This is a genomic window from Pseudomonas sp. RGB, assembly GCF_007713445.1.
Classification (GTDB): domain Bacteria; phylum Pseudomonadota; class Gammaproteobacteria; order Pseudomonadales; family Pseudomonadaceae; genus Aquipseudomonas.
Genome location: NZ_VMSH01000008.1, coordinates 1 through 115,045, shown reverse-complemented (window position 1 = coordinate 115,045; position 115,045 = coordinate 1). Strand labels below are relative to the sequence as shown.

Below are 115,045 nucleotides of genomic sequence, written 5' to 3'. Positions count from 1 at the left end.
TGGCGACAGCTTCCACCTGGCCAGTTTCGCCCATTGCCGTTACGCCAACCTGACTGACCTGCCCGCCCGCGTGCTGTGGGTTTACAACTAGGAGCAACACCTGTGAAAAACCAGTCTTCCACGTTGCTGGCCGAAGTACGGAGCTTTCGCCAGAACCACCCCGAGGTGCGTTATGTCGACCTGATCGCCCTGGACATTCCGGGGCATTTCTACGGCAAGCGCTACCCGGTGGACATGCTGGAAAAAGTCGCCGCCGGCAGCCCGCTGAAGCTGCCGCAAAACGCCGTGCTGCTCGGCGCGCAGGGCGGGCTGTTCAAGATTGGTGATTATTGCTTTCACGACGGCGATCCGGACGCCAACCGCCGTCTGGTGCCAGGCACGCTCAAGCCGGTGAGTTGGGAGTCGCAGCCGCTGGGGCAGATGCTGATCACCTCGGACGGCACCGAGGCGCCGATCGAGTTCGAACCGCGCGAAGTGCTGGCCAAGGTGCTCGAACGCCTGCAGCACAAGGGCATTCATCCGGTGGTGGCCTTCGAATTGGAGTTCTACCTGTTCGACAAAAAACTCGACAACGGCCTGCCGCAATTCGCCCGCGACCCGCTGAGCGAGGACGCCGATGACCAGCCCAACTTGCATATCGAGCGGCTGTCGCGCTTCAGCGAGGTGCTCGACGACATGGCGCAAACCGCCAAGGACCAGGGCATCGACATCACGGTGATCACCGCCGAAATCGGCCCGGGCCAGTTCGAAATCAATTTCGGCCACCTCGATGACGGCCTGCGTGCCGCCGACTGGGCCGCCCTGTTCTGCCGCAGCACGCGTGGCGTGGCGCTCAAGCACGGTTACCGTGCCAGCTTCATGGCCAAGCCTTACCTGCAATTTCCCGGCAGCGGCATGCATGTGCATGTCAGCCTCTACGACGCGGCGGGCAATAATCTGCTCGCCACGCACCAGCAGCAACCGCTGCGCCATGCTGTGGCCGGGTGCCTGGAATTGCTGCCGCACTGCATGCCGATCTTCTCGCCCAACCACAACGCCTTCCGCCGCCTGGGTGGCACGGTCAACGCAGCGACCCGTGCCAGCTGGGGCTTTGAAGACCGCGATGCGTGCGTGCGCATTCCCGAGTCAGACCCGCGCAACCTGCGCATCGAGCACCGCCTGGCCAGTGCGGATGCCAACCCGTATCTGGTTCTGGCGGCGATCCTGGCAGGGCTTGAGCATGGCCTTGAAGCCAAGCAGGAACCCATCGCGCCCTTGAACGAAGACCGCCTCAGCGGCACCGAATTTCCCCTTGAGATGCTCGACGCCGTGCGCGCCATGCAACATCAGCCGGTGGTGCGCGATAAGCTCGGCGCAGAATTTGTCGACGTGTATTGCGAGAACAAACGCCAGGACCATCTGGCTTTTCAACACGAGATCAACGCGCGGGAATACCGCTGGTTTCTCTAACACTCAGGAAGCACCGATGCCCGAGCAAAGCGCGCCAGCGCTCAAGGAAATCTTCAACGCCGAACGCCTGCAGCACATCGCCCGCGAGATGTCGGCGGTGTACCCGGCGTTCGACGCCAAGGGTTTTCTCAAGCACGCCAGTGCCGGGCTTGCCGAGTTGTCGGTGATGCAGCGCATGGCGCGGGTCAGCGAAAGCCTGCACGCCGTGATCGCGCTGGATTACGCGCAAACGCTCACGCTGCTTTACGCCCTTGCTCCGCGCCTGAACAGCGCGTTTGTCTGCCTGTGCCTGCCGCACTACGTGGCAACTTACGGCCAGGGTGACTTCAGGCGGTCCATGGCCGCGCTGAAATACTTCACCACTTTTGGCTCTGCCGAATTTGCCATCCGCCCTTTCTTGCTGAACGACTTCCAACGCACCCTGGCGGTCATGCAGCAATGGTCGCTGGATGCCAACGAACACGTGCGCCGCCTGGCCAGCGAAGGCTCGCGCCCTCGCCTGCCGTGGTCTTTTCGCCTGGCCGAGGTGCAGGCCAACCCCGAACTGTGCGCGCCGATCCTCGACAACCTCAACGCCGACAGCAGCCTGTACGTGCGCAAGTCGGTGGCCAACCACCTCAACGACATCACCAAGGACCATCCGGAATGGGTACTCGGCCTGATCGAAGGCTGGAACCTGGACAACCCGCACACCGCCTGGATCGCCCGCCACGCCTTACGCAACCTGATCAAGCAAGGCAACACCCGCGCACTGACGATCATCGGCGCCGGGGCCAAGGCCGAGGTGAAGATGCATCACCTGGCCGTCACGCCAGCCGTGATCAACCTGGGGGAACGGATCACGCTGTCATTCAGCCTCGAATCCACTGCGGCCGCCCCACAAAAACTGGTGGTGGATTACGCCATCGACTATGTAAAAAGCGCCGGCCACAGTGCGGCCAAGGTGTTCAAGCTCAAGGCATTCACCTTGGGCGCGGGCGAACACCACAACATTCGGCGCGAACACCCTATTCGTGAACTGACCACGCGCAAGCACTACCCGGGCACGCATCGGGTGCGTGTACTGGTCAACGGCGAGCAGCTCGGCAGCGCTGAGTTTGAACTGCGCAAACCTTGACCCAAATCAAGAAAAAGGCTCTAGCACGGGCCTTTCAGCCAGATAAATTGTCGAACAATCCTGGTTTTTGTTGTTGCGATCCATTATCATCCGGCGCCTTCTCACTGCCCGTTGGGCAGTTGTTTCAATGTGTCACCCGAGGCGCCAATGCACCGTTTTCCGTTTCACCGCTCTTTGATTGTCATCAGCCTGGGGCTGGTTACCCATTCTGTTAACGCCGCCCTGCAACCCATGGCCGAAGCCCCGCTGGCCAGTGACACCGAGCTGCATTGCCACTTCAACCGCGACGCCAGCACCGACTGCACCACCACCCAGCACTACACGATCCTCACACCCAACGGCCGCGAAATGCTCTCGCGCATTGACTTCGATTACGCCGAAGGCGACACCTTCGAGGTGATCAGCGCCCAGTCCACCCAGCCTGGCGCCAAGCCGGTCGCGCTGGACGCCGCACAAATCGACACGCGCACCGCGCCCAACCCGGACCAGGGTTTCAGCCGCGACAAGCAGACCTCCCTGGCCTTCCCGAACCTGCGCGTGGGCACACAGATTCGCTACACCGTGCGCGAACATCGCGCGGCCAAACCGCTGGTGAGTCAGTTTCACTATGCCCTCACCTTCGGCCCCAGCGCGTTCCGTCGCGACCACGTCAAGGCGCGCTTTACCGCCGAACGGCCGATCCTGTGGCGCAGTGAGCTGTTCGACGGTTTCACCGTAACCCCGTCGGCCAATGGCAAGACGTTGGACGTGGTGCAAAAAGCCCCGACCTACCTCTACTACATCAACGAATTGTCCAGCGCTGCGCTACAGCGCATTCCGCGCCTGGAAGTGGGCAGCACTGTGGATCGCCAGGCTTACTTCGGTGATTTTGCCCAGCGCTACAACCAGATACTTGCCGCCAGGCTGCCTGCGCAAGCCGCCGCCGCTGTGGCCGCGGCCAGCGGCCTGGCGCCGGCGGAACAGGTCGCCGCGCTGATGCAGCACATCAACGATCACTACCGCTACCTGGGCGACTGGCGCGCGACAGAGCGTGGCTACGTGCCGTTCAACCTCGCGGAAATCGAGCAGCACGGCTACGGCGATTGCAAAGACCTCGCGATCCTGCTGACGGCGATGCTCAAGGCCAGCGGCATCAAGGCTGAAACCGCCTGGGTCAGCCGCGGCGACGTGGCGTACGCCTTGTTGATCCCCGGCACCAACGCACCGAACCACGCGATCGTGCGCGCCGAAGTGGACGGCCAGGTGTGGTGGCTCGACCCGACCAACCCGGTGTTTGCCCCAGGCCAGACCTTGCCCGACATCCAGGACCGCTGGGTGCTGGTCAACAACGCTCAGGGCCAGGTGCGCGAAGAACAGATCCCGCTGGAGCGCCCCGAAACCACTCTGCGTCTGGACAAACAGGTGCACTTTGACAAACAGGGCAATGGTGCCACCCAGGCGACCATCACCTTCGGCCGCCTGCCGCTGATGCAAATGAGCGTGGCTGACCGCCAACAAGGCACCACCGCCACCGACCAGAACCTCTGCGCGCATTTTGGCAACGAGATCAGCGACTGCCAGATCACCCGCCAACCCACGACCTTTGTGGTGCACGACGGCTACACCGTCCGCGCCACCCTGAACGACCAGCGTGCCCTGGAAAAACTCGCGAATGACTACGTCTATACCGATGAGTCACTCAAAGGGCGCTGGGATGGCTTCATCAACTACCGCCGTCACCATCAACAGGCCGACCTGTACCTGGGCAACCCGCAGACCTACGACTACAGCTTCACGCTGACCGGCGGCAAGATGGAAAAAGCCATCCCCGGCTGCCAGGTGCGCTCGCCGTGGTACGACCTGGACCTGGACGGCAAGCGCACGGACGACGGGCTGCGGTATCACTATCGCCTGAGCCAGAAAACGCATTGGCTGACCCACGCCGAGGTCGCCAGCGAAGCGTTTGGCAAAATGATTGACGAGGCGCGGGCATGTGCCGAGCAGGTGCATCAGGTGGTGAAGCTCTGAAGGCAGCGTCAACGCAAATGCAATGTGGAAACTGGCTTGTGTGGGAGCTGGCTTGCCTGCGATGGCAGCAACTGGTTATGCCTGATCTACCGAGGCGTCTGCATCGCAGGCAAGCCAGCGCCCACATTTGGATCTCATGCCATCAGAGGGATGCTGTGTTGCAGGCTGATCCGGTTTCTTCAGCTGGATTCGCCAAGCAGCAACCCCTGCTCCCTTGCGCACAACTCCACCACGTAATCCCACAACACCCGCAGCCGCACTGACTTGTGCAGCTCCCGGCGCGAGCTGATCCAGTAGCTGCGCTGAATGCCCTCCGCCGGCAGCAGCGCCACCAGGTCCGGGTCACCCGCCGCCATAAAGCACGGCAACACAGCGATGCCCAACCCCGAGCGCGCCGCCTGGTGCTGGGCGATCACGCTGGTGCTGTGGAACACCACTTTGGGGTTGCGGCAGAAGCTGCTGAGGAATTTGAGTTCCTGGCTGAACAGCAGGTCATCGACGTAATCGATCCATGCATGCACGGCGAGGTCTTCGCGCTTTTCAATCGGCGGGTTGCGGTCCAGATACGCGCGGCTGGCGTACAGCGCGAGGCGGTAGTCGGTGAGTTTGCGCGTGACAAGTTGGTCGACGCTGGGGCGTTCGAGGTGAATGCTGATTTCCGCTTCCCGGTTGAGAATGCTGACGAAGCGCGGCACGGCCACCAGTTCGACTTCCAAACCTGGGTAGCGGTCAAACAGCCCACCCATGCGGCTGGCAAGAAACATCACGCCCAACCCTTCGGCCACGCCGAGGCGGATCTTGCCCAGGGGCGCAGCGGAATGGGTGAGTTCGTCTTCGGCCAGCAACGCGACGTTTTCCATGGCCTCGGCGTGTTTGAGCAAGGCTTCACCGGACGGCGTCAGCTCGTAGCCCTGCGCGTGCTGCACAAAAAGCGCAGTCCCCAGGCTCTTTTCGATGGCCTCGATATGCCGGGCGACAGTGGCGTGCGTGGTTTTCAGGCGCTGGGCCGCGGTGAGCAAGCGGCCGCTGCGTTGCAATTCGAGAAAAAACCGCAGGTCATTCCAGTCGAACATATCGCCTCCCTTGCGTGGACAGTCAGCAGCTGCGCTCATCGCAGTGGCTATAGGCACTGTTTAAAAACGCACAGCAGCTGGGTAAAAACTAACATTTTTAAGACGAAAACTAACAACTAGGATGGAGCCAATAAGAAAAACAAGCGAGACCTCAGATGCCCATTGCAGCTGCTGAATACGATTACGTGGTAGTAGGCGCCGGCCCCGCAGGCTGCCTGCTGGCCAATCGACTGTCCGCCAACCCCGCCCACCGCGTGCTGCTGCTCGAAGCTGGCGGCCGCGACAATTACCCCTGGATTCATATTCCCGTCGGCTACCTGTTCTGCATCGGTAACCCGCGTACCGACTGGTGCTTCAAGACCGAAGCCCAGGAAGGCCTGCAAGGCCGTGCGTTGAGTTACCCGCGCGGCAAGGTGCTGGGCGGCTGCTCGTCGATCAACGGCATGATCTACATGCGCGGTCAGGCCCAGGATTACGACGGCTGGGCCGCCGAGGGCAACCCGGGCTGGGCCTGGAAAGACGTGCTGCCACTGTTCAAGCAAAGCGAAAACCACTTCGCCGGCGGTTCGGAATTTCACAGCGACGGCGGTGAGTGGCGCGTTGAGCAACAGCGCCTGCACTGGCCGATCCTGGATGCCTTTCGCGATGCTGCGGCGCAAAGCGGCATCGCGCCGATCAGCGATTTCAACCGGGGCGATAACGAGGGCTGCGGCTACTTCCAGGTCAATCAGAAGGCCGGCGTGCGCTGGAATGCGGCCAAGGCGTTTCTCAAGCCGATCCGCCAGCGGCCCAATCTCACCGTGCTGACCGAGGTCGAAGTGGAGCGCGTGGTGCTGGAAAACGGCCGAGCCTCCCAGGTGCTCGGGCGTCAAAACGGCCAGCAGATGAGCTGGAAAGCGCGCAAGGAAATCGTACTGTGCGCAGGCTCCGTGGGCTCGCCGGGCATCCTGCAACGCTCGGGGATCGGCCCTTCCAATGTGCTCAAACCATTGGGCATCGACGTGGTGCATGAGCTGCCCGGCGTGGGCGGCAACCTGCAGGATCACCTGCAACTGCGCCTGATCTACAAACTGGAAAACGCGCGCACCCTGAACCAGATCGCGGGCACCCTGTTGGGCAAAATGGGCATGGGCTTGCGCTACCTGTATGACCGCAGCGGCCCGCTGTCGATGGCGCCCAGCCAGCTCGGCGCGTTTGCCCGCTCCGGCCCGGAACAGACCTCAGCCAACCTTGAATACCATGTGCAGCCGCTGTCACTGGAGCGTTTTGGCGAACCCTTGCATGCGTTCCCGGCGTTTACCGCTTCGGTCTGCGACCTGCGCCCGCAAAGCCGCGGCCGTATCGACATCCGTTCGGCCAACCCGGCAGATGCGCCGTTGATTCGGCCCAACTACCTCAGCCATCCGCAGGATTTGCGCGTGGCCGCCGACGCGATTCGCCTGACCCGCCGCATCGTCGCCGCGCCAGCCTTGAGCCAGTTCAAGCCGGTGGAATACCTGCCGGGCGATTCATTGCAGACCGAAGCGGAACTGCACGAAGCCACCGCGCGTATCGGCACGACGATTTTCCATCCGGTGGGCACCTGCCGCATGGGCAGCGACAAAGACGCCGTGGTCGATGCCCAACTGCGCGTACATGGCGTGCCGGGTTTGCGCATCGCCGATGCCTCAGTGATGCCACGCATCACGTCGGGTAACACCTGCTCACCTACACTGATGATTGCGGAGAAGGCTGCGCAGTTGATCCTTTCGCCGAACACAAGGAATCTTGCCCCGGAAAGAGAAATGACCACACCCGCGTGACCTGCAGGCGTCCGGCTGGCCGGCGCCTGCACAGAGACAACCGGCGCCGAGGTTGGCGCCGACAGTGGAACAACAATAAATAATCACTGTGAGGGTTACCCGATGTCAGAACATGCTCAACCCCTGGGCTCGGCCGTTCGTGCGAGCACCGGCAGCGAATCAAGAAAAGTCATCTTCGCCTCGTCTCTGGGGACGGTGTTCGAGTGGTATGACTTTTTCCTCTACGGCGCTCTGGCGGCCGTGATCAGCAAACAGTTCTTTGCCGGGGTCAATGACACCACCGCGTTCATCTTTGCCTTGATGGCCTTTGCGGCCGGCTTCGTGGTGCGGCCGTTCGGCGCGCTGGTATTTGGTCGCCTGGGTGACATGATCGGACGCAAGTACACCTTTCTCGTCACCATCATCCTGATGGGCGTGGCCACATTTTGTGTCGGGCTGTTGCCGACCTACGCCAGCATCGGCATTGCCGCGCCGGTCATCCTGATCGTGCTGCGCACGTTGCAAGGCCTGGCGTTGGGCGGTGAGTACGGCGGCGCAGCCACCTATGTGGCCGAGCACGCGCCGGCCGGCAAACGCGGCCTGCACACCAGCTGGATTCAATCCACCGCCACCCTCGGCCTGCTGCTGTCGCTGCTGGTGGTGCTGGCTTGCCGTTACTTCACCGGCGACCAGTTTGAAGTGTGGGGCTGGCGGATTCCGTTCCTGTTTTCCATCGTGCTGCTGGGCATTTCCACCTGGATCCGCATGAGCCTGCACGAGTCGCCGGCGTTTTTGAAAATGAAAGAGGAAGGCAAGGCCAGCAAATCGCCGATCCGCGAGTCGTTCGGCAAATGGGAAAACCTCAAGGTGGTGCTGATCGCGCTGTTCAGCATCAACGGCGGGCAGGCAGTGACGTTCTACGCGGCGCAGTTCTATGTGCTGTTCTTCCTCACCCAATTCCTGAAAATGGACCCGGCGCTGGCCAACATGCTTTTGATTATCAGCGTGGTGATCGGCGCGCCGTTCTTTATTCTGTTTGGCTGGCTGTCTGACAAAATCGGGCGCAAACCGGTGCTGATGCTCGGTCTGCTGCTGGCTACCGCCCTGTACTTCCCGATCTTCAAGGGCCTGGCGCATTACACCAACCCGGCGATGGACCAGGCCAGCCATCAGGCGCCGATTACCGTGCTGGCCGACCCGGCCACGTGCACCTTTCAGTTCGACCCGGTGGGCAAGGCGCGCTTTGACAGCCCGTGCGACAAGGTCAAGACCTTCCTGGTCAAGCAAGGCCTGCCGTACAGCAGTTCTGCGGCCCCGGCCGGCAGCCCGGTGCAGGTAAGCGTGGGTGACGTGCGCATCGACGGTTTCGACGAAGCGGCCCTGCGCGGTGCGGTGACACTCGCCGGCTACCCGTCTTCGGCGGATGTGGCTCAGGTCAACAAGGTCATGGTGGTGGTGCTGATCGTGGTGCTGATCCTGATCGCCGCCATGTGCTACGGCCCATTGGCAGCGTTGATGGTGGAACTGTTCCCGACGCGTATCCGCTACACCTCGATGTCGCTGCCCTATCACATCGGTAACGGCTGGTTTGGCGGCTTCCTGCCGACTGTGTCATTTGCCCTGGTGGTGTACACCGGCGACATTTTCTATGGCCTGTGGTACCCGGTGGTGGTGACTGGCGTGAGTCTGATCGTGGGGTTGTTCTGCCTCAAAGAAACCCGAAATGTGGACATCAATAACAACTGATCTTCAAGACGCCTAAGACCCCTTGTGGGAGCGGGCTTGCCCGCGAAGGCGGTGTGCCAGTCGACACATTCGTTGACTGAGCCACCGCTTTCGCGAGCAAGCCCGCTCCCACTTTCGTGTTGTGGCACTCACACACTTTGCTGTACATCCATACAGATAATGGTTGCTCAAATCCCTCTGACTCAGCATCCTGCAAGGCATCAACCCGATCTGACGTGATGACCATGCGGCTGTACCTCTGTGAAAAACCCTCCCAGGCCAAAGATATCGCGGCCGTGCTCGGCGCCAGCCGGCGCGGCGACGGTTGCTGGCTGGGCAATGGGGTCACAGTCACCTGGTGCATCGGTCACCTGCTGGAAACCGCCCCGCCCGATGCCTACGACGCCAAATACAAGCGCTGGGTGCTGGCCGATCTGCCGATCGTCCCGGAAAAATGGAAGATGCAGGTCAAGCCCAAGACCGCCAGCCAATACAAGGCGGTCAAGCGTTTACTGGGAGAAGCCCAGGACCTGGTGATCGCCACCGACGCCGACCGTGAGGGCGAGATGATCGCCCGGGAGCTGGTCGAGCACTGCCGTTATCGCGGGCCGATCCAGCGGCTATGGCTGTCGGCGCTGGATGACGCCTCCATTCGCAAAGCCCTGGCCGCGCTCAAGCCGGGCGCCGAAACCTTCAGCCTGTATCACTCGGCGCTGGGTCGCTCGCGCGCCGACTGGCTGATCGGCATGAACATGAGCCGTCTATTTACCTTGCTCGGGCGCCAATCCGGCTATCAAGGCGTGTTGCCGGTGGGCCGGGTGCAAACGCCAACCTTGCGCCTGGTGGTGGACCGCGACCGCAGCATCGCCGACTTTGTGCCGGTGGCTTATTGGGCCATCGATGTCGATCTGCGCCATGAGCGCATGACCTTCACCGCCCAATGGCGCGCCACGGATGATGCGTGTGACGACCAGGGCCGCTGCCTTAACCCGCAGTTGGCCCGCGACGCTGCCGATGCCATGCGCAACGCCGCCACTGCGCGGCTGGTGAAGTTGCGCACCGAGCGCATGCGCGAGGTGGCGCCCCTGCCCTTCGATCTGGGTACCCTGCAGGAAATCTGTTCCAAAAAACTGGGGCTCGGTGCCCAGGAAACCCTGGATATCGCCCAGTCACTCTACGAAACCCACAAGGTCATCACCTACCCACGCAGTGATTGCGGCTACCTGCCGTTGAGCCAGCACGGTGACGCGCCGAAGATTTTAGCTGCGCTGGGGCGTGCGGACCCGGCAGTGAACGAGCTGATGCCGCACATCGATCCCCAGCGCCGTTCGCGGGCCTGGAACGACGCCAAGGTCAGCGCGCACCACGGCATCATTCCCACCGGGGCCGGTAAGGATGTGGTGCAGCTCACTGGTAAATACCGTGCGGTCTACACCCTGATTCGCGCACGTTACCTGGCGCAGTTCCTGCCTAACCATGAATACGATCGCACCCAGGCGGATTTCGACTGCGCAGGCCAAGCGTTGCGCGCAGTCGGCAAGGTTGTCATCGAGCCAGGCTGGAAACGCGCGTTGCCCGAAGCACTGGCCCCGGCAAAGGGGCGCGAGGCACCCGCGCCGCAAGCCTTGCCGACGCTGATGCAGGGCAAGGACTACGCGGTGGCCAAGGTCAACCTCAAAGACCTGTGGACCCAGCCGCCCAAACCCTTCACCGAAGGCGACCTGATCAAGGCCATGAAAAACGTCGCCAAGCTGGTGGAAGACCCACTGCTCAAGCAAAAACTCAAGGACACCACCGGCATCGGCACCGAGGCCACCCGCGCCGGAATTATCCAGGGGCTGCTGGACCGTGGTTACCTGGTCAAAAACGGTAAGGCACTCTCGGCCACTCTGGCCGCATTCAGCCTGATCGACGCCGTACCTCGAGCCATTGCCGACCCGGGCACCACTGCGATCTGGGAACAGGCGCTGGACATGGTGCAAAGCGGTGAAATGAGCCTGGAAGAATTCGTCGCCAAGCAGGCGGCGTGGATGAGCAAGCAAGTGGCGCGCTGCAATGGTATGCGCATGACCATCACCGGCCCGGCCAGCCCGGCAGGCCGAGGCGCCACGCCATGGAAAAAGAAGCGCAAGACGGCGCCACGCAAGACAACGGCCGGTACCAAGCGGGGGAAAAAGCCGACAAATGCCGGGTGAAAGACGAAAAAATCCAGCGAATGACGTTTTTCGACGGGTTTAACGCCGCTTTGGACCTTGCAGCCCCGTAGCCCGTCTAGGATTCTGTAAGGAACCTGCTGACTTCCTAACAACAACACCGGAGTGGCCGCCATGAAAACCGTCGCACAAGTGCTCAAAGCCAAGGACCAGAAGAACCAGGAGGTCCACACCATCAAGTCGCACCAGACGGTGATGGAGGCATTGATCCAGATGGCTGCCAAAAACGTCGGGGCCTTGCCGGTTGTGGACGAAGGCAAAGTCGTGGGGGTGATCAGTGAACGGGATTACGCACGTAAGCTGATCCTCAAGGGCCGCTCCTCTGCGACCACTGCCGTGAGTGAAATCATGAGCTCGCCAGTGATTACCGTCGATACTCACCAGAGCGTCGACAAGTGCATGAACATCATGACGGACGGTCACCTGCGCCACCTGCCCGTGGTCGAAGACGGCAAGCTGATCGGCCTGTTGTCCATCGGTGACCTGGTCAAGGAAGCCATTGCCGAGCAGGCTGATCTGATCAAACAACTGGAGCAGTACATCCGCGGCGAATAGGGGACCCCATGCTCGACACGCTGGAACATCAAGAAGACCACCTCGACACCCTGCACCGGGCGATGGCCGAACGGCGCTTTGTGGTGCTGACTGGTGCGGGCATCAGCACGTCGTCGGGCATTCCTGATTATCGCGACAGCGAAGGCGTGCGCCGGGGCAAGGCACCGATGATGTACCAGGAATTCCTGGCCACGCCGCAAGCGCGGCGCCGCTACTGGGCGCGGGCGATGCTGGGTTGGCCACGGGTGCGGGTCGCGCAGCCGAACAAGGCTCACCTGGCGCTGGCCACGCTGCAACAACGCGAACGCATCAGCGGGCTGATTACGCAGAACGTCGATACCTTGCATGACCAGGCCGGTAGCCATGATGTGATCGAGCTGCATGGCAGTTTGCATCGAGTGCTGTGCCTGGATTGCCAGCAGCGCAGCGAGCGCGATGTGATCCAGCGGGTGATGGAAGATCAGAACCCCTACCTGGCCGGCGTCGATGCCGTGCAAGCGCCCGACGGCGATACGCTGCTCGATCCTGCCTTTGAAGAACGCTTTCAAGTCCCTCACTGCCCGCACTGCAACGGCCAACGGCTGAAGCCCGATGTGGTGTTTTTTGGTGAGAACGTCGCCCAGGCCACGGCGGCCAAAGCAATGGCCGCGGTACAGCAGGCTGAGGGGTTACTGGTGGTGGGCTCTTCGCTGATGGCCTATTCGGCGTTTCGCCTGTGCAAGGCGGCGGTGGAGCAAGGCAAGCCGGTGATTGCCATCAACCTGGGCAAGACACGCGGGGATGAGCTGTTGCAGGTGAAGATCGAGGCGTCCTGCGAGTGGTTGCTGCCGTTGCTGGTCGAGCGATTGAGCCAGTAGCACCAACAATGTGAACAGGGCTGCGTGTGGGAGCGGGCTTGCTCACGAAGACGGTGCGTCAGTCAAAAGCGTTCCGGCTGCCCCACCGCCTTCGCGAGCAAGCCCGCTCCCACAGGTTTCCATACTGAATTGATGACCTCGCCCCTTCGACCAACCGCACAAAAAATGACGCCCAAGTCACGTTTTTCCGCATTCCCCCGTCCCTACAACGATTTATGTAGTGCTCGAAAAAAATAACTACATAACCGTTGACGTAACCTTTTTACCCTTGCATTATCGAGACGTCTCCCGGATCGGGAGCGTTGGTAACACGTGTTTTGAACAAGCTCGTCTGACCGCCGAGCTGTTTTTTCCGGATGTGCACTGCCCACAAGGCAGATTGATGAAGCTGACCGGCCGGCAAGGATCGGTACAAGAAGCTAAAACGCTGCTTGTCTTCGCGATGAAACCATTGCGTAGCCGCTCATCAGCAAAACTACATGCATCAGGTTCAAGACCCTGCCCGTATTCGGCAGACAGTCACTGACGCCCGGCTTTCTGAGCCGGAGACAACTAAGCAGTTTTAACGGAATCAACTGATAGATCGCCAACTGGTCAAGGGGCTTACATTATGAATCTGAACAACCAACCAACTATCGATGAATTGGCTGAGATGTTCGCAGCGCAGAAAGACACACTCGACGACCATATCCTGTGGGTCGAAAAATCGGGTCAAGTCCATATCGACTGCGTGGCGCCCCACACCCTTGAGGAAGAATTCGATAAAAATAACCGTAACCTGGCGGCGCGCCTGAAAATGTACCGCCGCGGCCAGGGTTATGTCGGCAAGAAGGCGGCTGCGGATCAAAACTTTATCGAGCAGGTATTCGACACACTTAACAATGCCTGGGCATCTTTCAAAGACAGCTCGAACGTTAAAGTAATCGACCGCTACTACTAAGTAATACTCGACCACTGTGGGCGCTGGCCCGTCGGCAATAGCGGTTTAATATTCAACGTTAATGTTGAGTTTTAATAGCCATCGCCGACGAGCCAGCGCCCACATTTGTTTTGCGTCGTAATCAAAACGATGGGAATCGGCCTTTAGCGGCTTCATCGCGAAAGATATCGAACAAGACCTGCGCAGCTGCCGACAATTCATGGCCCGGCTTGGTCAACACACCAATCGGTCGCTCGATCACCGGATCGCTCAACGTGATGCAATGGGCGCCCGCCTCTTCCATCTGTTTCGCGCACAAGGCCGGTACGGCGCTGACGCCAAGGCCATTGGCAACCATCTTGCCCACCGTCGCCAATTGATGGCTCTCCAGCGCCACCGGCAATTTCATTTGCAACGCGCCCAGGTGCTCCTCGAGCATCACCCGTACCGTGGAAGGCCGCTGCAGGGTAATGAACGGCTGCTCCAGCAAGGTTTGCCAGTCGATTTCGCTTCGCTGGGCCAACGGTGAATCTCCGGGCACTACCGCAATAAACCGGTCCAGGTACAACGGGGTGAACGCCAGTGACGAACCCTCGGACGGCTCGAACGCCACGCCCAGTTCCACCTGACGGTCACGCACCATCTCCAGCACCTGCTCGTTGATCAGGTCATGCACCGTCACGTTCACCTGCGGGTAACGAGCACGGAATATCTTCAGGATCGGTGGCAGCAAGTTGCCCGCAAACGACGGCATCGCCGCCACGGTGACCCGGCCACGCTGGAGAGTGAAACGCTGGCGCAGCTCGTCCTCGGCGTTGTCCCAATCGGCGATCAAGCGACGCGCCAGAGGTAGCAACGACTCACCTTCAGGCGTCAGCGCGACATTGCGCGTATTGCGGCTGAACAAGCGCCCACCTAAACCCTCCTCCAGCCCTTTGATGGTCAGGCTCAGCGCCGATTGAGAGAGGTGCAGGCGCTCGCAAGCAGCGGCGAAACTCAGGCTCTGGGCCACGGCGAGAAAGGCACGCATCTGTTTAACGGTCATAGGAAGCTCCACGCTGCCAGTCAAATGCTGCAAGTGAGGTTGCCGCATGTCTATGCTTTAAGTGTGCGGCTTAACGCCGATTATGCTGTTTTTCAAACCAATCAACCTTAAAAAACAACTTAACAAATCAATCCGTCGGCGCAACACTCGTGTCATTGGCTGGCCCACACACAATAAAAGAGGTGCATATGGCAGGTTTCGATAAACGCGTGGCGTCCTATGAAGAAGCACTGGCAGGCCTGGAAGACGGCATGACCGTGCTCTCCGGTGGTTTTGGTCTGTGCGGCATTCCGGAAAACCTCATCGCCGAGATCAAGCGCAAAGGCACCCGCGACTTGACGGTGGTCTCCAATAACTGCGGCGTCGACGGGTTCGGCCTCGGCGTGCTGCTGGAGCAAAAGCAGATCAGCAAAGTGATCGCCTCCTACGTCGGTGAAAACGCCCTGTTCGAGAAGCAACTGCTCAGCGGCGAAATCGAAGTGGTATTGACGCCCCAAGGCACCCTGGCAGAAAAAATGCGCGCAGGCGGTGCCGGCATCCCGGCCTTCTTCACCGCCACCGGCGTCGGCACCCCCGTCGCCGAAGGCAAGGAAACCCGCGAATTCAATGGCCGCCCCTACCTGATGGAAGAGTCCATCACCGGTGACTTCGCCATCGTCAAAGGCTGGAAAGCCGACCATTTCGGCAACGTCATCTACCGCCACACCGCCCAGAACTTCAACCCGCTGGCCGCCACCGCCGGCAGGATCACCGTGGTCGAAGTTGAAGAAATCGTCGAACCGGGCGAGCTGGACCCGGCGCAGATCCACACCCCAGGCATCTACGTCGACCGGATCATCTGCGGCACCTTCGAGAAGCGCATCGAACAGCGCACTGTCCGCAAATAATCCGCCAGCCCAAATAATAAGGAGACAAACAATGGCTCTTACCCGCGAACAAATGGCTCAACGCGTCGCACGCGAAATGCAGGACGGTTTCTACGTCAACCTCGGCATCGGCATTCCGACCCTGGTGGCCAACTACATTCCCGAAGGCATGGAAGTGATGCTGCAATCGGAAAACGGCCTGCTCGGCATGGGCCCTTTTCCGACCGAAGAAACCATCGATGCCGACATGATCAACGCCGGCAAGCAGACCGTGACGGCACGCATTGGCGCCTCGATCTTCTCCTCTGCCGAGTCCTTCGCGATGATTCGCGGCGGCCACGTCGACCTCACCGTGCTCGGCGCGTTTGAAGTGGATGTCCAAGGCAACATCGCCTCGTGGATGATTCCCGGCAAATTGGTCAAAGGCATGGGCGGCGCCATGGACCTGGTGGCCGGTGCAGAAAACATCATCGTGATCATGACCCATGCGTCCAAGGACGGTGAGTCCAAGTTGCTCAGCCAGTGCAGCCTGCCGCTGACCGGCGCCAAGTGCATCAAGCGTGTATTGACGGACCTGGCTTACCTCGAGATCGAAAATGGCGCTTTTGTCCTCAAGGAACGCGCACCTGGCGTCAGCGTTGAAGAGATTGTAAGCAAGACCGCCGGTAAACTGATCGTCCCGGACCACGTTCCAGAAATGCACTTCCAGTGAGGACAGATTCCATGCAAGACGTCGTGATTGTTGCTGCCACCCGCACCGCCGTGGGCAGCTTTCAAGGTTCGCTGGCCAGTATCCCGGCACCGGAACTGGGCGCGGCCGTGATCCGTCGCCTGCTGGAGCAGACCGGCCTGGACCCGGCTCAAGTGGATGAAGTCATCCTCGGCCAGGTACTCACCGCAGGCAGTGGCCAGAACCCTGCGCGCCAGGCCTCGATTCTCGCCGGCCTGCCCCACGCCGTACCCGCCTTGACCCTGAACAAAGTCTGCGGCTCGGGCCTCAAGGCCCTCCACTTGGGCGCCCAGGCCATCCGTTGCGGCGACGCCGAGGTCATCATTGCCGGCGGCATGGAGAACATGAGCCTGGCGCCGTACGTATTGCCTGCTGCGCGCACCGGTTTGCGCATGGGTCACGCCAAGATGATCGACAGCATGATCACCGACGGCCTGTGGGATGCGTTCAACGACTACCACATGGGCATCACCGCCGAGAACCTGGTGGACAAGTACGGCATCAGCCGTGAAGCCCAGGACGCGTTCGCCGCCGCTTCCCAGCAGAAAGCCGCTGCCGCGATTGAAGCGGGTCGGTTTGTCGATGAAATCACGCCGATCCTGATTCCCCAGCGCAAAGGCGACCCAGTGGCCTTCGCCGTGGATGAACAACCGCGCGCCGGTACCACCGCCGAATCCCTGGCCAAACTCAAACCTGCATTCAAGAAAGACGGCAGCGTCACTGCCGGCAACGCTTCCAGCCTCAACGACGGCGCCGCTGCAGTGTTGTTGATGAGTGCAGATAAGGCCAAAGCCCTCGGCCTGCCTGTGTTGGCACGTATCGCCAGCTACGCCAACGCCGGCGTCGATCCAGCCATCATGGGCATCGGCCCGGTGTCGGCCACTCGCCGCTGCCTGGACAAAGCCGGCTGGAGCCTGGGCGACCTTGACTTGATCGAAGCCAACGAAGCCTTCGCCGCGCAATCTTTGGCGGTGGGCAAAGAGCTGGAGTGGGACGCCGAGAAGGTCAACGTCAATGGCGGTGCCATCGCCATCGGCCATCCGATCGGTGCCTCGGGTTGCCGCGTGCTGGTGACCTTGCTGCATGAAATGATCAAGCGCGACGCCAAGAAAGGCCTGGCGACGCTGTGCATCGGTGGCGGCCAGGGTGTAGCCCTCGCCCTCGAGCGCAACTGATTCAAAGAGCAACATGAGAAAAGGCCCGTTGTGGCGAGCGGGCTTGCCCCGCGTTGGGCTGCGAAGCGGCCCCAGAACCAGGCACCGAGTGATGACTGACATACCGCGTTCTGCTTGACTGGGGGCTGCTTCGCAGCCCAACGCGGGGCAAGCCCGCTCGCCACAGAAAGCCCGATCGCCACAACAAGCCGCTCGCCACGACACGCCCGCCAGCGACAATAATCAGCGCTTCATGCAGCGCTGATACCGATCATCCACGCGCTTGGCGAACCACGCGGTGGTCAGGTTGCGGGTTATCTTCGGGCTTTTCAGCACGATGCCCGGCAGTATCGCCCGTGGCATTGGCTTGCCGGCCGCTTTATCAGCCAGCGCGTATACGCGTTTGTAGAGAGTGGTCTCCTCAAAGTCCAATTGCTCACCCTTCTCCAACTGGCTACGGATGGTCGGATTGCGCATGTCCAACTTGGCCCCCAGGGAGCGCACCGCCAACTCAGTGGTGCCCGGCAACAATGAGCCATAGCGAATCAAGTCGCCATCCAACGCCAGCTCGGTGCCAGTAATGCGGCTGACGGCGGCCTGGAACGCGGCATTGCGGCTGGCGTACCAACCGGCGTTGAAGTCAGCAAAGCGGTACAGCGGCTGGTCATAACTGACCGGGTAGCCCAGCAAGTGGGCGATGCCGAAATACATGCCGCCGCGCCGCGTGAAGACTTCACGGCGAATCGTGCCGTCCACTGTGTAGGGATAACCCCGGGCCTGTTTCTGTGCAAAGTCGATGCTGACTTGCATGGGGCCTGCGGTATGCACCGGGTTGAAACCGCCAAATAAGGTATTACCCAGAGGCACCACGCTGATGAAATCGTCAAAGATTCCACTCAGGTCCTTCTCCGTGCGTGCAGCACTCAAACGCTCGGCGTAGGACTTGCCGGTAGGCGAGCGCAATTGCAGTGCGCTGCGCACCACAAAGGCCGGCACATGGACCTTGCCGGCACGGCGCAGGATTTCATCCTGGGCGATCTTGCCCATGTTTGGCACCGGCGGGTCGACCTGATAGGTGGACTCTTGCTCGGTGACTGCCAGCACGGCACAGATATTTTCGGTGCTGGGGTAGATTTTCTGAGTGTCGAAGGCGGTGTAGATGTCTTGTGCCCAGCCACCACGGTCCGGCACCGTCGCCGGCAGCAGGCGCACTATCTGCGCTTTCACCTCGGCCTCGCTACGCTCCGGCTGTTGCGGACTGCGTGAAGTGGAGCAACCGGCCAGCACCAGCAACGTGGTGAGGCACAGGATCAGGCGGCTTGAATACATGGGGCTTCCTTGGGTAACGACGGGCCGGGCATTGCGGATATCGACAGGTAAGTCTAACCGGGGTTCGCCGACCTGCCGTACTCGCCAATCACAAACTAACGTGACAGGATCTGTCATCGACCATTCCTACAAGGAGTTTGAATGCCATGCTCAGTGTGAACTTCCTCGTCACCTGCCTGATCGTCGTGCTGATCCCCGGCACCGGTGTGATCTTTACCGTCTCCACCGGCCTCACCGCCGGCAAGCGCGCCAGCGTATTTGCTGCGCTGGGTTGTACCGCTGGCATCCTGCCTCACTTGCTGGCATCGGTGCTCGGCCTCTCCGCCCTGCTGCACACCAGCGCGTTGGCGTTTGAAGTGCTCAGGTATGCGGGCGTTGCCTACTTGCTCTACCTGGCCTACGCCACCTGGCGTGATCGCTCGGCCTTCGCGATGAATGACGCACCGACCGCAACCACAGCGCGCGGCCTGATGATCCGTGGTTTCCTGTTGAACATCCTCAACCCCAAACTGACAATTTTCTTCCTGGCCTTTCTGCCCCAGTTCGTTACCCCAGGCAACGTCTCGCCCGCCGTGCAAATGCTGGTACTGAGCGCAGCATTCATGGCGATGACGTTTGCGGTTTTTGTCATCTATGGCTTGTTGGCCAATGGCTTTCGCCGCGCCGTGATCGAATCGCCGCGCGTGCAGAACTGGCTGCGCCGAAGTTTTGCGGCAGCCTTTGCAGGATTGGGCTTGAACCTGGCATTTGCGCAGCGCTGACAAGGACTACCGAAACATCCCACGCAACACCCGGATAAGCTCTACAGATACCACCTGAAAACCTCGGCAAAGTCCTTCGCCTGATCACACAGCGCGAGGGATTGCAGATGGTTTTTTGTGTTGGAACACGTATTGACGGGGCTGTCGCTTGAACCCGGCTATTGGCCGGCTGGCCCTGAGGCCCATGGACGTCAAAGCGCCGGATGTTGAAGGCGTCTTACGTGATTTCCGGGGCTGCCTGAACACCTTTGACGACTGGGCTTTAAGCTTCTGGAGCTTTTCGGCGCTGGATGTCGAGCAGGTGTTCAAGGTTGGCGATGAAGTGACGCTTGTCGCGCCCATAGCCCCCTCCATTTTTCCCAGCAGCACCGTCGCCACCTGCCAGGCCAACGGCACGTTGACCCTGGTGCACATGTTCCAAAGCACGCAGTTTGTGCCCATCGGCGATACGCCGGTGATACTGCAACGCGTCGACCCCAACGGTGGCCCACTGGGTGAGCCGATCCACAAGACCATCGGCCCCAGCGGCATTCTTGAAATCACCGAGTGTGATCGCAACCAGCAGTACCGAATCAGTTTTTATCCCAACGTTTCCAAGGATCACGTCAAGGCGCTGTATGCGTCTTATCAGTCGGTGATCGCGGAACTGGAAGCGCGCCTGCGCGACGAATGGAACAGCACGCTTGAGGCACGTTGGAAAGACTTTACGGACGCTATCGCGCAAGACCAGCGCAGGATGGTGGAAACGGCGTTTCTAAGTGGCATGGGCAAAGCGCTTTACAGCCTGTGGGACAACATAACTCAACTGGTTGATTTACTGGCGGACATCAAGCCCAGCAGCGAGAAGTTGCTGCAATACATCTCCCAAACTGAACTTGATGAACTGCTGAAGCTCGGCAACGACGCAATCGCCGACGGCCTGCTGGTGCTCAGCGATGAGCCATTGTTGTTCATTTACGTGTCGGCAATGGTCAGCTGGATGCGCATGCTGCCGCCGAAAGAAATGCATGAATTGATGGGGGAAATCACTGGCGAGGTGTTGATCAACCTGCTGCTGATTTGGGCGACAGCAGGCGTGGGTGTGGCGGTGCGCCTGGGTACGAAGGTGCTGGGGCATATCAAGTCTGAGCGGACGTCGGAGTTGTTGGAGTTGCTGGCTAAAAAGCTGGTGATGCCCCGGTTGGAGCCGCATGCCAAGGTGGTTAAGCCGTTGCTGGGACGGAGTGCCGCAACCCCAATCAAGACGGTGCCGGTTGCACCGTTGAAGGCTGGGGATCAGTTGGTTTCCAACCCAGTGCCGGCGGTTCGTACCAAGAAACAGCAGACCGCGTTGGTGCGCCAGGAACACGTCGATGATGTGCCTGTTGCTGCGAAGAATCCCCAGGGAGACGCGGCGGCGCCTGCCGACAAAACCGCCACCAATGGCTGCCCGGTGTCCATGGTCACCGGGGAGGAATTGCTGACCCTCACTGATGGCGCGCTGGACGGGATTTTGCCGTTTGAGTGGACGCGATTGTATCGCACCAGTGCGGTGGAAGTGGATTGCGGGTTGGGGTTTGGCTGGAGTCATGCGCTGGCGCAGCGGTTGGTGGTTGCGGGTGATTCGGTGGTTTGGACGGATCATGAGAATCGCAGTACGGAATTTCCGTTGCCTACTGCTGCTCGACCAGCAATCACTAACAGCTTGGCCGAAGCGGCGATTTACCTGGGGTCGCAGCCTGATGAGTTGGTGCTGGCTCAGGCATCACGCTTTTATCACTTTCGCGATGGTCAGCTGACAACAATCAGCGATGCGTATGACAACCGACTGCGGATTTCTCGTGATCGTTTGGGGCGGATTGAGCGGCTGGATAACGGCGCGGGTCGGTCGCTGTTTTTGCGCTACGAACTGGGGCGCATTGTGGCCGTGGACTATCAGGTTCATCGCGCCAAAGGCCGTGAGCCATATGTGTGGGTGACGGAGCAGAACGTCGTTTCCTACGCCTATGACGACGCTGGGCGACTGGTTTCCGCGACCAATGCTGTAGGTGAAAGTGAGGTTTATCGGTACGACGATCAGCACGTCATTCTTGAGCGGCAGCTGGCCGGTGGCGCGAGTTTCTTTTGGGCGTGGGAACGGTCTGGCAAGGCCGCGCGCTGTGTTCGGCATTGGGCCAGTTTTTCGCAGATGGACACGCGCTATGTCTGGGATGACAACGGCAGGGTTACGGTTCACAACGCTGACGGCAGTCAGGAAGTGTATGTCCACGATCAGCGGGCGCGGCTGGTGCAGCGGATTGATCCGGACGGTGCGGAGCATTTCAAATCCTATGACGACAAGGGTCGGCTGACGGTTGAGCAAGACCCGCTGGGGGCGGTGACGGCGTATCAGTACGACGAAGCCGGGCGTTTGGTGGCGATGTTTCCTGGGGAGAATGAGCCGACTTCCTACGAGCATGACAACGGGTTCGTACGGGTTGTACGGCGGGGCGAGGCGGTTTGGAGGTATGAGCGTAACGAACAAGGCGATGTTACGCGTCAGACAGATCCTGACGGCCACATTACGGACTACACCTACGACAAATACGGGCAGCTGATTGGGGTTTGGTACCCGGATAACGGCTGTCATCGGCTGGTCTGGAATGAGCGTGGGCAGCTCGTTGAGGAACAGCTGCCGAATGGTGGGGTTAAGCGGTATCGCTATGACGACGTCGGCCGACAAGTTGCGCGCGAGGATGAACATGGCGCGCTGACGCAGTATCAATGGGACGCCGCAGGGCGCTTGTTGAAACTCACCAAACCCGATGGAGCGACGCGAGAATTCAGCTACAACCCCTACGGAAAAATCACCTCCGAACGTGACGAATTGGGGCATGTCACCCGCTACGAATATGCCGACGGTTTGCACCTGGTCAGCCGCCGCCTTAATGCCGATGGCACGCAGGTTAAATACCGCTACGACAACGCCCGGCTGCTGCTGACCGAGATCGAAAACGAAGTCGGCGAGACCTACCGACTTGATTACCACCCCAACGGCCTGATCCAGCAGGAAATTGGTTTTGACGGTCAACGCACGGCCTATGCCTACGATCTCAACGGCAACCTGCTGGAGAAAACCGAGCACGGCGACGATGGCAGTCAGTTAGTCACCCGCTATGAGCGAGACCCTTCTGGCCGCCTCGTACGAAAAACCCTCCCAGACGGTGGAGTGGTCGATTACACCTACGACCGCCAAGGCAACCTCCTCAGCGTCGACGACGGCCACTGGGCGCTAGCCTACGAATACGACAGCCAAAACCGCCTCACCGCCGACCACCAAGGCTGGGGCACCTTACGCTACGGCTACGACGCCTGCGGCCAGCTGAAAAACCTGCGCCTGCCGGACAACAACCGCGTCACCTTCAACCACGACAAAAGCGGCCACCTCGCCACCGTCGAACTGAACGGCAAAACCTTAACGTCCCACCTGTTCAAAACCGGCCGCGAACGCCAGCGCCAACAAGGCCAACTGCTCAGCCACTACCACTACGACAAGCAACACCGCCTCCACGCCCACGCGGTAACTCAAGAAAACCATGACCTCTACCGCCGCCACTACGACTACGACAAATCCGGCAACCTGACCCGCCTGCTAGATACGCGCAAAGGCGATCACCACTACCACTACGACCCCCTCGCCCGTCTGACTCGGGCCGATCACTCGCAAGACGTGCAAGAGCGATTCGGCCATGACCCGGCCAGCAACCTGCTGATGCAGGACCGCCCCGGCCCGGACATCGTGGCGGGGAATCGGTTGGTGATGCAGGGCGATCATCATTACGACTATGACGCGTTCGGCAATCTGATCCGCCAAAGGCGCGGTAAGGGCCACCAGCTCGTTACCGAGTACCGCTACGACTGCCAGCATCGGTTGATTGGTATCACTCAACCCAACGGCCAAACCGCGAGCTACTGCTACGACCCGTTTGGTCGGCGCATCAGCAAAACCGTCGACGACATAACGACGGAGTTTTTCTGGCAAGGCGACAAGCTGGTTGCGGAGCATCACGCGGATCGTCATCGCAGTTACCTCTACGAGCCGGACAGCTTTCGGCCGTTAGCATTGCTGGAAGGCTTCGGCCCAAAAGATATCCAGCCTTACCACTACCAACTTGACCACCTCGGCACCCCGCAGGAACTCACCGCCCCCGACGGCGAAATCGTCTGGTCCGCGCATTACCGCGCCTATGGCCAGATCAGCCGCCTAGACATCAACAAAATCGACAACCCGCTGCGCTTCCAAGGCCAATACTTCGACCCGGAAAGCGGACTGCACTACAACCGCCATCGCTACTACAATCCAGATATCGGTCGTTACCTGACGCCCGACCCGGTGAAGCTGGCAGGTGGGATCAACGCGTACCGGTACGTGCCCAATCCTACAGGGTGGGTTGACCCGCTGGGATTGAACACATGCCCTGGTGAAGGTGGGTGCAAGCTTAAAGTAACATCTGCTGATGAGCCTTCGACAAAAGCGAACGTTTACAAAAACGAACCTGAACCACCACAATCAAGTGATGACGAGGACTACTTATTTCGGGGAGATAGGAAACATCCGGATGAAGTTTTTAAAACGGGGTTCAAGAGCAAGGGAGAAAGCAACGACCTTTACCTTCACGCTCTAAACAGCAACGATCCGCCTAGTAATTTTATAAGCACCTCTCCATCAAGACTCACCGCTATAGATTTTTCAACCGGGTTCGGCACGAGGGACGGTTATTTATACGTTATAAAAAGCATACCGGGCCATGATGTAAATTTAGAACTCGGCAAAATGACACCATTCTCTAATGAGAAAGAATTTGCAGTCCATCACAAAATAGACCCAGAAGACATTTTGGGCATGACACCTGTAAAAAGTGACGGAAGCTATGTAGGGTACTCAATCCCCAACCTGAACAAGAAATAGTATGAATACGCAAAAAATAAAAGTAGCTATCGGCAATCAAAGATTGGAAGTTACCGTTAAATATAGCGTTGAGAATCTTTCAATGACATTTTCCGAGGCTGAAAATTTCAAAAAAATCTACACGGGAAAGGATATTTTTGTTTGCTTAGCAAAGGTCAGAGCAGACTTCCCTCATATTACATTTCTTTGTAAGGGAGCAAAAATAAACGTCATGCCGTCGAGAATGGCCTCTCAAATGAGCAATGGGCTTGTTGCATATGAAATGACATTAGGCAAACAAGCATCACGGGCTGATATCGTTCATATATTTGATTATGAAGAAAATAACCTAACAAACAATCCACAAGAACAAGTGGATTTCTTCAAAAGCTGGATAAAATCATTAGATGCAAGCGATTATGAGAACTTCAACTAAGAAAATAGATCATTAAAAACGGAACACGTGAAACGCAATCATCGAATACGAGGGGTGCAAACCCATCCTTTACCTACTGATGAGCGATGAAACACGAAGCGCCTACACAGCACTGGACCTCTACGACTGCTTCGGTTTAATGAGGGCAGACTTTAAACATATTAAGTTTTTATGCAAGGGCGCAAAAATCAATGTCCACCCATCAGGGATGTCTTCGCATATGTCTAACGGACTTGTCGCCTACGAGATGACTATGGGAGTTCCGGACGGTGAGCTTGTGCCTATTTTCTCTTATGAAGAGAGCGGTCTCACCAACGACATACGGGAGCAACACGACTTTTGCTAAAACTAGGCTGACTCGGTATAAGTGCAGTTAGAAGCGCCTGCAGCGAGCAAATCTCTCGCCACAGGGTCAATCGCCGGAATTAAATCCCCGCCAACGCCAAATCCATCGCAAAGTAAGTAAAAATCAAATCCGCCCCCGCACGCTTAATCGACCCCAACGTCTCGCGCACCACCCGCGCCTCATCAATCGCCCCTGCCTGGGCACCAAACTTGATCATCGCGTACTCACCACTCACCTGATACGCCGCCACCGGCAAACGCGAGGCTTCGCGGATGTCGCGGATGATGTCGAGGTAGGCACCGGCTGGCTTGACCATCAGCGCGTCTGCGCCTTCCTGCTCATCGAGCAGCGATTCGCGCACGGCTTCGCGGCGGTTCATGGGGTTCATCTGGTAGCTTTTGCGGTCGCCTTTGAGCGCGCTGCCGCCGGCTTCGCGGAACGGGCCGTAGAGGGCCGAGGCGAATTTGGTGGAGTAGGCCATGATCGGAATATGCGTGAAGCCAGCGTCGTCCAGGGCGCGGCGAATTGCCTGGACCTGGCCGTCCATCGCAGCAGACGGTGCGATTACGTCAGCACCGGCGCGGGCGGCGGCCACGGCTTGTTTGCCGAGGTTGACCAGGGTCGTGTCGTTGTCGACGTGGGCGCCGTGCATCACGCCGCAATGGCCGTGGTCGGTGTATTCGCAGAAGCAGGTGTCGGACATCACGATCATTTCCGGCACGGCGTCCTTGATGATCGAGGACATGCGCGAGACCAGGCCGCGCTCTTTCCAGGTGTCGCTGCCGTTGGCGTCCAGGTGGTGGGACACGCCGAAGGTCATGACTGACTTAATCCCGGCGCGGGCATAGCGCTCGATCTCAGCGGCCAGTTTCTTTTCAGGAATACGCTGCACACCCGGCATGCTGGTGATCGGCACAAAGTCGTCGATTTCTTCTTCGACGAAAATCGGCAGTACCAAATCGTTGAGGGTGAATTCGGATTCCTGGAACAAACCACGCAGCTCCGCAGAGCGGCGCAGGCGGCGTGGACGGGCTTGGGGGAACTGGCTGGTCATGGCTGTCCTGAATAGAGGCAGAAATAGTTGGGGCGAAAGCTTATGCCCCCTGGCCCCGGCAGCACAAACGCCAAGGGGCCAATAGTGTATTGCGCAGCCCGTAACAATTCATTGATCTAGAGCTGTACTCGCCCGTCGATGCACACCGCAACCGCACCGCCGACCCAGATTTCATCGCCGTGGCGCTCGACGCGTATACGCCCGGCGCGCCCCATGGCCGTGCCTTGGCTGACCACGTAACAGTCGGGCGCCAGCCCCTCGCTCAACAGCCATTGGGCAATGCCGGCATTCAGGCTGCCAGTGGCGGGGTCTTCCTGAGCGCCGTCGCCGGCGATAAAGCCGCGGACTTCGAAGTGCGTGTCCACGGCGTCGCGCGCCGGGTCACAAGCTGCAATGACGCCAATCGCCAGACCATGCAGTTGCGAGTAGTCCGGCTGCAAAGCAAGCACTTGGTCACGATCAGCCAACATCACCGCCAGCCAGCCCGCGCCATTGTCGACCCATTGACTGCTCACGATGGCTTCGGGCGCCAGGCCCAACCCCAGGCGCACGCGCTCAAGCAGAGGTGCATCCACCGGGCCGGTGCGCAACAACGGTGGCGCAATGAACGCCAACTCGCCGCCTTCACGACGGACACGCACCAGGCCGATTTCGCACTCCTGGATGATCTCGTCGCCCTTCGGTACGCCGCCCGCCTGCAGCCAGGCATGGCAACTGCCCAGCGTCGGGTGCCCGGCGAACGGCAGCTCTGTGAGCGTGGTGAAAATTCTTACCCGATAGTCAGCCCGAGGATCACGCGGCGTCAGCAAAAACGTGGTCTCGCTCAGGTTGGTCCAGTTAGCAAAATCGGCCATCTGCTGGTCAGTGAGGCTGTCAGCGCCCAGCACCACCGCCAGTGGGTTGCCTTTGAGCGAAACGCCGCTGAATACATCCAGTTGCTTGAAATCAAAGGTCGGCATACTTCGACGCTCTAGGGTCACGCAGGTACGTTCAAACCACGAATTACCGCCGGACGTGCGACAAAGCCGTCCAGCGCGCGCAGCACATTAGGAAAGTCGGCGATGCCGACCAGATCGCCGGACTCATAGAAGCCGATCAGGTTGCGAATCCACGGAAAGGTGGCGATGTCGGCGATGCTGTACTCGTCACCCATGATCCAGGTGCGGCCCAGCAGGCGTTTTTCAAGCACTTCCAGTAATCGCCGGGACTCGGCGACGTAGCGATCACGCGGACGTTTATCGTCGTAGGCCTTGCCGGCAAATTTGTTGAAGAACCCGACCTGGCCGAACATCGGGCCGATACCGGCCATCTGGAACATCAGCCATTGAAGGGTTTCATAGCGGGTGGCCGGGTCTTCGGAAAGCAGCTGGCTGGTTTTTTCCGCCAGATAAATCAGGATCGCACCGGATTCGAACAACGCCAGCGGCTGACCGCTCGGGCCATTGGGGTCGATGATCGCGGGAATCTTGTTATTGGGGTTCAGGGACAGAAATTCCGGGGACAACTGGTCCTGGGTCTCGAAATTGACCTTGTGCGCCTCGTAGGGCAGGCCCAGCTCTTCAAGCATGATCGACACTTTGACGCCGTTGGGCGTGGGCAGCGAATACAGCTGCAAACGCTCCGGATGCTGGGCGGGCCATTTGCTGTTGATCGGGAAAGCGGCGAGTGCATTCATCGGGAAATCCCCAGGCGGAAAGCACCCATGATAGCCACCCCAACGCCGTCCTGCATGGGTCATCATTGCGCAACATAACCACGCTATCGTGCGCGCAGGCGAACCAAAATGCCGATACGCACTCTTAAGTGCGCCATTACGGTGAAAGGAGACACCCTGTTACAACGACACGGAAAAACCGCAGGACGCCGGATGCGTCGCTGGGTCCCGGCTTGTCCGCCTTAATCCGATGCACTGAAGACTCGAACCTAATGACAATCAAGCCTCTGTGCCTTGCGCAACGCCTTAAACGTTATTCGTACATCATGCTGCCGCTGCTGTTGGCAGGCGGCGCCATCGGCCTGAGCCTGGAGTCGCGCATCAGCAGCGCCGGCCCGGTGGATGGCGTGCAAACCCTGGTATTCCTGCGCCACGGCGAAAAACCCGTCGGCGGCCTGGGCCAGCTCAATTGCCAGGGCCTGAACCGCGCGATGAACCTGGCCACCGTGCTGCCGGAGAAATTCGGCAAAGCCAACTTCGTGTTTGCGCCCAACCCGACGCGTAATGTCGAGGAAGGCGAGCACGATAATTCCTACAGCTACATTCGGCCGCTGATGACCATCAGCCCCAGCGCGATCAAGCTGGGCCTGCCAGTGAACATCAAGTTCTCGGCCAACGACACCAGTGCCCTCGCCGACGAATTGGTGGAAGACAAGTATCACAACGCGATCATCTACACCGCCTGGTCGCACGGCTACCTGCCGGAGCTGATCAACAAAGTGGCCAGTGAGGCTTCGGGCGAAAAACACACCATCACCGAAGACTGGTCGGGCAGTGACTTCGACACGCTGTATGTACTGACGTTGACCTGGCACAACGGCAAGGCGTCGCTGCTGAGCCGCAACTACAAGCAAGGCCTGGATAACGGCCAGCAGACATGCCCGGATGCAACTCAGGTCAGCGCAGATATCTGAAGCCGGCGCGGCACAAGCGTATGATGCGTCGCTATTGAATCATCTGCGGATCAGCACCATGCCCAACCTCGTCTCCACCCAGCCCAACCGGGGCTGGTCGTTCTGGTGGAAACCAGCGCTGTTCCTGCTGGTGGCCTGCATTGGCCTCTACTACGTGAAGTGGTCGCCCTACTACCTCAAGGCATTCGTCGCGGCGGATAACCACAGCATCGGCGCCTCGATTCTCAATGACCAGCAAACCGCGCCCCTGACGGCCGCGCTGGCCTACGCCCAGGTGTATTTCCTGGCGATCTGGAAAGCTGCCGTGCTGGCGGTAATTCTGGGTTCGCTGCTGCAAGTGTTGATTCCCCGTGACTGGCTGCTGCGCCTGTTTGGCCGCGCCGGGCTGGGTTCGACCCTGCGCGGTGGCCTGTTCGCCCTGCCGGGGATGATGTGCAGTTGCTGCGCGGCGCCTGTGGCGGCGGGCATGCGCCGTCAAAACGTGTCGGTGGGTGCGGCGTTGGCGTTCTGGATCGCTAACCCGGTGTTGAACCCGGCGACGCTGGTGTTCATGGGCTTTGTATTGGGTTGGGGCTTTACCGCATTGCGGCTGGTGGCGGGGATTGTGCTGGTGGTCGGGGTCTCGTTGGTGGCACAGCGGATTGCCCGGCCCGATCAAGTGCCCGAAGCCGCATTGAACGCGGTCGCCGACGCCAGCCTGAGCGAATCGCAACCGTTCCTGAGCCGTTGGTTGCGTACCCTGTGGCAGCTGTTCTGGAGCACGATCCCGATCTACATCATTGCCGTGCTGGTACTGGGCGCCGCGCGGGTCTGGCTGTTTCCCCATGTCGATGGGGCCATGGCCAACAGCCTGATGTGGCTGGTGCCACTGGCAATCGTCGGCACGCTGTTCGTGATTCCTACGGCCGCCGAAATCCCTATCGTACAAACCATGATGACCCTGGGCATGGGGACCGGCCCGGCCGTGGCCTTGCTGATGACACTGCCGAGCGTGAGCCTGCCGTCCCTGTTGATGCTGCGCAAGGATTTCGATGCGCGAGTGCTGGTGACGGTGGCCGTGCTGACTATGGTGGTGGGCGTGATGTGCGGGTTGATCGGGGCGGTCATCCTGTAGAGTTCGGGTGAGGTTCAGGGCGCTTTCGCGAGCAAGCCCGCTCCCACATCTCGACCACGTTCCTACAGGATAAACGCGGTCAAATGTGGGAGCGGGCTTGCTCGCGAAGAGGCCCTTAGCCACCGCTGATTATTCTGACTTGCCACTGCGCTCGCGCAAGTACTCCACCACGGCGCTCTGCTCGCCCGCAAACTCGATCCGCGCGCCTTTGCGTTCTCGCTGGAAGGCATACATCGGGTCGTAATACTCGCACAGCAAACCTTCGATCCACACCCGGTGCAGGTCCACGGCACCACTGCGGGCCTGTTCCTCCAGGGCATCCTGCAAGATCGCCTGCAGCCGCTGGAAGCGCTCGCCACCCAGGCGTTTGTGGATATTGGCCAGGCTCTGGGTCAGGCGCTCGGCGAACAGTGCCTGACCGTCTTCGCCAAATACTTGAATGAATTCGGCGCAGAGGTCGACCACATAATCACGCAGGATTCTTTCCACGCGGCCTTCAACACTGTCTTCCAACCACACCATCGAAAACGTCTGCATGCCCTGGTGCAAGGGTAACGGCAGCGCACAACTGCCGATCATGCGGCTTTCGTCCTCGACCACGAATTGCTCGATACCCCCCGCGCGCTTTTTCAGCAGGTCCACAGCCAAGCGGTTTTCGAAGTCGATGTTGGACGGCTGCGCGGTAGCGCGCTTGCCAAAGCTGGAGCCGCGATGGTTGGCGTGGCCTTCCAGGTCCAATGCGTTACGCAATTGGCCGAGCACTTCGGTCTTGCCGGTGCCGGTCATGCCGCCAAGCAGCACAAAGTCACACTGCGCAGTCGCCTGCTCCAGCGTTTCCAGCAGGAAAGTACGCATGGCCTTGTAGCCACCGCCGACTCGCGGGTACTCGATACCGGCTTCGGTCTTCAACCATTGCTGCACGATCTGCGAACGCAGCCCACCGCGGAAGCAGTACAAGTAGCCCTCAGGGTTGGCCTTGGCAAACTGCGCCCACTGTTCAATACGCTCGGCCTTGATCGCCCCGGACACCAGTTCATGCCCCAGCACGATAGCGGCTTGCTGGCCTTGCTGTTTGTAACAGGTACCGACCCGCTGGCGCTCGTCGTCGGTCATCAGCGGCAGGTTGACCACACCGGGGAATGCGCCTTTGGTGAACTCGATCGGCGCGCGGGTATCCATCATTGGCCGGTCGTTGAGGAAGATGTCGCGGTAGTCGATGATGTCAGTTGCCATCAAAACACCTCTACCGCGTGGGTCTGTCGCTCAACCAGTTCGCCGATGGGCTCAAGGCTCAGGCCCAGTTCGGCGGCCACGGTGTGGAATTCGGCGTCGCCTTCAGGGCTAACGGCAATCAGCAAGCCGCCGCTGGTTTGCGGATCGCACAGTACGCGCTTGTGCAGTTCCTGCAGGCGCCCGAGCTTGCTCGAATAACTGTCGAAGTTGCGCAAGGTGCCACCGGGCATGCAGCCCTGATCGAGGTAGTCCTCGATCCCGGCCAGGCGTGGGACCTTTTGGTATTCGATGCGCGCCGTGAGCCCACTGCCATCAGCCATTTCCACCAGGTGACCCAACAGACCGAAACCGGTGACATCGGTCATCGCGGTTACGCCGGCCAACTTGCCGAAACGGCTGCCAGGTTTGTTGAGCGTGCACATCCAGTCACGGGCCAGGCCGATATCCGCTTCGCGCAGCTTGCCCTTCTTTTCGGCGGTGGTCAGGATACCGATGCCCAGAGGCTTGGTCAGGTACAGCTTGCAGCCGGCAGTGGCGGTGTCGTTACGCTTCATGTGGCGTTTTTGCACGATGCCGGTGACGGCCAAGCCAAAGATCGGCTCCGGCGCATCGATGGAGTGCCCGCCGGCCAACGGAATACCGGCGGCGTCGCACACCGAACGGCCGCCACGGATGACTTCGCGGGCAATTTCCGGCGCCAGTACATTCACCGGCCAACCCAGAATGGCGATGGCCATCAACGGGTCGCCGCCCATGGCGTAGATGTCGCTGATCGCGTTGGTGGCGGCGATACGGCCGAAGTCGAAGGGATCATCGACAATCGGCATGAAAAAATCAGTGGTGGAGACCACGCCGCGCTCGTCGTCGATGGCGTACACCGCCGCGTCGTCGCGCGAGGCGTTGCCGACCCACAGGTTGGGGTCGAGGTTCTGCGCGCCGCTGCCGGCAAGGATCACTTCCAGCACCTGCGGTGAAATCTTGCAGCCGCAACCCGCGCCGTGGCTGTACTGGGTAAGGCGAATCGGCTCGTTCATGGTGGACCTCAAGGTAACAAGTGCGCGGATTCTATCAGACAGCAAAAAGCCGGCTGGGCGCTCGTGCGCTCAGCCGGCTTTGTGTGTTTCTGGCGTTACTGCCTCGCGGCGAGCAAACGCTGGTGGCGATTGCGTCGTGCGATGTTCAAGCACTCAATCGCTGCCGAGAACGCCATGGCCGCATACACGTAGCCTTTTGGTACATGGGCGCCGAAGCCTTCGGCGATCAGCGTCATGCCGATCATGATCAAAAAGCCCAGGGCCAGCATGACCACAGTCGGGTTGTCGTTGATGAACTTGGCCAGCGGTTCGGCCGCCACCAGCATCACGATCACCGAAACCACCACCGCAATGATCATGATCGGCAAGTGCTCGGTCATGCCCACGGCGGTGATGATGCTGTCGATGGAGAACACCAGGTCGAGCAGCAGGATCTGGCCGATGGCCGCGGCAAAGCCAATGGTCACGGCATTGCTGACGGTTTCTTTCGCCTCCGGCTCCGGGTCCATGCTGTGATGGATTTCGGTGGTCGCCTTCCACACCAGGAACAGGCCACCGGCGATCAGGATCATGTCCTTCCATGAAAACGCCTGGCCGAAGATTTCGAACACCGGCGCCGTCAACTGCACGATAAACGCGATGGTACTCAACAGGCCCAAGCGCAATACCAGCGCCATGCTGATACCGATACGGCGTGCCTTGGCCCGATGCTTCTCGGGTAATTTGTTGGTGAGAATCGAGATAAAGATCAGGTTATCGATGCCCAGCACGATTTCCATCACGATCAAGGTGGCCAGCGCGATCCAGGCGGTGGGGCTGGCGGCCAGTTGTAAGAGGTAATCCATAGGTCAGTCCTGACGTTGTGCGGGAAATTAAGCTTCTTTGCTGCCCGATTCAGATTCTTTTTCGTTCTGTTCCTGGTTTTTTTCCGGGCTGATCAAGCCTTGCGTCGCTTCACTCAATGCCTGTTCGGCAGCCTTGTGGGTTTCATCGATGGCTTGCTTGGCAGATTCGGTGGCCTTGCCCAGCACTTGCTGGGCGCTCTTTTCAACCTGATCACAACCGCTGACCACTACCAATGAAAGCGCAAGCAACGATGCGGCGCCCAGGGAATTGAGTTTCATCATGTATTCCTCGTTAGAACCAGCGGGTCCAAATGGTGGCCCCTCGATAGCGAGGCATTCTATGCAGGCGGACAGTTCAGGAAAATTCGTATTTTTTTGACATATACTTCGTTTTTTACGAAGTGTAGACCGTGATGCTTAATTACCGACAACTGCATTACTTCTGGGTGGTGGCCAAGACCGGCAGCATCGTGCGCGCCTGTGAGCAATTGAACCTCACGCCGCAGACCATCAGCGGTCAGATCAGTTTGCTTGAGCAAACCTTCGGTATCGCGCTGTTTCAGCGCGTCGGGCGTCAGTTGGAACTGACTGAGGCCGGGCGCCGCGCCCTGCCCTACGCCGAGCAAATGTTCCAGACCGGTAATGAGCTGGAGGCGCTGTTGCGCGCAGAGCCCAACGAACAGCAGATCCTGTTCCGGGTCGGAGTCGCGGACGTGGTGCCTAAATCCATCGTGTACCGGCTGATCGCGCCGACCATGGAGCTGAGCGAGCCAATCCGCATCACCTGCCGCGAAGACAAACTCGACCGCCTGCTGGCCGACCTGGCGATCCAGCGCCTGGACCTGGTGATTTCCGACAGCCCCATGCCCACACACCTGGACATCAAGGGCTACAGCCAGAAGCTGGGCGAATGCGGTATCAGTTTTTTCGCCACCCAGGCATTGGCTGACAGGTATGGCGGCGACTTCCCACAAAGCTTGCAGGGCGCGCCGCTGTTGATTCCGGGAGCCGAGACGGTGGTGCGCAGCCGTTTGCAGCGCTGGTTTGCCGAGCAGCAGATCCAACCGAAGATCATCGGCGAGTTCGACGACAGCGCCTTGATGCAGGCATTCGGGCAATCCGGCAGCGGCATTTTTATTGCCCCCAGCGTGATTGCCGATGAGGTGGTGCGCCAGTATGGCGTGGCGCTGATCGGTCAGACCGATGCGGTCACCGAGTCGTTTTACGCGATCTCGGTGGAACGTAAAATCAAGCACCCTGGCATTGTGGCGATTACCGAAGGGGCGCGACGCGAGCTGTTTACCGCCCTGCCCTGAGGGTTCAGGCGTTGGATGCGAGCGGCTGCTTGACGGTCATCAGCCACAGCGCCAGCAAGATCGACACCAGGATAAAACCGGACGCCGCAAAACCCAGGCTGCCAAGGCCAAAGGTGTCGATCACATGCCCGCCGACCATCGCGCCCAAGCCGATCCCAAGGTTGGCGCCAGCGATATTCAACGACGCGGCAAACGCAGGGGCATGGGGCGCGGCCTTCATCAACCGCACATGGCTGACCAGGAACATCGCCGCCTGGGTCACGCCCCACACGGCCATCGCCGCTGCCAGGCCAATCGTTGAATGAATCGCCGGAACCAAGGCCACCATGCCGGCGATCATGAACCCGCAGAACACCATGGAGGCGATCAATGGGTGGCGATCCACCGCGCGCCCGCCCAGGGAGTTGCCGAGCAGGCCGACCGCGCCAAAGCCCATCAGGCACCAGCCCACCAGGGTGCCGTCGAACCCGGCCAGGCGCTCGAGGATATCGGCCAAGTAGGTGTAAGCAGTGAACATGCCGCTGAACACCAGGATCGACAACAAAATATGGCCCTGCATCACCGGGTTGCGCAGGATCTTGAACTGCGAGCGCAGGGTGACTTGATCGTTTTTCGGCCTAGTCACCGGCAAGTAGATAAACAGCAGCAAAGCCTTGGCCAACGCCACCACGGCGAGGATCGCGAACGCGGTGCGCCAGCCGAACATGTCCGAAGTCAACGTGCCCACTGGAATGCCGAACACGGTGGCGCAGACGATGCCAAAGCCAATCTTTTCGATGGCGCGCCCGGCGTATTCCGGGCCGACGATATCCACTGCGGTTTCACTGGCCAGGGCCCAGAACACCGGCAGCCCCAACGCGGGGATCAACCGTGCCACTGCCATTACCCAAATATTCGGCGCCAGCGCGGCCACCGTATTGGCCACACCAAACATGATCAGAATGCTGATGAACAGACGCTTGCGCCCAAAGCGCGCGAAGTACGCCGTAAGAAACGGACCAAACGCCGCCACGGTAAAGGCAAACAAGGTCACCAGCAGCCCGGCCTGGGGGACACTGACATCCAAGTCCCGGGCAATGGACGGCAACAGGCCGACGATAATGAATTCTGTGGTCAGCACGGTAAAGCCGGCGGCCGACAGCAGCAGGATGGGAAACAGCATGAAAACTCCAGAAACGACGACATCAACGACAGCCCGAAGGGCTCGCTGACGGATAGGAAAGGTGAGAGGCGGGAATGTTAACAGAGTATGTCGGGATTTGGCCAAGGCCCGCAGCCGCGGGTGACCGAATGCCGCATCGCACGGAACACTTTGTACAGCGTGCTAGACTCCGCGCCCCGCGTCCTACAGCCCGTTCTGCGTGCGCCGCTGTGCCTTCAAAAAAATAGAGACATGTGTTTATGACTGCTGCCCCTTCCCTGCTGCAACGACTGGCTCGCGTCAGCCTGGTCACGCAAATCATCCTCGGCCTGGTCGCCGGTATCCTTCTGGCGTTGTTCGCGCCAGAGGCGGCCAAGGCCACCGGTTTTATCGGCAAGGTGTTTGTCGCCGCGCTCAAGGCCGTGGCGCCGATTCTGGTCTTCGTGTTGGTGATGGCATCGATTGCCAGTCATAAACACGGCCAGGAAACCCATATCAAGCCGATCCTGTTCCTGTACCTGCTGGGCACGTTCGCTGCCGCCGTGGTCGCAGTGATTGCCAGTACGTTGTTCCCCTCGATGCTGGTGCTCGCCACCCACGATGCCAGCGTCAGTGCGCCCGGCGGCATCGGCGAGGTGCTGCAAAGCCTGCTGCTCAGCGTGGTGGATAACCCGGTCAGCGCACTGATGCACGCCAACTTCATCGGCATTTTGGCCTGGGCCATCGGCATGGGCATCGCGATTCGTCACGCGGGTGAAACCACCCGCACCGTGCTGGAGGATTTGTCCAACGGCGTGACGCTGATCGTGCGCATGGTGATTCGCTTCGCACCGCTTGGCATCTTCGGCCTGGTGGCCTCAACCCTGGCCACCTCCGGCTTCGGCGCCCTGCTCGGCTACGTCCACCTGCTGATGGTGCTGATCGGCTGCATGCTGTTCGTGGCGCTGGTGGTCAACCCGGCCATCGTGTTCTGGAAACTGCGCCGCAACCCCTACCCGCTGGTGCTGATGTGCCTGCGTGAGAGCGGCATTACCGCTTTCTTCACGCGCAGTTCGGCGGCGAATATTCCGGTGAACCTGGCGCTGAGTAAACGCCTGGGCTTGCATGAAGACACTTACTCGGTGTCGATTCCGCTGGGCGCCACCATCAATATGGCCGGTGCGGCAATCACTATCACCGTGCTGACACTCGCAGCGGTTCACACCCTCGGCATTGCCGTCGACCTGCCCACCGCCGTGCTGCTCAGCGTGGTCGCGGCGATCTGTGCCTGTGGTGCGTCGGGTGTGGCCGGCGGCTCGCTGCTGTTGATTCCACTGGCGTGCAGCCTGTTTGGTATTCCCAGCGAAGTTGCCATGCAGGTGGTGGCCGTCGGTTTCATCATCGGCGTGCTGCAGGATTCGGCGGAAACCGCGCTCAACTCGTCCACCGATGTGCTGTTTACTGCTGCGGCGTGCCTGGGCAAGGATGAGCAATTGGCTTAACTGTCAGGCATGAAAAAGCCCGGGGCGTTCGATCAAGAACAACCCCGGGCTTTTTTATGGGCTTAGAAAGCGCCCATGTAATCACGCTTGCCCACTTCCACACCGTTGTGACGCAGCAGAGCGTAAGCGGTAGTGACGTGGAAGAAGAACTGCGGCAGGCCGTAGGTCAGCAGGTAGGACTGGCCGCTGAAGCGCTTCTCTTTCGGCGTGCCTGGGCGGGTGATGATCTCGATGCCTTCCTTGCCGTCGATTTGCTCAGGCTTGATGGTGTCGACAAATGCCAGCACCTTGGCGATCAGTGCTTGCAGGTCGGCAAAGGTCACTTCGCTGTCTTCGTACTTCGGCACTTCGATCTCGGCCAGACGCGCGGAAACGCCTTTGGCGAAGTCGACAGCGATCTGGACCTGGCGCACCAGCTGGAACATGTCCGGAAACAGGCGCGCTTGCAGCAAGGCGTTTGGCTCGATGTTCTTGGCGGTGGCGTGGGCTTCGGCCTTGTTCAGCACATCGCTCAGGGCGTTGAGCATTTGCTTGAAGACCGGGATGGAGGCGGCGTACAGGGAAATAGTCATGACAGTCTCACGGTAATGGCAGGGTTTGGAACCAGCGGCGATTATAGACATGCCAGCCGCGCGTGCCGCTTGTCTTTTATTTTTTCAGGATTAGGCTAGTGGGTTCACTGCATAGGGAAAGCGCGATGACCGCCGAGCACGACACCGAGACCCCTGAGCCGCGCCTGAACAGCACGGAAATCCGCATCCTGGGCTGCCTGATCGAAAAACAGGCGACCAACCCGGAAACCTACCCGCTGACCCTTAACGCCCTGGTGCTGGCGTGCAACCAGAAGACCAGCCGCGAACCGGTGACGAACCTCAGCCAGGGCCAGGTCGGCCAAAGCCTGCGTGCGCTGGAAGGCCAGGGTTTTACCCGCCTGGTGATGGGCAGCCGTGCCGACCGCTGGGAGCATCGCGTGGACAAGGCACTGGAGCTGGTGCCGGCCCAGGTGATCCTGATCGGGCTGCTGTTTCTGCGCGGGCCGCAGACGGTCAATGAACTGCTAACTCGCAGCGGGCGCATGCATGACTTTGAAGACGCCGAGCAAGTCGTACACCAGCTGGAGCGTTTGATTGCGCGCGGGCTGGCGGTGCTGGTGCCGCGTCAGGCCGGGCAGCGGGAAGACCGTTATACCCACGCGCTGGGGGATCCGGCGGATATCGAGGTGATTCTGGCGGCACGGGGGACTCCGGTGGAGCGGTCGACGGGGGCGGTTTCTCTGGATCGTATCGAAGAGCTTGAATCCAGAATCGCAGCGCTTGAGGAACGCCTGGCACAACTGGAACAGGCATAACTCGATCAACAATGTGGGAGCGGGCTTGCTCGCGAAGGCGGTGGTTCAGTTGGCACATTCGTCGACTGACACACCGTATTCGCGAGCAAGCCCGCTCCCACATTAGCTCCAGTGGTTTTCAGGCTCGGGCGAAGGCCACTGCGGCTTGAAACTGTTCATCCGTGGGCCGCACGCCGGTGTACAGCACAAATTGCTCCAACGCCTGGATCGCGATCACTTCGAGGCCGGTAATCACTCGCTTGCCTTTGGCTCGACCGCGCACGATCAGCGGCGTTTCGGCGGGAATCGCCACGACATCGAAGACGGTATCGGCGGCATCCACAGCTTCTGCTTCAAACGCCAGTTGATCCGCCTCTGCCCCACCGGTCATGCCGATCGGTGTCACGTTGACCAACATCTGCGGGCGCAAGTCACCCAGCTCTGCCTGCCATTCATACCCCAGGCTTTGGGCCAGGGCCCGACCGGCCGCTTCGTTACGCGCCACAATCACGCCATGGGCGTAACCACCGTCGCGCAGGGCACTGGCCACGGCTTTGGCCATTCCGCCGCTGCCGCGAAGGGCAAAGGTGGATTCCTTCGGTACCGCGTGCTTTTTCAGCAGTTGTTCGACGGCGATGTAGTCGGTGTTGTAGGCCTTGAGATGGCCGTCGGTGTTGACGATGGTGTTGAGGGAGGCAATGGCTTTGACCGAGTCGTCCAGCTCATCGACCAACGCAAGGCTGGCTTCCTTGAATGGCATGGAAACGCCGCAACCGCGAACGCCCAGTGCGCGTATACCGCCGATCGCGCCGGGTAAATCCTGGCTGCTGAAGGCCTTATAGTAGAAGTTCAGACCCAACTGTTCATACAGATGGTTATGGAAACGCAAGCCAAAATTCCCGGGACGCGCCGACAATGACATGCACAGTTGGGTGTCCTTGTTGGGGTGCATCTGCATGGAAAACTCCTTTGAGTAAGCAATTGGGTACAGACCTTACACAACCTTTACCTATCGGCTGTGCTGTTTTTCAGAAATACGTTGTCTTAAAAGTATCCCCGCGACAATCCTTGAGTCTATTGATTGCAGACCACAAGCGCAGGGGCTAACCGAGGAATGACCATGATCCGTAAAATCCCCAAAATCGCCTTGCTTATCGGCGCACTCGCTATGGCAGGCCAAGCCTCCGCCCACGGTGGTGGTTGGGGTGGCCCGGCCGTATTGGGTGCTTTAGTCGGCGCAGCCGTTGTCGGCTCGGTGGTTGCCAGCCAATCCCAGCCGGTCTATGTGCAGCAACCGGTTTACGTTCAGCCGCAACCGGTGTATGCCGCGCCTCCTCCGGTCTACTACGCTCCGCCGCCACCGGTGTATGTGCAACAGCAGGTTTATTATCGCCCGGCGCCGGTTTATTACGGCCCACCACGCGGTTACTACGGCCCTCCCCATGGCTATTACGGCCGCGGCTGGTAACGCGCAATTAACATCCCAGGATCAGGCCCCGCTTACACGCGGGGCCTTTTTTTGCCTCAAAGGTCCGGATTTACCCTGCAAAGGTCGCTGTGAGGACAATGCTCGAGGCGTAATCGCACATCATTATGGCTAATGTCTACTTGCTCGAACCAGGCTTGCGCTGTCATGTTTGTGTCACCAAGCCCTCTCACTATTGATTCTGTCCAGCCAATAACAATTAAGGACGACTGACCATGCCCACGCAAAACCCGCACCGCACCGCCGGCCTGTGCACGTCCAGCAAGGTCTACAGCGCACTCACAGAGCTCAAGCACCTTGAAGGCCATCGCAGCGCGAAGTTCCTGGCGTTGTTGGCGGAAAACCTGGTGCACAAGGGGCTGCTCAGTGAGCAGGAAGTGGTGATCATGCTCGATCAAGTGGTGGATTGACGTCTTGTGTTGATGACGACTATCGAGCCGGTTGATTTTTCCTTCGGCCCGCAGCGCCGTAAGGTGGCCTCCATAGCAATTGGAGGTCTCTATGCCCACTGTTCAGATCATGTCCGTTATCGGCAGCGCCGTTCCCGCCCCTCTTCGCAAGCTGGGGCTGCTGGCTTGCTGGTACCTGGTGCGCGATGGCGAGCCCATCAGCGGCCCGCTCACGTCGTTATCGGCCGCCGAAAAGCAGCTTCAACAGGCGTCGAGCTTCAGGCTGCACGCCTGAAGCTCGCCGTCTGTAACGGCTAAGGCAGCGGCAGCTTGACCCGCGGTTTGCTTTCGACAAAAAGCGCCCAGCTCGACATAAACAACGCCGCCACCAGCGGCCCGATCACAAACCCGTTCAGGCCAAACACCGACAGCCCGCCCAGGGTCGAGATCAGGATCAGGTAATCCGGCATCTTGGTGTCCTTGCCCACCAGGATCGGGCGCAGCACATTGTCCACCAAGCCGATCACGAAGACGCCGAACACCGCCAGCACCACGCCCTGCCAGATCGAACCGCTCAACAGGAAGTAGATGGCCACCGGGCCCCACACAATCCCCGCCCCCACGGCTGGCAGCAGCGACAGAAACGCCATCAACACCGCCCAGAGCAACGCGCTGGGAATATCCAGAAACCAGAAAATCAAACCGCCCAGCGCACCTTGGGTCACGGCCACCAGCACGTTGCCTTTGACCGTGGCCCGCACCACGCGATTGAACTTGAGCTGCAAACGGCGCTTTTGCGGCTCGGCCAGCGGCACCGCCGTGCGCACTTTGCGCACCAGCTCCGGACCGTCGCGCAGCAGAAAAAACAGCAGATACAGCATGATGAAAAAACTCACCAGGAAATCAAACGTGCCCTGGCCAAAGCTGAACGCCTGGGTCGCAAAGAACTGGCTGCCCTGCATCGCACTCTTGACGATCTTTTCGCGCAGGCCTTCCAGGTTGCCCATGCCAAAACGGTCCAGCAGGTGCTGGAAGTATGGCGGCAGGACGTTTTTGAATTGCTCGATATACCCGGCCACGTCCAACTTGCCGCTTTCGATATTTTTGTACAGGGTCGCGCCCTCTTGCACCAGCAGCACACTGGTAATGATCACCGGCAAAATCGCGATGATCAGGCACACCGTCAGCGTCGCCAGGGACGTCAGGTTGCGGTTCCAGCTGAACCGCTGTTGCAGGCGCCGCTGCATCGGGGCAAAGATAATGCCGAGGATCACCGCCCAGAACACCGCACCGTAGAACGGCAGCAATATCCAGATAAAAGCGATGGTCACCAGGGCCAGCAGCAACAGCAGGGTTTTGAATTGCAGGTTGGTTTGATTCATGTCCGGTCCATGTCAGAAAAGCCAAGGCCCCGTGCAGGCCCTGTTGCTTAGTCCGCTGCGAATGCTGGGAGTGCCATCGTTTATCGCACAAGCATAGACCGCATCACTCATTGCCCGGGAGCCTGCGCCTTTGCTTCACTCAACAGCGTCTGAATCATCTGCTCCTGAGCGTCCTCGCGGCCTTCGCCGAAGTGGCTGTGGGGATGCACCATTGGAATCCCCCGACGTATCGCGCCTATGTCGAAACCCACCTGCCGATACACCACGATACAAAATCAACAAAGGACGATCTGGATCAATAAATCCCAGATCAAGCTCCACTACCCTCGCGACCTTTTGCGACGCGAACCCATGCCATCTGTCATCGCCCCCGAACTGCTCGCCCCCGCCGGCACCCTGAAAAACATGCGCTACGCCTTCGCTTACGGCGCCGATGCGGTCTACGCCGGCCAGCCGCGTTACAGCCTGCGTGTGCGCAACAATGAATTCGACCACGCCAACCTGGCGCTCGGCATCCAGGAAGCCCACACGCAGGGCAAACGCTTCTACGTAGTGGTGAACATCGCGCCGCACAACGCCAAGCTGAAAACCTTCCTCAAGGACCTGGCCCCCGTGATCGGCATGGGCCCGGATGCGCTGATCATGTCCGACCCCGGGCTGATCATGCTGGTACGCCGGCATTTTCCGCAGATGCCCATTCATCTGTCGGTGCAGGCCAACACGGTGAACTGGGCCAGCGTCGAGTTCTGGCAGCAACAAGGCATCGGCCGGGTGATTCTGTCGCGCGAGCTGTCACTGGAAGAGATCGACGAAATCCGCCAACACGTGCCGACCATGGAGCTGGAAGTGTTCGTGCACGGCGCCCTGTGCATGGCCTATTCCGGACGCTGCCTGCTGTCGGGCTACATGAACAAGCGCGACGCTAACCAAGGCACCTGCACCAACGCGTGTCGCTGGAAGTATCAGGCCACGCCAGCGGTGGAAAACGCTACGGGCGACATCGTCCAAACGTGTCAGCCAACCCTGGGCATCGGCGCGCCGACCGATCAAGTGTTCCTGCTGCAGGAAGCCAATCGCCCAGATGAGCAAATGCCCGCGTTCGAGGATGAACACGGCACGTACATCATGAACGCCAAGGACCTGCGCGCGGTGCAGCACGTGGAGCGCCTGACCCACATGGGCGTGCATTCGCTGAAGATTGAAGGCCGCACCAAATCGCACTTCTACTGCGCACGCACCACCCAGGTGTATCGCCAGGCCATCGACGATGCGGTGGCCGGTCGCGCCTTTGACCGGCAGCTGATGACCAATTTGGAATCACTCGCCCAGCGCGGCTACACCGAAGGTTTCCTGCGCCGCCACGTGCATGACGAGTACCAGAATTACCAGCGCGGCAGCTCGGTGTCGGAACGGCAGCAGTTTGTCGGGGAGTTGACTGGCGAGCGCCGTGGCGAGCTGGCCGAGGTCAAGGTGAAGAACCGCTTTGCCGTGGGCAATCATCTGGAATTGATGACGCCCGCCGGGAATTTTCACTTCGACCTGGCCGTGCTGCACAACGCCAAGGGTGAAGCCATTGAGGTCGCGCCGGGCGACGGGCACACCGTGTACGTGCCGCTCCCGGCCGCAATGGACTTGCGTTTCGGCCTGCTGATGCGCGACCTCTAACGCGTCGCCACGCAGAATACGCATCTAGCGGCCTTTGATGAACATCGGATAACCATCGCCCAACGCTTGGCTGACGTCCCGGCACACGCCATCGATCACCGTGGCGGCGGCCCCGCGTGTGAGAGGTATATTCGTATGTACGTCAGTTAAACATCGGTTAAACCCATGAAAGATCAGATCCTGAACTGACCGACCAACTGCCCCAGGCGCTGGCCCAAATCCGCCAGGCTGCGAGAGGTCTGGGCGCCCAGTTGGGTTTCATCAGCCACACTGTCGACCGCCACGGCGATCTGATGCACGCTGCGGTTGATCTCTTCGGCCACGGCAGTTTGCTCTTCGGCGGCGCTGGCAATCTGCGCGTTCATCGAGTTGATGGTGCCGATCAGCTGCGCCATGGTGTCCAGTGAGGCGCCGGCCTGGTTGGCCTGGGCCGAGGTGCCGTCGCCGGCATCGCTGGAACGGCGCATCGCGTCCACGGCGGCTTCGGTACCTTTTTGCAGGCGGTCGATCATGCCCTGAATTTCCTGAGTGCTGGTTTGAGTGCGGCTGGCCAACGCTCGCACTTCATCGGCGACCACCGCAAAACCACGCCCGGCCTCGCCTGCCCGCGCGGCTTCGATGGCGGCGTTGAGCGCCAGCAGGTTGGTCTGTTCGGCAATCGAACGGATCACGCCCAGCACGCTGACAATCGACGACACGTCCTGTTGCAAGCTGTCGAGCGATACACCACTGCTGCGGATGTCATTCACCAGCGCATGAATCTGCGCGATGCTGCCGTCTACCACGCGCTTGGCGGCCTGGCCCTCGGCGTCGGTCTGTTGCGCGGCGACGGCAGCGCCCTGAGCGCTGCGCGCGACTTCATGGGCGGCGGAGGACATCTGATTAATGGCGGTGGCCACTTGGTCCGTTTCGTGACGCTGGCGCTCCATCGCGGTTTCCGAGCGCTGGGCTTGCTCGGACACCTGCCCGACCAACCCGGTGAGTTGCGAGGTCATCTCGGTGATCTGGCGCACCAGGCCGTGGATCTTGTCGACAAAGCGGTTGAACGCACCCGCCAGATCGCCCAGTTCATCCTGGCTGGTGATGGCCAGGCGGCGGGTCAAGTCGCCCTCGCCCGCCGCGATATCGTCGAGGTTGGCTTTCATCAAGTTCAACGGCCGCAGGATGGTATTGGCGGTCACCATGCCCACGGCGGCAATCACCAGCAACACCACCACGGCCACACCGAGGATGCTCAGCAGCACGCCTTCCATGCGTTTCTCAACCTTGGCCTCGACCACGGCCACCTGGGCTTCGATGCCGTCGAGGTTGACCGAGGTGCCAATCACCATGTCCCACTTGGGCAGGTATTCGGTGTAGCCAAGCTTGGGCACCAACTCGGTCTGCCCCGGCTGGGTCGAGCTGTATTGCAGGTAGTGGGTGCCGTCCTTGCCGACCTTGACCAGGTCGCGGTTGACGTAGACGCCGTTGGGGTCGCGGTTGTCCTTGAAGCTCTTGCCCACGCCGTCGGGGCTGTTGCCCTTGAACAGGCGGATGGTCTCGGAGTCGTAGCCGAAGAAGTAGCCGTCCTTGCCGTAGCGGGTGTTGGACAGCAACTTGACCACCTCGGCCCGCGCGGCGGTGTCGCCAGGGGCGGCGGCGTCGTAGAGCGGTTTGATGGTGGTCATGGCCACCTCAACATAACTTTGCAGGGTGGCCTTGGCGTCGTTGAGCAGGCGCTGGCGGGTTTCATCCACCTCGTTGCGCGCCTGGCCCTGGAGGATCCACACGGTGGTCAGGCTGATGACCACGGCAAACAGCAATACCGGCACTACGGCGAGGGACAGGACTTTGGCCTTCAGACTCAGACGCATGGCTTTTCTCTCTTATTAGTGGCGACTTGGAGAGGCTATCGGCCAATTGCAACGGATCTGTAGGCCACTGGAAACCCGTGGCGCGGGAGGTGTTTCAAATCATCAAAGGGTCATCGCAGCGAGCCAGCCGAATGCCAGCAACGGGATGTTGTAGTGCAGGAACGTCGGCACCACGGTGTCCCAGATATGGTGGTGCTGGCCGTCGATGTTCAGGCCGGAAGTCGGGCCGAGGGTCGAGTCCGAAGCCGGTGAGCCCGCATCGCCCAGGGCGCCTGCGGTGCCGACGATGCACACAATCGCCAACGGGCTGAAGCCCAGTTGCACACACAGCGGCACAAAAATCGCGGCGAGGATCGGCACCGTGGAAAACGACGAGCCGATGCCCATGGTCACCAGCAGCCCCACCAGCAACATCAGCAACGCGCCCACGCCACGGCTATGGCCGATGAAGGCCGCCGAGGTTTCTACCAACGAACGCACGTCACCCGTGGCCTTGAGCACTTCGGCAAACCCCGAGGAGGCGATCATGATGAAGCCGATCATGGCCATCATCTTCATGCCTTCGGTGAACAAGTCGTCGGTTTCGCGCCAGCGCACGATGCCCGACACCGAAAAGATCAGGAACCCGGCCAGGGCGCCAATGATCATCGAGTCCAGCCACAGCTGAATGATGAACGCCGAGGCAATCGCCAGCCCGGCCACCAACAGGGTCAGCGGGTTGTACTGCACGGCCACTTGCTCGACGCGCTCGATTTTTTCCAGGTCGTACACGCGTTTTTTGCGATAGCTGACAAACACTGCCACCAGCAGGCCGACCACCATGCCCAGCGCCGGCAAGCCCATGGCGTGGGTGACGTTGACCTGGCTGATGTCGACGCCGCTCTTGGCCACGTTGGCCAGCAGGATCTGGTTGAGGAAGATGTTGCCGAAACCCACCGGCAGGAACATATACGGCGTGATCAGGCCGAAGGTCATCACACAGGCGATCAGGCGGCGGTCCAATTGCAGCTTGGTCAGCACGTACAACAACGGCGGCACCAGCAGCGGAATAAACGCGATGTGGATTGGCAGGATGTTCTGCGAAGCAATCGCCACGACCCACAACAGACCGATCAGCAACCATTTGACGTGGCTGCCGCCGCTGGCTTCCTGACGATCGACCAGCATCAGCGCCTTGTCTGCCAGAGCATGGGCCAGGCCGGACTTGGCAATCGCCACCGCGAAAGCGCCGAGCAAGGCGTAGGACAACGCCACGGTCGCCCCGCCGCCCAAGCCGCCATTGAAGGCCTTGAGCGTGGCTTCGATGCCCAGGCCACCGGTCAAGCCACCCACCAGGGCGCCGACGATGATGGCGATGACCACATGCACGCGGGACAAGCTGAGCACCAGCATGGTGCCGACCGCGGCGATGACTGCGTTAATCATGATTACCTCAAGACAGAAACATAAAAAACAGGCATGCCCGCGCCCGGGCGGCCATGGGGTTGGCTGCCAGCGTGCAGGCTTGAAGAGGTCTTATTAGAGGGCGCGCACTTTGCAGCAGGCGGGCGCGCATGTCAAAAAACGGCGTCGTTTTCAGCGCTCAATTGAACGTTTAAATAATAAAGAAGCATCAAAAGCGGCCGATACAGAGGCTCTCTGTGTTTTCAGGTTAAGGATGCTCCTCGATGTTCCTCAGACAGCTGTCCATTCAATGGAAAATCACCCTGCTCGCCGGCCTGTGCCTGCTGGGGATCGTGACCCTGCTGGTGGGTCTGTCGCTGTATCGCATGGAGCACAGCTCGCAGCAGGTCAAAGCCTCGAGCATGCAGATGCTCGACGAGTCCGCTCAGTCGCGCATCGAGGCCCAGGGTGAAGTGCAGGCGCTGGGCATTCGCCAGCAATTCATGGACGCCTACCAGTACGGCCATGGTTTTGCCCGTCAGGTACTGTTTTTGCGCGAACAGGCAGAGAAACGCTTCCTCGACGCCTTCGACACCCGCGAAGACTTGACCCGCCAGGTCAAGGCCGCGCTGCAGGCCAACCCGGACCTGCTCGGGTTGTCGCTGGTGTTTGAAGCCAATGCGCTGGACGGCAAGGATGAGCTGTTCGCCAATCAGGCGGAACTGGGCAGCAATGACAAAGGCCGTTTTGCCCTGTACTGGTCGCAACCGACGCCAGGCAAATTGACCTCCATGTCACTGCCCGAAAGCGACATGTCCGACACCAGCGTCGGCCCCAGCGGCGAGAAAGCCAACGCCTGGTTCACCTGCCCGCGCACCACCCTGAAACCTTGCGTGATCGAGCCGTACTTTTATGTGATCGACGGGCAAAACGTGCTGATGACCAGCATCGTGTTTCCGCTGATGGTCAACGGCAAAGTCATCGCCTCGCTGTCGGTGGACATCAACCTCAACAGCCTGCAGGCCGTGAGCCAGCAGGCCAGCCAGAAGCTGTATGACGGCCAGACGCAAGTCAGCATCCTCAGCCCCACCGGTTTGCTCGCCGGCTACAGCCCGGATGCGAGCAAACTCAGCCAGCGCCTGGATAAAGTCGACACGGCCAGCGGCGCGCAATTGATCAACGCGCTGGCGGCCAGCACGCAAATCCGCAGCGTGCGCAACAACCATCAACTCAAGGTATTGGCGCCGTTCGCACCGATTCCCGGCGGCAAGCCATGGGGTGTGTTGCTGGATGTGCCGGAAAAAGTCCTGGTGGGCCCCGCCGAAGCGCTCAAGGCGCAACTGGATGCCGACAACACCCGCGGCACCCTGCTGGAACTGAGCCTGGGCCTGCTCGCCGCCGTGGTCGGCCTGGTACTGGTGTGGCTGATGGCGCGCAGCGTGACCCGGCCGATCCTTGGCGTGGCGCGCATGCTGGAAGACATCGCCAGCGGCGAAGGCGACCTGACCCGTCGCCTGGCCTACGACAAGCAGGATGAACTGGGCCAACTGGCCGGCTGGTTCAACCGCTTCCTCGACAAACTGCAACCGATCATTGCCCAGGTCAAACGCTCAGTGCAGGACGCCCGCGGCACGGCCGACCAATCCGCCGCAATTGCCACTGAGACCAGCGCCGGCATGGAACAGCAATACCGCCAGGTGGACCAGGTGGCCACCGCCTCCCACGAAATGAGCGCCACCGCCCAGGACGTGGCCCGCAGCGCCGCCCAAGCCGCACAAGCCGCGCGCGACGCCGACCAGGCCACCCGCGAGGGCTTGACCGTGATCGACCGCACCACCACCAACATCGGGCACCTGGCGGCGGACATGAGCACCGCCATGACTCAGGTCGAAGGCTTGGCGGCCAATAGCGAGAAAATTGGTTCGGTGCTGGAAGTGATTCGAGGCATTGCCGAGCAAACCAACCTGCTGGCACTCAACGCCGCCATCGAAGCCGCCCGCGCGGGTGAGGCCGGCCGTGGATTTGCCGTGGTCGCCGACGAAGTACGCAACCTGGCACGGCGCACCCAGGAATCGGTGGAAGAAACCCGTGTGGTGATCGAACTGCTGCAAAACGGCACCACCGATGTGGTCGGCTCCATGGGCAACAGCTATCGCCAGGCCCAGGGCAGTGTCGAGCAGGTCGGCCAGGCGGTCACCGCCCTGCGCCAGATTGGCGAGGCCGTCACGGTGATCAGCGACATGAACCTGCAAATCGCCAGCGCCGCCGAAGAGCAAAGCGCGGTGGCCGAGGAGATCAACAGCAACGTGGCGACGATCCGGGACGTGACCGAGTCGCTGTCGGAGCAGGCGAATGAATCGGCGCGAGTGAGCCAAGCGCTGAACAGCCTGGCGAATCAGCAGCAGGGGTTGATGGATCAGTTTCGGGTGTGAGTGAGTTGCACAGATTCTGACCCTTGAGCAGGTCGAATGTGGGAGCGGGCTTGCTCGCGAATGCAGTGTGTCAGTTGCCGAATTTGTCGGCTGACACTCCGCTTTCGCGAGCAAGCCCGCTCCCACATTTTATATTTTGTGGTCTATCAGGCCTGGCGTTTGGGCAATTCGATCAGCACCCTTAAGCCACCCAGCTCACTCTCCTGCAACTGCAACACCCCGCCCCACACCTCGACGATATCCCGCACGATCCCCAGCCCCAGGCCATGGCCGTCGATCTGCTCATCCAGGCGCGTGCCCCGGCTGAACACTTGGTCGCGCTGACTCTGCGGAATGCCCGGCCCGTCATCTTCAACGGCCAGCAAATAGCTGTGCGGCGTTTCGCTGATGCTCAAGCGTATTTCCGCATCCGCCCATTTGCAGGCGTTGTCCAGCAGGTTGCCGAGCAGTTCCAGCAGGTCTTCGCGGTCCCAGGGCAATTGCAGGCCGGGCGTGACGTGGTAACTCAAGTCCAGGTGTTCACCGTGGATCATGTTCAATGTGGCGAGCAGGCCCGGCAGCTCCTTTTCGCAGTCGAACAAGGCACCCGGCAAGGTTTCACCGGCAAGGCGTGCGCGATTGAGTTCGCGATTGAGCCGTTGCTGCACTTGCTCCAGCTGTTCGCGCAAGAGCTTGCCCAGTTCGGGATGGGCCTTGAGCTGTTCACTGGAAGCCACGCTTAAAAGCACGGCCAACGGTGTTTTCAGCGCATGCCCCAAGTTGCCCAACGCGTTGCGCGAACGCTTGAGGCTGTCTTCGGTGTGAGCCAGCAGGTGGTTGATCTGCGCCACCAGTGGTTCCAGTTCCAGCGGCACTTGAGTGTCGAGCTGTGAGCGCTGGCCTTGTTGCAGTTGAGCGATCTGTTCGCGGGCGGTTTCCAGCGGGCGCAAGGCGCGGCGCACCGTGACCCGTTGCAGGACCAGCACCAGCAGCAATGCCGCAAGGCCCATCACCAGGCCGATCTGACGCATCAGACGGAAACTTTCCCGCACTGGCGTGTAGTCCTGGGCCACGCTGATGGAAATCGACTGGCCAAAACGCTTGTAGTCCGCGCGCAACACCAGCAGTTGCTGGCCTTCCGGGCCCAGCTGCAGGTTGCCCTTGAGCCCGGCTTCCGGCAGCCGGGGCAACTCCTGGTCCCACAACGAACGGGAACGCCAGTGAGTGTCGGCAAAATCGATACGGAAATAATGCCCGGAAAACGGCCGCTGATAGGCCGGCGACAAACGTTGTTCATCCAGTTGCACACCGTTCGGCCCGCGCACCAGCGCCACCAGCAGGTTTTCGCTGTCGTTGCGCAAGCCCGCTTCCAGGTAGCGCTGCAAGCCGGCCTCGAACAACCACAGGCTGGTTTGCGCCAACACCACGCCGACGATCACCATCACGCTGATCAGCCCCAGGCTCAGGCGCCGCTGAATCGACCTCATGCAGGGCTGGCGCCAAAGCGGTAACCCTGGCCGCGCCGGGTTTCAATCACGCTGCGGCCCAGCTTGCGACGCAGATGGTTGACGTGTACTTCCAGCACGTTGGAGTCGCGCTCGGTCTCGCCGTCATAAAGATGCTCGGCCAAGTGGCTTTTCGACAGGATCTGTTCCGGGTGCAGCATGAAGTAGCGCAGCAGGCGGAATTCGGCGGCGGTCAGCTGGATTTCTTCGCCGTCGCGCAGTACACACTGGCGGCCTTCATCCAGGTGCAACCCGGCGGCTTGCAAGGTGGGCTGGTTGGCGTGGCCATGGGAGCGGCGCAACAACGCCTGGACACGCAAGTGCAGTTCTTCGGGGTGAAAGGGTTTGCTCAGGTAATCGTCGGCACCGGCCTTGAGCCCTTCGATGCGTTCGGCCCAGGAGTCGCGCGCGGTGAGAACCAGCACTGGCGTGGCCAGCGCGGCTGCGCGCCATTGCGCCAACACGTCCAACCCCGGCAGGCCGGGCAAGCCCAGGTCGAGAATGATCAGGTCATAGGGTTCGCTGCGGCCCTGATAGGCGGCATCGCGACCATCGGCCAGCCAGTCGACGGCATAGCCCTGGCGCTGCAGGCCGGCCAGCAGTTCATCGGCCAAGGGAACGTTGTCTTCCACCAGAAGCAGGCGCATCAGTCGTCTTCCTTATCTTTGAGCAGCACGCCGGTGGTGGCATCCAGCTTGATCTCGCGCACCACGCCTTCGGTGGTCACCAGCTCCACCTCATAAGCATATTGGCCGTGTTTTTTTTCAAGCTCGGCTTCCAGCAACCGGGAGCCGGGGTAGCGCGACATGGCCTGTTGCAACAGTTGCTCCAGCGGCAGGATCACGCCCTGCTGGCGCAGTGCCAAGGCTTCATCCTGGTTGAGGTCGCGGGCCGCCAGGCTGGAACAAAAAGCCAGGAGCACCAGCACCATCAAACCGCTGGCGCGTCGATATACCTTCATTACGTTTCCTGATGATTCTTGAGCACGTGCCCGCTGAGCGCGTCCAATTCGACTTCCCACTCGATGCCGTCGGCATCTTCCAGTTCGACTTGGTACAAGTACTTGCCGTAGGCCTCGTCCAGGTCGGTGTCCAGCAGGGTCGAACCCGGGTGCAGTGCCAGGGCCGTGGCTTCCAGCTGATCAAAGGCGACAATTGTAACAGTGCCAGGCACTGTCAGTGGCTTGTCAGGGTCCACTGCCCGGGCCTGCGCCGAGGTGCAGGCGATGATACCGGCGGCGACCAGCGCTGTGAGGCGCTTCATGGCAAATCTCCGTTTCAGGATGTTTTTCCTACGCAGGCCAACGTACCCGCTGCAACTTAACTGAAACTGAATTGCCACCATGGCATTTTTCAATCGTCCTCTTTACCCATCACCCGCGAGTTTTCCTATACTGCCCCGCTCGCTTGAAAAGAGACTGGTATGACAGCCATCCACATCAAGTTTCCCGCGTTGACGCTCAAGGCCGGTAAACGCGCCTTTGCGCGCATTCGCGAACAAGGCCTCAAACCTGCGGATGTCGGTATCCTGCCCGGCGCGGCCGGCGGCCCCAAGGCACTGGGCATTCAGGGCCTGGACCTGGCCTTGTTCGGCGACTGGCTGCCGCGCGCGCCACGCGAGCGTGCGCTGATCGGCGCCTCCATCGGCTCCTGGCGGTTTGCCAGCGCCTGCCTGCCCGATCCGGTGCAAGGCCTGCTCGACCTCGGCCGCCTGTACAACGAACAACGCTTTGCCAAGGGCGTGACCATGGCCGAGGTCAGCCGCAGCTGCCAGCGCATGCTCGATGACCTGCTCGCAGGCCGCGACGCGCGGGTGCTCGACAACCCCGACTATCGCCTGAACATCATGGTGGTCAAAAGCCACGGCCTGCTCGCCGATGACCATCGCGGTCGGCTCGGTCTGGGCCTGTCGTCGGTCATTGCCGACAACCTGCGCGGCCGTGCGCGGCTGGCGCGGCACTTCGAACGGCTGATCATCCACGACCCGCGCCAGGCGCCGCCGGTGCATCCGCTGAAAGACTTCCCGTCGCGCTTCCTAGACCTGGACCTGCGCAACTTGCGCCAGGCACTGCTGGCGTCCGGCTCGATCCCCATGGTGATGCAAGGCGTACGCGACCTGCCCGGCGCGGGCGCCGGCACTTACCGCGATGGCGGCCTGCTCGACTATCACCTCGACCTGCCCTACCACGGCGATGACATCGTGCTGTACCCGCACTTCACCGACCGGGTCATCCCCGGCTGGTTCGACAAGGGCCTGCCGTGGCGGCGCAGTAATCAACAGGGTTTGCAGGATGTGTTGCTGCTGGCTCCGTCCAGGGACTACCTCGCCCGCCTGCCCCACGGCAAACTGCCGGACCGCAGCGACTTCAAGCGCTTCATGGGCGATGACCCGAGCCGCAACAAGTACTGGCAAACCGCGATGAGCGAGAGCCGACGGTTAGGCGATGAGTTCCTCGACCTGGCGGATAACGGCACGTTGGGCGAGCACTTGCTGGCGCTATGACCAAGCGGTATGCGCGGCGAAGGATCAAGCTGTTAAACTCGCCGCCTGCCAGATACCTGACCGAGCTGAAAATACTGTGGAAATCTTCAAAGAGTTTACCTTCGAGTCCGCCCACCGCCTGCCCCACGTACCGGACGGCCATAAATGCGGGCGCCTGCATGGGCATTCGTTCAAGGTGGCGATCCACCTGAGCGGCGACCTCGATCCGCATACCGGCTGGATTCGCGACTTCTCGGAGATCAAGGCGATTTTCAAGCCGCTCTATGAACGCCTCGACCACAACTACCTCAATGACATCCCAGGCCTGGAAAACCCAACCAGCGAGGTGCTGGCCAAATGGATCTGGAATGAGCTCAAACCTTTGCTGCCGGAACTCAGCGCGATTCGCATCCATGAGACCTGCACCAGTGGCTGCATCTACCGCGGCGAGTAAGCCCACGCGGTGAAAAAAACCACCCTTGCGGTGGTTTTTTTATGCGCCGGCCGCCGTCCCCGGCCGATGCCGGAGGGCTGTGCTACGCGGTTCGAGATTGGCCGCACACACGGGCTTGCGAGCTTGGAAACCGTCGCGCCATAGCGCATGGCTCGCGCCGCGTGTCCACGACCAAGCCACGGCGCAAGATGCTGATCCAATTTGTATCACCGCTGCACCGCTTTCGTGCCTGACTGGGCACAAAGACCACTGTTCCCTGCGATTCTCCGCAATATGGCTATAAATACTGTGCACGGTGCACAGCATCTTCCGTGCGCCTGTCACTTCTGCTGATTTGGCACGCGCGGTGCAACAGGCCTGCGTCACTCATTCAGGGAGCAGGGCCATGACTCAGCAAGAACCAGGCAACGATTACCCCCTCAGCGAAGTGCCCATGCATGCGCGCAAGGGCCTGGCGTCCACCGCCATGGTGCTGCTGGGATTCACGTTTTTCACCGCGACCATGTTTGCCGGCGGCAAGCTGGGCGTAGCCTTCAGTTTTACCGACATGCTTGGCGTTGTGGCCCTGGGTAACCTGTTGCTGGGCATTTACGCCGCGGGCCTGGGTTACATCGCGTTCAAGAGTGGCTTGAATTCAGTGTTAATGGGCCGCTTCTGCTTTGGCGAGGTCGGCAGCAAGCTCAGCGACTTGATCCTCGGCTTCACCCAGATCGGCTGGTACGCCTGGGGCACGGCCACCGCCGCCGTGGTGTTGGGCAAGTATTTCGAGCTGAGCCAGGGCAGCGTATTGGGCCTGATGGTGCTGTTCGGCATGGTGTTCTGCGCCACGGCGTACGTGGGATATCGCGGGCTGGAGGTGCTGTCCTACATCGCGGTGCCGGCCATGGGCATCTTGCTGTTTCTGTCGATGTGGGTCGCCACGGTAAAAGTCGGCGGGCTGGACGGCCTGCTGGCAGTCGTGCCGACGGGCGAGCTGGATTTGTCCACCGCGATCACGCTGGTGTTCGGCACCTTTGTCAGCGGCGCGACCCAGGCCACCAACTGGACGCGGTTTTCCCGTTCGGCCAAGGTCGCGGTGCTGGCCAGCCTGATCGGTTTTTTTATCGGCAATGGTTTGATGGTCCTGATCGGAGCCTATGGCGCCATCGTCTACCAGCAGCCAGACGTGGTGGAAGTGTTGTTGCTGCAAGGCTTCGCCATGGCGGCCATGGCCATGTTGCTGCTCAATATCTGGAGCACTCAGGACAACACCATTTACAACTTTGCCGTCGCCGGCTGCAACTTGCTGCGGACCCGCCGCCGCAAGACCGTAACCCTGGCCGGGGCGGTCATCGGCACCCTGCTGGCGCTGCTCGGCATGTACGACATGCTGGTGCCCTACCTGATTTTGCTGGGCACGGTGATCCCACCGATTGGCGGCGTGATAATGGCAGACTTCTTTTACCGCTATCGTGGCCAGTACCCGCGTCTGGCCGAGACGCGACTGCCGGCATTCAATTGGCCTGGGCTGGTGGCGTACGCGGTGGGCACGGTGCTGGCGTTCCATTCGCCCTGGGTGGCGCCACTGGTGGGGATTGTCGCCGCGTCGCTGACCTACATCGTGCTGACCGCCGTGCTGCGTGTGCGTGCGCCACTGGCTGATGCCCCGGCATGAGCCTTACCGTTGCCGATGTACTGGCCCTGCCCGGCCTTGAATCGATGCGCCTGCGCGCAGGTGACAGCGGCCTGGATAACGCGGTGCGCTGGCCGTATGTCGCGGAAAACAGCGGGATTGCCGAGTGGGTGCTGGGCGGCGAGCTGGTGTTCGTCACCGGCATCAATCACCCACGCGAGGAACCCAACCTCCTGCGCTTGCTGGAGGAAGCGTGCCAGCGTCAGGTTGCCGGCCTGGTGATCCTCACAGGGCCGGCCTATATCCAGGCGATCCCCCAGCGCCTGTTGGACGCCGCCGAAACGGCCGGCATGCCGCTGATCGAGCAGCCTTACTCGCTGAAAATGGTGCTGGTGACCCAAGCGATTGGTTCGGCGCTGATCCAGTCCGAGCAACTGGGCCGCTCGCGACACGACGTGCTGGAACGCTTGCTCGCCGGTGATTATCAGTCCCTTGAGGTGTTACTGCATCGGGCCGCGCAACTGGGCATGTCGCTGGCCGGGCATTGGCAGATTGTCCAGTTGCAACTGGAGGGTGGCGAGGCATTATTTGCCCAGGGTGATACTGCGCAGGCAGAAGCGCAGTTGGCCCGGCAGCACGACGGTATCGCCCGTCGATTGCGCCAGTTCTCGGCGCAGCATCATGCAGCGTTGCCGATAGTGGGCAGGGCTGGGCACTGGACATTGCTGCTGCCGGCCACCGATGCCGTGCAAGCGTTGGCCAATCGCCAACAATTGGCTGCCTGGCTTAACCCCTTGAACCTGCGGCTGGGCCCTTTGAAACTGTTTATCGGCCTCAGCGCCGCGGCACACCCACCCGCGCGCCTGGCTCAGGCGCAGGATGAAGCACGTCAGGCATTGGCGGCGGCGCGGCGTTTCAGCGACCGCGCCGGGCTTTGTGTGTATGACGAACTGGGCGTGTTGAAACTGCTCAGTGGCGTGCGTGATCGCGCCCTGCTCGACCAGTTTCTCAATGAACGCCTGGGCCCGTTGTTGCGCCACGACCGCCACCATGGCCCCTGCCTGATGCCGACCCTGGAAGCCTGGTTTCACGAGAATGGTAACCTTGTGGCCGCCGCGCAGCGCCTGGCCCTGCACCGCAACACGGTGACGCACCGCGTCCAGCGTATCGAAGCCCTGAGCGGGCTGACGCTGGGCAACTCATATGACCGCCTGGACATCGGAATTGCCCTGATGATCTGGCGGCTGACTGCCTGATTGTCTTTAGCCAAGAGGAACTTGCCCATGCATATCATCAACGCCCGCCTGCGCAACCGTGAAGGCCTGCATGATCTGCACCTGGAACACGGCCGGATCGCCAGCATCACTTCGCAAACCGAGGCACCTGCTTTAGGCGCCGGCGATTTGGACGCCGCCGGCAACCTGGTCATACCGCCTTTTGTTGAACCGCACATTCACCTCGACGCCACCCTTACGGCTGGTGAACCGCGCTGGAACATGAGCGGCACGCTGTTCGAAGGCATCGAGTGCTGGGGCGAGCGTAAAGCCACGATCACCCAGGAAGACACCAAGACTCGCGCCAAGAAAACCATCCAGACTCTGGCCGCCCACGGCATTCAGCATGTCCGCACCCACGTCGATGTCACTGACCCCGAACTCACGGCACTCAAAGCCATGCTTGAGGTGCGCGAAGACAGCTCGCACCTGATCGACCTGCAAATCGTCGCCTTCCCCCAGGAAGGCATCGAGTCCTACCGCAATGGCCGCGAGTTGATGGAGGAAGCCATTCGCCTGGGCGCCGACGTGGTCGGCGGCATTCCCCACTTTGAATACACCCGCGACCAAGGCGTGAGCTCGGTGAAATTCCTCATGGACCTGGCCGAACGCACGGGTTGCCTGGTGGACGTGCACTGCGACGAAACCGATGACCCTCACTCGCGCTTTCTCGAAGTGCTGGCCGAAGAAGCCCGCAGCCGCGACATGGGTGCACGCGTTACCGCCAGCCACACCACGGCGATGGGCTCCTATGACAATGCGTATTGCGCCAAACTGTTTCGCCTGCTGGGACACTCAGGCATCAGCTTTGTGTCCTGCCCCACCGAAAGCATTCACCTGCAAGGCCGCTTCGACAGCTTCCCGAAACGCCGCGGCGTGACCCGCGTCAACGAACTGCTCGAAGCCGGCATGAACGTGTGCTTTGGCCAGGACTCGATCGTCGACCCCTGGTACCCCCTGGGCAACGGCAACATCCTGCGGGTCCTGGAAGCCGGTTTGCACATTTGCCATATGCTCGGCTACCGCAATCTGCAAAGTGCCCTGGACCTGGTCACCGACAACAGCGCCAAGGCCATGGCCCTGGGCGAACGTTATGGCCTGGAGCCCGGGCGCCCGGCCAACTTGCTGATCTTGTCGGCAAACAGCGACTACGAAGTTATTCGCAGCCAGGGCCTGCCGCTGTACTCAATCCGCAATGGCAAAGTGCTGATGAAACGGCAACCGGCGCAGGTGGAGTTTTTGTAAACGGCGTGGCTACACAATGGAGTCGAGGTCGAGCGGATGCACCTTGCCTGAACCGTCATGAATCGGCGCAGGAATACTGGCAACTTGCGCCAACTCACGGTTTTCACGGTGGCTGAACCAACGCTTCAGGCTGGGTTGCAGGTGCGCGCGATTGGCGTGACTGCCATACACGTCGCGCGCGTCCAGGCGCCGCCAGCGCAGAGACTCCAACCGCTGGCGACTGGTGCGCAACCGGTCAATTTCTGCGTTCAACGCCTGGCTATGTTCGTGCCCATAGCCACGCTGGTTTGTGGGGCGGCGACGGTCAAGCTCACGGTTCTTATCGCGTAACTGCGCAGTCATGCTCTCAAGCGCATGGTCGAGCAACTCAAACTCTCTGTGCGTGACCAGAGGCCTTTGGCTATCCACGGTTTGTTGCCAGCGACGCAACGTGGCCCAGGCCGCAGGGATGTAGCTGGCCGTCATGAAGTGCTGGCTGGCCTGAAACAGTTGTTTCAGCACGTTGGCGCGGTTGGGCATATCGCCCTGAAGCTGCAACGCACGGTTACAACCGGCCTGCAGGATGGACTCGCAACCGGGCTTCCATAACACCGAAGAATGCGTGCCATCGGCCAGCTTGATCGGCATGAAGTGCTGCTGTTCACCGTGATGCTGGTAAGGATTGCCACCCACACGCACCAGGCCGGCGGCAAACAGAAGCCCACCCGGACCGGGTGCGCTGAACAATGCCACCGCGCCTGGAACCCAGAGTTTTGCGGTGGTGTTCATCCATGTGGCCGGCACGCTGGGCACCGGGTCGTTGTGGTTGACGATGCGATGGTGGACCAGGGCTGACGCGCCTTCGGTGAACTCGGCGTCGGCGGCGCGGGGTGCGCCATAGGTGTAGAGGAGAATGTTGTAGCGAGTGTCGGGGACTCGTCGCAATCCTTCTGCCAGGAGCAAGGCGATGGCGCCGCCGAGGCTGTGGCCGCAGATTACGATGCGTTGGCCGCTGTGAAACTGCTCGAGGTATCGCAAAATAAAATCGCGCATCGCCCGATACGCCTGGTAGAAGCCCTTATGGGCTCTGCCCACCCCGTCAGAAAACGGCACCTGGTGGGCGTCCGCGTCTCGCAGTGCATCGGCGCCGCTGGCGGTGCCTCGCACAGCGATCAGGATGACCTCAGCGTGATGAGTGATGAACGCCTGAGTGTCCGTTCCGAACTGCTCATCGTTAAAAAAATGCACCCGAGCAGGATGCTGCTGTTTTGCTCCAAGCTCAGAGCGGTTCTGTGGGTACACGTCAGGGTCGAAGGGCACAATCTCAAAACGCTGGGAGTATGGGACTTCCTCATAAAGCGGATAAAAGCGCTGCGCCTGCTCGCGATCTAAATTCCAGGCTTCCTGGTAGGCCGAAAGCTTTTCGACGAACAGATTCCCTATGCCGGGATCCAGAGGAAAGCTGACTTGATCCACCGGATTCGTTGGAGGCTGCTGGCCGAAATCGCAGTAACTCAAGGTAGCCATCAACGCCAACTGGTAGAGGTTCAAGGCACAGAAGCGATCCTCTGTGGATAGCATCGGGCGCAGGGCTCGCAAAGGTCGTACTTCCAGCACCGTATGCAGGTTGGGGAACAACACCACGCCTGACAAAGTCGGCTGAGGCGGACCGAAGCCCAACTCAGCCATCATTCTTAACGCATGGCGTTGTGGTGGGTAAGTACGGGGCGCCAACGGCGGCAAGTGAGCAACATGCCGGACCAGGTCGCGCACCTCTACCTGATAAAACCGGTCCGCTTTGCGCTGTGCAGGATTTGCCTCTATACGCTGGCCGTCAGCAGTGCAAAAGCGGGTTTGTTCGGCCCGAACCTGGAGTTCGGTGATGGGTAATCTGTAAGTCTTGCGCGTACTCAATTCAAAATACGGCTGCTCATTTCCAGCGTACAGCCCTTCCAGAATAAGCACGACGGGACCGCAGTAAAACCCTTGTAGCTTGGCAAACCCCTCCCCAGTCAGCCTGCCATTGTACGAGTGGCCTGTACTGTCATAGACAGTGTAAGCAAGCCCGCCGTAAGCCTTCCCGCTGCCCGTTTCATCAACCAGACAAAAGCTTGCCCAATGCCCTTTCAATGCACACGCAGGCATGTTGCTGCTGAAAAAAGCTTGCTTCCGCGCCTCTTGATTCATGACTCGACTCCTTGTCAATCACACGTGGGATAGACATCACAGGTGCGTCCATCCGGCATCTTTATAGGTTTGAAGTCCGTGTTATTGGGCTCGCAAGCGCCCTGCTGATCATCAAAGCTTTTCCCCCTGCAGCGTTTCCAACCTCCCGGTACAGCTACCCACCGCCGGTCAAAAGCCGGTTCTTCCTGATCCGTAAGCGCCAGTACCAGCCTGAGTTTTTTCCCAGGTAACAGCTCTCGTTGCACGACACCGCCCGCTCGCACTTTCTGCCGCTGCCCTCCTGCGTCCAACGCTTTGCACTCCAGAATTTTCCTGATTGCATGCAAGGGCCCTACCGTGCGAAAAAACCACCTGCATTGACCGGCCAGCTCCTGCACACCTGAGTCGGGCATCCCTGCTACGAGCTCAGATTCGACAGGATCTGCGAAATAGATAGCGGCTGAATCTCCACCGACATCTGCGTCGCGCTCGCCCCATTTCGCATAAATGTCGAACTCCACGCTCTTCAACACCGATGGGCATCCCTCAATGGTTTCAGTCAGCGGCAGGTCATAGCTCACTCGTTCGACCACTGGTTTGTAATCGGCAATAAAGATCTTCCGCTCTGGCCTCTTGCCTCGACGTTGCGGCAAGGTGCACAACTGGTCCCGCGCAGGACCGTAGTTAGCCGCCCCCGTAAACCGAAACTCCGCAGGCAAATCCACCTCCAACGTAAAGTGATTGACCGGCCCCACCGCACACCCCGAAAGCCACACCGCACCAAGCCCGACCAACGCACCACGCAGGCGCTTATTCATGCTTGCCTCCCAACCTGCGCCACTGCGCGGACACTCGTCCGAAGTGGTCTCCAGGCGTTTCTGCGTGCAGTGGCTGCCACTGAATCACGCAGGTACGCGTTGCCTCCTCCAACCTGCGCACTACCAGGAATTCAAGCTGCTGCGGCTCACGCCATTGCCACGCACGGGCCTGTTCCAATACCTGGGATAACCAGATTCGAGGGTCCTGGAATTCAACCAGCGCGGCGAGGTCTTCGCTGTGCTCGGTCAGCAGGTAGCGCAGGACATTGGCGTGCAGGATGGCCGCCGTATGGGGGTTGGGGGTGTTGAGCCAGGGTGCCGCAACTGGCACCGGATACTCACCGGGGGCCGGATTATCGCTGTGGTGCCACTGGCCCTCGTGCCAGTAGCACACGCTGATGAGCGGGCCGAGGAACACTGGCCAGTGCTCACTCGGCAGATGAGCCAACACGCGAGCCAGCGTTCGGTTGTCGTGAAAGCGATACAACGCCTGGCCACCCTCGAGCCCTACCAGCATGCGCTCGCGCCAATGTCGGACCACACCGGCCAGGTCGTCGTCGGGCAGGCTTGCCAACCACCCCCAGTCGGCCTGCGGGTGCTGCAGCAGGTCGAACAGCGCGGGCTCACTTGCCTGCTCCAATAGCAGAATCACCGGACCAACCGCTGCCAGTTCGGCCACGGCGCTCTCACCGTAAAGACTGCAATACTGCGACAGATGACGGGCCGCCAGCAGCGGCTGGCGTGCATCATGGTTGCCGTCAAGAATCAGACACAGTCGGCGGCCCGCCTGTTGCTGTTGGGCCATCCAGCGGCCAGGCATGCTCTGCATCAAGCAGCCCTCCGCTTGATGTCGCACTGGCCTTCGCGGCATTGCTCGCACACAGGACAAAAATCAGCCCCCAACTGCCGGGCCAACCCCATGACGACGCCTTGTGCGACCGCCATTTTCGGCCTGGCTGTTGCTGAAAAGGCGCTCGCGGATGAATTCGGGGGTGGCGAGCCGCCGACGGTAATGGGTTTGCTGGTGAAAATACCGCCGGCCTGAACCAGCACATACTCGCCCCCGGCCCTGAGGCTCAGTTGCGCGCCCGCATCGATGACCAGGCTGGCGCCTGCCTTGAGATGGATCTGTTGCCCGGCTTCAATGACCAGCAAACGCCCTACCCGTGTCTGACTGTCGCCCTGCACGTCCAGGTGATCATGCGCTTTGAGCTCGACATTGCGATCACCCTCGATATGACGACGCTCGCCGCTTTGCAGGTGAGCCGTGCTCAGTCCCCGGATGATTTCGTGGCGCTCTCCGACGACCTCCAAGCGGCTGTCGTGCCCCACTCGCTGCTCCAGATCACGCTGGGCGCGCAGGTAGATGAGCTCCTCGCCACGGCGATCTTCAAGGTGCAGTTCGTTGGCTCCACCGCCGCCTGGCGAACTGCGGCTGCGCAAGACACTGCGGGTGCCGTGCTGCGGCAAAGGATAGGTCGGCATGTGCAGCGCATTGGGCAGGCAGCCGTTGATCAATGGCCGGTCGGGGTCGCCCTCCAGGAAGGTCACCAGCACCTCCATGCCCACGCGCGGAATCATCATTGCGCCAAAGCCATCCCCCGCCCAACCGGACGCTACCCGTACCCAGCAGCTGCTTTTGTCATCGGCGTTTTCCAGGCGATCCCAATGAAACCGTACCTTCACCCGGCCATAGGCATCGCAGTACACCTCCTCGCCCGCCGGCCCTGTCACCGTGGCGGTCTGGCTGCCATTGATGGTCGGCTTCGGGTGCTTCAGACGCGGCCGATAAGGCGCGCGCCAGGGTGTTGCGGTGAACCGGTTGCGGTAGCCCTGAAATACGTCCGTCTCAACCAGCGCTTCCTCAAGTACCTGCGGTTGATAACCCTCATGACGCACTGACGTGATCAACCAAAGGTCGTTGCAGGCCGGATCGGGGTGATCGCGCAATTCGAGGAAATGGCCGCAGCTCAAGGCAGCTTGATCACTGCGGCCCAGCGCGTGATGACGGTCGCTTTGATGGCGTTCCAGGCTACGACGCGCCAATTGTTTGCCCCGTGCACGGTCACGGAAGCCGCCAGGGTAGCGATAATCCTCCAAAGGTTGCGCCGAGGCAGTGCCTGCCGTGTCGTGCAGGCGCAACAACGGGTGCTCGAAATCATGATCGCGACGAGCCGTATGCCGAGTGCGAGTTTCCAGGCGCACCTCGAAGCCCTGGATCATCCCCGATTCGTCGACGTGGTCACGCACCGGACAATAGCGCTGCACAGGCAAGCGCCGAAACACCGTCTGGTCGTCACCAAACACCAGCACGTGATTGTTGGTGCTGTGGCGGAAATGGTAGTGAATGCCCTCTTCCTCACACAGGCGCTGAATGAAGTGCAGGTCGGTTTCGGCGTACTGCACGCAGAACGTGCGTGGCGGATAGACCACCGGGCCGAGTTCGAAGCAATAGGCGTCGGCAAGGATGCCGTGATGCTCAAGCACCGCAGCGATGATCTGCGGCACGCTGCGCTGCTGGAAAATCCGCTGGTCACGCCGGTGGGCCAGGCACGCCAGCCGGGGAGCCAGGGTGAGGTGATAACGGGTCAGCCGCGCGCCCGGATCATCGCGGCCGACGGCGTGGATTTGCCCGTGCAGTCCTGCGTCCGCCGCGCCGAAGTCAAGATAGGCAGGCTGATGGAGCAGCGCCTCAAGGTCCAGCGAGGCGTTTTCACTGACGAGCTGCAGTTGAATGAAATAAGGCTGATCAATAACTTCATTGCCTTTAAACGCGAGCACTTGAAACTCGTTGGCAATCTCTGGAAGTATCAATTTGAAACGTGACGACATTAACGCACTCACCATCCGTAGTAACCCATCATCAAAGCGTTGACTGAAAGGCTTTCTCCCGTCGGATGTTGATCGAACGGCTGGGAAAAAGCGCCTTAACGCAGTGAAGCTTAGCGATTTCAGGCGAAATGCGGCCGCTCAAAAACAAAAAAGAAGTTTCGTACATAGGGGTCGGAAGTGTCTTTTACGAAACATGACAGCGCATTAATAACGCAACTACAGACAACAAGAAAATTCCCACACCAACTTTACAAGCATAACTAACTAATAGAGAAACAGCTGACACTCACCCACGCCATCAGCTGCTCTATCACGATCAGGCTTGAGCCCTTGCGGTCCCGAACAGACTGACGCTCAGCACTGTTTCACCCTGGCTCTGCAACCGTACGGGCGCTGTGCCACCTGGCATGACCACGGCCACTACGCCGTCCGTGACCCAACCTGCTCGCCATGCCGCGCACGCCACAGCACTGGCGCTGGTCCCCGAGGACGCGGTGGGCCCTTCTCCCCGCTCAAACACCCGCGCGATCACGTGATTGTCCGAAGACCGCGCAGCCCATTGCAGATTGATTCCGGCACGACACGGTTGACCACGCCCAAGCGGCGGTGCGAAGGCAATCGCCTGCAACAACCCGAACAGTTCCGGCTGTTGCATCGACTGATTGTCGGGTAACGCGCTGGCGTGCTCGACGAGCGTCACGCAATGAGGGTTGCCCACACGTACAAACTGACTGCAGGCCCATTGCGGGTTGACTGCAGCCAGCGCGGCCACGTGACTGAACTCACGCTCCCTGACCGCAACCGCATCAACACCCGTAGCAGCCACTGCGTCGGGGCCGAACATTGGTAGCCCCAATGCCAGCCAGAAACCTGCCACCTCTTCGTACAACGCCGGCTCCACGCGGGTTGCAACAGGCGATGCCGTGGCCGGCTGGTCATGGTGCACGCGCAATTCACACGCTTGAACCATCAAGCCCTGGTCGGTCAACGCCTGCGCAAAAATAGTCAGACCGTTGCCGCTGCGTTCGGCGAGGGAGCCATCCGTATTGACGATCAGCAGGTCGAACGGCGGCGCGGATTGAAACGGCCCGACCAGCAAACCATCGCAACGGTGCGCCTTCGCATTGGCGGGTCGGGGCAACGCGCCCCAGCCGCACTCGGAAGTGATTGCCGACGTTGCCCAGTCTTTGCGAGTGTGCGCCGCCAAGTCAGCACGCTCGGGCACATCAATACCGCGGCTGCGCAGATAGGTCGGGCTGACCACCGCGTAGATATTGCCCCGCGCGTCATAGAACTGGGTCAGTTTGCCACCCGCGTGAAAATCTTCATCGGCTTGTCCGTCCAATTGCCTGCACAGTGGGCGGCAGCGTATTACAGAACTGTCGACCGGGTCATCCGCAGGGAACCCGGCTCGCTCGAGAGCGCCTGATATGCAAGGATGTCGCGCCGGACATCGTTCGCTGAACGCAAAACCAAGGATTTTTCATGACTGCCATTCCCACTCCAGCGCCCGTGGTTCCCGGGCGACTGGAACAAATGTCGACCCGTATCGCTTTTTTCATCGCAGGCTTCGGCATCGCCGCCTGGGCGCCGCTGGTGCCGTATGCCAAGGCACGCGCGCAACTCAACGAGGGCACGCTGGGTTTGCTGCTGTTGTGCCTGGGAGTGGGTTCGATCATCGCCATGCCGGTGGCCGGTGCGCTGGCCTCACGTTACGGCTGCCGACGCGTGCTGACGGGCGGCACGATCATGATCTGCCTGGCCCTGCCGATGCTCGCGACGGTCAGCTCGATCCCGCTGCTGATGGCCGGGCTGTTTCTGTTTGGCGCCGGCCTGGGCACCGTGGATTCGACGGTCAACCTGCAAGCCGTCATCGTTGAGCGCGCCAGCGGCAAAACCATGATGTCGGGCTTTCACGGCTTGTTCAGCCTCGGCGGCATTGTCGGTGCGGCGGGGGTCTCCGGGCTGCTCGGCCTGGGCCTGTCGCCGTTGCAGGCGACCCTGGTGGTGATCGTGATCATGGCGGTGGCGCTGCTCAAGGCCGGGCCACATCTGTTGCCCTACGGCAGCGAAAGCTCGGGCCCGGCATTTGCAGTGCCTCACGGGGTGGTGCTGTTTATTGGCTGCCTGTGTTTCATCGTATTTTTGGCTGAAGGCGCGGTGTTGGATTGGAGTGCCGTGTTCCTCAGCGCCGAGCGCGGCCTGGATGAGGCTTATGCCGGCCTCGGCTATGCGGCATTTGCCTTGACCATGACCGCCGGACGCTTGACCGGCGATGCCATTGTGCGGCGGCTGGGCGCCACCCGTGTGATTATCATCGGCGGCTCGCTGGCCACCGCCGGCATGCTGCTCGCCACGCTCTTCCCGGCCTGGGAAACCGCGCTGCTGGGGTATGCATTGGTGGGCGCCGGTTGCTCGAACATCGTGCCGGTGCTGTACACCGCCGTCGGCAAGCAAAAAGTCATGCCGGAACACATCGCGGTACCGGCCATTACGACCCTGGGCTATGCCGGCATTCTTGCCGGCCCGGCCATGATCGGCTTTATCGCCCACGGCAGCAGCTTGAGCATCGCCTTTGTGCTGGTCGCGATGTTGCTGGCCGGCGTGGCCATCAGCGGCAAAATTCTCAAGGTGTAAATCGCCTGCCGCACAAGGCCTGGACGCTACCGGGCCTTGTGCATCTGGTGCTGTTCCAGCCAGCGCTCCAGGCTTTTGTTGCACAGCCAGCCCTCGTGCCTGGAGCGGCCAAACAAGCGCTGGGTATTGGCGCGCTGCAACGCGCGCAATAAACCTGGGCGCTCGATGATGTTTTTTGCCGTGTACACACAGTGTTCACTGTATTTCTTTCTGGGCAATCCGGTGGTGGGTTCAAGAATCGGCCTGCCCAGTGAGTCGCTGTCATCGGGGTCATTCATCACCACTTTGAGCAGCGAAATATCCACGTACTCAAAGGTTTCAAAGAACACGGTGCGGTCCTTTAGCGTGTCCCTCAACTGTTTGAAGTGACCTTGCAGCGCCTGCACGACGCTGGCATTGCCCTGGCCATGGAAAGGGTCCTGGCTGAAGGCGTTGGGTGAACTGTTGCCGCGCAATGCGCACGCGGCTTCCAGGCTGTCGCGGGTGATATAGCCGTCGCAATCGATGATCGCGTCGCTCAGCAGCGGACGCTTGAGAATTTCCCTGACCACCAGGATCATGCGGTCGCGCACGTCATTCACCCTCACGCTTTTCGGCTGCAAATTGGCGCAGCGAAGACGGCGTCACACAGCCCCCCTCGCTGTAGTTTTCAAACACGTCAAAGTTCTTTCGCAACTCGAGCGCCAGTTGCCTGTCGGTGAAGCTCGGGCCCGGAAGTGTGGTGTCTGCGCGAGCCGCTGGCGCGTTCTGCAGCGCCTGGTGCCGCAACGACGGCAAGGTTGCGCGCAAGCCGTGCCGCCGCGGCGGCGGCAGGTCTTGCGCAACAGACTGATCCTCGCAAAACGGCTGTGCCACAGGCGGCGGCGAAGGCCAGCGAACCTGCGGGCCGCCCATGGCCGTTGGCAGCATGCGCGGTAATGCACCCTCAATTGTCATACGTCATCTCCCGACCTTTTGCTGATCTGCGCTTGCCTGAAATTCAACACCGAGGTGTTCCGGATCAGTGGGTTAATTGCGTAGGAGCAAGCAACCGATGTGTGGCGAGTTGCGCACGATAGTTCCGGGCAGCGGCTGAATACCAATAACAGCATGTAAAAACCCTGAGGCGTTGGGTCAACCCGACGTTCTCCCGCGCCAGACAGTTTTCAGGCCATTGATCAACACAGCCCAGGCGCCCGACCATTTGCTTTCGTTGCGGCTCGCCTCCCCAGGCGCAAGCATGCCGCGGGCGAAATCATCGGCGACCGGTGCCCGGAACTTGCACTGCCCCGCGAACGCTTTCATGCGCTGCACTTCTGCCGCGTACCCGTTCGGCGGGGCCGCAGGCAGAACGTCATTCGGCAGCTCTTGCCCTGCCACTGATGTTGAGCGCTCAACGTCGGCGCCCTTGGCGAAGGTGTCGAGGCCACCCCTTGGGCAGGGTTGAAACGAAGTTGAAGTCATATCCAGGCCCTGATTCATGTTCTGAAAAGACCACCGAGTGCGCCAAGCCGTTGGGCCCATTCAACGCAGCAAGCGCCACGAAGCGTTCGCCGCGCCGATTGCATCGCGCGTACTCAATCAGCGGGACAGTGCGACCAGAATTTCAAACACGTTGATCCGGCCATCCGCGTCTGCGTCCATTTTCTTCAGCGAATCGCCGCGGCCGGTAAACGCTTTACTCAGCTGGATTAAATGGTCGATCGAAGGGATGCCCGTCATGGGGGTTTTGCCCAGTGTCTGAAGGTCTTTGATGTTGATTTCGTGCCCAACGTAATCTTTCAATTGATTGAAATGGTTGAGCATTTCCTGGGCTATTTGTTTGTCATCCTTGTATTTGAAGGGGTTGTCGTCACGAATGAGTTTAGCCAGGGTGTGCAGGTCGGTTCGACTGCCAAGGGCGTCGATCATGCCGGTACGCCGCAATACCTCTCTGGCTGTGCGAATGTTTTCATTCACTTTGGGATCACTGCCCAGCTGTTTTGCCGCCATGTCTTTAAGGGTGCGAGCACTCAGGGTTTTGGAGTGACTTGATCCGGTGAACGCAGCGAAGTTGTTCAGCAGCAACTGCGCCAGTTGGTCATTACTTTTATGGGCGTAGACGAGGTCTGGTTTACCCGACCCAACCGGCACAGGCGTTGGCGGTACGCCGTTGTGATGAGCATGCGTGTCGGGGCGCTGACGACCAAACCAATGGCCCATTGCATGTTGAAACTGCTGCATGAAACCCTGTTGCGAGGCCGAGTGAGTCATCGCCGGCGCCCAATGATGATGATCAGTGTGACCCTGGGCTGCTTGCTGATGAGCGCCAAACACCGGCCCGGAAACATTGACCGACAGGTTATAACTGACGTTCCCGGCACCGTGGCTGTCGTAGGACGGCGCAACAGAAAACGAGCGGTTGGCCCTGGCTTCGGGCTTGGAATCAGCCAGCGCCGTGTCAGTGGTTGATGAAACAGAAACAGACGTATCGAGAGCCGATACCGACATAAGTGCCTCCAGTGCAAGGGGATCGATTACCAACCTGCCACTCCGGCGTGACGTCGAAGTCGTTCAGGTTTCCCCCTGTGTGGCGCCTCTGTCGGAATAGGTTCCTGACCCGGCAGCAGGTCGCTTAACTGCCTGTAGGAAAGCCGAAAAAAATCGCAGCCCCAGGGCTGCGATTTCTCGTGTCAACGGCAGGTCAGAACCCGACGCTTGCCTGTACGAAGAAGGTACGTGGTTCGCCAAGGTACAACCCGGCGTTGTTGTCGCTCGAGCGCGTGTAATGTTGTTGGTCGAAAACGTTTTTCACGCCCACGCCCAGTTTCAGGTTCGACAGTTGCGCACCAAAGTCATAGCCGCTGCGCACGTTGACCGACACATAACCAGGAATATCGCCGTACTGGCCATCGGCAGTGCCCTGGGTGATGTAAGTGGTGCCAGTGCCCGGCGCTCGTTGCCCGGACTGGGCATAGACGTCCAGGTTATGGGTCCAGTGATTGATGTCGTAACGCAGGCCCGCCGTTGCCACTTCACGCGAATACAGCGGCAAGTCGCGGCCCTTGAACGGTACATCGCCTTCAGAGGTGGCCTTGGTGTAGGTGAAACCGGCGCTGGCGGTGAGGCCGTCCAGGCGCGGGTCGAGGTTCGACAGGTCGTAGTGGGCCGATGTTTCGATGCCCTGGTGCTTGGTGGCGCCCAGGTTGGTCCAGCCCACGTCGTTGCTGACGTATTGCAACTCGTCCGAGAAGTCGATGTAGAACAACGTCACTTCGCCGCCCCACACGCTGTCGTTGTAGCGCGTGCCGACCTCGTAGGTCTTGGCTTTTTCCGGGTTCAGGCCATCGGCCGTCTGGTTGACCCGGCCGCCCTGCCCGATCTGCGCATACTGCAGGCTGCCGAACGAGGTTTCGTAGTTGGCGAACAGCTTCCAGGCATCAGAGATGTGGTACATCACGCTCAACGCCGGCAAGGGCTCGTTGCTCTCAATCTTGCGATTTTTCTCCACGGTGCGCACGCCGTTCAGGGCGACCACCGGGCGATCATGCCAGCGGGTTTCGATGTTTTCGAAGCGGATACCCGGGGTGACGGTCCATTTGCCGATATCGATTTTGTTATCGAGATAGAACGCGTTGGCGACGGTGCCGCCGGTGCGATCCTGGTAAACATGTCCATCGTTTTGGCCACCCGGCGTCGGCACATTGTCGACCAGGTTCAGGCTGCTGGCTTGCTCATGCATGCCTTCTTTGAGGTAGCGGTAGCCGAGACTGACTTCCTGAGTGCTGGGGCCCACGTCGAACACATGCGACACACGCGGCTCGATGCCGAAGGTGTAGTAGGTGCGCGGGTAGGAGCCGATGGTTTTCAGGTCACGGTTGGCGATGTTGCTGCCACGGAAGCTGTCGGTGTAGTAGGTCAGCACTTCGGCCTGGGTACGGTCATCGATCTGCCGGATGTACTTGAACGACACGTCCTTGCGGCGGCCGCTGAAGTTGTCGTAGTCGCGCACCGACTGGTACGGATTGGCGTCGAATTGCTTCTGGGTCAAGCCGCCGGGCATGTCGGCGCTGGCGTCGTAGTAGTGGAAATTAAGCGAGAAATCGTCTTGATCGGTCGGCGCCCAGTGAGTCTTGAGGATCACGTCGTCGATGTCATTGGCGTTGTTGCTGTCGCGGTAACCGTTGCCGTTGACGCCGGTATAGAGCAACGCGACGCCAATCCCGTTGTCGGCGGTGCCACCCACAAAGGCGTTGTCGACGTGTTTCCAGCCACCGTGTTCAGCCGTCTGCAAAGTGGTGCCGACTTCCCCGGAGAACGTCTCGGGAATGGCACGGGTCACGAAGTTGATCACACCGCCGACGTTCTGCGGTCCATAACGCACGGAACCGGCGCCGCGCACCACGTCGATGCTGTCCAGGTTGCCGGCGGAAATCGGCGCCATCGACAGTTGAGGCTGGCCATACGGGGCGAACGCCGCCGGTACGCCGTCGATCAACACGGTGGAGCGTGGCGACAGGCGCGATGTGAGGCCACGAACACCGACGTTCAGGGAAATATCACTGCCACCGGTGCCGTTGGATTCCTGCACCTGCACGCCAGGGATGCGGCGCAGCACGTCACCGACGTTCATTGCGCCCTGCTCAACCATGGCTTCACGGCGCACCACCGTGCGCGCGCCAGGGTGGTTCTGCACGACGGCGGCGTTCGCATCGCCCAACCAGTCGCCAACCACCTTGATGTCAGTGACGCCCAGCTCCAACGGCGAGCCCGCTTCACCGGTGCCGGTGCTTCGCGGGCGCAGGGTCACAGAGCCGGCGTCGATCTGGTACTCCAGGCCGCTGCCTTGCAGCAACTGGCGCAGGGCTTGTTCGGGCGAGAGGTTACCGTCCACCGCAGGCGCTTGCTTGCCGGCGACCATGTCCGGGTTGAAAAACACTTGCAGGGAAGTCTGCTGGCCCAACTGGCTCAACGCTGCGCCCAAAGGCTGGGCGCGGATGTGGATGCCGTCGCCAGCATAGGCCGCAGGCAGCGCGGCACTGACGGCGAGCGCCAGCGCCAGGGGCGCCCAGCGGGAAATTTTATTGTTGTAGACGGTCAGTTTTTTCACGTCGAACCCAGTCCTGTGATCGCAAGAGTGTGCGGCTGTTAATGCAAACCAGTTGCAGTTGCAGGAGAAGACGAAGAACTCGGAAAAAACCTGAATCTCAGCGGGAAATAATTTCCTGGCTGCCATCGGGCAAGCTGCGCAGGGCGACCGGCAGTATGTGCGGCAAGGCTTTGAGCAAGGCGTCGGTGTCGCGGGCGTTGAACACACTGGTCAAGCGCAGGTTGCTCACCGCCGCCGTGCTGACCCGCAAGGGCTGTTCACGATAGCGCGATACTTCACGGGCCACTTCGCCGAGGGTGGCGTTGTTGAACACCAGTTTTCCGCTGCGCCAGGCGGTCAGTTCATCGGCATTCACCGCGTAAGCCGCTGCGACCTGCCCCTGGGAATCGACATGCGTGCCGCGGCCTGCCGTGAGCGTGACCCTCTGATCCGTCGAGCGCCCCTGTACCTTGACGGTGCCGGCCTCGACCACCACGCGGGTCTGGTCGTCGTCACGGCGCACATCGAACCGTGTGCCGGTGACCGTCACCTGTCCTGCACCGGCGACCACGATGAACGGGCGACGGGTGTCATGCTCGACGCTGAACATCGCTTCGCCTTGCTTGATCTCCACACCGCGCCGGCCCTTTTCGTAGTGCACCGCGACCACGCTGCGGCTGTTCAGGTCCATGACCGAGCCGTCCGGCAAGGCCACTTGGCGATGCTCACCCACGCGCGTACTGAATTGCGCACTGTAGGGTGTGGGCTGATCCAGCCCGCTGAACAGCCCGAGGCCCAGGGCAATAGCCACCACACTGGCGGCGACGGCGTAACGCACAACGGCGCGGCGCCGGGGCCGCTCGACCGGCGCCTCACACAACGCCTGCAAACACGCCTTGGGCAGCAGGTCCGCGGCGCTCCACATCCCTTGCAGCACATCGAATTCGTACTGGTGCTCGGGACGCTCGTTGCGCCAGGCGTCGAAGCGCTGGCGTTCTGCGCAGCTCAAGTCGGCCTCTTGCAGGCGTACAAACCATTGCGCGGCTTCGTCGCGAGCGCGGCTATCCATCATGGAAGGTCCTGTGTCAAAGCGGGTCATGGGGCCATCGCATCCAGGCGGTCACGCAGATGCCGCAAGGTGCGGATCATATACTTTTCCACCATGTTTTTAGACAGGCCCAGGCGCACGGCGATTTCCTGTTGGGTCAAGCCCTCGATTTTCTGCCAGATAAATACTTTGCGACAGTTGAGCGGCAACTCGGCCAGGGCCCGCTCGATGGAGTCCGCCAACTGGATCGCGTGCATGAAATGCTCCGGATCGCCGCTGTGCGGCGAACGCTGGTCAAAAGCTTCCAGCGCCAGCGCCTCACGCCGGTCTTCGCGGCGATAGGCATCAACGGCGATGTTGCGCGCGGTTTGATGCAAATAGGCGCGCGGTTGCTCAACCTCGCTGGAACGCGACTCTAGCACCCGCACGAACGTGTCGTGGGCCAGGTCCTCGGCCTGCTGACGGTTTCTCAGGCGGCGTGTCCAGGTTCCGATCAACTCTTCGTAGTGCTCGAAAAAGCCTGTTCTGCGGGGCGGCTGAGGAGTCATCGAGTGAGCACTGGGGAGGCGGGGCATGAATAGTAATGCTTCCTATTAAGCGGAGCAATTGCTTCGCGTCGCCGAGATTGTGATTCCCCGGATGCGGCGTCGCTCCACCGCACACCCCTTACTTGCAACGCCTAATCAGGCTACACCATGCCTGAGTTCCAACGTTTGATGAACTGACACAGCAGCTCAACTTGCACTCGCAAATCGAGAGGGCTGTAGTCAGGTATATGATCAGCAACGTAGGCAGATGCTACCTTGACCTTGTTGGCTGTTTTGCTCTTTTGCGCATGCTGCTTTTTGTAGAGCAAACGGTTTGCCCAAATACTGGTTCCCCCTGTTCGTGCCGCCGACGGATGGACTGCTTTGATTATTTTTTCCAGTCGCAGGGGATCTAGATAGTTTTCCACCTCACGTCCCTTCGTCACCCATACATGCCGGTTTGGGTGGTGACTGAACGCATTAACAATGCGTTGCTTTGTGACGTTGATCGCTTTATCGACGCCGCTCTTATCACTGTCGAGCAAGATCGCTGAATGTCGGTTCAATCTAATCAGGCTAATAAGATCCTCAAGGTTGTCATCCCCTTCCTCGCCATCATCATCTGCGGTCAGATGGCTCAGCAAACGGCCACCGTAAAACATGATTGAATAATGAATACCTTCACGCAGAGAGGGCGCCAGCCCGCTGATCCAATGGTTTAAATAGGTACGATCAGAAGGCCCTTCAACCCAGATTACGCAATTGGCCTGCAAGATATCGGAAGCCATATACCCCATCCGGTCAAGAATTTCGCTTAGGTCTGGCTTGCAATCGATGTAGGTACCGTGGCTCTGGAAAATCTTCAATTTTTCCGTAGCGGCAACATTGATCAATGCTGCGGAATGCGTGCTGATAAATAGTTGTTGTGTTCGCTCACTGGCAATCTGGATCAGCGTCTCCATCAAGTAACGCATCAGGGTTGGATGCAGATGGGTTTCCGGTTCTTCGATCAGACACACTGCGCCTTCCGGACACGTCCTCAGCCAGCTTGCAATCCAGGCGAACGTCTTCCAGCCGGATGGTAGCCAGTGGCCCTGCAACTCGTTAGACATTCGATGATCATCATCCAGCCAAACGCCGATGATCCCGGGCTCGCTCAGATGAAACGAAACATCGTTGAGCAGCGTCTGCCCCCTCTCCTCCGCCCTAGGAAACACCGCCAAACCGAGAAGATGGTGGCGGATGCTATTCAACGCCTCAACGAATGCCTTATCGAACGCCTCTTCAGGTTGGGCACTAGCGCGATAGCAGATGCACGAGCAACTGAAAAAGCGTGGGAACGGGCTGAACGGTGCATTTTTATAAAGCTGACCCGACACATTCACCTTTCGACGCGCCAACCTTCTTTGATCCGAGGAGTATTGCCATCCACCGTCATGAACCTGAGGCGGTGGCAAGAGCAATTGTATGCAACTTGCGTAACGCAATGCTTCTTCGGGATGTTCCGCCGCACCAGAGGAAAAGAGATAACCCCAGCGCTCGCCATTACTGAACTTGACACCGTAGGCGGGATTACTCTGCCTGGGAGGATTTTCCCGGGGGAGCGAAGCCAAGATCTCTGGGAACCGCAGGCCTCTCAGCATGTCGAGGATTGTCGATTTACCGGCCCCATTCTCGCCAAGCAACACGTTTACCTGCCCCGTTTCCAATGGGCTCGTTTCGAACAACATGTCGAAATGCGCCTGCGCTGAAAGGTCTTGAGGGACGCTCTGCTGGGGAGAATTGAGGGTACGAATGCCAGAAAACCAAATATGCGAAATATGCATGAGCCCAAAACACGCTGATTGATGTTCCTGCGTATCGGCGGCATTCCCCACTTCCTGAACCTGTACCTGACGACATCTCCAACGATAACGCCTGAGCAGGATAAGCAGCCATCGTCGCATTTGAGACAACCGGTGAACTTCCGCCCCGCGCCGCCAGTCAGCTGCAAAGACTCTCTTAAAACGGTGGGTGGGCTATGCAGATCTCGTTGCAGCAACAAGTGGCCCTGGTCACCGGCGCCAGTTCCGGCATTGGTGCAGGCGCCGCCAAGGCATTGGCCGAGGCCGGTGCGGCCGTGGTGCTCAATTACAACTCGCAGGCGGCGCCGGCCGAAGCCCTTGCCGCGCAGATCAACGCCAACGGCGGCCAGGCGATTGCCATCGGTGGCGATGTGTCCAAGGAAGCCGACGTAGAACGTTTATTCACCCAGACCCTCGATGCCTTCGGCCACCTGGACATTCTGGTGGCCAACTCCGGCCTGCAAAAAGACGCCAACCTGGTCGACATGACCCTCGACGATTGGAACACCGTGATCGGCGTCAACCTGACCGGCCAGTTCCTGTGTGCCCGCGCCGCCGTGCGGATTTTCAATCGCCAGGGCGTGCGCGAAGGCGTGTCGCGTGCCGCCGGCAAAATCATCCACATGAGTTCGGTGCACCAGATCATTCCCTGGGCCGGGCATGTGAATTACGCCGCCTCCAAGGGCGGCGTGGAGATGCTGATGCGCACCCTGGCCCAGGAAGTCAGCGAACAACGCATCCGCATCAATGGCATTGCGCCGGGCGCCATTCGTACGGCGATCAACCGCGCAGCCACCGAGGGTGCGGCAGAAAAAGAGCTGTTGAAGTTGATTCCCTATGGCCGCGTCGGCGACGTCGAAGACGTGGCCAACGCGGTGGTGTGGCTGGCCAGCGACGCGTCCGACTACGTGGTCGGCAGCACCCTGTTCATTGACGGTGGCATGAGCCTTTATCCGGAGTTTCGTGGCAATGGTTGATTTCAAGAACGAACCCCAAAGCGCCATCGATGCCCACGGCATTATTGGCGACATGCGCAGCGCGGCCTTGGTGAATGACCGTGGCAGCATCGACTTTTTCTGCTGGCCGGAATTCGACAGCCCGTCGATCTTCTGTTCGCTGCTCGACACGCCTGAGGCGGGTGTTTTTCAACTTTCACCCGAACTGAAAAACGCACGGCGTGAGCAAATCTACCTGCCCGATACCAACGTGCTGCAAACCCGCTGGCTGAGCGACGAAGCCGTGGTGGAAATCACCGACCTGCTGGTCATCAGTGAAGAAATCGACGACCTGCCACTGCTGATTCGGCGCGTGCGCGTGGTCAGCGGCAGCGCAAACATCCAGCTGCGCTGCGCCGTGCGCCATGACTATGCGCGCACGCCAACCCAGGCCAGCCTCGCCGACGGTATCGTGTCTTTTACCGCCGACGGCCTGCCTGGCCTGCGGCTGGCGGGCAGCCAAGCGATGCAGATCGAAGACGATGCCGCCGTGGCCAGCTTCACCCTGGGCCAGGAAGAAGGCGCTGAGTTCGTGCTCGGCGGCCAGGATGACCCCCGCGTCAACAACGGCTGCACCGACCTGGCGCTGGCGCACACCTTGAAATTCTGGCGCGGCTGGATCGCGCAGTCGAATTACCGTGGGCGCTGGCGCGAAATGGTCAACCGCTCGGCACTCGCCTTGAAGCTGCTGACCTCGCGCAAACACGGCGCAATCATCGCCGCCGCGACATTTGGCCTGCCGGAAACCCCCGGCGGCGAACGCAACTGGGACTACCGCTACACGTGGATCCGCGACGCCTCGTTTACTGTCTACGCCTTCATGCGTCTGGGCTTCATCGAAGAGGCCAATGCCTACATGCGCTGGCTGAAAGGCCGCGTCAGTGACTGCTGCGGTCAGGCGACCAAAATCAATATTCTTTACGGTATCGATGGGCGCCAGGAACTGCCGGAAGCCACGCTTGATCACTTCAGCGGCCACGGCGGCGCCAAACCCGTGCGCATCGGCAATGAAGCGTTTGACCAGGTCCAGCTGGATATCTACGGCGAGCTGATGGATGCGGTGTATCTGGTCAACAAATACGGCGAAGCGATTTCCCATGAAGGCTGGAAACACACCGTGGAAGTGGCCGATCAGGTGTGCGAAATCTGGAACCAGCAAGACGTGGGCATCTGGGAAATGCGCGGTGAGCAGCATCACTTCCTGCATTCGCGCCTGATGTGCTGGGTGGCGCTGGACCGTGCAATCCGGTTGGCCTCCAAGCGCTCACTGCCCGCCCCGTTTGCGCGCTGGGACCAGACACGCCAGGCGATTTACGCGGATATCTGGAGCAACTTCTGGAATGAAGAGCGCGGGCACTTCGTGCAGCACATCGGCAGTACTGCGCTGGATGGTTCGATGCTGCTGATGCCGCTGGTGCGCTTCGTCGCGGCGACCGACCCACGCTGGCTGTCGACGCTCGAAGCAATCCAGAAAAGCCTGGTGCGTGACGGCATGGTCTACCGCTACCGCAACGACGACAGCCAGATCGACGGGTTGCAAGGCACCGAAGGCGCATTCGCCGCGTGTTCGTTCTGGTACGTCGAATGCCTGGCGCGCGCCGGGCAAGTGGAGAAGGCCCACCTGGAATTCGAACAACTGCTGCGCTACGCCAACCCGTTGGGCTTGTACGCCGAAGAGTTCGACAGCCAGGCGCATCACCTGGGCAATACGCCGCAGGCGTTGAGCCATTTGGCGCTGATCAGCGCGGCGACCTTCCTGGACCGCAAGCTCAGCGGGGAAAAGACCACCTGGCAACCGTGAGCAGGCTTGACGCGCAGCAGAGGCCTATCTACCTGACACTGAGGGCCACCTGTGCGAACGGGTTTGTCGAGAAGCGGGAGTGTCAGTGACTGCATGCAGAGGCTGACACATCGCATTCGCGAGCAAGCCCGCTCCCACAGGTGATCGGGTTCAGCCTCCAGCTGTTGATTTTGATCTGAGGCGCCTCGCTGAACCCCACAGCGTGCACAATGGGCATCCCCCGAGCTGCGTTCAGGAACCCCATGCGCCAGGTATTGTTGATCATCGACGTGCAACCTTCTTTCAATCCACCCGCGTGGCTGGTCGATGGCATCAACGCCCTGCTCGGGCGCCTACCCTCGGTGGCCACTGTGGAGCGCCACGACGAAAGCATTACCCCCTTTGTCCGCCAACTGGGCTGGCAACCCGCGCCGGATGACGACAGCCTGATCGCAGCCGAGCGCATCTTCATCAAACACGGCTATGCGCCGACACCCGAAACCCTGGACTACCTGAAAAGCCTGGCGCCGGAGCGCGTGCTGGTGTGTGGCCTTCAAACCGATACGTGCGTGCTGGCGGCCGGGTTCGCGTTATTTGACGCCGGCTTGCAGCCGACACTGATCAGCGACTTGACCGTGGGCTCGTCGCTGGACCGGTCGGGAACACTGGGCGTGGATTTGTGGCGGCACCATTTTGGATGCGTAATTGATCGGGCTCAGGTGATGGCGACGACCGCCTCATGAGCCCATTCCCGACGCTTGCCACCCAGCGCCTGCGCCTGCGCGAACTGCGCGCAACCGACGCCCCCGCCCTGTTCGCCATCCACCGCGACACCATCAACATGCGCTGGTTTGGTGCCGACCCGATGACCGACCTCGCCCAGGCCTACGCGCTGATCGACACCTTCGCCCAGTGGCGCACCCAGCCCAACCCCGGCACACGCTGGGGGATTGAACGGGACGGCGAACTGATCGGCAGTTGCGGCCTGTTCAAATGGAATCGCGCCTGGCACAGCTGCGCCCTGTCCTGTGAACTGGCGCCCGCCGCCCGTGGCCAGGGCTTGATGAGCGAAGCGTTGCGGGCGATGCTCGATTGGGGCATCGCGCACATGCACTTGCATCGGGTTGAAGCCTTGGTGCATCCGCAAAACACCGCGTCACTGGCGTTGTTGGAACGCCTGGGCTTCATCGCCGAAGGAACGTTGCGAGAAGCCGGGTTCTGGAATGACCAGCGGCATGATCTGATGGTGTTGGGGTTATTGATGCAGAAGTGGCTAGAGAAGAAATAAAAGATATATAAAGGTACAGCCGCCCTTCATCACGCCTGATATTCAAGGAAGGAATATGACACCACGTATACGCCGAGACGCCGGTACATCGCTGCGACCAACCCTGAGCTGGAGTGAGACGTGGGAAAGCGACGATAAGGGTTTGATCAAATGCTGGGAGACGGGTCGTGAGCTGGCAACAAAGCGATCTGATCTTGCGCAAGCTGCTCTCAACGATGAGTTGCCCCCACTCGGCTGGAAAGGTGGTGTCAGTCGAAGCCTAAAAAAGCTCGAAAAGTTTGGCTCGCTCAACTACCTGGCGCAATGGCAGGGCCTACGAGGTGAAAACCTGGATATTGATCCGGAGCATGAGGTCCTTAAAACCTGTTCGCGCACTAACATGACAGTTACGTTCACGCCCGACAAAACGAAGTACATCAACCAGACAACGGAAGCTGAAGAATAGGGAGCAAGGACGCATGGTCGATCTTCATCAGGAATTCGAGCGAAGCCTCTACTTTCACAAGGCTCGTATTGATAGACGCTCTGCTGACGCATTGGTTGGCATCACTGCCGGCTTGACCGCAGATGGAAAAATCAACCAACAGGAGGCCGAGTTTCTCAAGTCGTGGATCGAAACCCACTTGATACATCTGGAAGACCCGGTCATTAACATACTGTATCAACGCCTCTCCCACATGCTGAGCGATGGCGTACTGGATGAGGACGAGTCGATTGAGCTGTTGGAGATCCTGCATCAGTTCTCCGGCGTTCCCGTTGGTGCACCTCAGCATGCTAAAGGCGTTAGTACTCTTCCTTTAAACGACCCAGTCCCTGAACTCGATTGGCTAGACAGGGTTTTCTTATTCACTGGGATCATGGCTTACGGCCCTCGGAAAGACTGCGAGTCGCTCGTAGTCGAACGCGGAGGCGTGATCGGTAACTCCGTGAGTAAAAAGATACATTTTTTGGTGGTGGGCAGCATTGGCAACGAGCAGTGGCTCCACAGCTCCTACGGGGCGAAGATCAAGAAAGCCGTGGAATTGCGAAATAGTGGTGTCCCCATTGCGATCATCAGCGAAACTCACTGGCAACAGGTGCTATTCGGTTGAACCCCATCGTCTCCATCCTCATTCATGTCCCCGACTGGCGCACCGCAACCCTGTGGTACGCCGCGGCCTTTCCTTCTCCCACGCGGATTCATCATCAGCCGGATGATTTTGGTCATCTGGAGATGGACGGTGTGTCCATTGAAATCGTCAACGCCGACGACAAGGTTGCCTGTGGCGCCGCAGGCTCGGTGGTGTATTGGCGCGTGGACGATCTGCCTTCGACGGTGCGCCGGCTGGAGGCATTGGGCGCGACGCTGTATCGCGGGCCTTTGGCGATTGAGGGTGGGCAGTGGATGGCTCAGGTGCGCGACCCGTGGGGCACTTGCATCGGGTTGCGCCAGGTCGGGCTGGACAAGTCAGACGACTGCCTTGATTTACACCCCGTACCGTCACGGGTTTGAGCTAGAGTGGCCGCTACTTTGGCCAGTCGATAAGTGCCCCTCATGACTACGCTCGCCCCGCTGCTATATGTCCGTACGCCGATGCTGGAAATCGCCTGCGAAGCCCACGGCCCCGAAGACGGCGAACCGGTGATCCTGCTGCATGGTTTCCCCTACGACCCGCGTGGCTACGATGAGATCGCGCCGGCCCTGGCCGAACGCGGTTGCCGGGTGTTGGTGCCTTACCTGCGCGGTTATGGCCCGACGCGGTTTATCAATGCGCAGGTGATGCGCTCCGGCCAACAGGCGGCGTTGGCCAAGGACCTGCTGGATTTCATAGATGCCCTTGGCATCGCGCAGGCCACGCTCGCCGGTTACGACTGGGGCGGACGCGCCGCGTGTATCGTCGCCGCTCTATGGCCGCACCGAGTGCGCGGGTTGGTGACCGGGGATGGCTACAACATCCAGGACATTGCCAAGTCGCTTGAACCGCGCGCGCCGGAAACGGAGCATCGGTTGTGGTACCAGTTTTACTTTCACACCCAGCGTGGCGTGGACGGTCTGAGCGCCAATCGCCGTGAGTTCTGCGAGTTGTTGTGGCGGCTGTGGTCGCCGACCTGGGCTGAGGGGCCGGGGCTGTATGGCCGCACCGCACCGTCGTTTGACAACCCGGACTTTGTCGACGTGGTGATTCATTCCTATCGCCACCGTTTCACCTACGCGCCGGGCGACCCGGCGCTGGAGGCGATCGAGCAGGCACTGGCCGCGCAGCCGCCGATTTCGGTGCCGACGATTTCGCTGTGCGGCGCTGATGACGGCGTAGGCCCGGCCCCGGCGGTGGATGACGACGAGGAACATTTCAGCGGTTTTTATCGACGCGAAGTCTTGTCCGGTGTGGGCCACAACATTCCTCAGGAAGCGCCACAGGCCACCCTCAGGGCAATCTGTGAATTGCTGGATCGGGCTTGAACGTTACCGGGCAGCTCTGATCCTGAAACTGAACACGCTGCCCTGCCCCTCCACGCTTTCTGCCCAGATCGTGCCGCTGCTTCGATGATGCCGTGGAAAATGTACAGGCTCAGCCCGCTGCAAAATGTGTACGTTTTTGTTCAAGTCGGTGCGCAGAAGCGCTCACGGTAAGCCTGGGGCGTGACTTCCAGTGCCCGCAGGAAACTGCGCCGCAGGGTTTCCTCGCAGCCAAAACCGCACTGCACCGCGATACGTTTGATCGACGCCGTGCTGTCGGCCAACTGCCGACGCGCGGTTTCTACGCGGATCAACTCGACTGCGCGCGCCGGGGTCTGGCCGGTTTCGGCGCGGTAGTGCCGCACGAAACTGCGCTCGCTCATTCCGGCCTGGGCGGCCAAAGTGGGAATATTCAGATCGAGGGTGAGGTTTTCGGCCATCCAGGCGTGCAAGTCGGCAAAGCGGCTGTCGCCCTTTTGCAGGGACAACGCCACGCTGTATTGCGCTTGCCCACCGGGGCGTTTAAGAAACACCACCAAGTGCCGCGCCGCTTCCAGGGCCACGGCGCGGCCCAGATCTTCTTCCACCAGGGCCAGGCACAGGTCGATGCCAGCCGTCACGCCGGCGGACGTCCACACTGAGCCTTGCTGGATGAAAATCGGATTGGCCTCTACGGTCAGCGACGGAAATTTGCGCGCCAGTTCCTCGCAGCGTGTCCAGTGGGTGGCCACGCGGCAACCATCGAGCAAACCGCTGGCGGCGAGCAGGAAAGCTCCGGTGCACACCGAGGTCATGCGTCGGGTGTGCCGGGCTTTTTGCGTGACCCAATCGACCAATGCGGCATCTTCGGCGGCGCCATACACGCCCCAGCCGCCGGCGATCACCAGCGTGTCGCACGGCGCGTCGGCCGCAGGCAGCGGCTCGGCCACCAAGGCCAGGCCCGCAGAGGTCATCACCGGTTCCGCCTGGGCGGCAATCACCGACACCGCATAAGGCAACGGCTGGCCGCGCTGGCGCGCCAGGTCATTGGTGGTGGCGAACACCTGTAATGGCCCGGTCACGTCGAGCACCTGGGCGTTATTGAAGGCGAGTACGTGAATGGTCCGGGTCATGTTGGCGTAATCTGTGGGCTCAATGGCGTATGCGCCAAAGCCTAGGCCTCTAGAGTGAGGCCGTCTACCCCTTTATCGGAGCTTCATCGATGACCTTGCAGATTGGCTTTGTGTTGTTCCCCGGTATCCAGCAATTGGACCTCACCGGCCCCTACGACGTGCTGGGCTCGCTGCCGGATGTGCAACTGCATCTGGTGTGGAAAGACCTGGCGCCGGTCACCTCCAGCACCGGCATGGTGTTTACGCCGACCATGACGTACGCCGACTGCCCGCGCCTGGACGTGATTTGCGTGCCCGGCGGTGCCGGCGTCGGCGCCTTGATGGAAGACCCGCAAACCCTGGATTTTCTCAAGGCCCAGGCACAGACCGCACGCTACGTGACCTCGGTGTGCACCGGTTCGCTGGTACTCGGCGCGGCGGGTTTGCTGCGCGGCCGCAGGGCCACCACGCACTGGGCCTATCACGACCTGCTCGCCCCACTCGGCGCCATTGCGGTGCAAGCGCGCGTGGTGCGTGACGGCAACCTGCTGACCGGTGGCGGGATTACGGCAGGAATCGACTTTGCCCTGACCCTGGCCGCCGAACTCTACAGCGAGGCCGCGGCGCAACTGGTGCAGTTGCAGATCGAATACGCGCCCGCCCCGCCGTTCGATTCGGGCAGCCCGCAGACCGCGCCCGCGCACGTACTGGAAGAAGCCAGGAAGCGTACGGCCGAATCGCGTCGCGTGCGCGGCGAGGTCGTGGCCCGGGCGGCAGCACGGTTAGGTTGAGGCGCCCTGTCAAGCTGGCCGAGACATCAGCGCCAGCCGCGCGGCCAGCAGCATGAGCACCGTCGCCAGGCCCCATTTCTGGAGCCTGGCGCTCTGTGCGCGGCCGGCAAAAAAGCGCCTGAGCGCGCCGCCAAAAATCCCCAGCAACGCATGAAACACACCGGCAATCAGGGTCAGAACGCCGCCCAGCATCAGCAGTTGCAGCGTGATGGAACCGGCCTGCGGCCTGACGAACTGAGGCAAAAACACCATGAAAAACAACAGTGCCTTGGGGTTGAGCAGGCTGTTGAGCATGGCCTGCGCAAACACACGCCCCAGGCGCACGCGCTTCACCTGGGCAGCGTCCAGGCTCGGGCTTTTCTGCAGGGTCTTGACCACCAGCCACAGCAGGTAAATGACGCCGGCATAACGAATCACATCAAACGACGGCGGCCAACTGGCGACCAGTGCCGTGACACCGGTGGCGGTCAACGCGGTCAGCAGCAGGTCCGCGACGCAAATCCCCAGGCTCGAGGCCACGCCACCGCGCCAGCCATAACTCACGCCATGGCTGATAACAAACGCCATGTTCGGCCCCGGCGATAGCAGCAGCAACACCACCGCCCCTGAAAACACCAACAAGGTTGAAAGATCGATCATGCTCAAGCCCTGCGCCGTAAAAGCCTGCAGGCTAATCGGCCAGCCTTGCGCGCACAAAAAATTGTGCTGGATACATTCTTTGCTCACGACGGCACCGGGCGATTGCTCGTGACCACAACCAGCGTCTAGAATGCGAAACATTATCAATTGAGACTGTTGTGCAGGATGCCCATGTCGAGCGACCCCCCTCTGGACCCTGCCACCCTCGGCCAGCTCTACCAGGCTCATCATTCGTGGCTGCGCGGCTGGTTAAGCCGGCGCACCGGCTGCCGTGAACACGCTGCCGACCTGGCGCAGGAAACCTTCATGCGCCTGCTCATCGCGCGCAAACAGCAAACCTTGCAGCAGCCGCGCGCTTACCTGAGCAGCATCGCGCGCAGTCTGATGATCGACCAATACCGGCGCCGCGAACTGGAACGCGCCTACCTTGAGAGCCTCGCGAACTTCCCGGAACTGCAAGTGCCGTCGGAGGAGACCCGGCTTTTGATCCTCGACAGCCTGGAGCGCATCGACCGCTTGCTCGACCAGCTCAAGCCACGCGTACGCGAAGCCTTTTTGCTGGCGCAACTGGATGGCCTGACGTGTGCGCAAATCGCCTTGCGCCTGGGCGTGTCCAAAGCCACCGTCGAGCGCGACCTGTCCAAAGCGCTGCACGCCTGCTACCGGTTGCGGTATGCCGAACGTTGACCCGCGCCTGCTCGACCAGGCTATCCAGTGGATGATAAAGCTGCGTTTCAACGTCGCCGATGACGCCAGCACCGCCGCGTTCGAGCAGTGGTTGCAGACCAGCGCCGAGCATCAGCGGGTGTGGCAACGCGTAGCGAGCATGCATGATGAATTTGCCCAGGTTCCCGCTCGCGTCGGCCACCATGCTCTGGATGGCGCGCGCCGACGCATCAGCCGCCGGGAAGGTTTGAAAGTGTTGGGGCTGATGGCTGGCGCCGCCGGGCTGGCCTGGCTCGGTCGCGACTACACACCTCTGCCCGCCTTGCTGGCCGACTACCGCACGGCCACCGGCGAACGGCGCTGGGTCACATTGAGCGATGGCAGCCAGGTGCAGCTCAACAGCGCCAGCGCGATCGACACCGCCTTCACTACCGAGCGGCGCCAGCTGCAGTTGCTTCAGGGCGAGATACGGGTCAATAGCAGTGCCGACAGCCGGCCGTTGTGGGTACAGACTCGCGATGGTTTTCTGCGCGCCCTCGACACGCGGTTTCTGCTGCGCGAAGCCTCTCAAGGTACCTTGCTCGATGTGCAGCACGGCGTCGTGGCGGTGTATGTCGACAAGCATTCATCCAACCCCCGACATATCGTCAAGCCAGGTGAACACATACTGTTCGACCGCCACGGCATTCGCCCATCGATTGCCAACGGCCTGGATCCCTGGGCCTGGAGCGAAGGTGTGATCAGCGCCCACAACATGCGCCTGGACGACTTCCTCGCCGAACTGAGCCGCTACCGCAACGGCCTGGTGCGTTGCAGCGAAGCGGTAGCCAGTCTGCGCGTGTCGGGCACGTACCAACTGGACGACACCGATCAGGTGTTGAGCCTGGTGGCGCAATCGTTGCCGGTGAGCATTCACTACCGCAGCCGCTACTGGGTCACTGTCACGCCTCGCGTGTAAGTGCTGAAAAATAAATGAGGTGAATGCTCATTGCCGCTCGACCTGTAAGGAAAGGCCGATCAACAGGCCGGTTCTGTCCACTTCCTTCAGGAGCATTCCGCGGTCATGCAAGCGTTTCCTTCCCAACGTTCTTCCCTCAAGCGCACGGTGCAGGCCGCCGTGCTCGGCGCCTGCCTCAGCGGAGGTGGCCTGCCCTCGGCCGTGATGGCCGACACACCTGCCGTCGATAATCAGGCGCGCGATTGGCACATCGCTCCAGGCGCCCTGGCCAACGCGCTGGACCAGTTCGCCCGCCAGGCCGGCATCAGCCTGTCGTACGACGCCACCAGCGTCGCCGGCAAGTCCAGCCAGGGCCTCACCGGCAACCTTGACCGCGAGCAAGCGTTGAACCAGCTGCTGCGCGGGCAACACCTGCAAGCTCAGCGCCAGGGTGCAAGCACCTGGCTGTTGCTGCCGCAAATGGCCGAATCCGGCGCGCTTAACCTGAGCGCCACCACCGTCACCGGCGCCCGCGCAGGGGCCACAACCGACGGCACCGGCGCCTACACCACCGGTGCGGTGACGATCGGCAAAGGCGAACACAGCCTGCGGGAAACCCCGCAATCGGTCAGCGTGATGACCCGTCAATTGATGGACGATCAGAACGTCACCACCATCGATGACGTCATGGAGCGCACACCGGGCATCACCACCTATGAGTCGCCCATGGGCGGCAAGTATTTCTACTCCCGGGGTTTCAAGATGCTCGGCCAGTACCAGTACGACGGCGTGCCTCTGGACATGGGCAAGGACTACGTACAGGCCGACAGCTTTACCGCCAACATGGCAATTTATGATCGAGTGGAAGTGCTCAAGGGTGCAGCCGGCATGCTCAAGGGCGCCGGCACCGCCAGCGGCGCGGTGAATTTTGTGCGCAAGCGGCCTCAAGCCAAACCCACCACCAGCCTGTCGCTGTCCGCCGGCACCTGGGACAACTACCGCGCCGACCTCGACACCGGCGGCGCACTGAATGACAGTGGCACCGTGCGCGGCCGCGCGGCCGTCAGCCAGCAAACGCGCGGGTCGTATATGGATATCGCCAAGCGCCAGGACCAGGCGGTCTACGCGGCACTGGATTTCGACCTCGACGCCGACACCACCCTGGGCGTCGGCGCCAGCTATGAAGACGTTGACGCCTCGCCCTGCTGGGGCGGCTTGCCGCGCTACAGCGACGGCAAAAGCGCCAAGCTCAGCCGCTCCACCTGCCTGGGCCAATCCTGGAACGACTGGCAAAGCCAGCGCGCCACGTTCTTCGCCGACCTCACCCACCACTTCAGCGATGACTGGAAACTCAACGTGGCGGCCGTGCACAGCCGCAATCTGCAAGACATCAAATACGCCGCCAGCGAAGGCACCATCGCCTATGGCAACCCGGCACCGACGGCCAACTCCTACGCGGCCTTGATGGATTACGACCACCGCGACTTCGGCCTTGACGCCTACCTGGACGGCAAGTTCGAAGCCTTCGGCCTCGAACACGAACTGATCATTGGCGCCAACGGCAGCCGGGGCACCCAGGATGATGTGTATGCAATCCAGAACCTGCCGACGCGCGTGAACATCTACCAGCCCGACCACCACCTGCCGGAACCCGCCAACGATACCTTCTGGCCCAACATGTACCGCGGCGGCACGGTCAAGGAAACCGCCACCCAATACGGCACCTACGCCACGTTGCGTCTACGCCTGGCCGAACCGTTGTTGTTTATCGTCGGCAGCCGCGTGAGCTGGTATGAGAACCGTCGCCAGTCCAACAACCTGGCCTGGGGCGAATGGGCCGTGCAGGATGCGCGCACCCGGGAAACCGGCGAAGTCACACCGTTTGCCGCACTGATTTATGACCTCGACGAACACCTCTCGGTGTACGCCAGCTACGCCGATATCTTCCAGCCACAAAGTTCCTACGCCACGGTCGACGGCGCGGCACTCAAGCCGCAGATCGGTGACAACTACGAGCTGGGGATCAAGGGCGAATGGTTCGAGGGGCGCCTCAACAGCTCCCTTGCGCTGTTTCGCGCCGTGCAGAAAAACACGGCTGAAACCGACTACCTCAGCGTCTGCCCGACGTCCTCCGACGGTTATTGCTACAGCGACACCGGCAAGACCCGCGCCCAGGGTATAGAAGCCGAAGTCAGTGGTGAATTGCTCGAGCGCCTGCAGGTGTTTGGCGGCTACACCTATACCCAGACCAAAACCCTGAAGAACATCGACAGCGCCGTGGAAGGTGGCGTGTCCAACAGCTACGTGCCCCGGCATATGCTGCGTATGTGGGGTGACTACCAACTGGATGGCGCGCTGTCGAAATGGAGCGTGGGCACCGGCGTCAACGCCCAGAGCAGCAACTACCGCGTGCAGGGCATCAAGCTCGAACAGGCCGGTTATGCGGTGTGGAGTGCGCGCCTGGCCTATCGCGTAGACGACACCTGGACCGTGGCGCTCAACGGTAACAATGTTTTCGACAAACACTATTATCAAACCGTGGGCACCGCCGCCTGGGGCAACTTTTACGGTGAACCGCGCAATTTTACCCTGAGTGTGAAAGGCAACTTCTAACCCCCGATGTCCCCGGTGGCAGGCATTAGGCGCCCTGCCACCGCGTCCTTGTCCCCTTTTCCTACCTCTATTCGAAAAAGGTTTGTGCATCTGGCAGGAAAATTCTCACATTTGTTCCTACACTCAAAATCACACCTCTTCACCGCGTGTTCGAACAAGGAAAGTCAATAAAATGCGACGAAAAATTCAGCTTAACCTGTCTGACACGCAACCTTTGCGCCACAGTCAACAAATTGACTGAGTAACAGAAAAGGAACACTCCTTAAGTCACTAGCCCCGCAAGTTTCCTTCATTTGGATGGCTTCACTTGGATGAAATAGTTGCGTTTTACCCAGAGTAGCCATCGTTCGACTTGCCCTCCTTCACGCAGCCTGCTGCCGATGGACCAAACAGCCGAACAGTAGGTCTGGAGTGCAATGAGGGATGTTTATGCGAGAAAAGTCTTCAGTCGATAGCCTGTTTCTGACCCGCGCTGGTTTTGTTGAATTTTTTGTCGTCTTCGTCAAGTTGATCCATGGCCTGACTGCCATCTTGCCGCCATTGGTGTTGGTGTTGTTCCTCGACCCACTGGCTCCCGAGCTGCGTTCCCACTTCCTTGGTCTGCTGCTGTTTTTTGCGATCATGACCATCATTCTGTTCCAGGCTCTGGGCATCTATTCCGAAGAGCTGTTCAGCAATCGCCTGCGCCTGCGGGCCAAGATAGTCGCCTGGTCAGCGGCGTTCTGCATCTTGCTGTTCATGTACCAGATCCTGCAGTTCTTCCCGCAATTGACGCCACGCAACCTGGTGGCGTGGTACTTCGCCAGCCTGGCGCTGTTCGGCATTGAACGCCTGGTGATGCTGCGCCTGTACCGCAACCTGATGCGCAAGGGCAAATACCTGCAGCGCACTGTGATCCTGGGCTTCACCGACACCGCCGTGCACGTCGCCGATCACCTGCAACGCAATGGCGATATCCGTTCCGGCCTGATCGGTTTTATCGACGACCGCACCGAGCGCATCCCCAAGGAATTGAGCAGCCTGCCCTTGCTGGGCAACACCCGCGACCTGGAAAAACTGATCCGCGCCGAGCAGGTCAACCAAGTGATGATCTGCCTGCCCTGGGCTGCCGAGCAGCGTATCCACGGCCTGGTCAATCGCCTGCGCCAGTTGTCGGTGAACGTCATGCTGGTGCCCGACATGGCCGCGCTGCGCTACGGCCACAGCCGCATCACGGACGTGGGCGGCATCCTGATGTTCAACACCTCGCAGCTGCCCTTGCGCGGTTGGTCGCCGGTGATCAAGCGCTGTGAAGATTTGCTGCTGGCGAGCATGGCCCTGGTGGCGCTGTCGCCGGTGATGCTGGCAACGGCGATTGCGATCAAGCTCGACTCCAAGGGGCCGGTGCTGTTTCGCCAGAACCGTTATGGCTACAACGACAACGAGATTCGCGTGTTCAAGTTCCGCTCGATGTTCACCGACCAGAGCGACTTCACCGCCGAGCAACAGACCACCCGCAAGGACCCGCGCATCACGCGGGTGGGCCGCATCATTCGCAAGACCAGCATCGACGAGCTGCCGCAGTTGTTCAACGTGCTGCTGGGCAACATGTCGATGGTGGGCCCGCGCCCGCATGCCACCGCGACCAAGGCTGCCGGCGTTCCGTTCGAAGTGGCGGTGAGCGAGTACAGTTCGCGGCATCGGGTCAAACCGGGCATCACCGGGTGGGCGCAGATCAACGGCTACCGGGGTGAAACCGACACCCTGTACAAGATCCAGAAACGTGTCGAGTACGACCTGGAGTACATCTCCAAGTGGTCGGTATGGTTTGACTTGTACATCGTCTTCATGACGGTCCCAGCCGTCCTCTCCACCAAGGAAGTCTATTGATGAATACCCTCAACGGATTAATTCCCTGCATTATTTCCGGTGGTTCGGGCACTCGGCTGTGGCCGGTGTCGCGCCAGAACATGCCCAAGCCTTTCATGCGCATGCGTGACGACCAGAGCCTGCTGCAAAAAACCTTTCAGCGCGCCGCCAAACTGCCCGGCGTGGAAAGCGTGCTCACGGTGACCAACCGCGACCTGCTGTTTCGCACCCTGGATGACTACCGCGTGGTCAACAAGGCCCACTTGCCTCTGGACCTGTTACTGGAGCCATTCGGGCGCAATACGGCGGCGGCCATTGCGGTGGCGGCGCTGCATGTGCAGGAACATTTCGGTGATCAGGCGCAACTGTTGGTGATGCCCGCCGACCATCTGATCCTCAATGAAGTCGCGTTTGCCGAAGCCGTCACCCAGGCCCGCGACCTGGCCGAAGCCGGTTATCTGGTGACCTTCGGCATCCAGCCCGACCACCCTGAAACCGGCTTTGGCTACATCGAAAAAGGCGACGCGCTGGGCGCCGGCAACCGGGTCAAACGCTTCGTCGAAAAACCCGACCAGGCCACCGCGCAAGCCTACCTCGACGGCGGCAAACACCTGTGGAACGCCGGCATGTTCTGCTTCAAGGCCAGCACCCTGGTGGAGGAACTCACCGCCCATGCCCCCGACGTGCTGACGGCCGCCAAAGCCGCACTGGACAATAGCCAGAGCCTGCAAAACAAAACCTCGCGCCAGCGCGAACTGGACTCGGACGCCTTCGGCAGCGCACCGGACATTTCCATCGACGTGGCGCTGATGGAAAAGTCCCAGAAAGTCGCCGTGGTGCCCTGCGACATCGGCTGGAGCGACATCGGTTCCTGGGAGGCGCTGCGCCAGCTCACGCCCAGCGACGCCCACGGCAACCAGGTCAATGGCGAAGCGATTTTGCATGACGTGCACAACTGCTACATCGACTCGCCCAAGCGCGTGCTCGGCGCCGTTGGCGTACACGACCTGATCATCGTCGACACTCCGGATGCGCTGCTGATCGCTGACGCCAACCGCAGCCAGGATGTGCGTTACATCGTCGCCGAACTCAAGCGCCAGAATCATCCGGCGTACAGCCTGCACCGCACGGTCACCCGGCCGTGGGGCACCTACACGGTGCTGGAGGAAAGCAGCCGCTTCAAGATCAAGCGCATCGTGGTCAAGCCCCAGGCGTCACTGTCGTTGCAGATGCACCACCACCGCAGCGAACACTGGGTGGTGGTCAGCGGCGCGGCGCAGATCACCAATGGTGAGCGCGAATTCCTGATCAACGCCAACGAGTCCACGTACATTCCGGCCGGGCACAAACACCGCCTGACCAACCCCGGCATCATCGACCTGGTGATGATTGAGGTGCAGAGCGGCGAGTACCTGGGCGAAGACGACATCGTGCGCTTTGACGACATCTACGGGCGTGCGCCCGCAGAAGTGAAAAAGTGACATGCGCACCTCGTTGATCATCCCGACCCGCAACGCGTCCAGTCACCTGGCGCGGCTGCTGCCTGCGCTGAATATGCAGACGCTGCAACCGGACGAAATGCTGGTGGTCGACAGCGCTTCCAGCGATGACACCGTGGCGCGCTTTCGCGAGTTCGGCGCCCGGGTCGAGGTGATCGACGCCCGCGATTTCAACCACGGCGGCACACGGCGCTGGGCCAGTGAACAGGTGAGCGGCGAGGCGCTGATCGTGATGACCCAGGACGCGATCCCCGCAGACCCCGAGACCTTCGCCAACCTGCTCGAAGAATTGCAGCAAGACCCGCTCAACGGCGTGGCCTACGGCCGCCAATTGCCGCACCCCGGCGCCGGTGTGCTGGGCGCGCAGTCGCGGCACTTCAACTACCCGCCACACAGCCGTAGCAAGCGCCTGGCCGATGCGCCGCAGTTGGGGATCAAGACCTGCTTCAGCTCCGACTCGTTTTGCGTGTACCGACGCAGCGCCCTGCAGGCGGTCGGCGGTTTTCCCGCCGATGTGATCGGCAGCGAAGACGCCTACGTCGCTGCGCGCATGCTGCTTGAAGGCTACACGGTGCGCTACGCCGCCACGGCGCGGGTGTTCCACTCCCACGATTACCGACTCATGGATGAGTTTCACCGCTACTTCGACATTGGCGTGTTCTACGGTCGCGAGCCGTGGATTCGCCAGGCGTTTGGCGATGCCGGCGGTGAAGGTAAACGCTATGTACTGGCTGAGCTCGCGGCATTGCGCGCAGCCGGTGCATTGCACCGCGTACCCGAAGTACTGGTGCGCAGCGCGTTCAAGTTGCTCGGCTATCGGCTGGGCCAACAGGAACGCCGGCTCCCCCTCGCCCTCAAGCGGCGCATCAGCATGTTCCCCGGTTATTGGAGGTGAGCAGCATGACTAACAGGAAGTCCGCCCTTATGAAAAAAACCGTGCTCCTCCTGGCCGTGATGGCCTTGGCCGCCTGCAATACGCCGGCACGCATTGTCCCGCCGGATGACAAGACCGTCGAGGACGGCAAACGCGCCCTCGACCAGTTGGCGCAGCTGCCGCCGGCCGTGGAACGCATCCGCATCGGCGATCAGCTGCGGATCGTGCGCGATGCCGGCGAGATGCCGACGCTGTCGGCGTTCAACGTCAGCACCATTTATGAGCTGACGCTGTACACGGTGCAGACCGACGGCAAGATCAACTACCCGTTCCTGGGGCCGATCCAGGTCGCCGGGCGTCAGCCATCGGAACTGGCCGCAGAGCTGAGCAACAAGCTCGCGCCGGTCTACCGCGAGCCGCGGGTGACGGTGAATATCAACCAGGCGCCGGGCAACTCGGTGATCGTCGGCGGCGCGGTGAATAACCCGACGGCGGTGCAACTCGGCACGGCCAACACCCTGGAGCAAGCGATTGTCGGCGCCGGCGGGGTGAACCCTTCGGGCAATGCCAGCATGGTCGCGCTGCTGCGCGAAGATGCCCAGGGCGCCTACCACGCCTACTTCCTGGATTTCAGCCAATACCTCAAACCCGGCCCGAACGGGCGTAAACCGGTGCACCTGCAACGCGGGGATGTGGTGTTCGTGCCCAAATCCAACGTCGGCGAGCGCATCCAAGGGGTGGATACCTACTTGAACCAACTGATCCCGTTCACCAAATCCATTGGGGTTGGTTACAACTACACCAAAACCAGCGGCGGCAATAACTGAAGGAGCGACATCCCATGATCGAGATCCGTTCTTTTCGTGATCTTTTGCGCCTGTTCTTCATCTTCCGGCATGAGTTCAAACTGGCAGCCATCGCGGCGCTGGTGATCATTTTGCTGGGAGCCTTTTTGCTGCCCGCCAAGTACGAATCCACCGCGCGCCTGCTGGTCAAGCCGGGGCGCGATTCGACCTTGCCCATCGAGATCAGCAACCGTCAGGCGCTGGTCATGCCCAGCACCCAGCGGGACCCGATTGTCGACGAAGAGCGCTTGCTGACCGGTCGCCCGATCGTGCGCACGGTCGCCGAGCATTACCTGGAAGTCATCGCCAACGCGCCGCCGCCGGAAGGCTTCTGGAAGCGCAGCAAGTATTACGTCAAGGAAGGCGTGGGCGCGGTGTTCGACGGTATTCGCGTGGTGCTGGAAACCGTCGGCATCCTCGAAAAAACCACGCCGGTGGAACGCCTGGCGGCGAGCCTGGAGAAAAACTTCGAGGTCAGCCATGCCGTGGGTTCCACGGTGATGGACATCAGTTTTACCTGGGGCGACCCGCAAATCGCCCAGCAAGTGGTCAAGGATTGGGTCGACACGTACATCACCGAACGCACCCAGGCCCTGGGGCGCAAGAGCCTCTACGCCTTCTATGAAGGTCAGGTGAACACCAGCGCCACCGAGATCAAGAGCTACAAGGAGCAAATCCTCAAGCACTTGAACGAGATCGGCGCGGCAAGCATCACCGATCGCCTGGAGGACTTGTCTGAGCGCATCAACGTGTTGCGCGGCGAGACCTTCAACACCACGCGCCTGATTGCGTCTTCCGACAGCGCCATCCAGAGCACCCGCGACCAGCTCAAGGGTCAGCCCAAGGAAGTCACCACGGTGCGCCAGATCGCACTGAACCCGCAGCAGCAGGATTTGCGGCGCCTGCTTAACCAGAAGCTGCTGGAAAAGGCCGACATGATGCGCACCTACACCGACAACGCGCCGCCCGTCAAAGCCCTGGACGCGTCGATTCGGGCGATGCAGGCCCAGGTTGCGAATGAAAGCAACACGGTACAGGCCTCGGAAAACCGCGCGCCGAACACCTTGGAAATTCACTTGCAGCGCGTGCTGCTGGACGAGTCGAGCAACAACCTGGCCCTGCGCACTCAGCTTGTGCAACAGCAGAAACAGCTGGTGAACCTCGAAGCCCAGCGCAAGCAGGCCCTGGAGATCGAACCGGAACTGGCGCGTCTTTCTCGCGAGCTGAGCGCCACCGAGCGCAACTATGCGCTGTACGTGGACAACCTGGAAAAATCGCGCATCGACCGTGAGCTCGATAGCAGCCAGATCAGCAACATTGCGGTGATCGAAGAAGCCACCCTCAACCCTGGCCGCATCTTCCCGAAAACCCTGCTGATGCTGCTGTTGGCGATCCCGTTTGCCATCGTCGTCGGTTTGCTGGTGATCTACCTGTGCTACTTGCTGGACCAGCGCATTCACGATGGCGGGCTGGTGGAGCGCAAGTTCGGCCTGCCCCTGTGGACGACCTTGCCGGAGCTGGACACCAGCACTGCGCAGAGCACCAACGCATTCAATGCGAGCATTTACCGCCTGTACGGCTTGCTGCAACTGGACCGCGTGGCCGAGCAAGGCCTGACCCTGGGGTTGACCTCGGCGCGCCACGGCGAAGGGGTGACCTTTGTGGTGGAGCAACTGCGCCACTTGCTGCAGGAAAACGGCATCAGGGTGCGGGTTGGCGGCGTCGAACCGGCCGCCCCGGGCGAAGTGGTACTGCTGGACGCCTCTGCACTGCTGGACAACCGCGACGCCTTTATCAACCTGCGCCGCGCTGACCTGATTGCCTTGGTGGTGGAAGCGCAGAAAAGCACAGTGCCGGTGGTAGAGCACGCGCTGTCGATCCTCAACACCGCGTTTGGCAAGGTGGACGGCATCATCATCAACCGGCGCAAATTCGAAGTGCCGGCCAGGGTGCTTAAAACCATCGCCAAATACCGGGGGGCGTTCTGATGCGCATCGCCCTGCTCGCCCCTTTGCCGCCGGAGAAAAACGGGATCGCCGACTACGCGAACCATTTCAAGACGGCCCTGGAGCAGCTGGGCGTGACGGTGGCGACTCCGTTGAGCGGCGTGGAAGGCAACAGCGAAGCCATCCGCCAGGCCATCGCCGCCTTCGACTGGCGCAGTGTGGAGCTGGTCCACGCCGAGCTGGGCGGCGGCCGGCTGGGGGAGTTTCTGGCCCTGCGCGAGCTGCGCAAGGCCTACCCCGAATTGCCGCTGACGGCGACCGTGCACGACCCTGAACGTATCGTCTGGCGACGCGAGCAGCTGCCCTTCCCGCTGAACCTGCTGGAACGTTTGCCCAGCCCTTTGCCGCAAGCGGCAGTGGTGCTGGCCGACCCGCTGACCTTGCGCGAAGAACGCCATGTCGCCCAAGGCCTGACGCGGCTGATCACCCTCACGCGCCTGGGCGCCGATTGCCTGAGCCAACGCATGCAACTGCCGGCCGGCAAAGTGGCGGTGATCAACCACGCCAACCTGGCCATTGCTCCCGCGCCGTTACCGGCGCTGGACACCCTGCACCTGCTGTACTTCGGTTTTATCTACCGTGGCAAAGGCATTGAAGACCTGCTGCAAGCGCTGGCCGACGTCTTCAAGCAAGCCCCTGAATTGCGTGACCGTGTGCGCCTGACCCTGGCCGGTGGCACTGCCGCCGAAATGGCGTTTGGCGCGGGCGGCAACTACCTTGAGCAGCTCAACCGCCAGATCGCCGAACTCGGCCTGGTGGGCGCCATCGACTGGCGGCTGAACTTGCCAGCCAGCGAGATTGCACAGACGATCCAGGCGCACCACGTGATGGTGCTGCCGTATCGCGAATCAAAAAAACTCGGCCTGCTGGGGCGCCAGCGCGGCACCAGCGGCGCGCTGTCCTGGGCCGCTGCGTGCGGCCGCGGGGCGATCACCTCGGATGCGCGTGCGTTTGCCGAAGAAGTCGCCAGCGGCAACGGCGCGATCTATCCCCAGGGCGATGTGGCGGCGTTGAGCCAACAACTGCTGCGCCTGGCGCGCACGCCATCGCTGGCCCGCGACTGGGCCGAACGGGCCGGGGAAATTGGCCGCGAACGCCTGTGGCCGTTGACCGCGCAGAAGTTCAAGCACCTCTTTGAGCAGGCGATTGCGGGAGCCCCTTATGCCGCGTAAACGGACCTACCTTGCGACCCTTGCGGTGATTGCCGCACTGGGCCTGACGGCCTTCCTGTGGGGCCGCCAGGCTGACGCCGAAAACCATGTGCTCAAGGGCAACAAGGTGGTGGTGTGGAAGGATTTTCTGGGCGTGAACGCGCAGTTCCTGTGGTTCAGCCCGACGCTGTATCAACGGCAGATCGACCGCCTCAAGGCACTGGGCCTGGAATGGGTACGCCTGGATTTGCACTGGGACCAGCTGGAGCCGGTCCAGGGCCAGTATCAGGTCGCAACCCTTGATCAACTGGTCGGCAACCTGCAAGCCAATCAGCTCAAGTCGGTGTTTTACCTCGTCGGTTCGGCGCCCTTCGCGACCACCGCGCCGGCCGGTGCGCCCTATCAGGACCAGTACCCGCCCAAAGATCTGAACGTGTTCGCCAACCGCATGGCGCTGTTGTCGCAACGCTACCCCAGCGTCAACGCGTGGCAGGTGTGGAACGAGCCTAATTTGCTCGGCTTCTGGCGCCCGGTGGCCGACCCCGCTGGCTACGTCGCCTTGTTGACAGCCACCGCATCCGCTTTGCGCGCGGTGGATGCGAACAAACCGGTGGTGGCTGCCGGCATGGCGTTTTTCAGCGAAATGCCCAATGGCCAGACCATGCTCGACGCCCTCGGCGCCCTTGGCGCCATGGGTGTGGCCAGCCTGAACACGGTGATTTCCTACCATCCCTATACGCAGCTGCCCGAGGGTAACGACCCGTCCAACCTGGACTTCATCGCCAAAACCACCGCGCTCAACCAGACGCTGCGCAATAGTGGCGTGCAAACGCTGTGGAGCACCGAGTGGGGCTGGTCAAACTACCCCGGGCCAAAAGATGCCCAGGACCTGATCACCCTGCAGGGCCAGGCTGACTATGTGGTACGCCGGGTGGCACTGATGAGCGCGATGGATTACGACCGGATCTTTCTGTTCACCTTGAGCGACCTCGACCAGCGCGCCAGTGTGCGTGACCAGTTCTATGGCCTGCTCGACATCGACGCCAACCCCAAGCCGGTCTATACCGCCTTGAAGAACTTCCTCGATGTGAGCGGGCCGCAGCTCACGCCCGGCGATCCGCCCGCCGCCGACCAATTGCCCGATGGTTTGTTCAGCATCGGCTGGACCCGCGCCGACGGCCGCAAACTGTGGTTCTTCTGGTCGGCCGAAGGCGGCAACGCGCACTTGCCTGGCCTCACCAGCGCCACCCTGTACGACCCGCTGCGCGGCACGCAAACCCCGGTAAGCGGCACCCATGGGCTGACCGTCCCGGTCAAGTCGAACCTGCAAATTCTGTTATGGGACTGAAGCCCGCCATGCGCATTTTATGGATCCTGCCCTACTCGCCCTGGCCCGCCACCAGCGGCGGCAAGACGCGCCAGTTTCATCTGCTGCGCAGCCTGGCCGCGCGTGGGCATCGAATCACCTTGCTGCTGCATGATAAAAACCCGGTGTCGCTGACCGATCGCCAAGTGCTGGAGGCCTTCCTCGAGCAGGTGATCGTGCTGCCGCGCCGCCCACTGCGCAGCGCGAAAACCCTGCTGGCCGGCCTGTTTGCACCGTACCCACTGCTGGCCAGCGTCAACGGTCTGTCGGGCGCGCTGCAGGACACGTTCAATCAATTGCTCAAAGAGCATTGGGATGTGGTGCAGATCGAGCACACCTACACGTTCCAACCTTATGAAGATGCCCTGGCGCGCCAATCGCAGCCGTTCGTGCTGACCGAACATAACGTGGAGTCGGCGCTGGGCGCGGCCACTTACGACCGCCTGCCGCGCTGGGCGCTGCCCTTCATTCGCTACGACCAATGGCGCTACAGCCGCTGGGAACACCGCGTGATGCGCCAGGCCGCGCAGGTGGTGGCGGTGACCGAAAGCGATGCCCAGGTGCTGGCCGAAATCGCCGGCAAACCAGTGCCGGTGGTGGTCAACGGTGTGGACTGCGATCACTTCGCCGCCGCCCGACCCGACCCGTCGACGCGCCGCGTGCTGTTTCTGGGCAATTATGAATACGCGCCTAACGTGGACGCCATCGAGTGGGCCCTGGATGAAATCCTGCCCAAGGTCTGGGCGCGCTGCCCGGATGCGCGCATGAGCGTGTGCGGGTTTGGCATGCCCGGCAGTTGGCGCGAGCGTTGGAAGGACCCGCGCATCGAGTGGCAAGGGTTTGTCCCGAACCTATTGAACCTGCAATCAAGTTGTTCGGTGTTTCTGGCGCCGTTGCGCCACGGCGGCGGTTCCAAGCTCAAAGTGCTCGAAGCCCTGGCTGCCGGGTTGCCCTTGGCGAGTACCGAACAAGGCGTGTCGGGCCTGGACCTGATTGAAGGCCTGGATTACCTCGGTGGGCAAACCGCCGACAGCCTGGCAGACGCCGTGGTACGCCTGCTGCAATTTCCCGACGCCGCCGCGCCTATGGGCGAAGCGGGCCGCGCCTATGTACGCCGGGCGCATGACTGGAGCGTGGCCGCCAGCCAGCTGGAACAGGTGTACGCGACGCTCAATCAAAAGGAGCCCGCATGCGTATAGGCCTGGATTACCGCACCGTCGGCACCTCGCCGCAATCGGGGATCAGCCGCCAGGTGTACGCCCTGGAAAATGCCCTGCGCACGCTGCCGGGTGTGGAACTGGCGCGGTTTACCGTGGCGCCGCTGGGTGATGAAACCCGCTTGCAGGCGCACTGCCCGGCCTGGGGCTGCGCGAAAACGGCGATGCACCAGCCGCACAATCGGCTGCGCTTCGAGGCCGGTTTTCTGCCAACAGCCTTGCGTGAACAACAGATCGACCTGTACATCAGCACGTTCAATATGGGCCTGCCGTTGCCACCCAAGCCCAAAGGTTTGCGCACCGTCGTGCTGCTGCATGACCTGTTCCAGATCACGTTGAACAACTACCACGCCAACCGCCTCAAAGCGCTGATCTACAAGACCAGCGATCGGCTTTCGATTGCGTACGCGGTGCACAGCGCCGACCGCGTGTGGACGCCGTCACAGTACAGCGCCGATGAAACCGCGCGGCTGTTTCCCAAGGCGGCGGGTAAGATTCGCGTACTGCCCAATCAAGTCGACAGTTTTGTCGAGCTGGCGGCAGACCTGACGGCGCGTGACCTGCCCGAGCATTACTGGCTGCTGGTGGGCACGCGTGAGTTGCGCAAGAACGTGCCGTTTCTGGTCGACGCCTGGCAGCAGGCCCGCAGCCTGTCACCCGCCGTGCCGGCGTTGGTGCTGGTGGGCAGCCTTGAGCATTTACCCGAAACCCAGCGCAACCTGCCGGGCATTCGCGCCTTGAGCGGCGTCTCGGATGCCGAGTTGCACGCGCTGTACCGCCAGGCCTCGCGCCTGTGGCAGCCGTCCTATGCGGAAGGTTTTGGTCTACCCGTCATCGAAGCCCTGAGCGTCGGCACGCCAGTGGCCGTGGCCAGCGGCACCTCGCTGGATGAAATCACCCCGCCGTCTGCTCCTCGCTTCTCGCCCACCGACGGCCCGGCGCTGGTGCAATTGATGCTGGCGCTGGCGGATCGTCCGGCTGAAGAATCACCCGAACAACGCACGCAATGGGCGCAACGCTTCAACCATCAGGCCTATCGCCAGCGCCTGGCTGAACTGATCGAGGAATTGAAATGAGACTCTCCCTGGCAAGCCTCGTCGCGATCCTGTTCGGCCTGTTGTTCGGCGCGCTGGCCCTGATGCTGTCACCGGCCAAGGCGTTCCTCGCCGTGATCGGCCTGGCCGCGGCCGTGACCATCCTGCGCTTCCCGTTCTGGGGTTTGCTGCTGTTCGCTGGCGTCGCGACCTTCATGCCGTACTCGACCATCAACCTGGGCATTCGCAGTACGGTGAGCGAGGCGATCCTGGCGCTGACCTGGGGCGCGGTGCTGTGGCACAGTTTTCTGTCGCGCGTGCCCGACACGCCGAGCCTGTCGCGCCGCCCCACCGACCAGATGCTGCTGTGGCTGATGCTGTTCAGTGTGTTTCCGTTTATCGTCGGCCAGGTCACCATCCACGCCGACACCAGCGGCGTGGCCAACTGGCTGCGCTGGTTGCTGAGCCTGTCGGCGGTGTACCTCTGCGCCAAGTTGCTGACCGACTACAAACACCGCGAATCACTGGTGATCGCCTTGCTGCTGGGCACGCTGGCGATGCTGGTGCTGTCGATTGCGGTGTTTGTGCGCACGCGTTCGGGGGCGGGCATTGCGCCGATCCTGGCGCTGTTCAACTACGGCAACTTCGACATGTTGAAATTCGGCCTGGAGGCGATGTCATCGCGCATGGGCTCGCCGTGGATGCACCCGAATGCCATCGGCGGGATCATGGCGTTGCTGCTGCCGTTGGCGTTCTGCTACGGCATGACCGAACAAGGCTGGAAGCGTGGACTGGGCCTGGGCGTGGCGTGCCTGGGCGCCGCCGCCTTGCTGTTGGCCAGTAGCCGTGGCGCGATGGTCAGCCTGGCGCTGGTGCTGATCTGGATGGCGACGCGGCGTGTGCCCTACACCGGCAGGCTGTTGATGATCGGTGCGGCGCTGACGGTCGCGCTGGTGATGGCCTATCCGCCGCTGCAGGACCGCCTGGCGACGATTTTTTCATCGGACAACGCCAGTACCGAAATACGTTTCGACGAATACCGCATGTTCCCGCAGGCGGTGGCTTCTTACCCGTTCGGCATCGGCTTCAAGGTCGACCCGCCAGTGCCAGGCACGCATTTGCTGGGCATCTCCAACCTGTGGCTGAACTTCATCTACAAGACCGGCATTGTCGGCATGCTGCTGTTTATCGCCGTGACCGTGCGCTGGTGGCGTGAAGCACGCCCGCAAAAAGGCCCGATCCGCCTGACCAAAGACAACGCGCTTTGGCTGGGCAGCACTGCCGGGATTCTGTCGGCGCTGGTCAGCGGGTTGTTTGACCACTACTTCAGCTTTGCCGTGGTGATGGTGGCGCTGTTCTGGCTGATGGTCGGCCTCAATGTCCTGGAGGCCCGCCGGCTGTTCCCGGCGCGCCTGCCGCAGGTCAAGACAGTGGCTTACCGCAAGCCGGCCCTTGACGGCGCACGGCTTTAATCATGCTTGGCTCCGCCGTCTGGCTGACGCTTGCGACCCTGCTGGGCCTGTGCCTGGGGTTCGCCCGCGAGTGGCTGCTGGTGGCCGCCTGGGGCGCGGGCGAGCGCAGTGATGCGTTCCTGATCGCGCTGTTTTTGCCAGAGGCGTTGCGCATGTCGTTGGCCGGTGGCGTATTGAGCGCCGCCGCGCTGCCGCTGTACCTGCAACGCAAGGACCACGAGCGCTTGAATTGGCTGGCGGTGCTGTTTCCGGCCTTGATGCTGATTGCGTTGGTCACCAGCCTGCTGCTGACGCTGTTGGCGCCGTGGCTGGTGCAGTTGCTCGGCCCGGGGCTGGCCGCCAGCGCCACCGCACTGGCGGCCAGCAACCTGCAGATCGTTGCCTGGTGCGTGCCGGGTTTGATGTTGCATGCGCTGTTCAGTATTCCGTTGCAGGCCAGCGAACGTTTTGTGCTGGCGGGGCTGGGCTCGCTGCTGTTCAACCTGCCGCCGGTGACGTACCTCGCCGTGGCGGGCACGGCCACCCAACCTCATTCTCTGGCGCTCGCCTGCCTGGCCGGCAGCCTGTTGATGCCGTTGGCGTTGCTGCCCTCGATCTGGCGCCAGGGCTGGCGGCCGTGGCGCTGGCAACTGAGCTTTACGCCGCTGCGCGAACTGGGCCAGCGCATCGGCCCCCTGCTGTTGAGCAATGGCGCCAGCCAGGGCTTGGCGCTGATCGAGCGACTGGTGGCGTCGCTGCTCGGCGAAGGGGCGGTGACCTGGGTCAACCTCGCCCGCAAGCTGATGAACCTGCCGTTGATCGCGCTGATGAGCCTTAACCAGGTGCTGCTGGGCATGATGAGCCGGCGCCAGGGCGATGAGCGCCTGGCCCTGCTCAAGCGCGGCCTGGAGACCGCCAGCGTGCTGACACTGCCGGCAGGCGTCGGCCTGGTGGCCGCGGCGCCAAGCCTGGTGGCGTTGCTGCTGCCCAAGCAATCGGCGGATTCGCCGCTGCCGTTGTTGCTGGCATGGTTTGCCGTGCCGCTGGTGTTCGGCGCCTGGAACGCCCTGCTCGCACGCTATGCCTACGCGGCTGGCGACACGCGCCAGCCGCTGCGTTGTGAATTGCTCGGCAGCCTGGTCAATGTGCTGCTGCTGGGCGCCCTGCCCTTTGTGTTTGGCCTGGCGGGTATACCGCTGGCCGCGCTGGCCGGGGTGATCTGCACGGCCTTGCTGCTGATGCAGCGCCAGGGGTTGCTCGACGCCCTGGCGTGGGCGCGGCATTGGCTGCTCAGTGCGGTGGTGATGGGCGTGGCAGCGTGGGTGTTGTTTCCAATTCAAGGCGTATGGCTGCAGCTGGGGCTCAGTACCCTGGCGGGCATGGTGATGTTGCTGGGCATGGGGCTGTGGCTGAAGCCGTGGCGCAAGGCGTGAACGACCGATCGGGAATAGTCAGATGAAGCATCGTTGGATTCAGATGGATATCGCCAGGGGCATCGGCATCCTGGTGATCGTGTTTGCCCACAGTTGGTTCGTGGCGACCTCGCCGGACCTGCTGTATCCGATCCTCGCTTCGTTCATCTTGCCGTTGTTCTTTTTCCTCTCTGGCGTGCTCTTCAAACCCGAGCAACCGTTCGTGGAGATGGCGGTGCGCAAGGCTGACGGGCTGCTCAAGCCGTTTTTCTTCACCATGCTGGTGTATGTCATCGTGCGCGCCCTGCTGCGCGGCCAGCCGCTGCTGCCGGATATCGGCGGCGTGCTGTATGCCTCGGTGGACACCATTCCGTGGCAGGCCATGTGGTTCCTGCCGCACTTCTGGGTGGCGATTCTGTTCAGTTGGGTGATGCTGCGGTTGATCCAGCGCCTGAAGCTGTCGTTGTGGGTGACCGGCGTGCTGATCGCGGCGCAACTGCTTCTCGGGGTTTGGCTGCTGCCGTTGTTCTGGCAGTTGCCGGTGACGCTCGGCGGTCACCACTGGGTGCTGCCGGGGCTGCCGTTCAGCCTGGATATCACCTTGATCAGCAGCACCTACTTCATCGTCGGCTACCTGGCACGCGATTGGTTGCGTACACATTCGGGATCGTGGCTGACGTGCCTGGTCTCGGTCCTGTTGTTTGCTGCGGTGTTCATTCCCACGTGGGACACCATGGACCTGGCGCAACGTCGCTACGACAGCTGGCTGTGGACCAGCGTGCTGGCGGTGATCGGCGTGTACGCATGCTGGGCACTGGCGCGGGTACTGATGGTGTCGGCCCTGCTCACTCGGGCGATGACCTACATCGGTCAGTCGACCCTGATCCTGTTGATCTTCCATGGCGAAATCCAGCACAAGACTGTCGACCTGCTTGAACGCCTGGGCCTGCCTTCGTTTCTGGCGGCGTGTTTGGGCCTGGTGGTGGCGGTGGTGGTGCCGTTGATGATCGGAGAAGTGATCAAGCGGGTGGCGTTCCTGCGGTTTTTCTACTTTCCGTTTCCGGTGCGCAAAGCTGTCAAACCTTCAGAAAACCACTAACCCCCTGTGGGAGGGGGTTTGCTCGCGATAGCGGTGGGTCATTCAAAGGTGTTTTGACTGACATTCCGTCATCGCGGGCAAGCTCCCGCTCCCACAGGGGTTATGTAGGTTCAATCATCAAGTTGTGGCGCGGCGGCCTTGCTGCCGGCTTTTGCGGGCTTGGCCGCTTTTGCGCCTTTGGCGGGCGCGGCAGGTTCTGGCTCTGCAGGCGCGGCGAGTTCTTTTTCAGCCATGGGCATCTGGTCGATGGCGCTGAAGAATTCCTTCAGGTCGAGGGTATCCGGCGGCACGGTTTTTTCTAGTTTCTTCTCGCCGTCCTTGCCGACCAAAATCACTTTGGTGCCACTGCCGGCGCCGAGCTTGAGGGCACGGATCAGCGCGTTGGTTTCAGGCGGCGTGAGCTTTTTGTTGTCCTTGGCGTCCTTGGCAAATTTCTCGCCTTCGGCACCGATGCTGCCGAACTTCACGGTGTAGAACACCATGCTGCGCTCTTCAAAGGACTGCTTGTTGGCAGGCTCATCCAGCTGTTTTTTCAGGTTCGCCAATGCTTCGTTTCCGGAGTCAAGTTCCACCACCACCAGCGGACGCGACTTGCCCAAGTCCTGCTTGAGCGGGTTGATATCATCCGCGGCCAACAGCGGCCCCGTAAAAGCCATCAAGGTAGCCAGGGTCAGCGACCGGATGAGCATGCGCACCTCCTTTGAATTCCATGCAGGGTTCTTGAGTTTCATGTCTGCGACAGTCAATTTCAAGGATGATTCCTACACCTCGTTAAGAAGCGTAGGTCAGGAAGCCTGCTACGCAAGGGGTTGGGCGCGTGCCACGGTGATTGTTTCTTCTGATTGCGGAAACATTAAGAGACGCCCCATTCCGGCCAATGCCGCGCAAACACGGGCGCCACGACAGGGTCGGTATCCACCTGCGCCAACGTCTGGGCAAAGCCGGGCGCCAGGTTGCTCAACACCTCGCGCGCCGCGTCCCAACGCGACACGGCTGCGGCCATGATGCCCAGTGCGTTCGGCACCTGATTGGGGGCGAACAACTGGTCGGCGAACTGCTGGGCGAACACCACCCACGCATGGTGCAGATAGCGCCGCGTGCCGGTGGTCAATTGCGTCTGCGCCGCTTCATCGGCGTTGCCCAGCCAGCGTTGCGGGTAATCAATGATGCCGATGGCCGAGTAGCAATTGGCAGCGATGTACACCAGGCCGCGCAGGATCTGGGCGCGGTTGCCGGCAAGGAGATCCGAGACGGGAAATTCCAGGCCCAGGTGGATCAGGATGGCGGCGCTTTCGGTCAGCACCTGACCATCGGGCGTGACCAGCGTGGGGATTTGTTTGAGCGGGTTGATGCGCGCGAGGGCTTCACTGCCCTCGCCATCTGCCCATGAACTGGCGTCGATGCGACGCCACGGCACCGCGCAACGTTGCAGGGCGATTTCGATCATGCAGGAGCCGGATTCATCAATGCCGTAAAGCGTGTACATGGGCGTTTGCTCCTTAGCGCAGCAATTTGGCCTGCAAGTTGGCCTTCACCTGCGGCCACTCCGAATCGATGATGCTAAAGCGTACCGAGTTGCGCTTGCGTCCGTCGGGCATGATGCGTTCGTGGCGCACGATGCCTTCTTGTACGGCGCCGAGGCGCAGGATCGCGGCGCGGGATTTTTCGTTGAGTTCGTCGGTGGTGAATTGCACACGTACGCAGTCGAGCACTTCAAAAGCGTAGGTCAGCAGCAGGAGCTTGGCTTCGGTGTTGACGCCGCTTTTTTGTGTGGATTGCGCCAGGAAGGTGTGGCCGATTTCAAGCTTGCGATTCACCCGGTCGACTTTCCAGAACCGCGTGCTGCCGACTACCTGACCCGTGTCGCGACGCACGATCGCGAACGGGATCATGCTGCCGGCCTCACGCCCGGCGAGGGCGACGTCGATGTACGTGTCGACAGTCTCGGGACCCGGCACGTTGGTGACTTTAAGGTTCCACAATTCACCGTCGGCGGCAGCCTGGACCAGCGCGGCGGCATGTTCACGTTGCAAGGGTTGGAGTTCGACCGAGCTGCCGGTCAGGGTGATCTGAGTCATGAAGAACTGCGCCGTTGGAGGGTGGTCGTCAGAGGCCAAGAGTGCAGGCTCTGATCCCATCCAGGCAAGCGTTTTAGAAGAGGCCCATCTGCCCGCCGACCAGGGTGCCAAAATCATCGTTCACGAACGGCAGAATCGCGTCGGCCACCGGCTGCAATTGCCGAGTGACGTAGTGGTCGTAGTCGATCGGCGCCTGCCGCACTTCCAGCGGTTCCGGGCCGTTGACGCTGATCACATAGCTGATCCAACCGCCACGCTGGTACTGGCGCGGGCGTCCCAGGCGGTCGTTGTATTCATCTGCCAGGCGGGCGGCGCGCACATGCGGCGGGACGTTGCGCTCGTAGTCGTCCAACTGGCGGCGCAGCCGTTTGCGGTAGATCAGCAGGTCGTCGAGTTCGCCGCTCAGGGTGCGGCGCACGTAGTCACGCACGTAGTCCTGATGGGGCTGGCGGTGGAAGATGCGCTGGTAAAGCTCCTGCTGAAATTGCCGGGCCAGCGGTGACCAGTCGCTGCGCACGGTTTCGAGGCCTTTGTAGACCATGTCTTCGCGGCCATCGGCGTGCACGACCAGGCCGGCGTAACGCTTTTTACTGCCCTCTTCTGCGCCGCGGATGGTCGGCATGAGGAAGCGGCTGAAGTGGGTTTCGTATTGCAGTTCCAAGGCGCTTTGCAGGCCGTATTCGCTGTGCAAATGCGCACGCCACCAGTCGTTGACGTGCTGCACCAGTTGCCGGCCGATGCGGCTGGCTTCATCCGCCGAATGCGCGCTGCCGAGCCAGACGAAGGTGGAGTCGGTGTCGCCGTAGATCACCTCATAGCCCTTGGCCTCAACCAGTTCGCGGGTCTGGCGCATGATCTGGTGCCCGCGCATCGTGATCGAGGATGCCAGGCGCGTGTCGAAGAAGCGGCAACCGCTGGAGCCGAGCACACCGTAGAAGGCGTTCATGATGATTTTCAGCGCCTGGGACAGCGGCGCGTTGTGCTCGCGTTTGGCCGCTTCACGGCCTTCGGAAACACGCGTGACGATGGAAGGCAGGCAGTGCCGGGTTCGCGAGAACCGCGCGCCGCGAAAGCCTTCCACCGACTCACTCGCTTCGGGGTGCTTGAGGCCTTCGATCAGGCCCACCGGGTCGATCAGGAAGCTGCGGATGATCGACGGGTAAAGGCTTTTGTAGTCGAGCACCAACACCGACTCATACAGGCCGGGACGCGAGTCCATGACAAAACCGCCGGGGCTGGCCTGGGGCGGCTTGTCGCCCAGGTTTGGCGCGACAAAGCCCTGGCGGTGCATCAACGGCATGTACAGGTGGGTAAACGCGGCGACCGAGCCGCCGTTGCGGTCGGCCGGCAGGCCGGTGACGCTGGCCCGCTCCAGCAGGAACTTGAGCAACTCGGTCTTCTCGAAAATGCGCGTGACCAGCTCGCAGTCCTTGAGGTTGTAGCGCGCCAGCGCAGGCTTGTCCTCGGCGAACATGCGGTTGATTTCGTCCATGCGCTGGTACGGCGTGGAGATGTCCTTGCCTTCGCCGAGCAAGGTTTGCGCGACGTTCTCCAGGCTGAAGGACTCAAAGCTCCAGGTGGCCGAACGCAGGGCTTCAATGCCGTCGATAATCAACCGCCCCGCTGCCGCCGCGAAATAGTGATTGCGGCTGCCGTGTTCGCGCCAGGCCATGGCTTCGCCGCCACGGCCAAGCAGCAGCGGCACGTTGAGGCGCTGGGCATGTTCGTGGAGCACGCGCAGGTCGAACTGCACCACGTTCCAGCCGATGATCGCATCGGGGTCGTGGGTGGCGAGCCATTGGTTGAGGCGCTCGAGCAGTTGCGCGCGGGTGTCGCAATAGTCGAGCTTGAAGTCCACCGCGTCGGTTTTATTCGGCGGGCCGAGCATGTACACCTGGCGCTCGCCGCAGCCTTCGAGGGCGATGGAATAAAGATCGCCCTGGGCGGTGGTTTCGATGTCCAGCGACACCAGTTTCAGCGGCGGGCGGTAGTCGGGTGCGGGTTTCATCTGCGCATCGATCAGCACGTCGTTGGCGTCTGGTGTGCCGCCGAACCACACGGGAGCGGTGATGAAGCGCTCCATCATGTAACGCTCGGGCGGGCGGACGTCGCCTTCGTAGACATCGACACCGGCGGCGCGCAGGCGTTTTTCCAGGTCTATCAGCTGGCGGTGCTGGCGCGTGTAGAGGCCCAACACCGGACGGTGATGGAAATCACACAGCTGCAGCGGACGCAGTTCGATATCGCGCTCGCCCTGGAGCAACCAGTCGAGCTGTTTGCGATAGGCCTCGGGAATAAACATCACCGAGGTTTGCACGGGTAGGCGCACGCACCGAGGGCCCTGGTCGGTCGCCAGCCAGAAGCTGACCTCCGTACCCGCCGCCGTGTCGCGCCAATGCCGGGTCAGGACAAAACCCTGCTGTAAATCCACCGTGCCGCACCTCAGGAATCGCTTTCAGGGCGTGATTCTACTCGGCATCCGCGTAAACGCGGCACGTTAACGCGCACGCAGACCGCAATCTCACAAATTTGTTGCAGAACATTAATAACAATCACTATCATTCGCACCGGAGTCGTATCCGCGCAGCGAGGAAGCGCAACGTTGTTGCCCTTTTCCTCACATTGACGGTTCGCCGTCAGGATCGACCATGCCCTTCCGTACCCGACTTTGTGTGCCGTTTCGCCCTACCCTGCTCGCCCTTTGCTGCTCCGTGAGCCTTGCTGCCCATGCTGCAACCCCAGTCACCCCGCAGGATGCGAATAACCATCAGGACGGCAACACACTGGAACTGGGTGCCACCAACATCAACGCCGACGCGCCCGCGCCAAACGAGTTACCGCCGGTTTACGCCGGTGGCCAGGTTGCACGCGGCGGGCAACTGGGTGTGCTGGGCAACCAGGACATCATGGACGTGCCATTCAGCATGTCCTCCTACACCGAGAAATTGATTCGCGACCAGCAGGCGCAAACCGTCGGCGATGTGCTGCTCAACGACTCGTCGGTGCGCCAGGCATCGGGCTACGCGAACCAGGCCCAGGCCTTTGTGATTCGCGGCCTGCCGCTCAATGGCGACGACATTTCCTTCAACGGTTTGTACGGCATCCTGCCGCGCCAGATCATGTCCACCGACGCCCTGGAACGGGTGGAAGTGTTCAAGGGGCCCAACGCGTTCATCAACGGTGTAACGCCCGGCGGCTCCGGCATTGGCGGCGGCGTGAACCTGCAGCCCAAGCGCGCCGATGACGTGCCGTTGCGCCGTTTCAGCACCGACATCAGCAGTGATGGCCGGGTGGGTGAACACCTCGACATCGGCCAGCGTTTTGGCGAGGACAACCGCTTTGGTGCGCGGGTCAACCTGTCCCAGCGTGAAGGCGATACGGCCGTTGACGACGAAAACCAGCGCTCGAAGCTGTTCTCGGTCGGCCTCGATTACCGCGGCGATGCGTTGCGTCTGTCGGGTGACTTTGTGTATCAGAAGCAGCAAGTGAACGGCGGGCGCAATACGGTGCTGCTCGGCAGTGGCCTGACCCACATCCCCAACGCCCCGTCTGCCGACACCAACTACGCGCCGAACTGGGGCACCACCAGCCTCGAAGACACGTTCGGCATGTTGCGCGGCGAGTACGACCTCAACGACAACTGGACCGCCTACGTTGCCGGCGGTGCCAAGCACACCAACGAACTGGGGCGCTACTCGTCGGTCACCCTGAACGACGCATTGGGCAATGCCACGGTCAGCGGCTCGAACATCGCGCACCAGGAAGACAACACCAGCCTGATGGCCGGCCTGAACGGCAAGTTCCAGACCGGCGCTGTCAGCCACAAGTTGAACCTGGGCCTGACCGGCATCTGGACCCAGACCCGTAACGCCTTCGACTTTGCCGCCGGCAGCCAGCCAACCAATATTTACAATCCGGCCGACGTGTCTGCACCGGCCAAAGGCGGTTTCACCTCCGGCAGCGACCTGAACGACCCAGGCATTACCGCCAAGACCTTCGCCCGCAGCGCTGCGGTATCGGACACCTTCGGCTTCATGGATGACCGCCTGCTGTTCACGGCCGGTCTGCGCCGCCAGGAACTGGTGGTTCAAGGCTACGCGTATGGCACCGGCACGCGCACTGCCAATTACGCCAAGGGCATCACCACGCCGGTGTATGGCTTGGTGTTCAAGCCTTGGGACCATGTATCGCTGTATGCCAACCACATTGAAGGCCTGGCTTCGGGGCCGACCGCTCCGAGCACGTTCGGCAGCGCTACCAGCGTGACCAACGCCAACCAGACCTTCGCACCGGCCCGCTCGAAACAGACCGAAGCAGGCGTCAAGGTTGATATGGGCACCTACGGAGCGACGCTGGGCGTGTACCGCATTGAACAGCCGACTCAAGGTTACTCCCAGCTGAATGCGGACGGCACCGCCACCTATGTCTTCCAGGGCGAGCAAGTCAACAAGGGCGTTGAGCTGAACGTCTTCGGTGAACCGGTCAGCGGCCTGCGTCTACTGGGCGGCGCGACGATTATTCACACCGAAGTCAACGGCACGGCAAACGGCGCCAATGACGGCAACCGTGCGATTGGCGTGCCGTCGTTCCAGCTCAACGCCGGGGTGGATTGGGATGTGCCGGGCCTGCAAGGCGTAAGCGTCAACGGCCGCATGCTGCGCACCGGCGGCCAGTACGCCGATGCAGCGAACAACCTGAGCCTGCCGGCCTGGAACCGCTTCGACGTGGGTGCGCGCTACAACTTCAAGGTGGCGCAGCGTGATGTGACGTTGGGCGCGACCGTGGAGAACGTGGCCAATACCAAGTATTGGGAATCTGCGCTGGGTGGCTATCTGACCCAGGGTGATCCGCGGGTGGCGAAGTTGTCGGCGACGGTGGATTTCTAAAGTTACAACGTGGAGGGTCAGCGAATTTGCACACCGCTGACTCGCCACTAGACTCAAGGGCTTCTCTCACATGGAAGTCCCCTCAATGAATGTACCCCGCTCCGTGCGCCAGGCCCTTGCTCTGGTCGCCCTGATGTGCGCCGGCAACCTTGCCGCTTACGCCGCCGACATCCCGCTGTCCAAATCCCTTGAAGCCGATGAAGTGACCACCAAGGTGCTGTCGGTCAATGCCGCCACGCACCAGGTGGTGCTGGCAGGTGCCGAAGGTAACCCGGTGCATGTGCAACTCAGTGATGACGCCAAGGACTTGGCCAACCTCAAGGTTGGCGATCAAGTGAAAGTGCTGACCACCCATTCGGTGGCTGCGGTACTCGACACCGACGTGGATAAAAGTGCCCCGGACTCAAGCGAAAGTACCGGCGTGGTGCGTGCCACGGCCGATAACCCGCACCCCGGCGGTGCCGCTTTCCGGCAGATCCAGGTGCAGTTGAAGATTACCCATATCGACCTGAACCAAAACCAGGTGACCCTGGAAAACCCTACCGGTGCGACGAAAGTGCTGAACGTTGAAAAACCGGAGATCCGTGCCGGCCTCAAAGACCTCAAGGTCGGGCAAAGTGTGCTGGTGACCTTCACCGATACCCTGGAAATCACCACAACTCACGAAGGCTGACAGCGACGAACACGGGCATCATCAAGATGCCCGGTTGGGTCAGGCGCGGCGCGCCTGGGCGAGATAGGTTTCGATGTTGTTCATTTGTTCATCCCAGCCACGGGAATTCATCTTGAAGGCCTTCTGGCGTCGGGCCTCGGGTACCGCATCAAACCCGGATTCAACCACCCTCAGCAAAATGCCTGGCGCCCGATCTTCGATGGTGAACTCCACCAGGGTAGGCGTTTCGCTGTCGTAGTCGACACCCTCCTCGACCGCATAAGGATGCCACCAGAAGGAAAACAGGGTTTGTGGCAGCATCCTTTCGATTTTGGCCTTCCACACCACATGTTCATAGCCTGGGTACGTGATGGGGGCTTCGAGGGTTTCCCCGGCAGCAAAGGTTTTACCCTTCAGGGCGATACCGAACCAACTGCCGAATTGCTCGGCATCCGTGAGGGCTTCCCACACCTGTTTACGTGAAGCATTGAGCAGGACTTTTCGTTCGATGCGATCTAATACGTGCATAAGTCACCTCCTCCATTGACAGTAGGCGACATCGACCAATGCGCAACCTTGGCGTGTGCGCGATGATGATGACCCCATCCTTGATCAGGCAATACGTTTATGACTGACCCGTTGAATGGAAGTTGCTTCTGCAAAGCTGTGTGCTACCAGGTGGACAGCCTCGACATGCCCATCAGCCACTGCCATTGCGACAGCTGCCGCAAAGTGCATGCAGCAGCGTTCGTGGCCACGGCCGGGGTGATGCGCGAGCATTTCCGCTGGACACGGGGCGAAGCGCTGCTGTCGTCGCTTGAATCTTCGCCGGGCAAATTCAGGCAGTTTTGCTCGCGATGCGGCTCACATCTGATGGCTGAGCGTAGGCACCAGCCCCATGTGATTGTGCGAGTGGCGACGCTGGATGATGATCCGGGCGTACGGCCCACCTCGCACATCTGGACGGCCCATGATGTGCCCTGGCTCGCTTATCAAGCCGCAGAGCACTGGGACGAGTGGAAGGTCTGAGTCAGACGTGCGGGTCACCCGGGGCTTTGGCCGGCGTCGCGTATTGCGGCTTCAGGTGGCCTTCCTGGTCGAGCAGCCAGGCATCCATGATTTGCCGCACAACAGGGCCCGCCACACGGCCGCCGGCTTCACCGTTTTCGATCATTACCGAGATCACGATTTTCGGATGTTCGGCCGGCGCGAAGCCGACGAACAAAGCGTTATCGCGATGGCGTTCCAGGGTTTTGTTCCGGTTGTAACGCTCACCTTGCTTGATCGCAACCACTTGCGCGGTACCACTCTTGCCGGCAATGCGATACTGGGCGCCGACCGCCGCAGCCCGGGCGATACCGCGCGGGTCGTGCATCACCAGTTGCATGCCATGGTTGACCTGTTCCCAATCACGCGGGTCCTTGAGGACCACGTTGGGCATCGGGTTTTCATCCACCGGCGGCACGCCATTGATGGTCTTGGCCAGGTGCGGCCGGTTCCAGACGCCTTTGTTGGCGATCAATGCGGTGGCCTGGGCCAGCTGCAACGGCGTGACTTGCATATAGCCCTGGCCGATGCCGAGAATCACCGTTTCACCCGGGAACCACGGCTGGCGTCGCGTCGCGCGCTTCCACGCCTGGGACGGCATCAGGCCTGCAGACTCCTCGAACATGTCGAGGGAGACTTTCTGCCCCAGCCCGAATTCGGCCAGATAATCGTGCAGACGGTCGATGCCCAGCTTGTGGGCCAGGTCGTAAAAGTAGGTGTCGTTGGAGCGCATGATCGCCGCGTCCATGTCCACCCAGCCGTCGCCGCTGTGGTTCCAGTTGCGGTATTTGTGGTCAAAATCGGGCAGCTGGTAGTAACCGGGGTCGAACACACGGGTTTGTGCGGTGACCACGCCACTGTCGAGACCGGCGATGGCCACTTCCGGCTTGATGGTCGAACCGGGCGCATAAAGCCCGCGCAGCACACGGTTGAACAGCGGCCGGTCGATGGAGTCGTGCAGCGCCGCGTATTCCTTGAAGCTGATACCGGTCACGAACAGGTTAGGGTCAAAGCTCGGCTTGCTGACCATCGCCAGTACTTCGCCGGTTTGTGGATCGAGGGCGACAACCGAACCACGTCGATCGCCCAAGGCCTCTTCCGCCGCTTCCTGGAGTTTGACGTCGAGGCTCAGAACGATGTTTTTGCCGGGGATCGGGTCGGTGTGCTTGAGCACGCGCAGTACGCGGCCCTGCGCATTGGTCTCGACCTCTTCATAGCCGACATGGCCGTGCAATTCAGACTCGTAGAAGCGCTCGATACCGGTCTTGCCGATGGACTGCGTACCTCGGTACTCGACCGAATCAAGGGCCTTGGATTCTTTTTCATTGATTCGGCCGACGTAGCCGATCGAGTGGGCAAAATGTGCGCCCTGCGGGTAATGACGGACGAATTGCGGCTCGACATCCACGCCAGGCAAACGGAATTCGTTGACGGCCAGTACGGCGATCTGTTCCTCAGTCAATTCGTAAAACAGCGTCACGGGCACAAAAGGATGACGAGCCTGCTTCAGCGCCTTGTCGAACACCGCACGGTCTTCAGCGGGCAGGTGCAGCAGGTTGACGATGGCATCCAGCTCACCCTTGAGGTCGGTAGTGCGTTCGCGGGTAATCGTCAGGTTGTAGCTGGGACGGTTGTCGGCCAAAACCACGCCGTTGCGGTCATAGATCAACCCGCGCGTGGGCGTAATCGGCAGTACGTGGACCCGGTTGTTTTCGGAAATCGTGGAGTGGTAGTCGTACTGCACCACTTGCAGGAAATACATGCGGCCCACCAGAGCGCAGGTGATGCCGATGACCAACAGCGCGCAGGCAAGCAGGCGCTTGTTGACCAGACGGTTTTCTTTTTCGTGATCCTTGATCGGTATCGGTTCAGGCATTTCTACAGCATCTCGTTGAAGAAGGTCGACGCCGCGTCCTGCGGATGAAAAATCAATCCTTGTGAAAATGTGCTGCACCATACCAAAAATGCAGAAACACTTTGCATCGATTTCCCCAACGGCATGCTGTTTTGTCAGGAGAGCACGGATTTAGGCTCCAGAAAGGCCTCCAATCCGAGTGCGCCGTACTCACGGCCTATACCTGATTGTTTGAAGCCGCCGAAGGGCGCTAGCGGCTCGTGGGCCACGGGTATCGACCAACACGCGAACGGCGTCGATGCGCGAAGCCTCTTTGCAGGGCTGAGGACAGAATGTAAGCCTGGAGACCGTAGGGCGTATCGTTGGCGATGGTTAGCGCTTCATCTCGGTCATCGTAGGGGATGATCGACAGAACAGGCCCGAAGATCTTGGTCAGCGGGTTGGTAACGCAACTAAAGGCGGTGGGCCTGATGGATCAGCCCGCGTCGATTCCGTCAGGCAAGCCGGGGCCACCCACCAATAGGTGAGCGCCCTCCTCGATGCCGATCTGAATGTATCGCTGCACCCGCTGCCACTGCTTGAGGCTGACCACCGGACCGATGCTGGTGGCAGGATCATTAGGGCCGCCCGCCCGGATATCGGCGACTTGCTCGGTTACCAGCGCTTCTATCTCATCCAAGCGTTGGGCGGGATGAGATTGACGGAGTGGAATGCTGCTGCAGACCTGGCTGCGGGGGCGCTGATACGTGTACTTGGAGAGTGGACTCCAACGGTAGCATGTACCGGTTGGGTCGAGGGCGCTGATTGAGATGATCAAGGAGCGAGAGTTCTGATACACAAGTTCTGTATCAGAGAGCACGCGTTATGGTCGACGCCCATCGGCAGCACGCTTGCACCTGGGCTTTTCGACCGCCCAAAACAAAGCCCCTGTTTGCGTTAGCAAACAGGGGCTCTGGAATTTAATCTTGACGATGACCTACTCTCACATGGGGAACCCCCACACTACCA

At 60.9% G+C, this 115,045-nt stretch carries 100 protein-coding genes and 3 pseudogenes (1 of these 103 cut by a window edge); 60 read left to right on the top strand and 43 right to left on the bottom strand.

The window, feature by feature from the left end; all coding sequences use genetic code 11:
* The 4 genes from FPT15_RS18265 to FPT15_RS18250 all read left to right on the top strand — a co-directional run.
* Positions 1–91, top strand: the final stretch of a protein-coding gene (locus FPT15_RS18265; RefSeq protein WP_145163423.1) for a helix-turn-helix domain-containing protein. It extends 467 nt beyond the left edge of the window; only the last 91 of its 558 coding nucleotides appear in the window; its start codon lies beyond the left edge, outside the window; it ends in the stop codon at positions 89–91.
* Between the two features lie 11 nt (positions 92–102).
* Positions 103–1,449 carry a glutamine synthetase family protein gene (locus FPT15_RS18260; protein ID WP_145163421.1) on the top strand — a complete coding sequence of 449 codons (1,347 nt, stop codon included), beginning with the start codon at positions 103–105 and terminating at the stop codon, positions 1,447–1,449.
* A gap of 16 nt (positions 1,450–1,465) precedes the next feature.
* Complete coding sequence (locus FPT15_RS18255) at positions 1,466–2,566, top strand: DNA alkylation repair protein (protein WP_145163419.1); 1,101 nt, start codon at positions 1,466–1,468, stop codon at positions 2,564–2,566.
* 147 nt (positions 2,567–2,713) lie between these two features.
* Positions 2,714–4,573, top strand: coding sequence for a DUF3857 domain-containing transglutaminase family protein (locus tag FPT15_RS18250; RefSeq protein ID WP_145163417.1), 1,860 nt, complete (start codon positions 2,714–2,716; stop codon positions 4,571–4,573).
* 179 nt (positions 4,574–4,752) lie between these two features.
* Here FPT15_RS18250 and FPT15_RS18245 read toward each other — a convergent pair whose 3' ends face one another.
* Positions 4,753–5,646 (bottom strand): LysR family transcriptional regulator, encoded by an 894-nt coding sequence (locus FPT15_RS18245; RefSeq protein WP_145163415.1) that lies wholly within the window; start codon positions 5,644–5,646, stop codon positions 4,753–4,755.
* 155 nt (positions 5,647–5,801) lie between these two features.
* Between FPT15_RS18245 and FPT15_RS18240 the strand changes: the two genes are divergently transcribed.
* From FPT15_RS18240 to FPT15_RS18210, 6 genes are all read left to right on the top strand, one after another.
* The gene (locus tag FPT15_RS18240) at positions 5,802–7,448 is read left to right on the top strand and encodes a GMC family oxidoreductase (RefSeq protein ID WP_145163413.1); all 1,647 of its coding nucleotides are present in this window, start codon (positions 5,802–5,804) and stop codon (positions 7,446–7,448) included.
* Positions 7,449–7,550: 102 nt separating this feature from the next.
* The gene (locus FPT15_RS18235) at positions 7,551–9,173 is read left to right on the top strand and encodes an MFS transporter (protein ID WP_145163411.1); all 1,623 of its coding nucleotides are present in this window, start codon (positions 7,551–7,553) and stop codon (positions 9,171–9,173) included.
* Between the two features lie 224 nt (positions 9,174–9,397).
* Positions 9,398–11,347, top strand: a complete 1,950-nt coding sequence (locus FPT15_RS18225) for a DNA topoisomerase III (RefSeq protein WP_145163409.1) — start codon at positions 9,398–9,400, stop codon at positions 11,345–11,347.
* Between the two features lie 132 nt (positions 11,348–11,479).
* Entirely contained in the window at positions 11,480–11,920 is a 441-nt protein-coding gene (locus FPT15_RS18220) for a CBS domain-containing protein (RefSeq protein WP_145163407.1), read from the top strand.
* 8 nt (positions 11,921–11,928) lie between these two features.
* Positions 11,929–12,777, top strand: a complete 849-nt coding sequence (locus FPT15_RS18215) for an NAD-dependent protein deacetylase (RefSeq protein WP_145163405.1) — start codon at positions 11,929–11,931, stop codon at positions 12,775–12,777.
* A 610-nt stretch (positions 12,778–13,387) separates the two neighbouring features.
* On the top strand, positions 13,388–13,717 hold the full coding sequence (locus tag FPT15_RS18210; RefSeq protein WP_106579931.1) for a hypothetical protein: 330 nt from the start codon (positions 13,388–13,390) through the stop codon (positions 13,715–13,717).
* A gap of 121 nt (positions 13,718–13,838) precedes the next feature.
* Here the strand turns inward: FPT15_RS18210 and FPT15_RS18205 are convergent, their stop codons facing one another.
* Positions 13,839–14,741, bottom strand: a complete 903-nt coding sequence (locus tag FPT15_RS18205) for a LysR family transcriptional regulator (RefSeq protein ID WP_145163403.1) — start codon at positions 14,739–14,741, stop codon at positions 13,839–13,841.
* 188 nt (positions 14,742–14,929) lie between these two features.
* Between FPT15_RS18205 and FPT15_RS18200 the strand changes: the two genes are divergently transcribed.
* From FPT15_RS18200 to FPT15_RS18190, 3 genes are read left to right on the top strand one after another with little or no spacing between them, the layout of a single operon-like run.
* Positions 14,930–15,628, top strand: coding sequence for a CoA transferase subunit A (locus FPT15_RS18200; RefSeq protein ID WP_145163401.1), 699 nt, complete (start codon positions 14,930–14,932; stop codon positions 15,626–15,628).
* Between the two features lie 31 nt (positions 15,629–15,659).
* Complete coding sequence (locus tag FPT15_RS18195) at positions 15,660–16,319, top strand: CoA transferase subunit B (RefSeq protein ID WP_017135011.1); 660 nt, start codon at positions 15,660–15,662, stop codon at positions 16,317–16,319.
* Between the two features lie 11 nt (positions 16,320–16,330).
* A complete protein-coding gene (locus FPT15_RS18190) occupies positions 16,331–17,512 on the top strand; it encodes an acetyl-CoA C-acetyltransferase (RefSeq protein WP_145163399.1) in 1,182 nt (393 codons plus the stop codon).
* 222 nt (positions 17,513–17,734) lie between these two features.
* Here FPT15_RS18190 and FPT15_RS18185 read toward each other — a convergent pair whose 3' ends face one another.
* Positions 17,735–18,820: a DUF1615 domain-containing protein gene (locus FPT15_RS18185; RefSeq protein WP_145163397.1), complete on the bottom strand. Its 1,086-nt coding sequence runs from the start codon at positions 18,818–18,820 to the stop codon at positions 17,735–17,737.
* 146 nt (positions 18,821–18,966) lie between these two features.
* On the opposite strand from FPT15_RS18185, the gene FPT15_RS18180 reads away from it, so the two are divergent.
* The 3 genes from FPT15_RS18180 (at position 18,967) to FPT15_RS18170 (ending at position 24,923) form a co-directional block, all read left to right on the top strand.
* Positions 18,967–19,581, top strand: a complete 615-nt coding sequence (locus tag FPT15_RS18180; RefSeq protein WP_145163395.1) for a LysE family translocator — start codon at positions 18,967–18,969, stop codon at positions 19,579–19,581.
* A gap of 184 nt (positions 19,582–19,765) precedes the next feature.
* Complete coding sequence (locus FPT15_RS18175) at positions 19,766–24,508, top strand: RHS repeat-associated core domain-containing protein (RefSeq protein ID WP_145163393.1); 4,743 nt, start codon at positions 19,766–19,768, stop codon at positions 24,506–24,508.
* A gap of 1 nt (position 24,509) precedes the next feature.
* Positions 24,510–24,923 carry a hypothetical protein gene (locus tag FPT15_RS18170; protein WP_145163391.1) on the top strand — a complete coding sequence of 138 codons (414 nt, stop codon included), beginning with the start codon at positions 24,510–24,512 and terminating at the stop codon, positions 24,921–24,923.
* A 425-nt stretch (positions 24,924–25,348) separates the two neighbouring features.
* Here the strand turns inward: FPT15_RS18170 and hemB are convergent, their stop codons facing one another.
* The 3 genes from hemB to FPT15_RS18150 form a co-directional block, all read right to left on the bottom strand.
* The gene (hemB, locus tag FPT15_RS18160) at positions 25,349–26,323 is read right to left on the bottom strand and encodes a porphobilinogen synthase (RefSeq protein WP_145163389.1); all 975 of its coding nucleotides are present in this window, start codon (positions 26,321–26,323) and stop codon (positions 25,349–25,351) included.
* 116 nt (positions 26,324–26,439) lie between these two features.
* Complete coding sequence (locus tag FPT15_RS18155; protein WP_145163387.1) at positions 26,440–27,282, bottom strand: PhzF family phenazine biosynthesis protein; 843 nt, start codon at positions 27,280–27,282, stop codon at positions 26,440–26,442.
* A 17-nt stretch (positions 27,283–27,299) separates the two neighbouring features.
* Positions 27,300–27,998 (bottom strand): glutathione S-transferase N-terminal domain-containing protein, encoded by a 699-nt coding sequence (locus FPT15_RS18150; RefSeq protein ID WP_145163385.1) that lies wholly within the window; start codon positions 27,996–27,998, stop codon positions 27,300–27,302.
* A gap of 251 nt (positions 27,999–28,249) precedes the next feature.
* Here FPT15_RS18150 and FPT15_RS18145 point away from each other — a divergent pair, with 251 nt between their 5' ends.
* Positions 28,250–28,951, top strand: a complete 702-nt coding sequence (locus tag FPT15_RS18145; RefSeq protein ID WP_145163383.1) for a histidine phosphatase family protein — start codon at positions 28,250–28,252, stop codon at positions 28,949–28,951.
* Between the two features lie 58 nt (positions 28,952–29,009).
* The gene (locus FPT15_RS18140; protein ID WP_145163381.1) at positions 29,010–30,065 is read left to right on the top strand and encodes a permease; all 1,056 of its coding nucleotides are present in this window, start codon (positions 29,010–29,012) and stop codon (positions 30,063–30,065) included.
* 129 nt (positions 30,066–30,194) lie between these two features.
* Here FPT15_RS18140 and mnmH read toward each other — a convergent pair whose 3' ends face one another.
* The 4 genes from mnmH to FPT15_RS18120 all read right to left on the bottom strand — a co-directional run bounded on the left by mnmH (position 30,195) and on the right by FPT15_RS18120 (position 33,456).
* Positions 30,195–31,298: a tRNA 2-selenouridine(34) synthase MnmH gene (gene mnmH, locus FPT15_RS18135; protein WP_145163379.1), complete on the bottom strand. Its 1,104-nt coding sequence runs from the start codon at positions 31,296–31,298 to the stop codon at positions 30,195–30,197.
* A complete protein-coding gene (gene selD, locus FPT15_RS18130; RefSeq protein ID WP_145163377.1) occupies positions 31,298–32,332 on the bottom strand; it encodes a selenide, water dikinase SelD in 1,035 nt (344 codons plus the stop codon). The genes mnmH and selD overlap by 1 nt, the downstream gene beginning before the upstream one ends.
* Positions 32,333–32,427: 95 nt before the next feature.
* Positions 32,428–33,177, bottom strand: coding sequence for a TerC family protein (locus FPT15_RS18125; protein ID WP_106580101.1), 750 nt, complete (start codon positions 33,175–33,177; stop codon positions 32,428–32,430).
* A 27-nt stretch (positions 33,178–33,204) separates the two neighbouring features.
* Complete coding sequence (locus tag FPT15_RS18120; protein ID WP_145163375.1) at positions 33,205–33,456, bottom strand: hypothetical protein; 252 nt, start codon at positions 33,454–33,456, stop codon at positions 33,205–33,207.
* 134 nt (positions 33,457–33,590) lie between these two features.
* On the opposite strand from FPT15_RS18120, the gene nhaR reads away from it, so the two are divergent.
* On the top strand, positions 33,591–34,493 hold the full coding sequence (nhaR, locus tag FPT15_RS18115) for a transcriptional activator NhaR (protein WP_145163373.1): 903 nt from the start codon (positions 33,591–33,593) through the stop codon (positions 34,491–34,493).
* 4 nt (positions 34,494–34,497) lie between these two features.
* On the opposite strand, the gene FPT15_RS18110 is transcribed toward nhaR, so the two are convergent.
* A complete protein-coding gene (locus tag FPT15_RS18110; RefSeq protein ID WP_145163371.1) occupies positions 34,498–35,655 on the bottom strand; it encodes an MFS transporter in 1,158 nt (385 codons plus the stop codon).
* A 239-nt stretch (positions 35,656–35,894) separates the two neighbouring features.
* Here FPT15_RS18110 and sstT point away from each other — a divergent pair, with 239 nt between their 5' ends.
* The gene (gene sstT, locus FPT15_RS18105) at positions 35,895–37,115 is read left to right on the top strand and encodes a serine/threonine transporter SstT (RefSeq protein WP_145163369.1); all 1,221 of its coding nucleotides are present in this window, start codon (positions 35,895–35,897) and stop codon (positions 37,113–37,115) included.
* A 62-nt stretch (positions 37,116–37,177) separates the two neighbouring features.
* Here the strand turns inward: sstT and FPT15_RS18100 are convergent, their stop codons facing one another.
* A complete protein-coding gene (locus FPT15_RS18100; RefSeq protein WP_053255427.1) occupies positions 37,178–37,687 on the bottom strand; it encodes a DUF1993 family protein in 510 nt (169 codons plus the stop codon).
* Positions 37,688–37,812: 125 nt separating this feature from the next.
* On the opposite strand from FPT15_RS18100, the gene FPT15_RS18095 reads away from it, so the two are divergent.
* Positions 37,813–38,463 (top strand): YceH family protein, encoded by a 651-nt coding sequence (locus FPT15_RS18095; protein ID WP_145163367.1) that lies wholly within the window; start codon positions 37,813–37,815, stop codon positions 38,461–38,463.
* A gap of 118 nt (positions 38,464–38,581) precedes the next feature.
* On the opposite strand, the gene FPT15_RS18090 is transcribed toward FPT15_RS18095, so the two are convergent.
* Positions 38,582–39,400 carry a shikimate 5-dehydrogenase gene (locus FPT15_RS18090; RefSeq protein WP_145163365.1) on the bottom strand — a complete coding sequence of 273 codons (819 nt, stop codon included), beginning with the start codon at positions 39,398–39,400 and terminating at the stop codon, positions 38,582–38,584.
* A gap of 156 nt (positions 39,401–39,556) precedes the next feature.
* Here FPT15_RS18090 and FPT15_RS18085 point away from each other — a divergent pair, with 156 nt between their 5' ends.
* The 3 genes from FPT15_RS18085 to FPT15_RS18075 all read left to right on the top strand — a co-directional run bounded on the left by FPT15_RS18085 (position 39,557) and on the right by FPT15_RS18075 (position 40,612).
* A complete protein-coding gene (locus FPT15_RS18085) occupies positions 39,557–39,910 on the top strand; it encodes a hypothetical protein (RefSeq protein WP_053255424.1) in 354 nt (117 codons plus the stop codon).
* A 233-nt stretch (positions 39,911–40,143) separates the two neighbouring features.
* On the top strand, positions 40,144–40,338 hold the full coding sequence (locus FPT15_RS18080; RefSeq protein ID WP_145163363.1) for a hypothetical protein: 195 nt from the start codon (positions 40,144–40,146) through the stop codon (positions 40,336–40,338).
* Between the two features lie 91 nt (positions 40,339–40,429).
* Positions 40,430–40,612, top strand: coding sequence for a hypothetical protein (locus tag FPT15_RS18075; RefSeq protein ID WP_106580093.1), 183 nt, complete (start codon positions 40,430–40,432; stop codon positions 40,610–40,612).
* A 19-nt stretch (positions 40,613–40,631) separates the two neighbouring features.
* On the opposite strand, the gene FPT15_RS18070 is transcribed toward FPT15_RS18075, so the two are convergent.
* Positions 40,632–41,699, bottom strand: coding sequence for an AI-2E family transporter (locus FPT15_RS18070; RefSeq protein WP_145163361.1), 1,068 nt, complete (start codon positions 41,697–41,699; stop codon positions 40,632–40,634).
* A gap of 351 nt (positions 41,700–42,050) precedes the next feature.
* On the opposite strand from FPT15_RS18070, the gene yegQ reads away from it, so the two are divergent.
* Positions 42,051–43,364 carry a tRNA 5-hydroxyuridine modification protein YegQ gene (gene yegQ / locus FPT15_RS18060; RefSeq protein ID WP_145163359.1) on the top strand — a complete coding sequence of 438 codons (1,314 nt, stop codon included), beginning with the start codon at positions 42,051–42,053 and terminating at the stop codon, positions 43,362–43,364.
* 173 nt (positions 43,365–43,537) lie between these two features.
* On the opposite strand, the gene FPT15_RS30395 is transcribed toward yegQ, so the two are convergent.
* From FPT15_RS30395 to FPT15_RS18045, 3 genes and pseudogenes are all read right to left on the bottom strand, one after another.
* Positions 43,538–44,293 carry a methyl-accepting chemotaxis protein gene (locus FPT15_RS30395; protein ID WP_370004746.1) on the bottom strand — a complete coding sequence of 252 codons (756 nt, stop codon included), beginning with the start codon at positions 44,291–44,293 and terminating at the stop codon, positions 43,538–43,540.
* Between the two features lie 102 nt (positions 44,294–44,395).
* Positions 44,396–45,217 (bottom strand): annotated as a pseudogene (locus FPT15_RS30390) (cache domain-containing protein); the annotation flags it as partial.
* A 102-nt stretch (positions 45,218–45,319) separates the two neighbouring features.
* Positions 45,320–46,639 (bottom strand): Na+/H+ antiporter family protein, encoded by a 1,320-nt coding sequence (locus FPT15_RS18045; protein WP_178119720.1) that lies wholly within the window; start codon positions 46,637–46,639, stop codon positions 45,320–45,322.
* 245 nt (positions 46,640–46,884) lie between these two features.
* Here FPT15_RS18045 and FPT15_RS30385 point away from each other — a divergent pair.
* A pseudogene (locus FPT15_RS30385) lies at positions 46,885–48,174 on the top strand (HAMP domain-containing protein); the annotation flags it as partial.
* A gap of 102 nt (positions 48,175–48,276) precedes the next feature.
* On the top strand, positions 48,277–49,032 hold the full coding sequence (locus tag FPT15_RS30380) for a methyl-accepting chemotaxis protein (RefSeq protein ID WP_372241485.1): 756 nt from the start codon (positions 48,277–48,279) through the stop codon (positions 49,030–49,032).
* Positions 49,033–49,178: 146 nt separating this feature from the next.
* Here FPT15_RS30380 and FPT15_RS18035 read toward each other — a convergent pair whose 3' ends face one another.
* Genes FPT15_RS18035 through FPT15_RS18020 form a run of 4 tightly spaced genes read right to left on the bottom strand, consistent with a single transcriptional unit; the run spans position 49,179 to position 51,779 of the window.
* Entirely contained in the window at positions 49,179–50,498 is a 1,320-nt protein-coding gene (locus FPT15_RS18035; RefSeq protein WP_145163350.1) for a sensor histidine kinase, read from the bottom strand.
* A complete protein-coding gene (locus tag FPT15_RS18030; protein ID WP_106580083.1) occupies positions 50,495–51,163 on the bottom strand; it encodes a response regulator transcription factor in 669 nt (222 codons plus the stop codon). The genes FPT15_RS18035 and FPT15_RS18030 overlap by 4 nt, the downstream gene beginning before the upstream one ends.
* Positions 51,163–51,477 carry a PepSY domain-containing protein gene (locus FPT15_RS18025; RefSeq protein ID WP_145163348.1) on the bottom strand — a complete coding sequence of 105 codons (315 nt, stop codon included), beginning with the start codon at positions 51,475–51,477 and terminating at the stop codon, positions 51,163–51,165. The genes FPT15_RS18030 and FPT15_RS18025 overlap by 1 nt, the downstream gene beginning before the upstream one ends.
* Positions 51,477–51,779: a PepSY domain-containing protein gene (locus FPT15_RS18020; protein ID WP_145163346.1), complete on the bottom strand. Its 303-nt coding sequence runs from the start codon at positions 51,777–51,779 to the stop codon at positions 51,477–51,479. Before FPT15_RS18020 ends, FPT15_RS18025 begins: the two co-directional genes overlap by 1 nt.
* Before the next feature lie 159 nt (positions 51,780–51,938).
* On the opposite strand from FPT15_RS18020, the gene FPT15_RS18015 reads away from it, so the two are divergent.
* The 5 genes from FPT15_RS18015 to codA all read left to right on the top strand — a co-directional run bounded on the left by FPT15_RS18015 (position 51,939) and on the right by codA (position 57,582).
* Positions 51,939–53,018: a patatin-like phospholipase family protein gene (locus tag FPT15_RS18015; protein WP_145163344.1), complete on the top strand. Its 1,080-nt coding sequence runs from the start codon at positions 51,939–51,941 to the stop codon at positions 53,016–53,018.
* 76 nt (positions 53,019–53,094) lie between these two features.
* The gene (queD, locus tag FPT15_RS18010; RefSeq protein ID WP_003173033.1) at positions 53,095–53,451 is read left to right on the top strand and encodes a 6-carboxytetrahydropterin synthase QueD; all 357 of its coding nucleotides are present in this window, start codon (positions 53,095–53,097) and stop codon (positions 53,449–53,451) included.
* A 385-nt stretch (positions 53,452–53,836) separates the two neighbouring features.
* Positions 53,837–55,105 carry a cytosine permease gene (gene codB, locus FPT15_RS18005; protein WP_145163342.1) on the top strand — a complete coding sequence of 423 codons (1,269 nt, stop codon included), beginning with the start codon at positions 53,837–53,839 and terminating at the stop codon, positions 55,103–55,105.
* On the top strand, positions 55,102–56,319 hold the full coding sequence (locus FPT15_RS18000; protein WP_145163340.1) for a PucR family transcriptional regulator ligand-binding domain-containing protein: 1,218 nt from the start codon (positions 55,102–55,104) through the stop codon (positions 56,317–56,319). Before codB ends, FPT15_RS18000 begins: the two co-directional genes overlap by 4 nt.
* 27 nt (positions 56,320–56,346) lie before the next feature.
* On the top strand, positions 56,347–57,582 hold the full coding sequence (gene codA, locus FPT15_RS17995) for a cytosine deaminase (protein ID WP_145163338.1): 1,236 nt from the start codon (positions 56,347–56,349) through the stop codon (positions 57,580–57,582).
* A gap of 9 nt (positions 57,583–57,591) precedes the next feature.
* Here codA and FPT15_RS17990 read toward each other — a convergent pair whose 3' ends face one another.
* The 5 genes from FPT15_RS17990 to FPT15_RS17970 all read right to left on the bottom strand — a co-directional run bounded on the left by FPT15_RS17990 (position 57,592) and on the right by FPT15_RS17970 (position 64,680).
* The gene (locus FPT15_RS17990) at positions 57,592–59,748 is read right to left on the bottom strand and encodes a lipase family protein (protein ID WP_145163336.1); all 2,157 of its coding nucleotides are present in this window, start codon (positions 59,746–59,748) and stop codon (positions 57,592–57,594) included.
* Between the two features lie 14 nt (positions 59,749–59,762).
* Positions 59,763–60,545, bottom strand: coding sequence for a hypothetical protein (locus FPT15_RS17985; RefSeq protein WP_145163334.1), 783 nt, complete (start codon positions 60,543–60,545; stop codon positions 59,763–59,765).
* Positions 60,538–61,374, bottom strand: a complete 837-nt coding sequence (locus tag FPT15_RS17980; RefSeq protein ID WP_145163332.1) for a DUF4123 domain-containing protein — start codon at positions 61,372–61,374, stop codon at positions 60,538–60,540. The genes FPT15_RS17985 and FPT15_RS17980 overlap by 8 nt, the downstream gene beginning before the upstream one ends.
* On the bottom strand, positions 61,374–63,392 hold the full coding sequence (locus FPT15_RS17975; RefSeq protein ID WP_145163330.1) for a type VI secretion system tip protein VgrG: 2,019 nt from the start codon (positions 63,390–63,392) through the stop codon (positions 61,374–61,376). The genes FPT15_RS17980 and FPT15_RS17975 overlap by 1 nt, the downstream gene beginning before the upstream one ends.
* Before the next feature lie 301 nt (positions 63,393–63,693).
* A complete protein-coding gene (locus tag FPT15_RS17970; protein WP_145163663.1) occupies positions 63,694–64,680 on the bottom strand; it encodes a diaminopimelate epimerase in 987 nt (328 codons plus the stop codon).
* A 182-nt stretch (positions 64,681–64,862) separates the two neighbouring features.
* On the opposite strand from FPT15_RS17970, the gene FPT15_RS17965 reads away from it, so the two are divergent.
* On the top strand, positions 64,863–66,014 hold the full coding sequence (locus tag FPT15_RS17965) for an MFS transporter (protein ID WP_145163328.1): 1,152 nt from the start codon (positions 64,863–64,865) through the stop codon (positions 66,012–66,014).
* A gap of 26 nt (positions 66,015–66,040) precedes the next feature.
* On the opposite strand, the gene FPT15_RS17960 is transcribed toward FPT15_RS17965, so the two are convergent.
* From FPT15_RS17960 to FPT15_RS17925, 8 genes are all read right to left on the bottom strand, one after another.
* Positions 66,041–66,586 (bottom strand): type III secretion effector protein, encoded by a 546-nt coding sequence (locus FPT15_RS17960; RefSeq protein WP_145163661.1) that lies wholly within the window; start codon positions 66,584–66,586, stop codon positions 66,041–66,043.
* A 1-nt stretch (position 66,587) separates the two neighbouring features.
* On the bottom strand, positions 66,588–66,923 hold the full coding sequence (locus FPT15_RS17955; protein WP_145163326.1) for a hypothetical protein: 336 nt from the start codon (positions 66,921–66,923) through the stop codon (positions 66,588–66,590).
* Between the two features lie 204 nt (positions 66,924–67,127).
* Positions 67,128–67,475, bottom strand: a complete 348-nt coding sequence (locus FPT15_RS30085) for a type III secretion protein (RefSeq protein ID WP_256676490.1) — start codon at positions 67,473–67,475, stop codon at positions 67,128–67,130.
* Between the two features lie 99 nt (positions 67,476–67,574).
* Positions 67,575–68,483, bottom strand: coding sequence for a hypothetical protein (locus tag FPT15_RS17945; RefSeq protein WP_145163324.1), 909 nt, complete (start codon positions 68,481–68,483; stop codon positions 67,575–67,577).
* Positions 68,484–68,676: 193 nt separating this feature from the next.
* Positions 68,677–71,082, bottom strand: coding sequence for a TonB-dependent receptor (locus FPT15_RS17940; protein ID WP_145163322.1), 2,406 nt, complete (start codon positions 71,080–71,082; stop codon positions 68,677–68,679).
* Between the two features lie 97 nt (positions 71,083–71,179).
* On the bottom strand, positions 71,180–72,133 hold the full coding sequence (locus tag FPT15_RS17935; RefSeq protein ID WP_145163320.1) for a FecR family protein: 954 nt from the start codon (positions 72,131–72,133) through the stop codon (positions 71,180–71,182).
* A gap of 23 nt (positions 72,134–72,156) precedes the next feature.
* Positions 72,157–72,657, bottom strand: a complete 501-nt coding sequence (locus tag FPT15_RS17930) for a sigma-70 family RNA polymerase sigma factor (RefSeq protein WP_145163659.1) — start codon at positions 72,655–72,657, stop codon at positions 72,157–72,159.
* Positions 72,658–72,797: 140 nt separating this feature from the next.
* Positions 72,798–74,513 (bottom strand): ATP-dependent endonuclease, encoded by a 1,716-nt coding sequence (locus tag FPT15_RS17925; RefSeq protein WP_178119713.1) that lies wholly within the window; start codon positions 74,511–74,513, stop codon positions 72,798–72,800.
* 143 nt (positions 74,514–74,656) lie between these two features.
* Between FPT15_RS17925 and FPT15_RS17920 the strand changes: the two genes are divergently transcribed.
* The 8 genes from FPT15_RS17920 to FPT15_RS17885 all read left to right on the top strand — a co-directional run bounded on the left by FPT15_RS17920 (position 74,657) and on the right by FPT15_RS17885 (position 80,983).
* A complete protein-coding gene (locus FPT15_RS17920) occupies positions 74,657–75,457 on the top strand; it encodes a glucose 1-dehydrogenase (RefSeq protein ID WP_145163315.1) in 801 nt (266 codons plus the stop codon).
* Positions 75,450–77,276, top strand: coding sequence for a glycoside hydrolase family 15 protein (locus FPT15_RS17915; RefSeq protein WP_145163313.1), 1,827 nt, complete (start codon positions 75,450–75,452; stop codon positions 77,274–77,276). The genes FPT15_RS17920 and FPT15_RS17915 overlap by 8 nt, the downstream gene beginning before the upstream one ends.
* A gap of 242 nt (positions 77,277–77,518) precedes the next feature.
* Entirely contained in the window at positions 77,519–77,998 is a 480-nt protein-coding gene (locus FPT15_RS17910) for a cysteine hydrolase family protein (protein ID WP_145163311.1), read from the top strand.
* Complete coding sequence (locus FPT15_RS17905; protein ID WP_145163309.1) at positions 77,995–78,543, top strand: GNAT family N-acetyltransferase; 549 nt, start codon at positions 77,995–77,997, stop codon at positions 78,541–78,543. The genes FPT15_RS17910 and FPT15_RS17905 overlap by 4 nt, the downstream gene beginning before the upstream one ends.
* A 55-nt stretch (positions 78,544–78,598) precedes the next feature.
* Positions 78,599–78,988, top strand: coding sequence for a hypothetical protein (locus FPT15_RS17900; RefSeq protein ID WP_145163307.1), 390 nt, complete (start codon positions 78,599–78,601; stop codon positions 78,986–78,988).
* Positions 78,989–79,001: 13 nt separating this feature from the next.
* Complete coding sequence (locus tag FPT15_RS17895) at positions 79,002–79,634, top strand: BRCT domain-containing protein (protein WP_145163306.1); 633 nt, start codon at positions 79,002–79,004, stop codon at positions 79,632–79,634.
* Complete coding sequence (locus tag FPT15_RS17890; RefSeq protein ID WP_145163304.1) at positions 79,631–80,035, top strand: VOC family protein; 405 nt, start codon at positions 79,631–79,633, stop codon at positions 80,033–80,035. The genes FPT15_RS17895 and FPT15_RS17890 overlap by 4 nt, the downstream gene beginning before the upstream one ends.
* Positions 80,036–80,077: 42 nt before the next feature.
* Positions 80,078–80,983: an alpha/beta fold hydrolase gene (locus tag FPT15_RS17885; RefSeq protein WP_145163302.1), complete on the top strand. Its 906-nt coding sequence runs from the start codon at positions 80,078–80,080 to the stop codon at positions 80,981–80,983.
* Positions 80,984–81,123: 140 nt separating this feature from the next.
* Here FPT15_RS17885 and FPT15_RS17880 read toward each other — a convergent pair whose 3' ends face one another.
* On the bottom strand, positions 81,124–82,092 hold the full coding sequence (locus tag FPT15_RS17880) for a GlxA family transcriptional regulator (RefSeq protein WP_145163300.1): 969 nt from the start codon (positions 82,090–82,092) through the stop codon (positions 81,124–81,126).
* Positions 82,093–82,181: 89 nt separating this feature from the next.
* Between FPT15_RS17880 and inhA the strand changes: the two genes are divergently transcribed.
* On the top strand, positions 82,182–82,862 hold the full coding sequence (inhA, locus tag FPT15_RS17875) for an isonitrile hydratase (protein ID WP_145163298.1): 681 nt from the start codon (positions 82,182–82,184) through the stop codon (positions 82,860–82,862).
* A 9-nt stretch (positions 82,863–82,871) separates the two neighbouring features.
* Here inhA and FPT15_RS17870 read toward each other — a convergent pair whose 3' ends face one another.
* Positions 82,872–83,501, bottom strand: a complete 630-nt coding sequence (locus FPT15_RS17870; RefSeq protein WP_145163296.1) for a LysE family translocator — start codon at positions 83,499–83,501, stop codon at positions 82,872–82,874.
* Between the two features lie 171 nt (positions 83,502–83,672).
* Here FPT15_RS17870 and FPT15_RS17865 point away from each other — a divergent pair, with 171 nt between their 5' ends.
* From FPT15_RS17865 to FPT15_RS17795, 15 genes are all read left to right on the top strand, one after another.
* Entirely contained in the window at positions 83,673–84,188 is a 516-nt protein-coding gene (locus tag FPT15_RS17865; protein WP_145163294.1) for a sigma-70 family RNA polymerase sigma factor, read from the top strand.
* On the top strand, positions 84,175–85,125 hold the full coding sequence (locus tag FPT15_RS17860; RefSeq protein ID WP_145163292.1) for a FecR domain-containing protein: 951 nt from the start codon (positions 84,175–84,177) through the stop codon (positions 85,123–85,125). The genes FPT15_RS17865 and FPT15_RS17860 overlap by 14 nt, the downstream gene beginning before the upstream one ends.
* A gap of 105 nt (positions 85,126–85,230) precedes the next feature.
* Positions 85,231–87,717, top strand: a complete 2,487-nt coding sequence (locus FPT15_RS17855; protein ID WP_145163290.1) for a TonB-dependent receptor — start codon at positions 85,231–85,233, stop codon at positions 87,715–87,717.
* Between the two features lie 429 nt (positions 87,718–88,146).
* Entirely contained in the window at positions 88,147–89,586 is a 1,440-nt protein-coding gene (locus tag FPT15_RS17850; RefSeq protein ID WP_145163288.1) for an undecaprenyl-phosphate glucose phosphotransferase, read from the top strand.
* Positions 89,586–91,046 (top strand): mannose-1-phosphate guanylyltransferase/mannose-6-phosphate isomerase, encoded by a 1,461-nt coding sequence (locus FPT15_RS17845; RefSeq protein ID WP_145163286.1) that lies wholly within the window; start codon positions 89,586–89,588, stop codon positions 91,044–91,046. The genes FPT15_RS17850 and FPT15_RS17845 overlap by 1 nt, the downstream gene beginning before the upstream one ends.
* Position 91,047: 1 nt before the next feature.
* Positions 91,048–91,959 carry a glycosyltransferase family 2 protein gene (locus tag FPT15_RS17840; RefSeq protein ID WP_145163284.1) on the top strand — a complete coding sequence of 304 codons (912 nt, stop codon included), beginning with the start codon at positions 91,048–91,050 and terminating at the stop codon, positions 91,957–91,959.
* A gap of 29 nt (positions 91,960–91,988) precedes the next feature.
* Positions 91,989–92,765 carry a polysaccharide biosynthesis/export family protein gene (locus tag FPT15_RS17835; RefSeq protein ID WP_145163281.1) on the top strand — a complete coding sequence of 259 codons (777 nt, stop codon included), beginning with the start codon at positions 91,989–91,991 and terminating at the stop codon, positions 92,763–92,765.
* 14 nt (positions 92,766–92,779) lie between these two features.
* A complete protein-coding gene (locus tag FPT15_RS17830; RefSeq protein ID WP_145163279.1) occupies positions 92,780–94,771 on the top strand; it encodes an exopolysaccharide transport family protein in 1,992 nt (663 codons plus the stop codon).
* Positions 94,771–95,961 carry a glycosyltransferase gene (locus FPT15_RS17825; RefSeq protein ID WP_145163277.1) on the top strand — a complete coding sequence of 397 codons (1,191 nt, stop codon included), beginning with the start codon at positions 94,771–94,773 and terminating at the stop codon, positions 95,959–95,961. Before FPT15_RS17830 ends, FPT15_RS17825 begins: the two co-directional genes overlap by 1 nt.
* Entirely contained in the window at positions 95,951–97,288 is a 1,338-nt protein-coding gene (locus FPT15_RS17820; RefSeq protein WP_145163275.1) for a cellulase family glycosylhydrolase, read from the top strand. Before FPT15_RS17825 ends, FPT15_RS17820 begins: the two co-directional genes overlap by 11 nt.
* An 8-nt stretch (positions 97,289–97,296) precedes the next feature.
* Complete coding sequence (locus FPT15_RS17815) at positions 97,297–98,505, top strand: glycosyltransferase family 4 protein (protein ID WP_145163273.1); 1,209 nt, start codon at positions 97,297–97,299, stop codon at positions 98,503–98,505.
* A complete protein-coding gene (locus FPT15_RS17810) occupies positions 98,496–99,599 on the top strand; it encodes a glycosyltransferase family 1 protein (protein WP_145163272.1) in 1,104 nt (367 codons plus the stop codon). Before FPT15_RS17815 ends, FPT15_RS17810 begins: the two co-directional genes overlap by 10 nt.
* Complete coding sequence (locus FPT15_RS17805; protein ID WP_145163270.1) at positions 99,596–101,029, top strand: O-antigen ligase; 1,434 nt, start codon at positions 99,596–99,598, stop codon at positions 101,027–101,029. Before FPT15_RS17810 ends, FPT15_RS17805 begins: the two co-directional genes overlap by 4 nt.
* A gap of 2 nt (positions 101,030–101,031) precedes the next feature.
* Positions 101,032–102,441: a murein biosynthesis integral membrane protein MurJ gene (murJ, locus tag FPT15_RS17800; RefSeq protein ID WP_145163268.1), complete on the top strand. Its 1,410-nt coding sequence runs from the start codon at positions 101,032–101,034 to the stop codon at positions 102,439–102,441.
* Positions 102,442–102,463: 22 nt separating this feature from the next.
* On the top strand, positions 102,464–103,519 hold the full coding sequence (locus FPT15_RS17795) for an acyltransferase family protein (protein WP_145163266.1): 1,056 nt from the start codon (positions 102,464–102,466) through the stop codon (positions 103,517–103,519).
* Positions 103,520–103,629: 110 nt separating this feature from the next.
* Here the strand turns inward: FPT15_RS17795 and FPT15_RS17790 are convergent, their stop codons facing one another.
* From FPT15_RS17790 to FPT15_RS17775, 4 genes are all read right to left on the bottom strand, one after another.
* The gene (locus tag FPT15_RS17790) at positions 103,630–104,208 is read right to left on the bottom strand and encodes a DUF4174 domain-containing protein (protein ID WP_106580031.1); all 579 of its coding nucleotides are present in this window, start codon (positions 104,206–104,208) and stop codon (positions 103,630–103,632) included.
* Between the two features lie 164 nt (positions 104,209–104,372).
* Positions 104,373–105,005: a glutathione S-transferase N-terminal domain-containing protein gene (locus FPT15_RS17785; RefSeq protein ID WP_145163264.1), complete on the bottom strand. Its 633-nt coding sequence runs from the start codon at positions 105,003–105,005 to the stop codon at positions 104,373–104,375.
* Positions 105,006–105,018: 13 nt separating this feature from the next.
* Positions 105,019–105,597 (bottom strand): GNAT family N-acetyltransferase, encoded by a 579-nt coding sequence (locus FPT15_RS17780; protein ID WP_145163262.1) that lies wholly within the window; start codon positions 105,595–105,597, stop codon positions 105,019–105,021.
* A gap of 73 nt (positions 105,598–105,670) precedes the next feature.
* On the bottom strand, positions 105,671–108,028 hold the full coding sequence (locus tag FPT15_RS17775; protein WP_145163260.1) for a DNA polymerase II: 2,358 nt from the start codon (positions 108,026–108,028) through the stop codon (positions 105,671–105,673).
* Positions 108,029–108,245: 217 nt separating this feature from the next.
* Here FPT15_RS17775 and FPT15_RS17770 point away from each other — a divergent pair, with 217 nt between their 5' ends.
* Both FPT15_RS17770 and FPT15_RS17765 read left to right on the top strand, forming a co-directional pair.
* A complete protein-coding gene (locus FPT15_RS17770; protein ID WP_145163258.1) occupies positions 108,246–110,483 on the top strand; it encodes a TonB-dependent siderophore receptor in 2,238 nt (745 codons plus the stop codon).
* Between the two features lie 85 nt (positions 110,484–110,568).
* Positions 110,569–111,156 carry a hypothetical protein gene (locus tag FPT15_RS17765; protein ID WP_145163257.1) on the top strand — a complete coding sequence of 196 codons (588 nt, stop codon included), beginning with the start codon at positions 110,569–110,571 and terminating at the stop codon, positions 111,154–111,156.
* Positions 111,157–111,195: 39 nt separating this feature from the next.
* Here the strand turns inward: FPT15_RS17765 and FPT15_RS17760 are convergent, their stop codons facing one another.
* Entirely contained in the window at positions 111,196–111,663 is a 468-nt protein-coding gene (locus FPT15_RS17760) for an SRPBCC family protein (RefSeq protein ID WP_145163255.1), read from the bottom strand.
* 99 nt (positions 111,664–111,762) lie between these two features.
* Here FPT15_RS17760 and FPT15_RS17755 point away from each other — a divergent pair, with 99 nt between their 5' ends.
* Complete coding sequence (locus FPT15_RS17755) at positions 111,763–112,164, top strand: GFA family protein (RefSeq protein WP_145163253.1); 402 nt, start codon at positions 111,763–111,765, stop codon at positions 112,162–112,164.
* Position 112,165: 1 nt separating this feature from the next.
* Here FPT15_RS17755 and mrdA read toward each other — a convergent pair whose 3' ends face one another.
* Positions 112,166–114,058 (bottom strand): penicillin-binding protein 2, encoded by a 1,893-nt coding sequence (gene mrdA, locus FPT15_RS17750; RefSeq protein ID WP_145163251.1) that lies wholly within the window; start codon positions 114,056–114,058, stop codon positions 112,166–112,168.
* A gap of 134 nt (positions 114,059–114,192) precedes the next feature.
* Positions 114,193–114,716, bottom strand: a pseudogene (locus FPT15_RS17745) (aldehyde dehydrogenase family protein).
* Positions 114,717–115,045 lie beyond the last annotated feature (329 nt).

Excerpts from the sequence above, each read along its gene's own strand:
- FPT15_RS18255 (WP_145163419.1), top strand. The coding sequence starts at position 1,466 with ATGCCCGAGCAAAGCGCGCCAGCGCTCAAGGAAATCTTCAACGCCGAA.
- FPT15_RS18250 (WP_145163417.1), top strand. The coding sequence starts at position 2,714 with ATGCACCGTTTTCCGTTTCACCGCTCTTTGATTGTCATCAGCCTGGGG.
- FPT15_RS18245 (WP_145163415.1), bottom strand. The coding sequence starts at position 5,646 with ATGTTCGACTGGAATGACCTGCGGTTTTTTCTCGAATTGCAACGCAGC.
- FPT15_RS18240 (WP_145163413.1), top strand. The coding sequence starts at position 5,802 with ATGCCCATTGCAGCTGCTGAATACGATTACGTGGTAGTAGGCGCCGGC.
- FPT15_RS18235 (WP_145163411.1), top strand. The coding sequence starts at position 7,551 with ATGTCAGAACATGCTCAACCCCTGGGCTCGGCCGTTCGTGCGAGCACC.
- FPT15_RS18225 (WP_145163409.1), top strand. The coding sequence starts at position 9,398 with ATGCGGCTGTACCTCTGTGAAAAACCCTCCCAGGCCAAAGATATCGCG.
- FPT15_RS18220 (WP_145163407.1), top strand. The coding sequence starts at position 11,480 with ATGAAAACCGTCGCACAAGTGCTCAAAGCCAAGGACCAGAAGAACCAG.
- FPT15_RS18215 (WP_145163405.1), top strand. The coding sequence starts at position 11,929 with ATGCTCGACACGCTGGAACATCAAGAAGACCACCTCGACACCCTGCAC.
- FPT15_RS18210 (WP_106579931.1), top strand. The coding sequence starts at position 13,388 with ATGAATCTGAACAACCAACCAACTATCGATGAATTGGCTGAGATGTTC.
- FPT15_RS18205 (WP_145163403.1), bottom strand. The coding sequence starts at position 14,741 with ATGACCGTTAAACAGATGCGTGCCTTTCTCGCCGTGGCCCAGAGCCTG.
- FPT15_RS18200 (WP_145163401.1), top strand. The coding sequence starts at position 14,930 with ATGGCAGGTTTCGATAAACGCGTGGCGTCCTATGAAGAAGCACTGGCA.
- FPT15_RS18195 (WP_017135011.1), top strand. The coding sequence starts at position 15,660 with ATGGCTCTTACCCGCGAACAAATGGCTCAACGCGTCGCACGCGAAATG.
- FPT15_RS18190 (WP_145163399.1), top strand. The coding sequence starts at position 16,331 with ATGCAAGACGTCGTGATTGTTGCTGCCACCCGCACCGCCGTGGGCAGC.
- FPT15_RS18185 (WP_145163397.1), bottom strand. The coding sequence starts at position 18,820 with ATGTATTCAAGCCGCCTGATCCTGTGCCTCACCACGTTGCTGGTGCTG.
- FPT15_RS18180 (WP_145163395.1), top strand. The coding sequence starts at position 18,967 with ATGCTCAGTGTGAACTTCCTCGTCACCTGCCTGATCGTCGTGCTGATC.
- FPT15_RS18175 (WP_145163393.1), top strand. The coding sequence starts at position 19,766 with ATGGACGTCAAAGCGCCGGATGTTGAAGGCGTCTTACGTGATTTCCGG.
- FPT15_RS18170 (WP_145163391.1), top strand. The coding sequence starts at position 24,510 with ATGAATACGCAAAAAATAAAAGTAGCTATCGGCAATCAAAGATTGGAA.
- hemB (WP_145163389.1), bottom strand. The coding sequence starts at position 26,323 with ATGACCAGCCAGTTCCCCCAAGCCCGTCCACGCCGCCTGCGCCGCTCT.
- FPT15_RS18155 (WP_145163387.1), bottom strand. The coding sequence starts at position 27,282 with ATGCCGACCTTTGATTTCAAGCAACTGGATGTATTCAGCGGCGTTTCG.
- FPT15_RS18150 (WP_145163385.1), bottom strand. The coding sequence starts at position 27,998 with ATGAATGCACTCGCCGCTTTCCCGATCAACAGCAAATGGCCCGCCCAG.
- FPT15_RS18145 (WP_145163383.1), top strand. The coding sequence starts at position 28,250 with ATGACAATCAAGCCTCTGTGCCTTGCGCAACGCCTTAAACGTTATTCG.
- FPT15_RS18140 (WP_145163381.1), top strand. The coding sequence starts at position 29,010 with ATGCCCAACCTCGTCTCCACCCAGCCCAACCGGGGCTGGTCGTTCTGG.
- mnmH (WP_145163379.1), bottom strand. The coding sequence starts at position 31,298 with ATGGCAACTGACATCATCGACTACCGCGACATCTTCCTCAACGACCGG.
- selD (WP_145163377.1), bottom strand. The coding sequence starts at position 32,332 with ATGAACGAGCCGATTCGCCTTACCCAGTACAGCCACGGCGCGGGTTGC.
- FPT15_RS18125 (WP_106580101.1), bottom strand. The coding sequence starts at position 33,177 with ATGGATTACCTCTTACAACTGGCCGCCAGCCCCACCGCCTGGATCGCG.
- FPT15_RS18120 (WP_145163375.1), bottom strand. The coding sequence starts at position 33,456 with ATGAAACTCAATTCCCTGGGCGCCGCATCGTTGCTTGCGCTTTCATTG.
- nhaR (WP_145163373.1), top strand. The coding sequence starts at position 33,591 with ATGCTTAATTACCGACAACTGCATTACTTCTGGGTGGTGGCCAAGACC.
- FPT15_RS18110 (WP_145163371.1), bottom strand. The coding sequence starts at position 35,655 with ATGCTGTTTCCCATCCTGCTGCTGTCGGCCGCCGGCTTTACCGTGCTG.
- sstT (WP_145163369.1), top strand. The coding sequence starts at position 35,895 with ATGACTGCTGCCCCTTCCCTGCTGCAACGACTGGCTCGCGTCAGCCTG.
- FPT15_RS18100 (WP_053255427.1), bottom strand. The coding sequence starts at position 37,687 with ATGACTATTTCCCTGTACGCCGCCTCCATCCCGGTCTTCAAGCAAATG.
- FPT15_RS18095 (WP_145163367.1), top strand. The coding sequence starts at position 37,813 with ATGACCGCCGAGCACGACACCGAGACCCCTGAGCCGCGCCTGAACAGC.
- FPT15_RS18090 (WP_145163365.1), bottom strand. The coding sequence starts at position 39,400 with ATGCAGATGCACCCCAACAAGGACACCCAACTGTGCATGTCATTGTCG.
- FPT15_RS18085 (WP_053255424.1), top strand. The coding sequence starts at position 39,557 with ATGACCATGATCCGTAAAATCCCCAAAATCGCCTTGCTTATCGGCGCA.
- FPT15_RS18080 (WP_145163363.1), top strand. The coding sequence starts at position 40,144 with ATGCCCACGCAAAACCCGCACCGCACCGCCGGCCTGTGCACGTCCAGC.
- FPT15_RS18075 (WP_106580093.1), top strand. The coding sequence starts at position 40,430 with ATGCCCACTGTTCAGATCATGTCCGTTATCGGCAGCGCCGTTCCCGCC.
- FPT15_RS18070 (WP_145163361.1), bottom strand. The coding sequence starts at position 41,699 with ATGAATCAAACCAACCTGCAATTCAAAACCCTGCTGTTGCTGCTGGCC.
- yegQ (WP_145163359.1), top strand. The coding sequence starts at position 42,051 with ATGCCATCTGTCATCGCCCCCGAACTGCTCGCCCCCGCCGGCACCCTG.
- FPT15_RS30395 (WP_370004746.1), bottom strand. The coding sequence starts at position 44,293 with ATGGAGCGCCAGCGTCACGAAACGGACCAAGTGGCCACCGCCATTAAT.
- FPT15_RS30380 (WP_372241485.1), top strand. The coding sequence starts at position 48,277 with ATGGAACAGCAATACCGCCAGGTGGACCAGGTGGCCACCGCCTCCCAC.
- FPT15_RS18035 (WP_145163350.1), bottom strand. The coding sequence starts at position 50,498 with ATGAGGTCGATTCAGCGGCGCCTGAGCCTGGGGCTGATCAGCGTGATG.
- FPT15_RS18030 (WP_106580083.1), bottom strand. The coding sequence starts at position 51,163 with ATGCGCCTGCTTCTGGTGGAAGACAACGTTCCCTTGGCCGATGAACTG.
- FPT15_RS18025 (WP_145163348.1), bottom strand. The coding sequence starts at position 51,477 with ATGAAGGTATATCGACGCGCCAGCGGTTTGATGGTGCTGGTGCTCCTG.
- FPT15_RS18020 (WP_145163346.1), bottom strand. The coding sequence starts at position 51,779 with ATGAAGCGCCTCACAGCGCTGGTCGCCGCCGGTATCATCGCCTGCACC.
- FPT15_RS18015 (WP_145163344.1), top strand. The coding sequence starts at position 51,939 with ATGACAGCCATCCACATCAAGTTTCCCGCGTTGACGCTCAAGGCCGGT.
- codB (WP_145163342.1), top strand. The coding sequence starts at position 53,837 with ATGACTCAGCAAGAACCAGGCAACGATTACCCCCTCAGCGAAGTGCCC.
- FPT15_RS18000 (WP_145163340.1), top strand. The coding sequence starts at position 55,102 with ATGAGCCTTACCGTTGCCGATGTACTGGCCCTGCCCGGCCTTGAATCG.
- codA (WP_145163338.1), top strand. The coding sequence starts at position 56,347 with ATGCATATCATCAACGCCCGCCTGCGCAACCGTGAAGGCCTGCATGAT.
- FPT15_RS17990 (WP_145163336.1), bottom strand. The coding sequence starts at position 59,748 with ATGAATCAAGAGGCGCGGAAGCAAGCTTTTTTCAGCAGCAACATGCCT.
- FPT15_RS17985 (WP_145163334.1), bottom strand. The coding sequence starts at position 60,545 with ATGAATAAGCGCCTGCGTGGTGCGTTGGTCGGGCTTGGTGCGGTGTGG.
- FPT15_RS17980 (WP_145163332.1), bottom strand. The coding sequence starts at position 61,374 with ATGCAGAGCATGCCTGGCCGCTGGATGGCCCAACAGCAACAGGCGGGC.
- FPT15_RS17975 (WP_145163330.1), bottom strand. The coding sequence starts at position 63,392 with ATGGTGAGTGCGTTAATGTCGTCACGTTTCAAATTGATACTTCCAGAG.
- FPT15_RS17965 (WP_145163328.1), top strand. The coding sequence starts at position 64,863 with ATGACTGCCATTCCCACTCCAGCGCCCGTGGTTCCCGGGCGACTGGAA.
- FPT15_RS17955 (WP_145163326.1), bottom strand. The coding sequence starts at position 66,923 with ATGCTGCCAACGGCCATGGGCGGCCCGCAGGTTCGCTGGCCTTCGCCG.
- FPT15_RS30085 (WP_256676490.1), bottom strand. The coding sequence starts at position 67,475 with ATGAATCAGGGCCTGGATATGACTTCAACTTCGTTTCAACCCTGCCCA.
- FPT15_RS17945 (WP_145163324.1), bottom strand. The coding sequence starts at position 68,483 with ATGTCGGTATCGGCTCTCGATACGTCTGTTTCTGTTTCATCAACCACT.
- FPT15_RS17935 (WP_145163320.1), bottom strand. The coding sequence starts at position 72,133 with ATGATGGATAGCCGCGCTCGCGACGAAGCCGCGCAATGGTTTGTACGC.
- FPT15_RS17930 (WP_145163659.1), bottom strand. The coding sequence starts at position 72,657 with ATGACTCCTCAGCCGCCCCGCAGAACAGGCTTTTTCGAGCACTACGAA.
- FPT15_RS17920 (WP_145163315.1), top strand. The coding sequence starts at position 74,657 with ATGCAGATCTCGTTGCAGCAACAAGTGGCCCTGGTCACCGGCGCCAGT.
- FPT15_RS17915 (WP_145163313.1), top strand. The coding sequence starts at position 75,450 with ATGGTTGATTTCAAGAACGAACCCCAAAGCGCCATCGATGCCCACGGC.
- FPT15_RS17910 (WP_145163311.1), top strand. The coding sequence starts at position 77,519 with ATGCGCCAGGTATTGTTGATCATCGACGTGCAACCTTCTTTCAATCCA.
- FPT15_RS17905 (WP_145163309.1), top strand. The coding sequence starts at position 77,995 with ATGAGCCCATTCCCGACGCTTGCCACCCAGCGCCTGCGCCTGCGCGAA.
- FPT15_RS17900 (WP_145163307.1), top strand. The coding sequence starts at position 78,599 with ATGACACCACGTATACGCCGAGACGCCGGTACATCGCTGCGACCAACC.
- FPT15_RS17895 (WP_145163306.1), top strand. The coding sequence starts at position 79,002 with ATGGTCGATCTTCATCAGGAATTCGAGCGAAGCCTCTACTTTCACAAG.
- FPT15_RS17885 (WP_145163302.1), top strand. The coding sequence starts at position 80,078 with ATGACTACGCTCGCCCCGCTGCTATATGTCCGTACGCCGATGCTGGAA.
- FPT15_RS17880 (WP_145163300.1), bottom strand. The coding sequence starts at position 82,092 with ATGACCCGGACCATTCACGTACTCGCCTTCAATAACGCCCAGGTGCTC.
- inhA (WP_145163298.1), top strand. The coding sequence starts at position 82,182 with ATGACCTTGCAGATTGGCTTTGTGTTGTTCCCCGGTATCCAGCAATTG.
- FPT15_RS17870 (WP_145163296.1), bottom strand. The coding sequence starts at position 83,501 with ATGATCGATCTTTCAACCTTGTTGGTGTTTTCAGGGGCGGTGGTGTTG.
- FPT15_RS17865 (WP_145163294.1), top strand. The coding sequence starts at position 83,673 with ATGTCGAGCGACCCCCCTCTGGACCCTGCCACCCTCGGCCAGCTCTAC.
- FPT15_RS17860 (WP_145163292.1), top strand. The coding sequence starts at position 84,175 with ATGCCGAACGTTGACCCGCGCCTGCTCGACCAGGCTATCCAGTGGATG.
- FPT15_RS17855 (WP_145163290.1), top strand. The coding sequence starts at position 85,231 with ATGCAAGCGTTTCCTTCCCAACGTTCTTCCCTCAAGCGCACGGTGCAG.
- FPT15_RS17850 (WP_145163288.1), top strand. The coding sequence starts at position 88,147 with ATGCGAGAAAAGTCTTCAGTCGATAGCCTGTTTCTGACCCGCGCTGGT.
- FPT15_RS17845 (WP_145163286.1), top strand. The coding sequence starts at position 89,586 with ATGAATACCCTCAACGGATTAATTCCCTGCATTATTTCCGGTGGTTCG.
- FPT15_RS17840 (WP_145163284.1), top strand. The coding sequence starts at position 91,048 with ATGCGCACCTCGTTGATCATCCCGACCCGCAACGCGTCCAGTCACCTG.
- FPT15_RS17835 (WP_145163281.1), top strand. The coding sequence starts at position 91,989 with ATGAAAAAAACCGTGCTCCTCCTGGCCGTGATGGCCTTGGCCGCCTGC.
- FPT15_RS17830 (WP_145163279.1), top strand. The coding sequence starts at position 92,780 with ATGATCGAGATCCGTTCTTTTCGTGATCTTTTGCGCCTGTTCTTCATC.
- FPT15_RS17825 (WP_145163277.1), top strand. The coding sequence starts at position 94,771 with ATGCGCATCGCCCTGCTCGCCCCTTTGCCGCCGGAGAAAAACGGGATC.
- FPT15_RS17820 (WP_145163275.1), top strand. The coding sequence starts at position 95,951 with ATGCCGCGTAAACGGACCTACCTTGCGACCCTTGCGGTGATTGCCGCA.
- FPT15_RS17815 (WP_145163273.1), top strand. The coding sequence starts at position 97,297 with ATGCGCATTTTATGGATCCTGCCCTACTCGCCCTGGCCCGCCACCAGC.
- FPT15_RS17810 (WP_145163272.1), top strand. The coding sequence starts at position 98,496 with ATGCGTATAGGCCTGGATTACCGCACCGTCGGCACCTCGCCGCAATCG.
- FPT15_RS17805 (WP_145163270.1), top strand. The coding sequence starts at position 99,596 with ATGAGACTCTCCCTGGCAAGCCTCGTCGCGATCCTGTTCGGCCTGTTG.
- murJ (WP_145163268.1), top strand. The coding sequence starts at position 101,032 with ATGCTTGGCTCCGCCGTCTGGCTGACGCTTGCGACCCTGCTGGGCCTG.
- FPT15_RS17795 (WP_145163266.1), top strand. The coding sequence starts at position 102,464 with ATGAAGCATCGTTGGATTCAGATGGATATCGCCAGGGGCATCGGCATC.
- FPT15_RS17790 (WP_106580031.1), bottom strand. The coding sequence starts at position 104,208 with ATGCTCATCCGGTCGCTGACCCTGGCTACCTTGATGGCTTTTACGGGG.
- FPT15_RS17785 (WP_145163264.1), bottom strand. The coding sequence starts at position 105,005 with ATGTACACGCTTTACGGCATTGATGAATCCGGCTCCTGCATGATCGAA.
- FPT15_RS17780 (WP_145163262.1), bottom strand. The coding sequence starts at position 105,597 with ATGACTCAGATCACCCTGACCGGCAGCTCGGTCGAACTCCAACCCTTG.
- FPT15_RS17770 (WP_145163258.1), top strand. The coding sequence starts at position 108,246 with ATGCCCTTCCGTACCCGACTTTGTGTGCCGTTTCGCCCTACCCTGCTC.
- FPT15_RS17765 (WP_145163257.1), top strand. The coding sequence starts at position 110,569 with ATGAATGTACCCCGCTCCGTGCGCCAGGCCCTTGCTCTGGTCGCCCTG.
- FPT15_RS17760 (WP_145163255.1), bottom strand. The coding sequence starts at position 111,663 with ATGCACGTATTAGATCGCATCGAACGAAAAGTCCTGCTCAATGCTTCA.
- FPT15_RS17755 (WP_145163253.1), top strand. The coding sequence starts at position 111,763 with ATGACTGACCCGTTGAATGGAAGTTGCTTCTGCAAAGCTGTGTGCTAC.
- mrdA (WP_145163251.1), bottom strand. The coding sequence starts at position 114,058 with ATGCCTGAACCGATACCGATCAAGGATCACGAAAAAGAAAACCGTCTG.